Consider the following 115,343-nt stretch of genomic DNA (forward strand, 5'->3'; position numbering starts at 1 on the left):
GGCTTAACGGTACATTGTATTGACGATGAAGAAAATCATGAGCTTTCTAAATTATGTCAAAATTTAGTCGAAAGGAATGACAATGTGCGCTTTCCGCCTGCCACTTCCACAACGAAGATTTATCGCTTTAGATGTAAAAACGAACTAACTAGAATAGTAGCTGATTTTGAGTGGATAGATTATAGAGGAAGTGCTTTGTCAGATGAGCCTTCTAAGGAAGATGTAAAAGAATTAAATCATTATCTACAAAGTTCCCAATGTTTATTTTTGTGTATTTCGGGAGAATTATTAGCAAAAAAAGTAGCACAAAATGATTTTGTTGAGTTAAGTTTCAAGACGAAAGCTCATCAAATGCAGCGCATTCTAGGTCAAATTAGAACAATTCACCAGCCGAATACTTCGCTCTATCCAATTATTATAACTATTTCAAAATATGATTATTGCTATAAGAATAAAGAAGAAAGATCATCAGAGAATATAGTTAAAGATATTACAACAATTTTTCACCCCCTTTTTGTTCAAGGTTCACCTTGGATAGTTTTAATTTGTCCTATTACACTTGGGGCTGAATTGGCAGAAAACCCAAGCGGAGGAAAGATTTATCCTGTAAATTGTGATATTCCAATATTTTTTGCTTTGTATTGTAATTTACTAACTAAGACAGCTGTAGAGGCAAAACAAATTAAAAGTCTCTGGCTAAAATTAAAATCAATGGAACGAATGCCTTGGTATAGAATTCCTCTATTTAGTTATCACAAAAAATTAAATTTACTTAAGCAAGATTTATACAAAATAAAAAGAAGCTATGATCTTAATTTTAAACACTTAAACGCTTTAGCTTCTTGTTTACAGGAGGTTCAGCAAACGGCCCCTATTTATAAAGAAGGCAAGGTTGCCCAACTTCAACTATCCGATAGTCCACTTGAGAACCATCCTATACACGACTGGTTTTCTGAAAATCATAATTCATTTATTTAATTTTTTTCATTGCAATTACCTTCTTTATCTGTTACCATCTTATAACTTCCATACGTCTCTCCCTTGAGGATTAGACGGTGGTTTATTTAGCTTTTTTTGTGATTCAGTTAAATCTTTGTTTTTTTGTTCTTGGTCACTTAACTCTATTTTAATCTTAACTAACTGTTTTTTCAAATCACAATTCTGCTGTTTAATCTCATCGATCTCTTTTTTCAAATCACAATTCTGCTGTTTAATCTCATCAATCTCTTTTTGAAACTCTTGTCTTGTTTTTGAATTTTTATCTTCTAGTTGCTCAAAAAGCCAGATTTTTAGACTTGTGTTGCGGTCAATTAATAAAAAATGTTGATAATTATCTGTGATAATGACAGAAACCTTCTTTGTAATTGCATAAGCGACTTGAAGTACTAAATAATAATGTCTATCCATAGAATAGTTGTCTATTAACTTTTTAACTCCTTCTACATGGGCAGGCAACTGTTGTACTCTTTCCTCCTCTGTAAAAATGTCACTTGATATGATATTAATATCACTTTTGTACAAAAAAGGAATAATTTGTTCTGAGGCCATTTCTTCGCTAAAAGCATTTTTTATAGATTCGTGTGACATAAACATTTTAGCGTCAGGACAAGCCGATATAATGACGGCTATTCTGCGCTCAACCTCCTTAAAGTTCTCTTCAGTTCCTATTGCTTGTACAACTAGATTGACATCTATTAGAACAGATAAGACCATATTGTAATTACCCTTGTAAACTTAACATGAACACTTTCTGCTCTTGGGAAATCATAAAGAACAATATCATTAATGATGAAGATGGAGACGATCTTATCGTACAGATGGATGTGAAGATTCTCTTGAATGATTTGGCTGCGATACTGTGCTGTGACCGAGTAGAGAGGAGATAGAACACCTTAAGACTCTCGATAACATAAAGAATTTATTTAGCATCTCTAAATTGTTTCCACTTTCCCAATCCTCAATAATATTGGGATTAGCACCAATTGCAGCAGATAATTGCTCTGTTTCATAATAACCTTGTGTTTTAATAGTTTGAATTAAGTTTTTAAGATGCACTTTAAGTTTAGAAAGATCCACAACTAAATTTTCATTAACTAAATTTTCATTTTCTAATCCAATATTTTTTGGATAAAGTTTCAAAAGAGATAAATAGAATTTTAATGACTCAAGTTCATACCCCTTTTCCCACTTTTCAATATCTCGTCGATTTACTCCCACTGAGGCAGCAACGGCTTCTCGACTATATGTTAATTTTTTTCTAAGTGCCTCAATATTGACTATATTAACTGTAATAGGTAAATTTCTTCTATTCTCACAAATCCTCACTTCTTCCTGAATTTGTTCAAGTATTTTATCTTTATTTTCTAGGTATTCGATCGCTTCAAATAAAACCAAAGAATATTCCAAAGCTTTTTTAGCATCGTTAAAAGCATCTAAATCAAATAATTTTTCCGCCAATTGTTCCCAGTAACGCGCCGCTAACTCCTTATTGTCAATCGCAATATACAAAACTTCACAGTCCTTTTGTAAGGCGATCGCTCTTTCATAATTGCCAAATTCAAGGGCAGTAGCAACTTCTTCTTGTTTATTTAAAGCCTCAGCAAAATGTTTCATATAGTTGGCATAATCTTTATCCCCTGTAAGCTCCAACTCCGCACTTGCTAAAACCGTTTGATTTTCCCAAACCTGTAAAACATAAACGCCCTCTGATAAATTCTCAGGAATCTCCAATTTTGTTATAAAACAAGGAGAGATTGTCGCTAAATTCAGAGAAACTTCTGTAGATTTAGAAGCCAAAAGCTGACCTTGCTCCGAATTAAGTTTTATTTCTAAATTCGCCTGATTGGGAGCATTCTCTTTTACATAAAGACGAATTGTTAACCCCTCCCCTGGCAAAACCACAGGCGGCCAATAGTTCAAGACCACTCCTCGTATTTTCTTTTCTCTCATGCTTTCGGGTAAAACACTAATTGCCTGGGTCATAGCAGTTCTTTCCTAAATTCGGCCTTGATCATATCATACACCTTTTGATTTTGACATAATCCCATGTGATCCGTCGGCCCCTCTTTAATCAAATATAAACTATCATCATTGCTGTCGGCGATCGCACTAGCACAAGTTACTGTATCATCGCCAAAAACAGACAACTTAGGCTTGTCTTCACTTAGATCATAATTTGTGAGAGAATCAACCTTATACAGCAAAGGAGTCGAATGTTGATCTGAGAAAAAACATCGATTTTTTAGCCTATTTAATGAACTAATACTTTGATCAAAATTGGCCAATTTCTGATGAACCTTAATCGCCGCGTCCACATATTTACGTTGATCTTCATGCCAAATATTCGGATCGAGACTGGCATAAAAATTACCGTGTTCATCATAAAGAGAATTAATCTCTTGAGACGGCAATAATTGATACAAAGAATAACAGGATTGTAAAGCCTTACTGAGATCGGCTCTGTGCTGAGGATTTTGTATAAATTGCCATCCTTGATCAAAAACTGGGTGCAAAATAGGATAACGTTTAAGTGCGTAATAAGCTTTCGCAGAACCTCGTACAGGGGTTGCTATTTGGAATAGCAGTTTTGTTTTTTCAGCCAGATCACGATTGTTAGGATTAGCCAACATTAAACGACTGACAATACCACCCATGCTGTGAGCAATTAGACAGTAAAGATAATTACCTTTCGGGTCTTTTTCTTGAATAAACTCTGCTAGTTTATTAGCTGTTATTTGATTGTCTGCCAACCAATTATAAGCAAAAGGGAAAAAATCATCTTCTGCTCTTAAACCGATATTGTTCCTACAAAATTGCATCAAAGCACCATATACTTCAACATTTTTGACGGGGAATTTAATTTTGTTAATAGGTCTTTGAGGTAATCTGATATTAGTAAAAGCAGAAATCACTTCTCCCGCCTGAATATCATTACGATCAATCGGATTAAGTTTATTTGGGCAGTTATGAAACAAGCTAATATTGACTCCAAAATTTTTACCCCATATTTCTTCCTGGTTTATCCTTCCAAAAGTATTCTTCTGCAACAACAGACTTGATCCCATAACCCCAGGAACAAAAAAGACAAGAATGGGCGGCTTTTCTACACTCATATTGGACTAGCAAACTCCTCTTTTAGTTTGTCAATAAACACCACTGTAATGATAAAGCAAAAAGGCTTTTTCTTTAGTTAACAATATTCAACTCTAACTGTGTGATTCAATCGAGGATAATACTTTTAGGAAGACATTAAACTTAAAACCCTCTTTGCGTAGTCTTTTGAGAAATTTACTCAATGTAAAAATACTGCCCTAATCCCAAGGAGTGTCAATAGGTGCGATTTTTGCGTAAACGAGGATTGAGTAACTCGCTGACCCCTTCCCCAATAAAAGATAGGCCAACAACCATTGTGGTGAGGGCCAATCCAGGGAAAAAAGTTGTCCACCAAATGCCCGTGGAAAGATCGCCTAAAGCTTCTTTGAGATCGTGACCCCATTCCGGCCATTCTTCCGGTAAACCTAAGCCCAAAAAACCCAAGCCGCCCAAAATCAATATGGCATCTGCTGCGTTGAGGGTAAATAGAACGGGCACACTTTGAATGACATTACCAAACAAATAACGGGACAATACCCTTGTGGGAGTTGCACCCATAGCTCTGGCAGCCTCGATAAAGAGTTCGGTTTTGACGCTGGTGGTATGGTTTCTGACTAAGCGATAGTACTGGGGAATATAGGCAATGCTCACGGCGATCGCCACATTGAGAATACCGCGTCCTAAAATAAAAGCTAGGGTAATAGATAACAACAGGCCAGGCAGGGTGTAGATCGTATCCATCAAAAAGAGTAAAAACTTATCAACTTTCCCCCCTAAATAACCACTGATTAAACCCAAGGGAACCCCAATAAACACGGATAAACTGGTGGCTAAAAGGACGACCTGTAAGGCAGCTTGACTCCCAAATAAGGTACGGGAGAAAACATCGTAACCCCGCACATTCGTCCCAAACCAATGGGAAAAACTAGGAGCCTCTAAAGGTAGGCTATTTAATAAATCGGTGGGATCGGGCAATAAACCGATCGCCTGTAATAGGGGAGATAAAAGAGCGATCGCCAAAAAACTACCGGTAATGATCAGCCCAAGCTGCATTAATCGTCGAGACAAACTGGGGCGGGTGGCCTTCATTAAGGGAATTTTTAGCGTTGTCATCATCTCAACGGGTTTAGAGCTAGGGTTAATTTTGAGCGTTTAAGCAATGATATCTATTCCACCACAATATGCCATTCGTGTAATTCGTACTCTACACAAGCATTCTCCACCAGAGGATCTTTGGCCACGATCGCCTGGGCTTGACTGAGAGAATCGGCCCAAAACAGGAGCATTCCGCCGCCAAAATCTCCCCAATACCCTGTTTTTGCCTGATGTCCTTGGTCAATGAGCATCTGAACGTAGGCCCGATGAGCCGGTACAAATTGATCAAAAACACTTTTTTCAACAATACCCCGTTCAATTTTGACAAACCAAGACATGGCGATCGCCTGCAATCTTTATCATTAGAATTAATCAGCAATAGTTTACACTGATTTTTCTTCAATTTTTCTTCAACAAACGGCATCCGATGGACAGCACAGGGCAGATCACTGGAAAAATCACCGCAGAACAGATCAAAGCGAAGGCAAAGGAAATAGGGTTTCATCTCGTCGGTATCGCGCCGGTAGAAGCTGAAAATGCTGATCATGCTCAAGCTTATTTAAAAAACTGGTTAGATCAAGGTTATCAAGCCCAGATGCAGTGGATGGCGAATCCAAAACGTTTTGATATTCGTGCCTGTCTGCCCGATGTCCAATCGGTCATTGCTGTTGCCCTCAACTATTACACCCCCCATCAACGCCCCGATGGTCTGGAATATGCCAAAATTTCCCGCTATGGTTGGGGACGGGATTATCACAAGGTTATGGAACGTCGTTTAAAGGCTCTTAGTCTGTGGTTAACGAGTCAGCATCCCGATATTAAAACTCGCCACTACGTCGATACTGGCCCCATTCAAGACAAGGTGTGGGCCCAACGGGCTGGCTTAGGTTGGATCGGCAAAAATGGCAATTTAATTACTCGTGACTATGGCAGTTGGGTGTTTCTGGGGGAAATTCTAACCAATTTACCCCTAGACGGCGATCGCCCCCATAGCGAACATTGTGGAACCTGCCGCCGATGCTTAGAAGCCTGTCCAACCAAGGCCATTCCCCATCCCTTTGTGGTGGATGCTAATCGTTGTATTGCCTATCATACCATTGAAAATCGAGCCGAAGATCTACCACCAGAGATTAAACCCCATTTAAACGGTTGGGTTGCGGGCTGTGATATTTGTCAAGAGGTTTGTCCCTGGAATCAACGCTTTGCCCAGGAGACTAATATTCCAGACTTTCATCCCTATGCGGGTAATGTGGCCCCAAAACTAGCAGAATTAGCCGAGATTACCGAGGAAAAATGGCAAGAACAATTTCCGTCCTCAGCATTACGAAGAATAAAGCCCGCTATGTTACGACGCAACGCTCGTGCTAATCTAGAATCATAAAAGTATTTTCGTAAAGTTCTATATATAAATTCCAAGCACATAAGACATTAGTTTCTAGCACTAGAGTCTGTCACGTCTGCATCGTTCAATTTTTAGTATGAGCTGTCCCTAGATTTTAAATAAACGCTAAACCGAATGGTTATTAAAGCAGTCCTCTTTGATTTTGATGGCACGATCGCCGATACCCATGACGCTTTCTTGGAAATTGTCAATGATTTAGCTGATGAATTTGGCTATCCTCAAGTTGATCAGGTTCAGCTAGAAAGACTGAAAAATTTAAGTTCTATAGATATCATTCGATATTCAGAAATTCCCTCTTTAAAGATTCCCTTTATTATTAAACGGGTTAAAAAAGAACTGAGTAAAAAAATTTCTACTCTCAAGCCCTACTATGCCATTGATAAGGCCCTATTAGCTCTCCATGAAAATGATTACTTAATTGGTATTGTCACCTCTAACTTAAAAGAAAATGTGATCACTTTTCTCAAGAATAATGATTTAGATACGCTTTTTAGTTTTATTCATTCCGGCACGACCCTATTTGGCAAAAACAAAATGATCAATGCAGTACTTAAGGAGCATAAACTGCGTTGCGATGAAGTTATTTATGTTGGAGATGAAACCAGAGATATCCATGCAGCCCAAAAAAGTAATATTTTGATGATTTCTGTAGGCTGGGGATTTAATTCACCGACCATATTGGCAAAGCATAAACCCGATTTTTTGGTCTATCATCCGATAGAACTGGTCAAGATTATAGAGGAATTAAGCTAATTTTTTCATAAAATGCGATCATTTTTGAGTGGTGCGATCGCCGTTCTGATTCCATTTTTATAAAATGCGATCGCCGTTTGAAAAAGTATGATTTTAAATAGAAGCAGTGCTAATATTAGTAAATAAATCGTTGGGAACTTTAATGGGCGATCGCACTGATAGTTTAGTAAAGTAAACTAAGGTTAGAAGTATCAGGATAAAGCAATATTAATTGTGTAGCCGTCTGAGAGCGAATCATTTCCTCCAGCGTGAAATGTTCACTTAAATAAGTTGTCATTTTTCTCGTCCTTTTTTATCAGTATTATCCTTTTGTCAATCAGGATAATTCCCAATAATTAGAAAAACAATAGGGAAAACGATGGAAATCTTGATGCAATCAATTAAACCGAATGCGTATTCAAGAGGAAAAAATCTGTTTATGTCAGGCGATCGCTCTCAAAAAGCGGAAAAAGTCTGATTGTTCTCCAAAACACTTCATTGATTTGTTAGGATTGGTGAATCTTTATACTATCCCTAGTCAGCCAACCTCACCTCTATTCATGCTTCAAACCAAGTTCTATTATGAATATCAAGTCGGAGGAAGTCTTGAAAATGATGCACCTAGTTATGTAACGCGATCAGCCGATGCAACCTTTTATCGCGCTCTAAAGGCGGGTCAGTTATGTTATGTACTTAATTCCCGTCAGATGGGCAAATCTAGCTTACGGGTGCGAATTATGGAAAAACTACAGGCTGAAGGGACGGTTTGTGCCTTTATTGACTTAACAGGTATCGGCAAACAGGATTTAACAGCAGAAAAATGGTACGCAGGAATTGTCCAATCGCTAGTGAGTAGTTGTCAACTGGCTCCGAAAATTCAATGGCGAACCTGGTGGCGGGAACGACAAGATTTATTATCTCCTGTGCAACGTTTAAGTCTTTTTCTTGAAGAAATTTTATTGGTTGAAATTGAGCAAAATATTGTCATTTTTATTGATGAAGTTGATCGTGTGTTGAGTCAAAACTTTTCTCTAGATGACTTTTTTGGTTTAATTCGCCATTGTGTAGAGCAACGTCATCAAAATGCTAAGTATCGGCGACTAACCTTTGCGCTGTTGGGAGTTGCAACCCCCCATACTTTAATTCAAGATCATAGCCAAACACCTTTTAATATTGGTAAAGCGATCACCTTGGAGGGGTTTACTTTGACAGAAGCAAAGCCACTCATGGAGGGATTAAAGGGAAAAGTGAAGCATCCTGAAGTCATTATTCAAGAAATATTAAACTGGACAGGGGGACAACCATTTCTGACTCAAAAACTTTGTAAACTAGTTATTCAAGAGATTGAGCATAAAAATTTTTTTGAGCAAATTTCCCCTAATTCTCCATTAAAAGGGAGAGAAATTATTGAGCAGATTGTCAAACTTCATCTCGTAGAAAATTGGGAGGCTAATGATGAGCCTGAACATTTACGCACGATTCGCGATCGCCTCTTAAAAAATGGGCAACGAACAGTTCGTTTATTAGGATTATATCAACAAATTTTAGAACAAGGAGAAATTATTAGCGATTATAGTGCTGATCAAAGGGAATTACAACTTTCTGGTTTAGTCGTAGCGCAACAGGGAAAACTTAGAGTTTATAATCGTATTTATGAACAAGTATTTAATCAAAATTGGCTGAACAAGCAGTTAAATGAATTACGTCCCTATGCAACGGCAATCAATAGGTGGTTAGCTTCTAATTGTCAAGATGAAACGACTCTTTTAAGGGGAAAAGCTTTACAAGAAGCTCTGACCTGGTCTTTAGGTAAGAATTTAAGTGATTTGGATTATCAATATTTAGTTGCAAGTCAAGATTTAGCTAAAAAAGTAGCAGAATCAGCCTTAGATGTACTGGAAGAAGCAAGTCATCTTTTGGCATCTGCTAGACAAACAGCCAAACAGGAAATTCTTAAACAGTGCATTAGTTGGCATTGGATTCCCAAAGTCATATTAGTAGTAACGACACCCATTTTGCTCTTGCGTTTTAGTGGACTATTACAGAATTTAGAATGGAATTTACTAGATCAATTTTTTCGTTTACGGTCATTAGAATCACCCGATAAGCGCATTACATTAGTGATGATTGATGAGTCAGATCTGAAGAAAATTGGTCAATGGCCGATTCCTGATCAACTCTTAGCTCAAGCGATTACCCATATTAAAAAACAGCAACCGAAGGTAATTGGTTTAGATATTTATCGCAATCTTCCCGTTGAACCAGGACATCATAATTTAGAAAATTTATTTCGATCTACTCCCAACTTATTTGGTATTGAAAAGTTGGTAGAGCCTAAAGTTTCACCCTCCATCATTCTTCAAAAACGCGATCAAATTGGTTTTAGCGATCAAGTTTTAGATAGTGATGGTCGAATCCGCCGTGCCCTATTATCAATAGGTTTATCTAATCAAAAAATAAGTTATAGTTTTGCAGTTAAGTTGTCTCTATACTATCTGAAGAATCAAGGCATAGAATTAGAGGATTTAGATAATGAAAGGGTTAGATTAGGTAAGGGAATTTTTAAGCGTTTTCGCGATCATGACGGGGGCTATATTGGCGCAGATTCAGGTGGTTATCAAATTTTAATCAATTTTCGAGGCTCTGAGGAAAATTTTACAACGATTCCCTTTAACAAGGTTTTAAATAATCAAATTTCTCCCCAGGATTATCGCGATCGCCTAATCATTATTGGGACAAGAGCAGAGAGTCTCAACGATCAATTTTTTACACCCTATAGTGGGGATTTATTCGGTTCTCCTCAGCGAATGTCTGGCGTAACTTTACACGCTAATATTGTCAGTCAGCTATTAAGTTCAGCTCTAGATGGACGCTCTTTATTACAAAGTTGGCCTGAATGGCTAGAATGGTTATGGATTTTGACTTGGGCGGGAGTGGGAATTGTGATTAGTTGGGGAGGTTCTTCTTCCTCTGTCATGATTTTTCGTATTCTGGCGGCTGGAAGTGGACTTTTGGGGATTTGTTTTGTTGCTTTTTTATGGGGTTGGTGGTTGCCAATTGTGCCTTCGGGTTTTGCGCTGGTGGGAAATGCCGTAACTTTATTAATTGTTAGAAATCGGGAGCGCGATCGCTGTTTATTGCAGTTAACTTTGACTAAACTTTTGGCAACTCAGCAAAATAATCCCACCGTGGGACGCATCGCGATCGCCTATCTTAAGCAATCGGAAACGAAGGAGAATCAAGCTTTAATTGAAAAGAAATGTAATTTTTAGCCCCAAAAAAGCGATCGCCTTCTCACAAAATCGTCCTAAACCGCGTGCGCGAAGCGTGCCTTTGGCATCGCCCCAAAAATACGTTACGGAAGACAGTGATTACACTTGGTAATAGGGATAAAACGAGCTTTTACTGTAAGGATCCAGGCAGCAGATTCAAATGGTAACATAAAATACAGACATTATCTCGCTTTTATACAGTCAAGAGAGATTTCGCTGATTTCTGACGTTTTTCGTACTTACTCCTCGAATCTTAGCCGCTTGGAGAGTCAGCAACCGGCCAACAAACTTGATCAATCACTAAATAGAGCATTACGCTGATTCCACATATTGAAACAAAACCCCTTGACCGTAAGCACTTCAAGACTTTCGTATCTTGGACTACATTCTGAGTTTGGAATTGCTGATGTCTGTCAGGTATTTAGAAATTTGGTATAAGGTTGTGCTAATCGGGGTTGACGACCTAATAGGCCGGTCATTAATTTGAGAGCTAAAATCTTAACGGGGGCAAACTGAGCGAGAATTCCCAAGCCTAAACGACGGATCAGAACGATCAATAACCAGTCATTAGAGAACAATCGATCAAGTAAATCGGTAAAGCCCAGAATGATTAAATTTTCAGGTTTACGCCACCGTTCATAGCGTTTTAGCACCCCTAAACTCCCAAAATCTTCTCCCTGTTCAAAAGCGGTTTGAATCACTTCGGCCAGGGCTGCTGCATCCCGAATGCCCATATTGAGTCCCTGACCGCCAACCGGATGACAACAATGGGCCGCATCTCCCACTAAGGCTAAACGAGGTTGAATATAGCGATCGCTTTGCATCAACTGCACAGGAAAAAGACGGCGGGGGCTAACCAGGGAAATGGGGCCTAAGCTACCGGCTAAACGAGTTTGTAACTGTTGCAAAAAATCGGCTTCATCCGTTGCGGTCAAGGCTTGGGCCTGGGCGTGGGGCAATGTCCAGACAATTTGACAACGGTTGTCTGGCAAGGGCAAGACTCCCATCGGGCCACTGTACCAAAAACGTTCAAAAGCAATGTCATTACGGGGGGCTTGATGATGAATCGTAAAGGCCACACAGGACTGCCAATATTTCCAACCCTTGGTTTGAATACCGGCCAGAGAACGCAAACGTGACTTAGCTCCATCGGCTCCAATCACTAACTTGGCTTGAATCTTGGATTCCGTCTGATTTTGCTTAATCGTTAAAACGACTTGCTCTGGCTGATAATCCACAGCGATCACTTCGGCGGGACGAATCCATTGCAGATGGGAACTAGGGGGTAAATTATCCTGAAGCGCGGCGAGAATGATCTGATGTTCTCCCACATAGCCCAAATCCTCCGTCTGAAGATCGGTCTTCGCAAAGGGAACAATGCCAGCATAATCGGCATCGGAAAGACGAATATGAGCAAATTTGCCTATTTTGGGTAGAATCTGTGACCAAATACCAATGCCTTTGAAGATGCGGCTAGAGAAGAGAGAAAGGGCGTAGGCTTGGGGTTTAAAGAGTGCCTGTTCTGGGGGCAGGGACTCAATTAGGGCAATTTTTAGACCCGTTGTTTTGAGGATAGAGGCTAGGGTTGCACCGACAATACCGCCCCCGACAATGGCCAGATCAAAGGTTAAGCTTTCGGACAGGTTAGCGTTTTCGTCAAGCATTGACAATTATTTCAGGAATATAGCACTAAGTTTTATTGTTACGTAAGGCTTTGAGAAGGACAAGGTGGATCGCCCGAAGGTCACAAAATTTCTGCTTAAACCTCGTTGAAACCCGTATTTTGAGGCATTGTCCCCTAAACCGCCTTAAAATGAGGAGAACTGGTGTATGACGCAAGTATTGAAGATTGGGGATTTGAAGAGCAAACCCCTACGGGAATTTAATAATAACATTTTGATAATCTTACGTTGATAATTTTATATTTTGTTGTAGGGACATAATACCATTATGTTCTTAATTTTTGGCGGTGTAAGATAATTTTTGATGAGGATTAAACGGTGTTAAGTCCCTACGGGAATTTAATGGAAACGCCTAATTTTTTTTAACTTTGTTAATAGTATCTTGATAATCTTGTGCTGATAATTTTATATTTTGTTGTAGGGACATAATACCATTATGTCCTTAATTTTTGGCTGTGAAAGATAATCTTTGATGAGGACTTAACAGTGTTAAGTCCCTACGGGAATTTAATTGGAAACGCCTAATTCTTTAAGTCTATCAAGAGAGCTTTGATCCCATTCTTGATTATTTTGTTGTTGATAAAGTTTAGCGGCTTGGCGAAAATCATTGATCGCCCCTTGATTATCTCCTAAATTAAACTTAGAAATTCCACGATTATGGACATCAACATTGTCAGGTATCGAATTCCTAAAAAGCTGATGTTTACGAGAGCAAAACCCCTAACAGGGCAAACGCATCTAAATTCTAGACTCCTTATCTGATAAGACTTTCAGCGTTTCATAAAAAATCAATCATGATCTCGGAAACCCTTATCCAGCCTACCTTTCAAAAATAAGATGCGTTCGCCCTGAAACCCCTAAAATTAGACTTGACAAAAGACCTGAGATTGTTATATTCTAAAGGTTAAAGGCGTTTGCACGAGAGAATAATACACCATAAATATACCATAATGTCAATTCACCATTATAATAATTCTACCTGTAAATAATTCGTTGATAGATTATCCTGTGAAACGGTACGATAGGGCTTTCGAGCTCGCGTCAGATGTAATCAACGAAAATTTTACAGCAAGAATTCATTTGATGAAAACGGCGATCAGGAATTTTGCCCAAACGGTTCAGGAATGGATGGCCTTCGATAGTTCTAGACTTCGGTATTGGTTTTGGCTAGGAGTGGGGATCACCCTCAGTATTTTTCTGTTGCGATTTTATCTAGCTGGGTTTGGCGTGTTTGGCGATGGTTTAGGGTACTATACTCCTCTGCGATCGCTGCTCTTTGACGGTGATTTACGGGTTGCTAACGAGTACGCCTATTATAGTCAATCGGCCTCGAACTTTGGCGGGGGGATGCGAGTGCCGGGCCCCATTCCTGAATACAGTAAATACACGTTAGGGTTGGGATTTGTGCTCTTACCTTTTTTTGCCCTGGGCCATCTTTTGGCCTTGGTATTACAAGGGATGGGACAAACGGGCATCGCCAATGGTATGACCTGGCCCTACGAATTAATGTATTGTCTGGGTAGTATTAGTTTGGGGTTAACAGGCTTAGTGTTGGCTTATAAAATGGCCCGTCGCTTTTGGGGAGAAACGGCCAGTGCGATCGCGGTGGGGGGAATTTGGTTTGCCTCACCTCTAACCTACTATCTCTGCCTAGAAGTCTCCATGTCCCATGCGGTTTCTAGCTTTTTAGTAGCTCTCTTTCTTTATCTCTCTTTGACCCGCCCCTGGATTCAAGAACGACGCTTCCAAATTGGACTAGGGATCATTTTAGGGTTAGCCGCTTGGGTACGTCCCCAGGACAGTCTGTTTTTAGTCGTGCCGGTTCTCTTGGGCTGGTTAGGAACGGAGCAAAAGTTTGACAAAAGGGAAACCTGGCAACTCAGTTGGCAAAAACTTAAGCATCCCGACTACCTGAGAGCCATCTTCTTCATCATTAGCGTGGCGGCCTTGATGCAACTTCCCCAAATGCTGATTTATCTCTGGCAGTACGGCGGACTGACTCAAATTCCCTATCTAGAAGAAGGTAAGGCCAGGGGCTATGGCAACAGTTTTCATTGGTTGCAACCGGCTCTCTGGCAAGTTCTCTTTTCCGGTCATCGGGGGCTTTTTGTTTGGCATCCTCTCACGCTGTTCAGTATTATTGGTCTAGGTTGGGCAACCCGTTCCTTACCGCGATTAGCCAGTAGTTTACTTGTGGCCTTTGCCCTCCAGGTGTACTTTATTGCCTCCTGGTGGTGTTGGTGGCAAGGGGCCAGTGTAGGAGGACGAATGTTTGCTAATTGTAGTTTTTTATTCGTGTTGGGGTTGGCCTATCTCTGGCAACAATTTCCTTCTAATCTAGGGGAAAAAACGGCGATCGCTATTACCCTCTTTTTGGCCTTCTGGAATGTGCTAATTATCCTACAATACCAATCAGCGATGATTCCCCCAGAAGAAGCCATCACCCTCAAACAATTATATCAAAACCAATGGCAAGTCATTCCTTTTTTCCTAGAACATTTACTCAAGAAAGCCTAACAATCCAGTACACATAAGTTGCAGAATCCTCCTAAGTGCTTAGGTAAAATTATTTATACATAGCGATCCTTGTGTAGCAAGGCTTTCGGATTTATCTAAAGGGTAATTCATTTTGCATAACTACTTACCTGTAAATAATTCGTTGATAGATTATCCTGTGAAACGGTACGATAGGGCTTTCGAGCTCGCGTCAGATGTAATCAACGAAAATTTTACAGCAAGAACAAATTCGCCTCGATCCTAACCTAGTTAATGTTCCGATTATTGCCCTCACTGCTTTAGCGATGGAAGGCGATCGCGATCGCTGCTTAGCAGTGGGAGTCAATGAGTATTTATCTAAACCTGTTAAACTCAATCAACTAGTTCTGCCGATCCAGCAACTGTTAGCTTCTCCGTGCTCAAAGTCCGATTCTTGAATACCTTGACATCTAGTTCAGTAATTTTTCCCTTGATCAGAACCGAGATATGAGGATAATAGGCAATGGAGTTTCGTTTTAAGAAAGTATGGTCTGGACAGAACTTCATCGTAAACTTCATATCACTTTGAAACAACGCGGTTTCTTGCCTCAGGGAGAACGAATTTTAATTGCAGTATCGGGGGGACAGGATTCGGTTTGCTTACTGCGATTGTTGTTGGATCTGCGGACAAAATGGCATTGGACATTGGCGATCGCCCATTGTGATCATGCCTGGCCTACGGATGAAGGGATTGCAGAGCACGTAAAAAATTTAGCTCAAGCTTGGCAATTACCCTACTTTGCCAAGGTAGCAGTTAATCTCAAGGAAACAGAAGCTGCTGCGCGGGAATGGCGTTATCAAGCTCTGATTGCGATCGCCCAGGAACAACATTTTTCTCTTATTGTCACGGGCCATACTCAAAGCGATCGCGCCGAAACCCTTCTTTATAACCTGATTCGTGGAGCCGGAAGTAATGGTTTACAGGCTTTAGGGTGGCAACGACCATTAACCTCGGAGATACAACTGCTGCGGCCCTTATTAGAGATTACTCGTGAAGAAACAGGTCACTGTTGTCAACAATTACAACTACCCCTTTGGGAAGATGTTCTTAATGAAAAATTAGACTACGCCCGTAATCGTATCCGCCAGCAATTAATTCCCTATCTACAGAGCCAATTTAATCCCCAGGTGGAAAAAAATTTGGCCCAAACAGTGGATATTTTACAAGCTGAAGTCGATTATTTAGAACAAGTGAGTAATCAGCTTTGGCCAGATATTGCGAGTCAGGAAGGTCAAAGTCTTAATCGTTCCAAACTAAGAGAAATTCCCCTGGCTTTACAGCGACGGATTATTCGCAGATTTCTCCAGCAAAGGTTACAAAAAAGCCCAACTTTTGAGCAAATAGAAGCTCTTATTTTCCTGATCACGGCTCCTAATCGAAGTTGTTCTAGTTCCTTACCACATAACAGTTTGGTTCAGGTACAGGGAGAGAATTTAATTTTTATTCAGGCAGGAAATTAAGTAACCGTAAAAGCAGGCTTCTTGTTTGGGAGGGTAAAGTTCTCTAACCTCATAGCCAAAGCCCCGATGGCGATCGCCTATAATTAAGATTATTGTCCTGTTAAACGGTTATGACAACAACACCAAAAACCACCGTTACCTATAGCCTAGAAGACATCCTTGCGCGTATTGAGGATAAGATGGATGCGCGTTTCGATAAGATGGATGCTCGTTTTGAAAAAGTTGATCGCCAATTAACGGAAATAAACCAACGGTTAACGAAACTGGAGGTGGGACAGGCTGAGTTGTCGGGAGATATTAAGGCTCTTGATGAACGGTTATCAGGAGATATTAAGGCTCTTGATGAAAGATTATCGGGGGAAATCAAAACTCTGGATGAAAGGTTATCGGGGAATATTAAGACATTGAGTGAAAAAGTGGATGGGCTTGGTAAGCGTTTGGATAATCAGGAGTTTTTGAATCGTGGGGTTGTGGTGGCGGTTTTAGCGGCCTTAATTGCAGGCGGAGCTAAGTTATTTGGATTCTGGTCGTGTTCTAAACCTGTGGAAAAGAGTAATAATAAATAAATGTAAATCTTAAAATTGGTGTGCCATGCTATTCAAAGCAATTGTTTGCCCAAGTTGTCAAAGTACGGATATTGTGAAACACGGCCCCTCTGGGGAGGGGAAAGAGCGTTACAGATGTCGTAATACAGAATGTAAGCGTTGCACATTTATCTTAAACTATACTTATAAAGGTTATTTGCCAGAAGTAAAGGAAAAGATTGCCGAAATGGCAATGAATGGTAGTGGCATAAGGGATACAGCCCGTGTGCTGAGGATTAGTCCATCAACAGTGATTAGTGAACTAAAAAAAAAGAGTCTAGTTTAGTATTCGTCAACGAAAAAAAAACTAGCAGAACTGGAACCCAGTCAGAGTATTGTAACGCTCTGCCAATGGAATGACGTGGAAGCAGAACTCGACGAAATGTGGGGTTTTGTGAAGAGCAAAGATGGTTATGGCACGCTATTGATCATAAGACAGGTGAGATATTAGCTTATGTTTTGTCTGGTCACAAAGACGAAGCATTTCTAAGGCTAAAAGAGTTGTTAGAACCTTTTGGTATTACTCAATATTATACAGATGGATGGGGGGCTTACGAACGACATATTGAGCCAGCATTGCATGAGGTGGGTAAGTATAATACTCAAAAAATCGAACGAAAGCACTTGACATTGAGAACTCGAATAAAGAGATTAGCGAGAAAAACGATTTGTTTCTCCAAATCTATTGTGATGCACGATATTGTCCTTGGATTATTTATCAATCGCTTTGAATTTGGATGTCTTATTTAGGGCTTGCTGAAAAAGTCAAAAAACGAAAGAAATGTGGGTTAGGGAAGTATGGACTGAAAAAGCATAGATAACTTATCCTTATGGAAACAAATCAAAATACAGATTTTGTTTAATCTATTGTTCCTTTCTGTCTAAAAAGGTCAACACAAATCACTCCTCACAAAAGAGAGGAAAATTAACACCATTTTTCACAAGAAAAACGACTCTACAACTTTTTACTTTTTGTCTTCTGAAGTAGAGTAGAAAGATTCATTACCAAAAAGTTCATCGCAATTACCGTTTCCGAGGTCTCAGGTAGTTTGGCCATCACTCGACCAAGACTAAATTTCCTCTTTCCCTGTCCGAATTTACCCTCAATGGCATTACGCACTCTTTCATCTGAGCGTGCCTCTTTCTTTTTTTCTTTGCTCACCTCTTTCGGCGGTCTTCCCAATCGGGGACCACTCATTCTTATATCCCTTTCTTTACAATAAGCTCGATTCGCTTTTGTTCGATAGATTTTATCCACATGAACCGATTCCGGATAACATCCTGTTTCCCTTTTATATTCTTCTATTCGCGCTTGTAAATCTCCCGATTCGTTGTAATTATCCCAACTTAATTTGTCTAAGAAGACAAAGCCATTCACATTACTTGCCGATATTTTAGCTCCAAACTCTACTGCTTTTCCCGCTTTTCCACGCACTATTGGACGCACGTGAGGTTGGGTACATCCCGGATAAAGTAGTACATAGAATCTGGGGTAAAATGGAAAAAAACTGATGAGCGAAAAAAGTATGTTACCGATTCCCCCAGAAGAAAAAGCACTGTTAAAACAGCATCTCACCGAATCAGCCCGTATCCTGCGCAAATATACGGAACCAGAGAAACAGAAGGACTTTGGAAGCATCGAAGTAGAAGTCAGAACCCAGATGTTAGAAATTGTGGGGCCAACAATGGGGGAGTTTTTTTTTCAGAAGGGGGAAAAAAACGGTCTGGAAACAAGCGAAAAATCAAAACCCTAGTCGGAGAAGTGGAAATAAGCCAAAAACAAGCCAGAAAACTAAAGGTGTCGCCAAAAATCGTCTTAAGTCCAGGTTTAGAGAAATGCTGTCTAAGAGCCAGTGCGAAAACATCCTACCAACAAGCAGAAGAAGATATAGAGGAGTTGATGGGGATAAAAGTAGGACATAGCAGTTTACATCGCTTGGTAGAACGGACAGAACTGCCCTTAGCTCAAGCTCAGTCAGAGAGTGCGGGGGTCAGTATAGATGGGGGAAAGATTTGTCTGCGGGGCGAGGAGAAGGAAGGGGGACAGTGGCGAGATTATAAACTGGTGAGTCTTCATGGCAATGTCTGTGAAGCCTTTTTCCAAGACCCAGAGGGCTTAAAGAATTGGAGCAATGTTCAACCTTTGTCCCCAATAGTGACCTTTTTGGGAGATGGTCATCCCGGAATCTGGAATGCGGTAGAGAGTTTCGCCACTCAATCGTGGCTGATACGACGAGAGGTGTTGGATTGGTATCATCTCAAGGAGAATCTGTTCAAAGTGGGTGGCTCTCTCAAACGGCTAGAAGCAGTGGAGCATTTACTGTGGCGGGGTTTTGTGAACAAGGCAATAGATGCGTTTGATGGAGTCAAAAGCAAGAGGGCAAAGAATTTTCAAGCCTATTTGACGAAGCATTATCAGCGTATCCCTGATTACCAATACTATCAACAGCTTGGTATTGTGATTGGTTCTGGTGATGTGGAGTCTAAGATTAAACAGGTGGGAGCTAGGGTTAAATTGTCGGGAGCACGTTGGCATCTTCATAATGTTTCTCGTATTCTTCGGCTACGATGTGCTTATCTCAATCACTCTCCTCTTTTGAGTGTCAATGTATTATCTTAAGTCTCCTCTTTTGAGTGTCAATGTATTATCTTAAGTGGGATGCACCCCGTGAGGTTGGCTTACACTCACAATTCTGTTTTCTACTTTATTTGTCTTTTTTTCATACATTTCTAACTGTTGCTCATACACTTTTCCTATCGTTACAAGCTCTTCTTGCTCTTTTTTCGTTAGTTTTTCTAACTTTGCTCCCTCTTCTATCATTTTTTCTATATCAGACAAGTTTCTTTTTATATATCCTAGTTGTTTTTTTGTTCCTTTTCTTCTTTCTTTTTTTGACACACGACGTTTTTTTGCTATGGCTAAGTACTCTTTTCTTGCCACTTCCCTATAAGTCCTCGGCTTTTCTTTCCTTTTCTCTTTTATTTCTTCATACAGCTTATCTATTATTTTTTCTGTTTTTTCTCTGGCATCATTCAATATTCCTATATCCGTTGGATATTTTATATCTGCTGGTGTACAAGTCGCATCTAACAATAACTTTCCTTCATTTTCTTTTTTTTCTGACGCTACACCCGTCGCTTTTTTTCTATTTCTTTATTAATTTTATTTATTAATTCCATTCCTATTTTTTTACGAAAATGAACCATCATTGATGCATTAAATGCTTCTTTGCTACTATAGCTTTCCATTCCTATAAAGTACTGTAAATAAGGGTTCTCTTTTATTTGTTCTACTGTTTCTCTGTCACTTTTTCCTGAAATTTCTTTGATAATTAATGCTCCTAATGCCATTCTAAATGATTTGGCTGGGGCTCCTTTTTTTTCTGTGAAGTTTTTTGCATATTCTTCCTCATATTCTTCCCAAAGAATCATTTTTGACATTTCTATCCAACGATTTTCTTCGTCTAACTGCCCGCCGAACAGATTTTTCAAGTTTTCTGGTGTTTCAATTGAGTACTGTTGCTTTCGGTACATCTGCTTTCTCTCTTCTTAATGCAATGGTTTTGAGGCATTCTACCCTATTTTCGTGCATTCTAGCGGTTCTTAATTCGCCTACTATTTTTCTCCGTAAAGGTTTCAGCTTTTTTCAGCAAGCCCTATTTAGATGTGCTTCCACAGATTCAGAACACTACCCTAACACTTTTCTTTCCCTTCATCAACTAAAGGTCACACCCATGATTGGTCTTACATCATTGCTAGGACTTATTGCTTGTAAGTCAGACAGTATCCAAATCCCAATTTCCCCTTCAACCGAAGCTTCTATTATCGGCAAATGGTTACGACAGAGGGTAGACCCAGTAACCATTGGTGTCAACTTAAGCCAAAATGCCTACTCACAAAAGATTAGCCTAAAAGCAGGCGGAAGTAAGAGTAGGCTGAAAAAAAGGTTAGTATATAAAAAAGTGAGCAAAAAACAAATGGCAAGACAACATCCTCGGAGAAAAGGAAACCCAGACTTACGTCGTAAGACAAATCAGCCAGGGGTAGAAATCCCTGAAATAACAAAAGAGTTGTTTGAATTACTAGAACCCACAATGTTTACACCATTAAAATATTTACAGGGAACTCATGAGAAAATGATGAGAGATAGGGTATTAAATTTACCAATAATGGTGGCATTAGTGTTAAGTATAGTGTATCGTCAAATAGCGGGTATAAGTGAAGCGGTAAGACTGTTAGAGGAAGAGGGATTGCTATGGGTAGCATCATTAAAAGTAAGCAAACAGGCAGTATCAAAAAGAATGATGAATGTGCCAGCCGAAATATTTGCAATATTACTAAAAGGAGTGTTAGAAAAAGCAGCCGAAAAAGGGAAGAAGCTCCAAGTAGGAGAAAAATGGGAAAAAATAAGAGAAAAGTTTAGTGCAGTGTGGATAGCAGATGGCTCAACGCTAGAGCAGATAAGGAAAAATATGAAAATAAGTAAAGAAGAAAAGAGTAAATTGGGGGGTAAAATAATGATGGTAGTGGAAGCCTTTACCCAAAGACCCGTTACTTTATGGTACACAGAAAATGATAAATCAAATGATAAAATATGGTGTGAAGAATTGGCAGCTAAATTACCAGAAAATGGTTTAATTCTCGTAGATATGGGATTTTTTAGCTTTGTGTGGTTTGATTTGTTAACAGAAGCTAAAAAGTTTTTTCTAACCAGATTTAGAGCGGGTACATCTTACAAAACCAAACAAGTATTGTCTCAAGGTAGTCATTACAGAGATGAGATTATCATTATGGGAAATTACCGTTCTAATCCTTGCAAGCATCCGGTGAGATTAGTCTCAGTATTATGGGGAACAATCTGGTATCAGTATTTAACAAATGTGTTGTCTCCCGAACAACTGTCCGCCGAAGAGGTCTGTGATTTATATCGAAGACGATGGACAATCGAAGAAGCCTTTTTATTAACGAAAAGACTTTTAGGACTAGCCTATTTATGGGTAGGGAATAAGAATGGTGTCCAAATCCAGATTATTTGCACTTTGATTTTCTATACGGTCTTAAATCAATTGGTAGGGGAAGTGGCGATTGCTCTAAATCAACCGAAAGAAAAAATCTCAGTAGAGATGGTGTTTCGGAGTCTATACTATGTAGCGAAGGCTATTGCTAGAGGAGAAAAGCCTGATACAGTAACCTATCTGGCTGAACGTGCTAAGTTATTTGGTTTGGTCAAAGCTGAGAGAAAGCGACATCGAGAAAAGGCCGCTCTCAATCAACAAATTTGGGAACCCATTCCTTTAAGTTGACACGGATGCCCAGTAACTGGCTCAGAGGTAAAAACAGAGCTAACATTTGCAGAGGGAGGGGTGTTTATTGGTAAAGAAGATGGTATCACGGTTGGTAATAAAAAATGCTTTGGTTCTTGGGAGGGAAAATGGCATCCAGATAACGATAACGATGTTGTAATCGTTGAAGGTACTGATTTTTATGCGTGTACGCCCAGTGAGGTTCCGCCAACTAGAGGTGCATATTATGACGCTTTTAAACTAAAAGATTCCAACACTGTTTTTAGGACAGCACACCCCGACCAAGAATATGTTCGCCAATGATGTGATTTCTATTCTTATTATTCGATTTTCAAAATTTTTTGATACAAAAATTGCTTTTTAGACAATAATTGAAAAGGCGATTTTTTATGGGGAATGGTAACGGTGATTATCTGTGATTAAAATCAATTCTGGTAGGGGCGCAAAGCTTGCCATCCGTGTCAACTTAAAGGAATGGGTTCCCAAATTTGTTGATTGAGAGCGGCCTTTTCTCGATGTCGCTTTCTCTCAGCTTTGACCAAACCAAATAACTTAGCACGTTCAGCCAGATAGGTTACTGTATCAGGCTTTTCTCCTCTAGCAATAGCCTTCGCTACATAGGGCTTGCTGAAAAAAGCTGAAACCTTTACGGAGAAAAATAGTAGGCGAATTAAGAACCGCTAGAATGCACGAAAATAGGGTAGAATGCCTCAAAACCATTGCATTAAGAAGAGAGAAAGCAGATGTACCGAAAGCAACAGTACTCAATTGAAACACCAGAAAACTTGAAAAATCTGTTCGGCGGGCAGTTAGACGAAGAAAATCGTTGGATAGAAATGTCAAAAATGATTCTTTGGGAAGAATATGAGGAAGAATATGCAAAAAACTTCACAGAAAAAAAAGGAGCCCCAGCCAAATCATTTAGAATGGCATTAGGAGCATTAATTATCAAAGAAATTTCAGGAAAAAGTGACAGAGAAACAGTAGAACAAATAAAAGAGAACCCTTATTTACAGTACTTTATAGGAATGGAAAGCTATAGTAGCAAAGAAGCATTTAATGCGTCAATGATGGTTCATTTTCGTAAAAAAATAGGAATGGAATTAATAAATAAAATTAATAAAGAAATAGAAAAAAAGCGACGGGTGTAGCGTCAGAAAAAAAAGAAAATGAAGGAAAGTTATTGTTAGATGCGACTTGTACACCAGCAGATATAAAATATCCAACGGATATAGGAATATTGAATGATGCCAGAGAAAAAACAGAAAAAATAATAGATAAGCTGTATGAAGAAATAAAAGAGAAAAGGAAAGAAAAGCCGAGGACTTATAGGGAAGTGGCAAGAAAAGAGTACTTAGCCATAGCAAAAAAACGTCGTGTGTCAAAAAAAGAAAGAAGAAAAGGAACAAAAAAACAACTAGGATATATAAAAAGAAACTTGTCTCATATAGAAAAAATGATAGAAGAGGGAGCAAAGTTAGAAAAACTAACGAAAAAAGAGCAAGAAGAGCTTGTAACGATAGGAAAAGTGTATGAGCAACAGTTAGAAATGTATGAAAAAAAGACAAATAAAGTAGAAAACAGAATTGTGAGTGTAAGCCAACCTCACGTGCGTCCAATAGTGCGTGGAAAAGCGGGAAAAGCAGTAGAGTTTGGAGCTAAAATATCGGCAAGTAATGTGAATGGCTTTGTCTTCTTAGACAAATTAAGTTGGGATAATTACAACGAATCGGGAGATTTACAAGCGCGAATAGAAGAATATAAAAGGGAAACAGGATGTTATCCGGAATCGGTTCATGTGGATAAAATCTATCGAACAAAAGCGAATCGAGCTTATTGTAAAGAAAGGGATATAAGAATGAGTGGTCCCCGATTGGGAAGACCGCCGAAAGAGGTGAGCAAAGAAAAAAAGAAAGAGGCACGCTCAGATGAAAGAGTGCGTAATGCCATTGAGGGTAAATTCGGACAGGGAAAGAGGAAATTTAGTCTTGGTCGAGTGATGGCCAAACTACCTGAGACCTCGGAAACGGTAATTGCGATGAACTTTTTGGTAATGAATCTTTCTACTCTACTTCAGAAGACAAAAAGTAAAAAGTTGTAGAGTCGTTTTTCTTGTGAAAAATGGTGTTAATTTTCCTCTCTTTTGTGAGGAGTGATTTGTGTTGACCTTTTTAGACAGAAAGGAACAATAGATTAAACAAAATCTGTATTTTGATTTGTTTCCATAAGGATAAGTTATCTATGCTTTTTCAGTCCATACTTCCCTAACCCACATTTCTTTCGTTTTTTGACTTTTTCAGCAAGCCCTACATAGTATAGACTCCGAAACACCATCTCTACTGAGATTTTTTCTTTCGGTTGATTTAGAGCAATCGCCACTTCCCCTACCAATTGATTTAAGACCGTATAGAAAATCAAAGTGCAAATAATCTGGATTTGGACACCATTCTTATTCCCTACCCATAAATAGGCTAGTCCTAAAAGTCTTTTCGTTAATAAAAAGGCTTCTTCGATTGTCCATCGTCTTCGATATAAATCACAGACCTCTTCGGCGGACAGTTGTTCGGGAGACAACACATTTGTTAAATACTGATACCAGATTGTTCCCCATAATACTGAGACTAATCTCACCGGATGCTTGCAAGGATTAGAACGGTAATTTCCCATAATGATAATCTCATCTCTGTAATGACTACCTTGAGACAATACTTGTTTGGTTTTGTAAGATGTACCCGCTCTAAATCTGGTTAGAAAAAACTTTTTAGCTTCTGTTAACAAATCAAACCACACAAAGCTAAAAAATCCCATATCTACGAGAATTAAACCATTTTCTGGTAATTTAGCTGCCAATTCTTCACACCATATTTTATCATTTGATTTATCATTTTCTGTGTACCATAAAGTAACGGGTCTTTGGGTAAAGGCTTCCACTACCATCATTATTTTACCCCCCAATTTACTCTTTTCTTCTTTACTTATTTTCATATTTTTCCTTATCTGCTCTAGCGTTGAGCCATCTGCTATCCACACTGCACTAAACTTTTCTCTTATTTTTTCCCATTTTTCTCCTACTTGGAGCTTCTTCCCTTTTTCGGCTGCTTTTTCTAACACTCCTTTTAGTAATATTGCAAATATTTCGGCTGGCACATTCATCATTCTTTTTGATACTGCCTGTTTGCTTACTTTTAATGATGCTACCCATAGCAATCCCTCTTCCTCTAACAGTCTTACCGCTTCACTTATACCCGCTATTTGACGATACACTATACTTAACACTAATGCCACCATTATTGGTAAATTTAATACCCTATCTCTCATCATTTTCTCATGAGTTCCCTGTAAATATTTTAATGGTGTAAACATTGTGGGTTCTAGTAATTCAAACAACTCTTTTGTTATTTCAGGGATTTCTACCCCTGGCTGATTTGTCTTACGACGTAAGTCTGGGTTTCCTTTTCTCCGAGGATGTTGTCTTGCCATTTGTTTTTTGCTCACTTTTTTATATACTAACCTTTTTTTCAGCCTACTCTTACTTCCGCCTGCTTTTAGGCTAATCTTTTGTGAGTAGGCATTTTGGCTTAAGTTGACACCAATGAAAGCTTGCGCCCAATAAATTTATGCCCAATAAATTTCACATTTACAATAATTTACGCCCAATTATCCAACCCCATGATGAAATACAATCCTGAACATCATCATCGCCGTTCAATACGCATTCAAGGATACGATTATTCCAAAACAGGAATTTATTTTGTCACTATTTGTACCCATCAACGCCAATGTTTATTCGGAGAAATTCGCAACGAGAAAATGATCCTTAATCAAATTGGAAAAATCGTTACCCAAGAATGGTTAAAATCCGCAGAAATTCGTCAAGAAATTGTATTAGATGAATGGATAATTATGCCCAATCATTTACATGGAATTGTGGGGATTGATAAAAAAGACGACAACGATTTCAAAGGCGATAACAATAAGGGCGCAAGCCTTCATTGGTGTCAACTTAAGCCAAAATGCCTACTCACAAAAGATTAGCCTAAAAGCAGGCGGAAGTAAGAGTAGGCTGAAAAAAAGGTTAGTATATAAAAAAGTGAGCAAAAAACAAATGGCAAGACAACATCCTCGGAGAAAAGGAAACCCAGACTTACGTCGTAAGACAAATCAGCCAGGGGTAGAAATCCCTGAAATAACAAAAGAGTTGTTTGAATTACTAGAACCCACAATGTTTACACCATTAAAATATTTACAGGGAACTCATGAGAAAATGATGAGAGATAGGGTGCTAAATTTACCAGTAATGGTGGCATTAGTGTTAAGTATAGTGTATCGTCAAATAGCGGGTATAAGTGAAGCGGTAAGACTGTTAGAGGAAGAGGGATTGCTATGGGTAGCATCATTAAAAGTAAGCAAACAGGCAGTATCAAAAAGAATGATGAATGTGCCAGCCGAAATATTTGCAATATTACTAAAAGGAGTGTTAGAAAAAGCAGCCGAAAAAGGGAAGAAGCTCCAAGTAGGAGAAAAATGGGAAAAAATAAGAGAAAAGTTTAGTGCAGTGTGGATAGCAGATGGCTAAACGCTAGAGCAGATAAGGAAAAATATGAAAATAAGTAAAGAAGAAAAGAGTAAATTGGGGGGTAAAATAATGATGGTAGTGGAAGCCTTTACCCAAAGACCCGTTACTTTATGGTACACAGAAAATGATAAATCAAATGATAAAATATGGTGTGAAGAATTGGCAGCTAAATTACCAGAAAATGGTTTAATTCTCGTAGATATGGGATTTTTTAGCTTTGTGTGGTTTGATTTGTTAACAGAAGCTAAAAAGTTTTTTCTAACCAGATTTAGAGCGGGTACATCTTACAAAACCAAACAAGTATTGTCTCAAGGTAGTCATTACAGAGATGAGATTATCATTATGGGAAATTACCGTTCTAATCCTTGCAAGCATCCGGTGAGATTAGTCTCAGTATTATGGGGAACAATCTGGTATCAGTATTTAACAAATGTGTTGTCCCCCGAACAACTGTCCGCCGAAGAGGTCTGTGATTTATATCGAAGACGATGGACAATCGAAGAAGCCTTTTTATTAACGAAAAGACTTTTAGGACTAGCCTATTTATGGGTAGGGAATAAGAATGGTGTCCAAATCCAGATTATTTGCACTTTGATTTTCTATACGGTCTTAAATCAATTGGTAGGGGAAGTGGCGATTGCTCTAAATCAACCGAAAGAAAAAATCTCAGTAGAGATGGTGTTTCGGAGTCTATACTATGTAGCGAAGGCTATTGCTAGAGGAGAAAAGCCTGATACAGTAACCTATCTGGCTGAACGTGCTAAGTTATTTGGTTTGGTCAAAGCTGAGAGAAAGCGACATCGAGAAAAGGCCGCTCTCAATCAACAAATTTGGGAACCCATTCCTTTAAGTTGACACGGATGGCAAGCCTTGCGCCCCTACAGAAAGATAAACAAAAACCGAAATCATTATCATCATTTGTTGGTGGTTTTAAATCTTCTGTAACCAAGACAATTAAGCCTATTTGTGATCATCCCAATCCTGTTATTTGGCAACGCAATTATTATGAAATTATTGTGAAAGATGAAAAGCAATTAAATCAGATTAGACAATACATTATTAATAATCCTCAAAAATGGGATGAAGACCCCGAAAAACCTGATAACCTTTCTACGGAAATATTCACAGATTTACATTTTTAATTATCAAAACCCAAATCATGCTCAAATATAATTGCGATCGCCGTGAATATTCTGCCATTTACCTCCAGTGCTATTGTAGAAGAACAAGCCCATTATCAAAGGAGAAAAACATGAAATCAGAATATGACTTTTCCAAAGCGGAACAAGGTAAATTTTATGATACTGATGCGACTTTTCATTATCCCATTTATCTTGAGACAGACGTTGATCAGTTTTTACAAAAAATAGCTGAAAATAAAAACATTAACCTACAAATTTTAGTCAATGAATTACTAAGAAATAACATTAAAATTATTCAATCTGTTCAACAGGAGAATTTTTCATGTTTCTATGATTTTAAAATTTTGATGTGGCGATCGCTTTTTTGACAATGATTAAAAAAACAATGTTGATTAAAATTAATTTGGTAGGGGCGCAAGGCTTGCACCCATGAAATAGTTAAGTCTATAGTTTTAACTTATACTCATCACTACAGACATAACTATTTTTTGGTAATTTTCAGATAATCTTCTAGTTTCTTCTTATTGAGAGCGTCTAATTAGAATCGATTTAGGCACACGAATTAAATGATAAACTCCCTTTTTAGCAATCAATTGATAATCCTCTTGTTTAAGTTTAAAACGCTCTAGTAATTGCGGATCGGTGACAATCAATACTGTTGCTAAAGGATTAGGATCATTTTCTTTTTGCAGTAATTCGATCGCATAGGGCACATCATCTAGAAAAGTAGCTGGATGTTGACTATAATAGACCAAACTATAGCGAGGATAACCCATCACAAAAATACATTCCTTGGGTTTAACCGTCTGACCGGCAATTTGGGATAATTCCCGAAAAGGTTGCTGACGTTGGCTATCCATAATGGGAGCGAGGGACGGAATCACAAAAATCATGGTTCCTAGAAAACCGACTAAATTCGCACTCCATAACCAAGCTCGAAAAGGTTTGTGGAAAAGAGATACCCCCATTAAAAGTGTTGCCAAACTTAAAATTAGGCTAAAAACAATAGGTAAACCCGATTCACTTAAGACTTGAGCAAAGTTGGGATAGGCCGGATCACTGCCGACGAATTGGGGACTAATAAAGGCCGCGATCGCCATGACCAGCAATAGAATGAAATTAAAAATGCCACTGGCAAAAAATGCCCAGGAATATTTAATTTTTGTGGGGGCTAAAGAGATTTCCTCAGACCAAAAGAGAGTGATCATGATGGCACCGGCGGGAACAATGGGGAGAATATAACCCGCCAATTTAGTGGCTGCACTGGAGAAAAAGAGTAAAATTAATATAAACCAGAAAAAGCAAAATAATCCTAGTTGGCGATCGCGGGGACTATGTTGCCACACTTTACGTCGCCAGAACTGTAATCGTGCCAAAGTTAAGGGCAAAAAAGTTGACCAAGGTAACAATAAAATGAAACACCAAGGTAGATAAAAATACCAAGGGCCGGCATGGCGATACAGCACAGAGGTAAAACGTTGAAAATTACTAAACCCTAAAAAACTATTGAGAAAGGTTAAACCATTGGCTTGGGTCGCTAGGGCGTACCAGGGAACTGCAATGCCGCAAAAAATGACAATCATTGCTAATAACAAACCTTTGACTTCTCGCCAGACAGCTTGCCACTGGCCGACATACCCTAAAAAGGCTGCAATGGCTAAACTGGGCAACAATAACCCCACTGGCCCCTTGGCTAAAACGGCGATCGCGGCAAAAACAGGGGTCAGACCATACCAAATTTTTTGGACTTTGGGTCGCTCCGAGTTAACGTAGCCCAGATAAAAACTCAGCATGGTTAAGGCGATCGCACTGGACAAAAACATATCCGTCACCGAAGTACGGCCCCAACCGACCCAACCTGGATTCAGGGCCAGGATGCCAGCCCCTAGCCAGGCTCTGATCCATAACGATCGAGTCGATTCTGTTTTTTCGCCGAGGAAAAAGCCCCAGAAACGCAGGGTATAAAAACTGAGCCAAACAACGGCGATCGCGCAAAGAGCAACGGGTAAACGGGGCGCCCATTCACTCACCCCAAAGAGTTTAAAACTGAGAGCCACTAGCCAATAGCCCCAAACCGGATAATCAAAAAAAGTTTGTCCATTCCAATGGGGAGTAATCCAATCATTCGTGAGATACATTTGATGGGCAACTTCGACAAATAAAGCTTCGGTTTTATCCATCACTCCCAAAACGCCAATATTCCACAGAAAAGCCACCCAACTCAGCAATAACAACCAGGCCAGGGAAATCAGCCAACATTGTTGAGGCTTTTGCTCAAAAGTTTGCCACCAAACGACTAACGAATTTTTCAACGGTTTTTAGCTCCTGGGGATCACACCATCACAGGTTGAGTATAATTTCAATGAGGGTTAATTAACAGACAGGGCAAACGCATCTTATCCGAGTAAAACCTTAAGGAGATAGTCCTCGTCCCAACCAGCGCGTAGCCGTTTATTCTTGATACCAAGTTTCAGAGTATTTTCCTTTGTGAGCAAGTTAAGAGCGATATGGCGTAAGACGGCTAAATTCTCAGGAGCAAAATCCTTACGAATGCGACAAGCATCCTCATTGAAGGCCAAGTCTAGAACCCAATGTAAAGAGTTTTCTATCAACCAATGACTACGAACAGATTGGGATAATTTTTGAGCATTACTCGACAGGCTACTGATATAGTAGCGAGTCTCATACTCTGTTTTGTCTTTCAATCGTCTCTCCGCTTTAATCATACAGATGCTCGTCAACTTTGCCCATTTCTCCCCACCCAGCAAAAATTCTGTTTGTTCCATCGTCCAGCAACGGCGAATTTCAATCCGTCCATGTCCCTTGTCTATTGTTTGATGAAAATCATGCTTAATTCCCGCAAAATTAACCGATTGAGCATGAGCAAATAATTGTTCAACATCCTCACATAGATTACCTTGATTGCCTTTCAATGCCAAAACATAATCTCCCCCTCGCCCTACTATCTGTTGGGCAATCTTTGTCTGAGTTCCCATGGCATCAATCGTTACGATACAACCTTTGACCTCTAGCATTTTCAGGAGTTTAGGAATCGCCGTGATTTCATTCGATTTGCTTTCCACCTTGCACTGTCCTAGTACTAGACGATTTGCTGTTGCCCATGCACTTACCATCTGAATTGCGCCCTTTCCGTTGGCATTATCATAGGAGTGGCGAAGGGTTTTGCCGTCAATCGCTATCACTTCCCCTTCACGGGTGCGACCTTTAGTTGATAAAAGCTGTTGTAATCAGGGTTCTACAGGGAACCCATATTGATCAAGTTTTGCCCAAAATTGACTCCATCGTTCCTTGGTCAATACCAAAGCTCGTAGGCTCAAAATAATTCCTGCTCCTTTTTCCTTCCATCGCATCCCTGAACAACATAATCGTTGTTTGACCAACGTCTTACAAGCTGCTTCCATAACACCTGAACCAATCGGATACTTTTTCTCTATGTATTCAGCATAATCCATTTGATGCTGATGATTCTCGTAATAAGTAATCGCCGCTTGTAGTTTCTCGGTAAGATTCTTAGAATGACTTTTTTCTTCTTTGACTTCTTTCATCAGATTTAGCAGTTCTCCTGCTTTTCCTTTTTCATGCTTGAGTTCTCGACAATTTTCAGTCAACCATTCTTTTTGTTTTGACACGGTATTCGGATGCAACGCTTCTGCCAAGGCACCTAAGTAACCAGAGGCATGATAGAAATCTAATATCTGTTCTTCCGTTTGCTTTTCTAAAAACTTCCAATTTGATTCTGCCCCGTCTGCTATCCCGACCAATGTTGCCTCTGGATAACGGTTTTTCGCTCGCTCAATTTCTCTTTCTAATCTTTCTAGAAAACTCTTTTTTCCATACTCTGGTGCCGCACCTAGATAGATTGTAGGTTGACGTTCGCCTTCACTATCGTATAGGGAAACGGTTCCCACCATTGCTTCACGGTAGCCATCCTCACACATCAGCATACAGGTTCCATCTAATCCTATTCCCACTGTTGCAATTTGGCTATCCTCCTTGGGCGGGGCATAACTCCACGCTTCTTCTTTTGCCTGTACCACACTTCCTACTGCTTCACTCAATCTTTGGATATAGGATAGCGCTACTTTTCTACCATGATTTTCTAATAAATCATTTTTCACCTCTTTGCCTGCCATCCCTGACATTTTTGAGGATACCTGTTTTGCCAATAATGGCGTTGATGTTATGATTATCCTTGCTTCTCTTTCTAAGGGGCAATACGTTTTTCCTCAAAGGTGAACGCTGATATACATGACGATTCACTATAACCTCACCATAAGGTGTTTGATATTCTTTCGGTTGCTCTCCCTTACTCTTCCAGATTTCTTCACCGATTTTTAAGGGTGAACCATCTGTATCTAAATATTTCAAGGCTTCTTTGCTGGCGATGCAACCTACTTCGTTTAAGCCTTTTTGAATATTTATTTCTGTATCCAACATTGAACGACTGAGTTCTAATGTTAGTTCTATTTTTATCTTTGAACCCTCTACATTAATTAGTTTTGCTGTCATCATTGTTTCCTCTTTGTCACTTTTCATCCCATGTTAACACTTTTCTTTTCCTTCATCAACTAAAGGTCACACCCCCCTTCACCCTTCACTTACCTCCGCTATACTTTTGACCCAATGCAGAAAACAGTCTTGAAATTGCTCTGGGTTCAGACTAGCAAATACACGCGCAAACGTATCGTCGGAGGGGATGCCATTCGGCAATTCCAAAATTTTTTTTAGCCATTGATGTTTAGCCTTGCCGAAACTTTCCATGGCTACCCAACCTTCTGCTCCACAAATAACGGCTAAGATGGCAATCGTTAGAATATCAATGAGTTTATGCCGTTTTGTTCGTTCGATGCGAGGGTCATCTATTTCGGCAAAGTGTTCTACCAGTCTATATTTGGGTCGGAGTTTCATCGCTTTTGTTTTCTATGCACTTTCCCTTATTTTCCCTTATCCATCCCTCTATAATGTTCTTGTATCTGTATCATTTTTAGATGCGTTCGCCCTGTGAGCCCGACCTGAAATCTTGACAAGAACAACGGCTGGCAACGATAATTAGAGATCGTGTGTCTAATGCCTTGCTCGGATCAGGTTCAGACCTCATTATCTACCAAATCCAAGGTAAGTAGCCTCGCGGATACCTGTACGGCAAATTAACCAGAAAAATCATGAGTTACGCCATTATTGAAGCCGGGGGAACCCAACTCAGAGTGGAACCAGGTCGTTTTTATGATCTCAATCACCTCGAAGGAGAACCCGAAGCTAGTTATGTGATCGATAAAGTGTTGTTAGTCAATAACGATAGCCAAATCACCGTCGGTCAGCCATTTGTTGCTGGAGCAACGGTGGAAGGAGAAATTCTTTTCCATCGTCGGGGTCGCAAGATTATCGTTTATAAAATGCGTCCGAAAAAGAAAACCCGTAAAAAACGGGGGCATCGTCAGGAATTAACCCGTTTACTGATTAAATCCATTAGTATTGATGGAACGGCGATCGCCACTATCTCAGAAGAGGATCTCAAAAAACCTGTATTAGTTTCACCGGAAGAATCCCTTACCTTTGATGAAGATTTAGTTGAATCCGATGAAGATTTAGTTGAATCCGATGAAGATTAATTCATTTTTTATTAATTAGGAGTAACTAACGATGGCTCATAAGAAAGGAACAGGGAGTACCCGCAACGGTCGGGACTCCAATTCTAAACGGTTAGGAGTTAAACGCTACGGTGGTCAAGTTGTCAAAGCCGGCAATATCATCATTCGTCAACGGGGAACTAGAGTTCATCCTGGTGAAAATGTGGGACGGGGTAGCGATGATACGCTCTTTTCTCTCATTGATGGCATTGTCAAATTCGAGTACAAAACCCAAAGTCGTCGCAAGGTAAGCGTTTACCCCGTGGCAGCAGAATAAATTTTGGACTGATGTTGAATTGTCTAAGGGTGGGCTAAAGCTCGCCTTTTTTTGTAAATTTTTTCTGTGAATTAAGCAAAAATAGCTAAAAACCCCGCCCAGAATGAATTTTAGAACGAGGTTTTTGAACGGATTAGTTGGTTAAAGAATTAATCTAAATAACTCATTAAGATAGCCGGATCATCAATTTCATTAGAGGCAACAGGACGATTGCCCATAACCGAATAGGTTTCACTAATATTCAGGTGACTAATTTGAATAGGACGATTGCCAGAAATACTTAAGGTACTGCTCACTTCCATGCCACTAGCGGTGATGGGGCGAGAACTGCCAACGGCGTTATAAGTACTAACCACTTTCAAGTGACTCGCTTCAATGGGGCGATTACTCGGCAAGCCTGACTCATTCTTCAGGAAACGCAGACCACCAGATTTCTCTGGTAAAGACAGAGCCATTACTTCTTTTTCATCCTTTGGCTTTCTACCTCTGGCTGCTGTTTTCGGTGCGTCTTTTTCTTCGGTTTCCGCCGAGGGTGAAGTTGTCTCCAGCTTTTCCACTGTCATTGTTTTTAGTCTCCTTGGGTTAGCACAGTAAATTAAGTCTTTTTGCCCAGGGGCGGACGGGCCACCTTCGGCATTATTTAAAAATCACTTCTAAGATATTAAAGATACACCTATTGTTGAACCGTTGATAAATTCTCAAGATAGAGATCTGTAATATGCCTTATTATCCCAGACTATCGCTCCTTAGCTTCCATGACTTCTGATCTTTTCCAACTGCACTCGCCTTTTCAACCCACTGGGGATCAACCTAAGGCGATCGCCGCTCTTATCCAGTCTCTTCAGGCCAAGCATCGCTTTCAAACCCTCCTAGGGGCAACGGGAACAGGGAAAACCTTTGCGATCGCCGCCGTGATTGAGAAGCTCGGTCGTCCCACTTTAGTACTGGCCCATAATAAAACCCTAGCAGCCCAACTCTGCAATGAATTACGGCAATTTTTCCCTGAGAATGCCGTGGAATATTTTATTAGTTATTACGATTACTATCAACCCGAAGCCTATATTCCGGTCACGGATACCTATATTGAAAAAACGGCTGCCATTAATGAAGAAATTGATATGTTACGTCACTCAGCAACGCGATCGCTGTTTGAACGTCGAGATGTCATTGTTGTTGCGTCTATTAGTTGTATCTACGGCTTAGGGATGCCCGCCGAATATTTAAAAGCAGCCGTGCCGTTACAGGTGGGACAAGAACAAGATCCGCGCCAGCTAATTCGGAATTTAGTTAATGTTCAATATAGTCGCAATGATCTGGACTTGCAACGGGGTCGCTTCCGTTTAAAAGGGGATGTTTTAGAGATTGTCCCAGCCTATGAAGATCGCATTATTCGCGTTGAATTTTTTGGTGATGAAATTGAAGCTATTCGCTATCTGGATCCCGTCAGTGGTGCGATTTTACAGAGCCTTAATCAACTCAATATTTATCCCGCTCGTCACTTTGTTACTCCAGAAGAACAGCTAGAAACGGCTTGTTTCCAGATTGAACATGAATTAAAAGAACAGGTGGAAAGATTAGAAAAAAACAACCAACTATTAGAAGCTCAACGATTAAGTCAACGAACCCGTTACGATTTAGAAATGTTGCGCGAAGTGGGCTATTGCAATGGTGTGGAAAATTATTCTCGTTATTTAGCCGGACGTAATGCCGGAGAACCGCCCGAATGTTTAATTGATTATTTTCCCAACGATTGGTTACTGGTCATTGATGAATCCCACGTTAGCATTCCCCAATTGCGCGGGATGTATAACGGTGATCAAGCCAGAAAAAAAGTGTTAATTGATCATGGCTTTCGTCTTCCCAGTGCGGCTGATAATCGTCCTTTAAAAGCGGAGGAATTTTGGACAAAGGTGAATCAATGTATTTTTGTTTCCGCCACACCAGGTAATTGGGAATTAGAACAGTCTGGGGATAATATTGTGGAGCAAATTATTCGACCCACCGGAGTCCTTGATCCTGAAATTTTTGTGCGTCCAACCTTGGGACAGGTAGATGATCTCTATAGTGAAATTCAAGCCAGGGTACAACGACAGGAGCGGGTTTTAATTACCACCCTCACTAAACGCATGGCGGAAGATTTAACCGAATATTTTCAAGAACGAGCGATTAAAGTTCAGTATCTCCACTCAGAGATTCAATCCATTCAACGTATTGAAATCTTGCAATCTCTTAGAAATGGAGAATTTGATGTTTTAATTGGAGTGAATTTATTACGGGAAGGCTTAGATTTGCCCGAAGTTTCCCTAGTGGCTATTTTAGATGCAGATAAGGAAGGTTTTTTGCGAGCCGAGCGATCGCTGATTCAAACCATTGGTCGGGCAGCCCGTCATGTGCGTGGTCAAGCGATTTTGTATGGAGATAATTTAACCAAGAGTATGAGTAGCGCGATCGCGGAAACGGAACGACGACGTAAGATTCAACAGGCCTATAACGAACAGCATGGCATTACGCCCCAACCCATTCAAAGCCGTGCCAATAATTCTATTCTCAATTTTTTGGATATTTCTCGGCGGCTCAATTCCCAACAGTTAGAACAGGTCTGTGAACAGGCAGATGACCTTTCCCTAGAACAAATTCCTGAGTTAATTCAACAATTAGAACTACAAATGAAAGAGGCCGCCAAAAAGTTAGAGTTTGAAACGGCGGCCAAATTCCGCGATCGCATCCAAAGTTTGCGGGATCGGTTGTTAGGTCATCGTTGATTCCAGAACACCAAAGTCTTCTCCATCAGGTCATCAGTGAGACTGACTAACCACCCACTGCACCAATGTTCGCACTGGAAAACCCGTGGCACCGGCACTATGGACACCATTGTCCTTATCTGTCCAGACAGGGCCAGCAATGTCTAGATGGGCCCAGGGTGTTTTCTCAATAAATTGCTTAAGAAAAAGGGCGGCGGTAATGGAACCCCCAGCACGAGGCCCCGTATTCTTCATATCGGCAATGGAGGATTTCAAGCCTTCAAAGTATTTTTCCTCCATGGGCATGGGCCAGAATTTTTCCCCCGCGATCGCTGCGGCTGTTTGTAGCTGGTTCATTAACGCTTCATCTGGACTCCATAGCCCTCCAATGTCATCTCCCAGGGCAACTACACAGGCTCCCGTTAAGGTAGCCAGATCCACGATCGCCTCAACTTCTAATTTTTCCGCATAGACCAGGGCATCGGCGAGGGTAAGACGACCTTCCGCATCCGTATTATTGACCTCAATGGTTTTGCCGTTAGATGCAGTGAGAACATCACCAGGGCGCATGGCTTTACCACTAATCATATTTTCTGTGGCAGCACAGATAAAGTGGACTTCCACCGAGGGTTTTAATTGGGCTATCGCTTTGGCTGCCCCTAGGGTAGCGGCTCCACCGCCCATATCGGTTTTCATGGTTTCAATACCACTGCCAGCCCCCTTGATATTTAAACCGCCCGAATCAAAGGTCAAACTTTTACCCACGATCGCCACTTTTGCTTGGGGATTGGCAGGGCGATAGGTGAGATGAATAAATTTAGGCGGTAATTCCGAGGCTTTGGCTACTCCCAGAAAAGCTCCCATGCCCAGAGCTTCACAGTCACTCGCTTCCAAAATTTTTAATTCAAGTCCGTATTCCGTTGCCAATTGTTGGGCTGTTTCTGCCATCGTGATCGCAGTCAAGGCATTGGCTGGGGCAGCAACTAATTCCCTGGCTAAAATTACCCCTGAACAAATTTTCTCAGCTTCGGCGATCGCCTTGACCTGTTCTCCTAAGCCTAGTAATTCAACGGTTTCTAACTTCAGGGCCTGTTCTTCTTTTTGTTCAGATTTAAAACGCTGATCTTGGTGAAGTGCTAACCAAATGCCCTCACTGATGGCCGCCGCCGTTTGACTGGCATCCTGCTCCACTAGCGGTAAATCAATGCCCAGGGTTTTAACCTTTTCTTGTTTGGCTAAACGGGCGATCGCTGCCGCCGCCAGGGTTACAGTTTCTCGCTTAAAGCTTTCAATTTTTCCTAAACCGACTAATATGAGTTTCCGAATCGGGGTTTTTGAGCCAACCCGCGTCACCACCTTCTGGCCTGCTTTGCCAGTAAAAGCAGTCTCCGTGATCAGTTCTTGCAGCGTTCCCTCTAATCGCTCATCTAATTCGGTTAATTCTTCCGTGATTTCGACGGCATTTTCAAAAAAAGCTAAGGCTAGAGCATCACCTAACCAGGTTAATTGTGAGTGATCTGTCCCACGAATTTGCATTGATCTGACCATTGTGAATGATTTTCCGTTCCTCATTGTAACTTGTCTCAGAAAATCGGCTCTTTCCAGAATGGGTCTTCATTGATATTGATCAGTTTTTAATGGGAACCACGATAGATGCGATCGGCCTGTTCTGAGGGTAAATGGCCATAGCCAGGTAAATGAGAAGTCTTAACCCCATTCCCATTGCTAGTATGGCTGTCATTGACTTCGCGGGCAGGAAACTGCGCTAAATTTTCCCCACCGGACACAGTAAAAGGTACTTGGTGAAAGAGAGGACAACTGGGATGCAGATTATATTCCGGTTCTGGCGACGGGAGACGACTTTGAGGCGGGACAAAATCATGAAGAATGCCATCATAGGCAAGCACTTCTCCGGCCTCAATGCGATAAATCCAACCATGCAAACTCAATTTACCGTTGCGAAGTTTAGAGCGAATAATCGGATAGGTCTGTAAATTTTCTAGTTGGGTAAGTACATTTTCGGCGACGGTAATTTCGATTAATTCTTCACCTTCGTAGTGGCTATAATTTTCCTTCACCAAGCGGCGGGTTGCCTCTGCGTGTTTAAGCCAGTCATAGACGAGGGGCATTTTTTCCTGTAGAGTATTGAGCTTTAATAAGCCTTTCATCGCCCCGCAATGAGAGTGACCACAAACGATCACTTGTTCGATTCCCAAGGCTTCAATCGCATATTCAATAGAGGCTCCTTCCCCACCATTGGCGGCTCCGTAGGGTGGAATAATATTACCCGCATTACGAATTACAAAGAGATCTCCCACATCTGCCTGGGTAATCAGGTTTGGATCAACCCGTGAATCAGAGCAGGCAATGAATAAAATACGGGGATGCTGACCGTGAGACAGTTCCTCAAACAGGGCGCGATGGCTACTAAAATAGCCCGTTCGAAATTTTTGGAGTCCCTCAAGCAGCTTCTTCATGGAACCGTATGACTGATTACAATGTTTTAAGACCTGCCAATTTTACCACTTTCTTTGTTTGAATGACAAAGTTTACATTTTTTAATAAACTGGACAGTGGGAAGTTTATGGATGCCAGATAAGGTAATGACTATGCGACGAAAGTAAGCATATCAGGGCTTGGGGAAGAGGCAAGTTTAGCGGTAAGGAATTTAGGCAAAAGCAGACTGGGTGGACTTTGAGGAAAAATCATTTGGGCTTGATGTTGAAGGGCTAGTTGAGCAATCCGTTCACTAGGGTAGCCATGGGATGGTAATGTCCGAAACCATCGAGGAAAATTAGCCCAAATCCCCTGGGGTAACTCTAAGGCGAGAATTTGAAGTAGCCCTAAAGCAATGGCATTAAGGTTAACAAAACGCTCAAAGGCTTCTACCTTGTTTAAAATCTGAGTCTGAACAGCTTGTGGATAGTCACTGAGGATAAGATTGCTGGGCCAGGTAGGTAAAGTAGGAAGACTCTTAAGCCAAAAACGATAGGCAAAGCTGCCCAAAAGATGGACTAATTGACGAAAAGTGACTTCAATCTTAAATCGGAGACCGTAAGCGGCAATAATCTCAGGTCCAGTCAAACAGAGATCAGTAGAAAGCAGAATCAGTCGTCGTCCGTTAGGCAATTGGGTCAGAACAAACTTGACGAGCTGATGGGGACTATCCCAGTGGAACTCAAAGCACTGATAAGAAACCGTGACTTGTTGACCATAGAGCCAGACTTTAGCTGTCGGAAAGTCCGCCGCCAGAGCGAACAGCTTTTCTAGTTTTATCGAACTCCCCCAAATCCGTGGTCGTCCTCTCCCCGTCAGCGTCGGCACGGAACAAAAGGGGGCATAGGCGACGGTGGAGCAACGCACTCTTGTGATTAGATGCAAGGCGTTCTGGCGAAAACTTTTGAGCACTGGTTCGCAAGCAAAATAAGCATCCAAAATTACATAACTCCCTGCCTCTGCGTAAGTAACACAAAGGTCAGCCATTTTTGTCACCAGGCTCGTCTTCACCTTTTTTTTGCCTTTTCCCTCCCCCTTCTCGGTTGCTTTGGACTTGATGCCATCGTCTAGCCGCAACACTAAGGGCAAGGCAAAGCAGGCTTTCCCTACTCCCACCAAAATACTCAAGGCATTGAAGTAATGACCCCTTATCCACTCTGGCTTGGACACATCTTCCGATTCTTGGTGTAGTCGTTTTACACCTGGCATCTTGCGTCCTTCTTTCCCCACTTTGATGCCATCACCCACATACACCCGTTTCCCTTTAATTCTGTATAGACTTTCATGCTGACTTAGCCACTTTGACCATTGTAAAGTTAGTCCTTCGACCCTAAACGCCTTGGAATCAAACCAATGTAGAGCCTGATTGTAGTAGCTCTCTGTTAAGCCAATGGCATTGACATAGCTAGTTATTGCGCTGGGTTGGCTGTTGAGCACTACTCCCCAGACTAACAGGATAAACCATTGGAACGTTGCTTCTCGGCTAAAGGCTGGACGGAGATTATTGAGGATTTGCTCTAGTCGCTGACATAGTTGCATAATTGATAGATAGCACTGGCTATCGATTTTCTTATATCAGCCAGTTTCGGACATAACGGCACTCTTTTGTATCGGATGTCCGATTTTCTTTTCTCCACTTACACGCCTCGAGAACTTCCCACTGTCCAGTTAATAAAGTGAATGGGATTTAATGCTACTTGATGGTGTCAGGCGAGGAGTTCGCCAATGAAAAGCGATCGCTTTTGATTAAGGCGGTCAATCTTAATAGTCAATGATGTCATTTGTTAATAGTTCTTTCCATTCAGAGTTTTCTTGATCGTGATTAACCATTGATTTAGCTTGTTCTTTTAAGATTTTTTGTCGTTCGGACAGGGGTAATTTTAAAAAAGTAATACGTTCTTCTAGGGAAAGTTCAGCTTGAGAAGAGTCGGGAATCAGAACAACAATTTCTACGGATTGATCAACATTAAGATTGGGGGTTTGAATCTCAATTTTATTGCCAGATAAGACAGTTATTGTTCGCATTTTCATTAATGTTGACAACGATTTTTGACTTTTAAACCAGGCTTGCAACTTCAACTGTTTTTTGAACAGCTAAGGTTTGACGATGTTTTTTGATATTATTAATTTCATGGAGTGTTTGAGCCGTTAGATAGCTTTCGCCACAATGAGAACAACTTAGCATTGGAATATTTTCAATCACCAATAGGTTATCCCCTTTGCCATAACTGCGTGAGATATACCGCAGGGTGATGCCTTCTTGGCCGCAAATATCACATTGAGTCATGGAATCCTCTGATTTTTTAGAGAGCATATACTGTAATGATAACAATTTTTCCTGTTGGGCTAAGTTTAACAATTACTTCGATCACATTTTTATCTATGTTATAACCCCTAATTCTATATTTGGATTCGGCGATCGCCTTTGCTATTAGGATTTTTATATTCAATAAAAACACGGTCATAGGCTGAATCGATACGGCCTTTTGTTTTGGCGACCGTAAATTCATATTTAGCCTCTAACTCAATATCAACGTCCTTTGCTACCTGTTGAATTTGTAACTCTGTTGCAATTTTAATATCCTCCTCATTCTTCACTTTTTGAATTGCCTGTTTAAGATTATTGGCAAATTCTTTAGCTTTTTGAGTAATTAATTGATCGTTGAGCCAGATTGGAGTATTCATTAGCAATTTAAAAATATGTTGTTGGTATTGGTGATTAAATTAAAGATAAGGTTTTACCTGATGCTATTTCCCGGCAACCAATCTTCAATAATTTGTTCGATGCATAGGGATAAAACTCTAGAAAAATGCTGATTTCTAAACCAGTTTTTGGGCTGCTATAAAATAGAGGAATAATCTCTATAATACAGAAAAAAGTTAAATTAAATCTTTTAGGTGATTAGGCAAATCAACATCAATAGGTTCATCTACTGATGTTGTAGCTAGACCACTCAACTCTTCAATCTCTTTTATTTTTCTTATCAATATTTTAATTAAAGAACCATTCTTATCAAGCTCAAATATGTCATCTTTATCGAGAACAACAATATTTTTTCCACTTTTAGCTTTAAAAATGACTTGACATAAACGAGCATCCTTAATACAGCGAAAACGTCTGTCTCCACGTCGAGGAAAACCTGATGCTCCTTGTATGGTAAAAAATACTCCCAATCCAACTGTGTCACAAAAATTCAGGTTTATCATACTGCACAAACGAGCAAATTGTGCGCTAGAAACTGATTCTCCAATAGCTTTAGCTTCAATAAGAATACCACGACAATTCTGATTATCTTGAGATTTTTTCAGATACAGCCTATCACAAACAATGTTCCATAATTCATCATCTCCGCTAACAAGCAGATCATATTGATGACTGCCTGATTGATAGTTTTTAATCTCAGATAACCCTGGTAATCCTTGAAATGCAAGCACGAGAATTTTTTCTAGTAAATAGCCTGCCTGCTGTTTTTGTTCTCTTGTTGGTCTAACAATTTGTAAGTGGGTTTTGAGTTGTGTTAAGTAGGATGAAATCTGAGGATTAGGAGTGTATGCCCAGTTAATAAGTTCTTCTGAGTCACGACTATTTTTATCTAAAAAGTTTAACGCAAGGGTGATCATCTTGTTTGCTTCTTCAATACTTTCTGGGGAGTGAATTAACATGGTCAAGTTTTTAATAAATTGCTTGAATAATTTAAATAAAGCAAATGGATGTTTGAGTTTCTGTCATAACGTCAAATTTTAACTCATCATAGTTATAGAGAGTAACTTCGCAATAAGGACAGACGTAAGGTAATTGTGGCATCCCATCACGAAGCGGGAGACTGTCAACAAAAGTTTCCGCACAGTGATGATAGATTAAAAGTTGATTTTCTGAATAACCATCAGCAGCTAAAACTGCAAAAATTGCTACTACCTTGGGATATTCAATGGCAAGTTTAATCGCTAATTCGCGTGGCTGTGCTGTTTGATTAGGCAGGCTAAAAAATTCGCTTAAGATGGACTTATGGCGATCTGAAAGAAAAGGTAATCTATCGTCACACACTAAATTAGCCATAATTATGACCTCAGTAGCCTAATTCAGAAAGAAGAAACTGTAATGCTTGCGAACTTCCTCCATAATTATTGATAAAACAATTCAAATGTCTAAACGAATCTTGAGGAGAGGAACTAACTCCATTAGCAAAATAAAAGTGGGCACGAAAAATCCCTTGATTTTTGCATTTATCCTCTTCATATCCTTTATCTAAACTAAATTCATATGATTTTGTTCCCCATTCTTTAATTAACGTTCTAAGTAAGGAACTTTCAACATTATTAATATTTTCTGGTGTTGCATCTACATTAAGAGAATCCAATGCTGTGAGAGCCAATTGATGTGATAAAGCCTGTAAGCCCCTCATCGTCTTTTTATCATATTTTCCCGTACTATGAGCATTTAAAGCAACCCCTTTTTTATCGGCCCGAATTCTTAAGTGCTGCCAAATATAATGAGGATCGAGAAGATATTTATCCCAAATCTTTTGAAGTACTAAATCATCAAGCAGTGGGTACTCCCAATGAGCATTGAGTTTTTCTGAAATTTCATCAAAAAAACTAGGAATAAAATTCCAATACTGAAATTGTGTTGATGAATCACGATCTTGGACGTTATAGCTAAAATTATTCCACGATAAAGCAATATAATGCGGTGCAACTTCCGCGATGACAGTCCAACGAATTGAATAAGATGCTGTTGAACTAACCTGCCTCTCGCCACCATTTTCTGATGTTGTTTGGGATTGATAAACGCCGCGCTCATAAAACGGTATTTTCTTCGTTCGTATATACCAAGCAATGCTTTTACTTGGGTTGGTAATCGGGCCATGCCAGCCATCATCACAGCACTCTGTTAGTAAATTATTAGCTGATCGTAATTCTGGCAGTTTTTTATAGGAACCCAATTTAAAACTCAGAAATTTACGAGGTTGTGTTACAAAAGAACGCATAACCTCTTCTGCCCGAAGGGTGTCATTTTCAATTAACTCTGCTAGCCGAGAAGCAAGCTCATATTTAGGAAGACTTTTACCTTTGACAGCTAGAGATTTAAGTGCATAAAGACTAAATTCGGGACTATAAAGAAATTGAGTGCAAAATGATTTGCTATCGGGAAAACCCTTATCAATAAATGCGTCAGGATATGAGTTATGATTCACCATGTATTTAACTGTGTTGAACTAAGAATATTTGATAATTCTATTTAAGGTAAAGTTTCGTCAGTGTTATCAACATTATATGTTAGGCAGCCAATCTTTAATAACCTGTTCAATTTCATAGGGACAAAACTCTGGAAAAATGCTAATTTCTAAACCTGTTTGTCGTGCTGCTTCTCGACGCGCTCTGGTATATTCCTTTGCCAAAACTTGGTCGGGATAACTGCGTAAACTCGGACTATCCTCTAACTTACGACGAATCTGCGATCGCCCATCATTAATTGAATCCAGCCAACTATCCGATCGCCGTTGGGGTTGATATTGCCACTTGAGGAGATGCACCATAATTCGTTCCATCTGGGAACCGATCGCACTGCGTTCACTTTTACCCAAGTCCTCCACCTCCTCAATTAAATGTTCCCAATCAATCACATCCCAACGTTGTTCCCGCAAAAGTTGAGCCGTGTCCTTTGCCCAGAGGGGTGCGACCTTTAGTTGATAAAAGCTGTTGTAATCAGGGTTCTACAGGGAACCCATATTGATCAAGTTTTGCCCAAAATTGACTCCATCGTTCCTTGGTCAATACCAAAGCTCGTAGGCTCAAAATAATTCCTGCTCCTTTTTCCTTCCATCGCATCCCTGAACAACATAATCGTTGTTTGACCAACGTCTTACAAGCTGCTTCCATAACACCTGAACCAATCGGATACTTTTTCTCTATGTATTCAGCATAATCCATTTGATGCTGATGATTCTCGTAATAAGTAATCGCCGCTAGTAGTTTCTCGGTAAGATTCTTAGAATGACTTTTTTCTTCTTTGACTTCTTTCATCAGATTTAGCAGTTCTCCTGCTTTTCCTTTTTCATGCTTGAGTTCTCGACAATTTTCAGTCAACCATTCTTTTTGTTTTGACACGGTATTCGGATGCAACGCTTCTGCCAAGGCACCTAAGTAACCAGAGGCATGATAGAAATCTAATATCTGTTCTTCCGTTTGCTTTTCTAAAAACTTCCAATTTGATTCTGCCCCGTCTGCTATCCCGACCAATGTTGCCTCTGGATAACGGTTTTTCGCTCGCTCAATTTCTCTTTCTAATCTTTCTAGAAAACTCTTTTTTCCATACTCTGGTGCCGCACCTAGATAGATTGTAGGTTGACGTTCGCCTTCACTATCGTATAGGGAAACGGTTCCCACCATTGCTTCACGGTAGCCATCCTCACACATCAGCATACAGGTTCCATCTAATCCTATTCCCACTGTTGCAATTTGGCTATCCTCCTTGGGCGGGGCATAACTCCACGCTTCTTCTTTTGCCTGTACCACACTTCCTACTGCTTCACTCAATCTTTGGATATAGGATAGCGCTACTTTTCTACCATGATTTTCTAATAAATCATTTTTCGCCTCTTTGCCTGCCATCCCTGACATTTTTGAGGATACCTGTTTTGCCAATAATGGCGTTGATGTTATGATTATCCTTGCTTCTCTTTCTAAGGGGCAATACGTTTTTCCTCCTACTGAACGCTGATATACATGACGATTCACTATAACCTCACCATAAGGTGTTTGATATTCTTTCGGTTGCTCTCCCTTACTCTTCCAGATTTCTTCACCGATTTTTAAGGGTGAACCATCTGTATCTAAATATTTCAAGGCTTCTTTGCTGGCGATGCAACCTACTTCGTTTAAGCCTTTTTGAATATTTATTTCTGTATCCAACATTGAACGACTGAGTTCTAATGTTAGTTCTATTTTTATCTTTGAACCCTCTACATTAATTAGTTTTGCTGTCATCATTGTTTCCTCTTTGTCACTTTTCATCTCATGTTAACACTTGTCTTTTCCTTCATCAACTAAAGGTCACACCCGAGCTAAGGGCAGTTCTGTCCGTTCTACCAAGCGATGTAAACTGCTATGTCCTACTTTTATCCCCATCAACTCCTCTATATCTTCTTCTGCTTGTTGGTAGGATGTTTTCGCACTGGCTCTTAGACAGCATTTCTCTAAACCTGGACTTAAGACGATTTTTGGCGACACCTTTAGTTTTCTGGCTTGTTTTTGGCTTATTTCCACTTCTCCGACTAGGGTTTTGATTTTTCGCTTGTTTCCAGACCGTTTTTTTCCCCCTTCTGAAAAAAAAACTCCCCCATTGTTGGCCCCACAATTTCTAACATCTGGGTTCTGACTTCTACTTCGATGCTTCCAAAGTCCTTCTGTTTCTCTGGTTCCGTATATTTGCGCAGGATACGGGCTGATTCGGTGAGATGCTGTTTTAACAGTGCTTTTTCTTCTGGGGGAATCGGTAACATACTTTTTTCGCTCATCAGTTTTTTTCCATTTTACCCCAGATTCTATGTACTACTTTATCCGGGATGTACCCGAGTCTAAATGCTTTGACTTTTGTTCTATTCCAAAGATTGCTGCCGCTTTTAGGACTATTTTCGTGAACCGGTTTTTTACCCCCACTCCAAATACCTTATCCAATGACCTTCCTAGCTTGTCATCATTTAAATCTTCTGCTTTTATTCCTTCTCCTAATAGGTGTTCTAATGCTTTTCCTTTAAAAAATTCACTCAACAAATATAACGGAGCATTAATACATCCTAAGCAGTTTAATATCATTGCTTTTACTATTGTACCTACACCGAGCTTTTCTTGAGGATGAGTTCCCACTTCCTCATCGATAATTTCTACTAAACTGGACAGTGGGAAGTTTATGGATGGCAGATAAGGTAATGACTATGCGGCCAAAGTAAGTCTATCAGGACTTGGAAAAGGGTCAAGTTTAGCGGCAAGGAATTTAGGCAAAAGCAGACTAGGTGGACTTTGAGGAAAAATCATTGGGGGGTCGTGTTCTAAACCTGTGGAAAAGAGTAATAATAAATAAATGTAAATCTTAAAATTGGTGTGCCATGCTATTCAAAGCAATTGTTTGCCCAAGTTGTCAAAGTACGGATATTGTGAAACACGGCCCCTCTGGGGAGGGGAAAGAGCATTACAGATGTCGTAATACAGAATGTAAGCGTTGCACATTTATCTTAAACTATACTTATAAAGGTTATTTGCCAGAAGTAAAGGAAAAGATTGCCGAAATGGCAATGAATGGTAGTGGCATAAGGGATACAGCCCGTGTGCTGAGGATTAGTCCATCAACAGTGATTAGTGAACTAAAAAAAAAGAGTCTAGTTTAGTATTCGTCAACGAAAAAAAACTAGCAGAACTGGAACCCAGTCAGAGTATTGTAACGCTCTGCCAATGGAATGACGTGGAAGCAGAACTCGACGAAATGTGGGGTTTTGTGAAGAGCAAAAAAGAGTAAAGATGGTTATGGCACGCTATTGATCATAAGACAGGTGAGATATTAGCTTATGTTTTGTCTGGTCACAAAGACGAAGCATTTCTAAGGCTAAAAGAGTTGTTAGAACCTTTTGGTATTACTCAATATTATACAGATGGATGGGGGGCTTACGAACGACATATTGAGCCAGCATTGCATGAGGTGGGTAAGTATAATACTCAAAAAATCGAACGAAAGCACTTGACATTGAGAACTCGAATAAAGAGATTAGCGAGAAAAACGATTTGTTTCTCCAAATCTATTGTGATGCACGATATTGTCCTTGGATTATTTATCAATCGCTTTGAATTTGGATGTCTTATTTAGATGTGCTTCCACAGATTCAGAACACTACCTCATTGGGGCTTGATGTTGGATGGCTAGTTGAGCAATGCGTTCACTAGGATAGCCATGGGAGGGTAGAGTCCGAAACCAGCGAGGGAAATTAGCCCAGATCCCCTGGGGTAACTCTAAGGAAAGAATTTGAAGTAAGCCGAGAACAATGACATGAAGATTAACAAAACGCTCAAAGGCTTCTACTTTGTTTAAAATCTGAGTCTGAACAGTTTGGGGATAGTCAGGGAGGATAAGATTGCTAGGCCAGGTCGGTAAAGTAGGGCTTGCTGAAAAAGTCAAAAAACGAAAGAAATGTGGGTTAGGGAAGTATGGACTGAAAAAGCATAGATAACTTATCCTTATGGAAACAAATCAAAATACAGATTTTGTTTAATCTATTGTTCCTTTCTGTCTAAAAAGGTCAACACAAATCACTCCTCACAAAAGAGAGGAAAATTAACACCATTTTTCACAAGAAAAACGACTCTACAACTTTTTACTTTTTGTCTTCTGAAGTAGAGTAGAAAGATTCATTACCAAAAAGTTCATCGCAATTACCGTTTCCGAGGTCTCAGGTAGTTTGGCCATCACTCGACCAAGACTAAATTTCCTCTTTCCCTGTCCGAATTTACCCTCAATGGCATTACGCACTCTTTCATCTGAGCGTGCCTCTTTCTTTTTTTCTTTGCTCACCTCTTTCGGCGGTCTTCCCAATCGGGGACCACTCATTCTTATATCCCTTTCTTTACAATAAGCTCGATTCGCTTTTGTTCGATAGATTTTATCCACATGAACCGATTCCGGATAACATCCTGTTTCCCTTTTATATTCTTCTATTCGCGCTTGTAAATCTCCCGATTCGTTGTAATTATCCCAACTTAATTTGTCTAAGAAGACAAAGCCATTCACATTACTTGCCGATATTTTAGCTCCAAACTCTACTGCTTTTCCCGCTTTTCCACGCACTATTGGACGCACGTGAGGTTGGCTTACACTCACAATTCTGTTTTCTACTTTATTTGTCTTTTTTTCATACATTTCTAACTGTTGCTCATACACTTTTCCTATCGTTACAAGCTCTTCTTGCTCTTTTTTCGTTAGTTTTTCTAACTTTGCTCCCTCTTCTATCATTTTTTCTATATCAGACAAGTTTCTTTTTATATATCCTAGTTGTTTTTTTGTTCCTTTTCTTCTTTCTTTTTTTGACACACGACGTTTTTTTGCTATGGCTAAGTACTCTTTTCTTGCCACTTCCCTATAAGTCCTCGGCTTTTCTTTCCTTTTCTCTTTTATTTCTTCATACAGCTTATCTATTATTTTTTCTGTTTTTTCTCTGGCATCATTCAATATTCCTATATCCGTTGGATATTTTATATCTGCTGGTGTACAAGTCGCATCTAACAATAACTTTCCTTCATTTTCTTTTTTTTCTGACGCTACACCCGTCGCTTTTTTTTCTATTTCTTTATTAATTTTATTTATTAATTCCATTCCTATTTTTTTACGAAAATGAACCATCATTGACGCATTAAATGCTTCTTTGCTACTATAGCTTTCCATTCCTATAAAGTACTGTAAATAAGGGTTCTCTTTTATTTGTTCTACTGTTTCTCTGTCACTTTTTCCTGAAATTTCTTTGATAATTAATGCTCCTAATGCCATTCTAAATGATTTGGCTGGGGCTCCTTTTTTTTCTGTGAAGTTTTTTGCATATTCTTCCTCATATTCTTCCCAGGGAATCATTTTTGACATTTCTATCCAACGATTTTCTTCGTCTAACTGCCCGCCGAACAGATTTTTCAAGTTTTCTGGTGTTTCAATTGAGTACTGTTGCTTTCGGTACATCTGCTTTCTCTCTTCTTAATGCAATGGTTTTGAGGCATTCTACCCTATTTTCGTGCATTCTAGCGGTTCTTAATTCGCCTACTATTTTTCTCCGTAAAGGTTTCAGCTTTTTTCAGCAAGCCCTAATTAATGCTCCTAATGCCATTCTAAATGATTTGGCTGGGGCTCCTTTTTTTTCTGTGAAGTTTTTTGCATATTCTTCCTCATATTCTTCCCAGGGAATCATTTTTGACATTTCTATCCAACGATTTTCTTCGTCTAACTGCCCGCCGAACAGATTTTTCAAGTTTTCTGGTGTTTCAATTGAGTACTGTTGCTTTCGGTACATCTGCTTTCTCTCTTCTTAATGCAATGGTTTTGAGGCATTCTACCCTATTTTCGTGCATTCTAGCGGTTCTTAATTCGCCTACTATTTTTCTCCGTAAAGGTTTCAGCTTTTTTCAGCAAGCCCTAAAGTAGGAAGAGCCTTAAGCCAAAAACGATAGGCAAAGCCGCCCAAAAGACAGGGCAAACGCATCTTATCCGAGTAAAACCTTAAGGAGATAGTCCTCGTCCCAACCAGCGCGTAGCCGTTTATTCTTGATACCAAGTTTCAGAGTATTTTCCTTTGTGAGCAAGTTAAGAGCGATATGGCGTAAGACGGCTAAATTCTCAGGAGCAAAATCCTTACGAATGCGACAAGCATCCTCGTTGAAGGCCAAGTCTAGAACCCAATGTAAAGAGTTTTCTATCAACCAATGACTACGAACAGATTGGGATAATTTTTGAGCATTACTCGGCAGGCTACTGATATAGTAGCGAGTCTCATACTCTGTTTTGTCTTTCAATCGTCTCTCCGCTTTAATCATACAGATGCTCGTCAACTTTGCCCATTTCTCCCCACCCAGCAAAAATTCTGTTTGTTCCATCGTCCAGCAACGGCGAATTTCAATCCGTCCATGTCCCTTGTCTATTGTTTGATGAAAATCATGCTTAATTCCCACAAAATTAACCGATTGAGCATGAGCAAATAATTGTTCAACATCCTCACATAAATCAGGGCAAACGCATCTTATCCGAGTAAAACCTTAAGGAGATAGTCCTCGTCCCAACCAGCGCGTAGCCGTTTATTCTTGATACCAAGTTTCAGAGTATTTTCCTTTGTGAGCAAGTTAAGAGCGATATGGCGTAAGACGGCTAAATTCTCAGGAGCAAAATCCTTACGAATGCGACAAGCATCCTCGTTGAAGGCCAAGTCTAGAACCCAATGTAAAGAGTTTTCTATCAACCAATGACTACGAACAGATTGGGATAATTTTTGAGCATTACTCGGCAGGCTACTGATATAGTAGCGAGTCTCATACTCTGTTTTGTCTTTCAATCGTCTCTCCGCTTTAATCATACAGATGCTCGTCAACTTTGCCCATTTCTCCCCACCCAGCAAAAATTCTGTTTGTTCCATCGTCCAGCAACGGCGAATTTCAATCCGTCCATGTCCCTTGTCTATTGTTTGATGAAAATCATGCTTAATTCCCACAAAATTAACCGATTGAGCATGAGCAAATAATTGTTCAACATCCTCACATAAATTACCTTGATTGCCTTTCAATGCCAAAACATAATCTCCCCCTCGCCCTACTATCTGTTGGGCAATCTTTGTCTGAGTTCCCATGGCATCAATCGTTACGATACAACCTTTGACCTCTAGCATTTTCAGGAGTTTAGGAATCGCCGTGATTTCATTCGATTTGCTTTCCACCTTGCACTGTCCTAGTACTAGACGATTTGCTGTTGCCCATGCACTTACCATCTGAATTGCGCCCTTTCCGTTGGCATTGTCATAGGAGTGGCGAAGGGTTTTGCCGTCAATCGCTATCACTTCTCCTTCACTTACCTCCGCTATACTTTTGACCCAATGCAGAAAACAGTCTTGAAATTGCTCTGGATTCAGACTAGCAAATACACGCGCAAACGTATCGTCGGAGGGGATGCCATTCGGCAATTCCAAAATTTTTTTTAGCCATTGATGTTTAGCCTTGCCGAAACTTTCCATGGCTACCCAACCTTCTGCTCCACAAATGACGGCTAAGATGGCAATCGTTAGAATATCAATGAGTTTATGCCGTTTTGTTCGTTCGATGCGAGGGTCATCTATTTCGGCAAAGTGTTCTACCAGTCTATATTTGGGTCGGAGTTTCATCGCTTTTGTTTTCTATGCACTTTCCCTTATTTTCCCTTATCCATCCCTCTATAATGTTCTTGTATCTGTATCATTTTTAGATGCGTTCGCCCTGAGAGTCACAGGAGTAAGTTGGTCATGGTTACAGAATTATGTTAATGATAAATTTGCTGCGGTACCTCGTCAGATAAGCGTTTCAGAAAAAGCGCGAGGAAAATTAACTATCGAATGTGATGAGCTTTGGTCATTTGTTTTCTCCAAAGAAAATAAGTTTTATGTCTGGTTAGCTATAGACAGAACAACAAGAGAAATTGTTGGTTGTTATATTGAGGACAGAAGCCGTGCATCAGCCAAAAAACTTTGGGCAAGTTTGCCTGCTGTTTACCGACAATGTGCCGTTGCTTACACGGATTTTTGGGTATCTTATGAGAAAGTTATTCCCAGTAAACGTCATCGAGCAGTCGGTAAAGAGACGGGACAAACTAATCATGTTGAAAGATTAAACAATACCTTTCGACAAAGAATCTCTCGACTGGTGCGAAAAAGCCTCTCTTTTTCCAAAAATGTGGAAAATCATATTGGGGCAATTTGGTACTTTATACACGACTACAATGCCCAATTAGCAAAGGCTTAAGCCGCCACCACTACTATCGAATCACTACCCCTTTACCACTCGCTAGACAGATGATTTTCTGGCTTTTTAGGTCAACAATTATTTGCGTCTTTAATGTATGTTCTTTTTGCTTCCCACTATAATAATTTTTCTGATTTTCTTTTGGTTTTTCTATCGGACTCTCTGTTACATCCATTGCCACTACTTTTTCTTCTGTCCCTTTTTGACGTAACTCTTTCTTTCCAGGTAGACTGAATACTCCTGAGCGAATTAAGCTATTTTCGATTTTCTGAGTTGTACGACACACCGTTGATTCTGATACTCCCCAGTCTGTTTTAATATGGTACTGTGTTCTATATTCTCTTAAATATTGAAGGGCCATTAAAACTTGATCTTCTATTCTCAATTTACACGGACAACCAACCTTCTTTTTTTTTCTCCTCATTTTTGACCAACTCTACCATTCGCTTAAATGTCGGTTTTTGAACCCCTGTCAGTCTCTTGAATCGATTTGCTGATAGTTTTCTTGCCTTGCTATATTCCATAATTAAATTACGATGAGTGATTTTAGTTTCCACTTTCACGATAGCATTTTCTGTTTTTATACGGTAAATTTATGCCACTGTTTGTATAAAACGTATTTTAGTTAACCCTTTATTGTAACATATAATATTTATGCAAGAGGGCTATTGTCGAAAAGGTCAAATTGGTTTCTTACCCTTATATTGGTTAAGTTTGGCCAATAATTTATTTTCCACCAAATCTTAGGCAAATATTGAATAACTGAATAATTGAGTAATGGATTATTGTTATGATTATTTTTTCTATTGCAAACCCTTTGTTACGCCATTGCAAACCTGTCACGGTTTATGGTCTGAGCGGCGGGGGATTATTATTCAACTCAGGGATCAACAAGGTAACATTGGTAAGGGAGAAATTGCCCCCCTTTCTTGGTTTGGCTCTGAAACCATTGAACAAGCCACTCAGTTTTGTTCGCAACTAGATACTAAGTTTAATCCCCAAATAATTGACCAAATTCCTAATAATTTACCTTGCTGTCAATTTGCTTTTGAGTCAGCCTTGGTAAATCTAGAGAAAGTTGCTAATAATTCTCCGATCACGAATTTAGATTATAATCTCAGTTCAAACTATCAAATTTATCTCGTTAATCATCCCTGGAATTATAGTTATCTATTACCGACAGGATTAGCTGCCTTACAGTCAATTCAGACCAAAGTTGCTCAACAACATAATACTTTTAAGCAGAAAATTGGGGTTCAAAGCTTCGAGCAGGAGCGATCGCTGATAAAGGAATTAATGTCTTACTTGCCTACTCAGGGAAAACTGAGACTAGATGCCAATGGGGGACTGAACTTAGAAACGACCAAACGGTGGTTAGAGTTTGCCGAATTAGAGAACGAATTAGAGCATAAAATAGAATTGATTGAACAGCCGTTACCCCCTGAAGATTTTTCAACCCTATTAGCGTTATCTCAGCAGTTTAAAACCGCGATCGCTTTAGATGAATCGGTTGCCAATTTGACCCAACTCCAAAGTTGTTATCAGCAAGGTTGGCGAGGCGTTTATGTTCTAAAAGCGGCCATTATGGGATCGCCCCGTCGTTTAGCCCAATGGTTACAAACCCATCCCATTGATGCTCTGTTTTCCTCGGTCTTTGAAACGGCGATCGGTCGTCAAAATGTCTTAGAATTGGCAGTTAAATGGGGGAATCCCAACAGAGCCTTGGGGTTTGGTGTAAATCATTGGTTTCAAGAATAAGACTGAAATCAAAAATGGATAACTTAAGAAAAGAGTTACAAACCTGGCTTGAGCAGGGAAAATTTATTGGTCAAGAATCTTCCACTTTTTATGAACAAATTATTTTCTATGAAAATCAATGTTCTCCATATTTAAAGCCCCAGGTTTTACTCGTAGAAGAGAAACCAGAACAGTTTTTAGCCGCATTTCTAGCTATATTACTCAATCAAGGCTCTGTTTTTTTAGGTAATCCTCATTGGCAACAGCAGGAATGGCAACAGGTCTCGACTCTGATTCATCCCGATCTGATTTGGGGTCAAGTCCCTCAAGTTTTTTCAGAATTAACCAAATCTCATTCTTCTCCTTGGTCTAATTCTTACATTTTTATCCCGACAGGAGGAACATCAGGACAAATTAAATTTGTTGCCCATAATTGGCGAACTTTAACAGCTTCAGTTCAAGGTTTTCAGCAATATTTTGATGTGAAAAAGATCAATTCTTTCTGTGTTCTACCGCTTTATCATGTGAGTGGTTTAATGCAATTCCTGCGGTCTTTCATGACTCAAGGTAATTTCCAGTTTTATTCTTATGCTCAACTCAAACTAACGCCACCCCCAGAAGACTATACAAATTTTTTTCTATCATTAGTTCCCACTCAACTACAATTTCTCCTCGATCATTTTCCTCAATGGTTAGCCCCATTTAAAACGATTTTTCTAGGAGGTGCGCCCGCCTGGCCCACACTACTTGAACAGGCAAGACAAGCCAATATTAACCTAGCCCCTACCTACGGGATGTCAGAAACGGCGGCTCAAATTGCCACCTTAAAAGCTATTGATTTTAAGCAAGGTTGCTCTGGGGTGGGTCAAATATTGCCCCATGTCAAGGTTAGCATTATGGATGAGCAAGGCTTAGTTTTAGATTGTCATCAGGTAGGAAAAATCAACATTCAATCTTCATCACTTTTTCTCGGTTATTATCCTAAACTCCATTGTCCCCCATCCTTTTCTTCTGGGGATTTGGGTTATGTTAATGAAGAGGGCTATTTATGGATTATGGGTCGTCAAAACCAGAGAATTATTACGGGAGGAGAAAAGGTTTTTCCGGCGGAAGTAGAAGCGGCTATTTTAGCAAGCAAGCAAGTCAAAGATGTGGTGGTTTTGGGATTACCCGATCGCTATTGGGGAGAGATAGTTGTGGCAGTTTATGTCCCTCATTTGACTGAATGTTCTGGAAGTTCTCTGGAGACAATCCTAAAAACAAAGTTAAGTCCCTATAAGTGTCCAAAAGCTTGGTTTACCAGACCTGAAATTCCCCGATCGCCTTCAGGTAAGGTCAATTATGCTCAATTACAAAAACAGCTAGAGGAAGATAGAAAGGAGAGCCAGGGCGATCGCATCTAGTAATTTCAACCAGGGGTTTAACCCCCTGATCTCTTAAAAATTACTATCTAGAAATTAGATTTGACCTAATAATGCTTGCAACTCAGCCGTCTCTAAACGAGGGCCGTAACAGGTGACAATTTTAGCGGCAGTAATCGAGGCTAATTTACCCGCTTTTTTGTAACCTAGACCGTGCGTTAAAGCATAAAGAAATGCTCCGGCATACATATCTCCAGCCCCAACAGTATCAATAGCATGGACAGGCGTTGTCGGAATTTCAAGTAACTTTTCGCCATCAAAAACCACCGATCCCTTTGCTCCTCTGGTAATCGCAAAACCTTTAGCTAAAGTCTGACAATAGTCCAAAGTTGTTTTAAAATCCTCACTGCCTGCCATCGTGCCAGCTTCTGCTTCATTGGCAAAGAGAAAATCCACACCGTTACCGATCATCTCCAATAAACCGTCTTTAAAATAGTTGGTCATGTTGGGATCGGAGAGGGAAAAACTGGTTTTAACCCCATTGGCCTCAGCAATTTCTCTAGCTTTAATGACGGCGGCTTTACCCGTTGGAGAAGTGACTAGATAACCTTCCATATACAAATATTCAGAATCTTGAATCGCTTCGGGAACCAATTCTTTTTCAGAAAATCCGCCCGTAATGCCTAAAAAGGTGTTCATGGTGCGATCGGCATCGGGGGTAATCAATACTAGGCATTTGCCTGTAATGCCATTTTCCCGTTCTCCATTATGTAAGTTGGTATCTAGACCGCAAGCTCGTAAATCTTCAAGATAGAAGGTTCCCGCCTCATCATTGGCGACCTTACAGGAATAAAAACCCTTACCCCCTAACTGACTCAGGGCAACCATCGTATTTGCTGCCGAACCCCCACCACTTTGTTTGCAAAGATAGCTTTTTAATTCAGCAATCAGTTCATTTTCCCTGGTTTCATCCACTAGGGTCATTACCCCTTTATCAATGCCTAAACGTTGTAATTGTTCAGGACTGACTTCAAATTCCATATCGACGAGGGCATTGCCTACCCCATAAACATCGTATTTACGGCCCATGACCACCTCAAGCTTAGAATTAATAACGCCTGTCATGGTAATCCAGAATGGAGGTTAACGCAAGAATGAACTATGTCGCCGGTGATCCCTCTTTTACCGTCGCTTCAGCACGGTGAGAATGTCAACTCGACCAATGGATAAAGGCGTTAGGGGCGATCGCCTTACTTGAATACGATCTTTTCTCACTCGTTGAGGCACACAGAAAACGGAGTTAACCGAAGTTAAATAGAGTTAGCTGCTTTATATTCGCTCCCTGATTGACCGATAGAGGCTTGCGCTTCCTTGGTTCTAGGGTCTGGGACTTGCCTTTGTCCGTTTTCGCCTCGAATAATTGACCCTGTATAGGAGTCAAGCTATCCAGAAACTTCCGAGTCCGTTCTAGCAATATTTCCTTTGCCTTTTTATAGCCAAGAAAACGGGGGATTTCAACGTCTCCCAGTCTTGCTAGAATGTTGTCAGCAGCGTTGATATCAGAGTGTAATACGACCCCATCATGTCCGATAAACCGCTCCCCTGAACGAGTCCCTGTAAGAGTCCCGAACCGAGAATCGAGTTGTGACGTATAGGCACTGTTAACAGCAACAATCGCGCAACCTACGCGAGTTGAAACCTGATTAAGAGCATCGGCGACCACGCCTTTACACCAAGAAGAAACGTTTCTTTTCATCCGTTTTGTTCTTGGTTTTTTGTTGCGAATTTGCTCTGTTAAATCTTCAAAGGCTACCTTAATCGCATTTTGCATGAGTTGATGGGTAGCGGTAAAAACAAGGGTTTTAATTTGTCCCTTGAAACGGGACTCTCGTTTATCCCATTTCTGTTTACCCAAGTTGTTACGATTAATCCTATCCGCTTTGGCGGTATCCCCTTTTTGGATTGCTTTATCGGCAACAGATTTTAATTTGTTGCGCTTAACTTTTTTGGCTGTACGATAATCGGTTTCTTTCGTTTGCAAGAAACCAAAATTATTACCTAAAAGTCTAGCACCATCGTTAGAAGAAGTGGCATAAACTTCCGTATAACCCCTATCGCAACCGATGGTTAAACCTTCTGTTTTAAGTTCGGACTTTTGAATATTAGTTGTGTAATGAATTTCCCATCTATCAGCCCGTTTAATCAAGCGTAACTGACAGGTAACTTCGTGAGGTAATGTAGTCGGAACTTTTATATTTTTCCCTTTTTTTAAGCCACCAAAACGAAGCCAAACCACTCCATTTTTGTCAATTTGTGTATCAAACGCTCTGAGAATAATTTGATTGTTAACCCTTGTATGTCCACGATGCCAATATTTACGAACAAGAGAGCATAACTTAGGGTGGTTAAGCCAATCACGACTTTCTAGGGTTAACTGTAATACTCCTTTTTGGGAGTGAAACGTTTGATAAGATTGCCTCAGAGCTTTCATTACCTTTTCAATACAGGAAGCTTGTACAAGGTGAATATCATCTATGACATCATAAAGAGTTGAATCCCATAGTTTGGCTGGTAGCTCATATTTCTCACGAAAGGGACGTAGTTGCTTGTCAATCTCAAATTTAGAGATTCCCCAAGCTTTTAATGAGCCAAATTCATTCCACAAGTCACAACGAAGTTGACCCAATCGAAGCGCGATGGTATCCAGTTCTTCCGACTTCCACTTATTCAGTTTTTGAGTTCCTAGAATGGCAATTCTAGTTACCGTCAGTTGACCTTTTGCCTTGCGTTTCATTTAGTGAACCTCCTTTTTGATTATAACGATTCACATTGCTTGGTCGTTGGATTTATTGTAGATATATTTTGTTCATCCTCAATTTTTTTCTGGTAAGCACTAAGAAAGTAAAGTTTGGAACTAAAACAGTAAAGTTTGGAACTAAAACAGTGCATTATGCTCATAAAATCGTGCATCAATTCTTCTTGAGGAGATAGTTTATTGTTGTTGATTACCGTGATTTTGCAATCGTGAAGATGGCAGAACCATTCCACAAAATCAAATCCGAATCGGCAAAGTCCAGCAATTCTAAATTTGCGCTGTAACAAGGGTTTCAGGTTTTAGTTCGCGTAATATGGGGTAAAGTTCAACGGGATTAACAAGTTCATTTTACGAGTCTTCCGGCTTTTAGGCACAGTAGTACGTGTAGAATTGCCCCCAAAACCCCCTTTGAAATGTTCTTTAAATCCCTAAAAGCCTTGCTGTGTCTAAAACTGAGAATTGCTGGGCAAAGTCGGTCTTTATGACCAACAACAATCTCACCTATTTCTCCTTTTGATACTTGAGTCATTAATTTCAGGAAACCTTTTCTTTTCCAGTTCATTCCACTGGCAACGTCCTTGACAACCCTTCTGGGTGGGCATTCCCCAAAAAGTCAATCTGAGTTTCAAGATCATTGACTTGTGTTCTCGTACTTACGCGAGCATACAAGACCCGTTCTTTCTCGATAGAGAGCGACTCCTCGAATGCCGATTCAGGGTATCTGCGATGCCCACCAGGAGAACGAATACAAGGGATTTTCCCTTGATCTGCCCAGTCAGATGTTGTTCTTGGGTGATAACCATACTTTTGATAAACTTGGGTTGGGGTTAGGTACTTCATTTGATTTACCCTATTTGACCCCATTATACTTCGTTATTCAATGATTAGGTGTGCTGACAAGCTAAATTAGGGGCTAGGTTTAGCCACTCGACGCGACAAATCTGCAATTTTTTTCTTCAGTTCAGGGGAAGGCGCGACATCCTCCGCCATTTTAAATAAATTATTTGCCGCTTGAGTATCCCCCTTCGCTTGCCGTAACATCGCTTTACCCACCAAAGCCTTAAACTGTTTGTTGTCCTTGGCTAACATTTGATCATAAATCTGTTCCGCTTGATCAGTTTGTTCCGCGAGTTCGTAAAGCTTGGCCAGATTAAATTGCCATTCCAGATTATTGGGTTGAATCGTAATGACTTTTTTAATGATGGGGATTGCCTGTTCTAGTTGCCCCTTTTCTAAATAAATATTGGCTAGGGCGACTAGTGCATCCATATTATTAGGATTTTGTTCGATCAGTGTTTGGTATTTCTTGATGTCCGGTGCTTCACTGCCATTGTGAGTAATGGCATTATCGCTGGGTGGACGATTAAAGAAAAAGAAGGAAGCGGCTCCCATGCTCAAAATCACGAGGGCAAACCCTCCCAACATCATCAGCAAGCGTGGCGAAAAGCGGGGTAAAGCTTTATCTGGGTTGGGATCGGATTTTAAGCTTGATTCTAGGGTTTTTACCCCCGTAAAAGTATGTTTTTTATACAATTCTGCCACTAGCCAAAGAAAGGCAGAGGAGACCCCATTGGATTGGAGTTTATAAAAACCCTCTTTTTCGACAATAGGAATGCCAGAGTAAAAACGTTGGTACTTGGCCGTGGCTGCGTCAAGGGCGTGGATCAGACTTTGTACCTTTTCTTCAATTTGGAGTTGGGCCATGGCTCCGGCCGCTAGGCGATCGCACTGGGTAAAAATCAGGGCAAAAGTATAGGCTAGGGAATTTTGATCCACCAGTCTGGCCAAAGAAATAACCTGTTTAGTCAGGGTTTCCAGACTATCGAGATAGGTCGGATCATGAACTAATCGCTCCGCATTAATGAAAACACAACAACTATGGGAATTCAACACCATCGTTTGATAATAGGGATTCTCAAAGTTGCAATATTCTCCCGGAATATCCCACCAGCGAAAATAACACAACGTTTTCAGCCCCCAGCGTTGTCGTTGTTTAAAGGCAAAGTGGAAATCGGTAATTTTTAAAGTCGGTGGTGGATAATGCCCAGTTTGACCCACATAGTTCAAAATACTCTCTAATAGTTCCTTTTCCGGGTTATATTGGCACTCAAACCACAAAGAAGGAGTCAAGTTGGGTGAAAGGGACGGATCAATATCCGACACGCTGTTCAATTCAGCATAGCTCCCGACGAGGAAAACTGTTTTTCCGACACCCCGCTCCCCTAAACTGAGCAGGTTAAATATAGGAGGTTTAATAGGTGATAAGAATTTCATCTGGGAACTGTAATTAGATAGTTTGGTTAATTTATTCTTTATAGGGTATCTCGAAAAGTCCGGTACTGATGAAACGACAAAAACGACATCCACAACGTTCCCGTCAATCTTTGGCTTCCCATTGGCACCTCTGTCTGGGACTGGCAATGTTATTTACTTTCGCCTGGGTGGGCCGAGCCTTAGGACAATCCTTGTCATCTTTTAACGTCATCCAAGTTCAACAAACCTTACAAGTGTCATTGAACACCACTTGGGTCATCTTTGCCGGTTGTCTAGTTTTTATTATGATGGCAGGTTTTGCACTCCTTGCGGCAGGATTTTGCCGCCAGAAAAATGTCGTCAACCTACTCGCTGAGAATTTATTGGCTTTTGCTATCACCACGATCGTTTTTTGGGCGATCGGCTTTGGCTTGATGTTTGGAGATGGTACCTCTCTGTTTGGAATTAATGGTTTTTTCCTGGGGGGTTCAGATACCAGTCCCAATTCTGGCTCTGATTATGAGGGGGTTTTTCATGCTCTTAGCTGGGCAAATATTCCTCTACAAGCCAAATTTTTCTTTCAGTTAATGTTAGCAGGGATTCCTCTCAGTATTGTGGCAGGGGCGGTAGCGGAAAGGATTCAATTTTTAGCGTTTCTTTGCTTTAGCGTTTTATTAGTGGGATTTATTTACCCGATCGCCGGTCACTGGATTTGGGGAGACGGTTGGTTAGCTCAATTAGGTTTTTGGGATTTTGCTGGGGCAACGGTTGTGCATTCGGTGGGAGGTTGGGCTGCCTTTGTCGGAGCAGTGCTATTAGGGCCGCGTCTAGGCAAATATAAAGGAGGCGAATCCTTTGCTTTGCCTGGTCATAATTTACCCTTGGCAACGTTGGGCTGTTTGATGATCTGGTTAGGCTGGTTCGGTTTTAATGGAGGAGCGACCCTTTCGGCTAGTCCCTTGGTCATTACCCATATTTTACTGGTGACGAATTTGGCGGCAGCAACGGGAGGCATTACTGCGATTTTGGTGGCCTGGTTTTATTTTGGGAAACCTGATCTTTCTGTAATGCTCAATGGCATTTTAGGGGGACTCGTCAGTATTACGGCGATTTGTCGCTTTGTAAACTTGGGTTGGGCGGCCCTAATTGGTGCGATCGCTGGATTATTAGTGGTTTTAGCGGTGGATTTCTTTGATCGGCTACAGATTGATGATCCGGTGGGGGTGATCTCTGTTCATTTGGTCTGTGGGATTTGGGGAACCTTGGCTGTTGCTCTCTTTGCGATCGGCCCAAAAACACAGCTTAATGACAATTTTATTTTGTATGAAGCAGGGCCAGTAAAAGGTTTACTGCTTGGCGGCGGGCTTCCGGCCCTTAAACAATTATTAATTCAAGTGTTGGGCATCACGTCCGTTAGTTTCATTACCGTTTTACTGAGTTGGTTTGCCTGGACTCTTCTGCAAATGACTATCGGCTTACGGGTTTCCATTGAATCGGAAATTAAAGGACTAGATATTAGTGAACATGGCTTAAATGCCTATAGTGGTTTTTTACTGAAACAAGATACTGCGCCGAAAGGCCCCAATAAAAGCACTCCCGCCCTGCCCTCTCAGCAGCGATCGCCTTGGTAGTGAATAAGGGTTTTGAGACCAGAGAGGAAATACAAGAGATTTTGGCAAAGCGTTGTAATGTACTGAGTAAAATGTAAAATGGAGTAAAATGAAGAAAGAAATCCGAGATTTGACCTATTCCCATTGGTTAGAGTTTTATTAACTCATAAGAAAAGGATGGGAGTTTGGAAACTCAGTGTCTTTAGACCTGAGAGGAAAAACGCAGATCGGGAATTTATTCCCCGTGTTCTTCTAATTGGCTGCATGATGAGGGTCTTCAATATATTTTTTGACCGTTTCACTACTGATGTTACCCGCAGTGCTAACAAAATAGCTACTTGTCCACAGACTAGGTAATCTCAATAAATGAGGAAATTCCTTTCTGAGATGATGACTTGATCGCCCCTTAAAAGCCTTCACAACGAGATGGGGAGCATCAGAGGGTTTCACGGCAACGAAAAGATGAACATGATCTGGCGCAACTTCTAATGCCAGTATATCCCACCCTTTTTCGAGGGCTAGTTCCATAAATATCTGTCTAGTCCTAGTTGCCACCTCTCCCACTAAAACTTGCTTTCTCCGCTTTGGGATAAAGACAAAGTGGTAATTAAGCAAGAACTTAACGTGGTTGTGGGTTTTATATTCTGGTAGTAGTAACATAAATGCTTTGTAGATTACCCTTGACACATCTACTGTAATTCGCTAGGCTTGAATAGTCAAACAAGCAGGTCGAGCAAGTGGCAAAACCTAGGAAAATGATGGGAGTCCAGCAAATCCTGTTAAGCCCCAGCAAGGATACGAAGGTAATCCTGGAATATGTCTGCTCGGAGTCTAATAAGCTGCATAACTGCGCGGTTTATTATGCTCGCCAGGTCTGGTTCAAAAGTCGTCGTTTTGTCTCTGGATTTGAGCTTGTCAACGAGATGGGAAAGAATAGGCATTTCTCAGCCCTTTCCTCTGAGGCTGCTGTTCAAACCTGTTTATCGGTCGGAGAATCAATTAGCTCTTTTGCCAGGTTACTCTCACAATTCAATAAAGGTGAGTTAGAACAGAAGCCTCGAATGCCCAATTATCGGAGGACTGGCTATCAAGTTGTATCTTTCCCTAAGCGATGTTTGAAATTAGTCAACGGACAAGTAAGATTGCCGCTAGGCTTGCAGACAAAAGCATGGTTTGGGTTAAAGGAGTTTTTTATTCCGATGCCGTCTAACCTTGACTTTGATAAAATCAAGGAATTGCGTATCTTGCCCAGAAACAATTGTTTTTATGCTGAATTTGTTTATGCAGTTGAGCCGATTAAAAACGGATTTGCTCTATCGAGGGTATTGGGGTTAGATCACGGAATAAATAACTGGTTAACAGGAGTAAGCACTGTCGGCACTAAATTCATTATTGACGGCAGACAGATAAAATCCATTAACCAATGGTACAACAAGCAAGTCGCTAGGTTAATGACCGACAAACCACATGGGTTTTGGTCTAATCGTTTAGCTTCATTGACTGAAAAACGAAATCGCCAAATGCGAGATGCAATCAATAAAGCTGCGAGGCTTGTAATTAATCACTGCATTGAGAACCAAATTGGAACCATTGTTTTTGGATGGAATCAAGGTCAAAAGCAGAAGGTTAATCTAGGCGACAAAACTAACCAAAATTTTGTTCAAATTCCAACTGGGAGACTAAAAGAACGAATCAAGCAACTATGCTTGTTGTATGATCTTCGGTTTGTTGAAACAGAAGAAAGTTATACGTCTCAATCCAGCTTTTTAGATGCCGATGAGATTCCTGTGTACGGTGAAAAACCCGATGAATGGAAGTCTTCAGGTAAGCGTATTAAAAGGGGACTGTTCCGAGCGGCTGATGGTTCTGTGATTAGCGCAGACTGTAATGGAGCGGCCAATATTTTACGAAAGGTAGCGGTAACACTTGGGCTTGACCTAAGTGGAATCAGTAGAGGTGCTTTGACTACACCTTTGAGGCTCAGATTTTGGGCTATTCAAGAATCTCAGTGTCTTCAGGCCTGAGAGTGTCAATAGTGGGTGATCAGAAACAGATTTGGTATTATTCATTTTTTAGAGGCCAGCATTATGGGTATCGGCGATCGCTTTAATCAATTGACAGGGAAAACCCGCTATGTGGTCTCTCGTATTTTTCTTTATTTACGAGGGCAAGAAATTGCACCCTTATTGGGAACCTTAAATCAAGCAGGACGAGAAACGGTGGATGCCGATGGCGATTTGGAAGTGGCTGGGGAAGGCTTAGTCAATATTTGCCAATCTCTACTTCAGTTAAAACTTCATTGGGAATCGGCGGCGAATGAGGGTGAAGTCTTTTGGAAAGAAGGAGAAGCGGGAGATTTTGTCAATGAATTGTTTACCGATTCGGCCCAACGTTATCTTTCTGATATCAGACAAGATCCCTTGGCCGAAGATGAACCTCTGACCTTGCCAATTACCAGCAATCTGGTGGTGATGATTACCGTTGCGTTTACCGGGGAAGTTGCGGATTTGGAAACCAACCTGGCGGATAGAGAAGCCCTAGAGTATGGATTGAAAGCTCTGATTAATCTTCATTATCAGCATCGGCTAGAAGCAATCCAAGTTCATTTTTCTCCTGCCCAATTAGGTGACGAGTTAACCAGTGAACAGGTACTATTAAACTTTCCAGAGTTAGTCCCCATTTAAGTCTGGGGGAAATTTGGCACCTGGGTTGATTGGCTCAGATGGTGACGGTTTCCATCAAAGGGTCAAACGCATCTTTTTTAGGATAATGTTAAAGATTGATGAGAAGGACAGCCCAAATAATGGAAACGGTTAATTTAACTAATTGCGATCGCGAACCAATTCATATTCCAGGGGCTATTCAGCCCCACGGTTGTCTATTGGTAATTTCACGAAGTAACTGGCAGATTACCCAGATCAGTAATAACACAGAAAGCTTGCTAGGTATTCTTCCTCAACAACTACTAGGTCAATCCCTTGATCGATTGTTAACCACTGAGCAAATAACCGCGATCGCTAACTGTTTAGATCGCAACTTTGAACTCATTAATCCCCTGAAACTCTCCCTAGCCACTCAGGAGGGCATGAAACCTTTTAGCGGTATTGTTCATTCCTTGGATGGGATTTCTCTGATTCTGGAATTGGAGCCGGATGAGAGTCACAATGGTCTCACTTTTGTCCAGTTTTATCAGATCTCAAAAAGTATTTTACTTCAGATGCAACAGGCTGGAAATCTGAGTGAATTATGCCAAGTCATGGTTCAACAACTCCGTAAAATAACTGGTTTTGATCGAGTGATGATCTATCAATTTGATGAAACTGGAGCCGGCAACATTATTGCCGAAGATCGACTCGAAGAACTAGAACCTTATTTAGGATTACATTACCCTGATTCCGATATTCCTCGCCAAGCCAAGCAACTCTATACCCTTAATTTGCTACGTTTAGTTCCCCAGGTTAACTACGAACCAGCCCCTATTTTAGGATTAGATTCATTGGATTTAGAAAGAGAGCCACTCGATCTAAGCCTAAGTGTTCTCAGAAGTGTCTCCCCTATCCATATTAAATATTTACAAAATATGGGGGTTAAGGCCACCTTGACTATTTCTCTCCTCAAGCAAGGAAAACTCTGGGGATTAATTGCCTGTCATCACCAATCTCCCTATTTTATTTCCTACGAAATGCGGAGTATTTGTGAGTTTTTGGGACAGGTAATGGCCTTAGAATTGGATTCCAAGGAAGCGAATGAAGACCTGGATTATAAGATTTACTTGAAATCGATGCAGTCAGAATTAATCAAGAATTTAAGCGGTGCAGAAAATATTACCGATGCCTTAGTCAGAGATCGTAAACCTCTCTTAAATTTGGTGGGAGCGGAGGGGGCAGCCGTTTATACAGAAGGTCATTTGGTTCTGCTCGGTCATACGCCTTCAGAAGCAGATTTATTCGATTTAATTCAATGGCTAGAGACACAATTCCATCAAGATCTGTTTGTCACCCATGCTTTACCAAAAGTCTATCCGGCCGCGATCGCCTTTAAGGAAGTGGCCAGTGGTCTATTAGCCCTTTCTATTACCAATGTTCAGAAAAACTATGTGCTCTGGTTTCGACCCGAAGTATTGCAACAGGTGAATTGGGCGGGTGATCCCCAAAAAGCTCAACAAATTGAAGCAGATGGGACATTAACTCTCTTTCCGCGTCAATCCTTTGAATTATGGCAAGAGACAGTGCAACAACAATCGCTCCCCTGGAAACCCTGGGAAATTGAAATGGCCATTGAACTTCGCAGTGCGGTGGTGGGTATTGTCTTACGTAAAATGAATGAATTAGCCGCTATTAACCTGGAACTGGAACGCAGCAATAGCGATCTAGATGCCTTTGCTTATATTGCCTCCCATGATCTCAAGGAACCACTACGAGGAATCCATAATTACTCGACTTTTTTATTAGAAGATTATGCCGAGCTACTAGATGCGGAGGGAGTCGATAAGCTACATACTTTAATTAAACTCACCAAACGAATGGAGGATTTAATTAATGCGTTATTACATTTTTCGCGTTTAGGTCGTCAGGAATTAAATCTACAATTATTGGATTTGAATCAATCTCTTCAGTCGATTGTCGAACTTTTTACCGTCAGTAAAAGCACAGAAAACATTGATATTCGCATCCCACGACCTCTGCCTCCCATCTTCGGCGATCGCGTTTTACTAGAAGAAGTTTTTACGAATCTGATTAGTAATGCTTTAAAATATAATGATCGGCCCAAAAAATGGGTAGAAATTGGCTTTGTAGATCCCAAACCGGCTGATTCCTCCAACTTAGAAAGTCCGAAGTTTGTGACGTTTTATATCCAAGATAACGGCATTGGTATTCAGGAAAAGCACTTAGAAATGGTTTTCCGCATTTTTAAACGCCTACACGCCCTCAATAAATATGGTGGGGGAACCGGAGTAGGCTTAACGATTGTTAAAAAAATCATCGAGCGTCATTATGGCAAAATTTGGGTCGAATCGGTTTATGGTCATGGCACTATCTTTTATTTCACCCTAAGGATAGAACAAATATTCAATTAGACTCTTTTCCTTTAGAATAGAGTAAATGCGTGATCTAATTTTACTGTTATTGAACAACAAGATTTATAATTATTTGAGCGCAAGATAATCATAAATTACTTAATCATGGATAATCGGATTTTAGTTGTCGAAGATAGCGATGAAGATTTTAACGCCCTTTCCCGCATCATGGGAGAATTGGGACTACCCTCCTATCTGCGCCGTGTCTGTGATGGTGATGAAGCTCTCGATTATCTTTACAAACGGGGCTCCTACGAAAATGCTCAGATTGCACCCCATCCATCAATTATTTTACTAGACCTGAATTTACCTGGTACGGATGGACGAGAAGTTATCCAGCAAGTCAAACAAGATGATCACCTGAAAATGATTCCCATTGTGGTGTTGACGACTTCCAATAGCCCCCAGGACATTAAAACTTGTTATAACTACGGTGCGAACAGTTATTTAATTAAGCCGATGGGTATCAAAAAATTTAAAGAGACTGTTAGCGTGTTATGTGAATATTGGTTAAAAACAGTCATTCTTCCCTAGAGATGCCGATTTTAAAAAGCGATCGCCTCCATCTTAAGCTAGGATTGCGAAATATCACTGCTCACTTTTGACCATGCCTCTTGCTTCTGTTTTGCGTCGAAGATTGCCACAACCTTTTTTTAATCAATCTAAGCTCTTAAAGGGTAAAGTAATTACTCTCTTGTTTATTTTGCTCTTTAGTCTCACGATTTTAGGCACTACCCATAACTTTCGCTTTACGATGATGGGATTAATTACCTTTGTTCTTGCCTACTTAAGTAAAGGAATCCGACGGCGATCACCATGAATAATGTTAATACTGAAACCATACCGGCATCGCTGTCATCACCTGCTATGAATGAAACAGGTTGGCAGGGAACATTAAAATTAGACTATGAATATCGTCAAAATAAAACCGTTTTAGCGCAATCTTTCGTAACGGCTCCTTTAAAAGTACAACGTTCCTTTTATCCTGAGGGGGAAGAATTTTGTCATACAGTGATGCTACATACGGCGGGGGGCATTGTGGGCGGCGATCGCCTTTCGCAATCGATTCAATTACAACCAAAAAGCCAAGTTCTGTTAACAACCGCAGCTGCCAGTAAAATTTACCGCAGTGACCAAAGATTTGCTCAACAAAATATTAATATTCAACTGGCAGAACAGAGTTATTTGGAATGGCTCCCCCAAGAAACGATTATTTTTAATGAAGCTTATTATGAGCAAAAATTACACATTGAATTAGCGGCTCAGGCTCACTTTTGTGGCTGGGAAATTAATCGTTTAGGACGTACTGCCAGGGGAGAAACCTTTTTAGCAGGGGAATGGCGATCGCGGTGGGAAATTTGGCGAGCCGGAAAACCGCTCTGGATTGATCGTCAACAGTTAATCGGCAGTGAAACCACCGTGCAGAGTCCTAACGCCCTAGGGGGAATGCCCATTGTGGCCACGTTTATCTGGATTGGTCAAGCCGTTAACCTGGCTGATTTACAAGCCGCTAGATATTTAGGGGAAACATTAATTAAACAGGGCAAAACTGGATTAACCTTAACCCAGGGTGACGGTTTATTCTGTCGCTATCGAGGGGATTCCACCGCCGAAGTTCGTAAATGGTTTAGCCAACTTTGGGATTTATTACGAAGCACCTATGGCCAACGGCAACCGATTAGACCGAGGGTTTGGAGTCTTTAGAATATTGGTGCAGTTTTGCTTGAGATACAGCACTTTGCAGTTAAATCTCGTACAGCCCACATTCCGCCAGGTAGTTCAAGAGATAAAGTAGTATTTTTGACAGGAAGAGCCAAGAAAGGAAAGAATATGTTTATGTTTATGCTTAGAGATCAAATTAACAATGGTCTGAATGCCATCAATCTCTAACCAACGGATAAACAGAAAAGACTGAAAGACCCAATGATGAGACTTTTATCCATAATTGGATGAACTATACGACCATCACAGGAGATGTTAAACAACTTAACCACAACACCAACATTTTCTATCGAACTCCTGTTTACGATCCCGATTTAGTACAAAAATTTCGAGAAGAGGATAATTAGTATAAAATTATGGAATGCTTTGATTATTCTTCTCGCGTTTCCAATGCTGAATATTCCAGGTATTGCGATCCCAAGGGGTTAAGGCAACTCCAGTTAGCGTAGAACCGACACCAACCACATCAGCACGATGGACTAGGGGGATAACAATGAAATTATTGACTAATAAATCATTCATCGCCATAAATAATTGCTGACGTTTTTTCGGATCTAATGCCTGGGTTGCTTGTTGCCACTGTTGATCATACTTGGGATCACAATAACGCCCATAGTTTTCCCCTGACCAATTATTAGACCTCTGGGGAATGGCATGACAGGTAAAGGTTTGCATATATTTACCTGGATCGGGGTTAGTATTACCAGTTGTAAACATTTGTAGATCCGCCGTAAAATGCTCAACTGTATCAGTATTAGCAGGATCACTGGAGAAAAAGATGCTGGGATCAATACTTTTAAGTTCTACCCCAATCCCGATATTTTGCAATCCCTGTTTAATTACCTGTTGGGCCTTTTGTCGCAGAGGATTAACACTGGTTTGAAAAACAACCTGCATTTCTACGCCATTTTTATCTCGAATACCATTATTATTGGTATCTTTCCAGCCAGCTTGATCTAATAGTTGGGCGGCTTTTTTCAGATCAAAAAGATAATGTGTTTGGGAAGAATTATACTCCTTGGGCAAAAGTAAAATATTGGCGGTGGCTTGGCCGGTGACACCATAAAGCTGAGTTGCGATCGCCGCTCGATCAATGGCTAGGGCAAAGGCTTCTCTGACTTTTGGATCACGGAAAAAAGGATGGGGAAAAGCCAGGGTAGATCTGTCCCCTTTAGCATCTTTGTGATTAGGATCGGTCAAATTAAACACCAGTCGTTCACTCAAAGAACCCAGGTTGGCAACAACTTTTCCTCGACCTGCCGTTTCTAATGGCTTGAGAATGGCAGCCTCTACTTGTAAATTGAAGGCATAATCCGCATCTCCCGTTTGTAGGACAGCCCTAGCGGCTGAAGTCGCATCACCCCCACCCTTGAGTTCAATCCGTTTAAAACCGAGAGTTCGTGCTTCCCGAAACTGAGGATTGGCTTCATAGACCACCGTATCGCCTGGTTTAAATAACACAACTCGATAGGGGCCCGTACCCACCGGCAGCAAATTAGCGGGGGCCTGTCGAGCTTTTTCCCCTTGAAAATCTACAAAAAAATGACGCGGTAAAATCATGCCATCACTACCGACAAAGGGAATAAACCAAGCTGGATTAGCCGATTTAAAGGTTACTTTGACGGTTTGGGGATCTAAGGCCTCGACGCTTTTGATCGCTTCATAACTCCCCGAACTGGTGGAGCCAGCCTTGGGATTGGTAATAAATTGATAAGTAAAAACCACATCTTCGGCGGTAAAGGGCTTGCCATCTGACCATTTAATCCCCTTTTTCAATTGCCAAGTTACCGATTTTCCGTCCGCACTGAGTCCTCCATTGGCCACTGTGGGAATCTCGGCTGCTAGAAAAGGAATTAATTGTCCCTGGCCATCAAAACTGGCCAACGGTTCTAAACTAATTCGACTCGCCTCTCCATCCTTAAAACCAGTCGAGAGATGGGGGTTAAGAATCGTGGGGGCTTGCCAGGCAAGTATTTTGAGCGTGTCTAAATTATTTTGGCTTTGGACAGGAGAATTGGAAGGAGAGGTCGGAAGAGAACGAGAGCAACTTGTCAATAACAGAGATAAAATTCCGAAACTGAGAGCAAATCGAGATAAATATCCCCTAGAAGGCAAAAAATTAATCTTCATGAGTAAATGTCAATTCCTCAATCCACTTTACATTGAATGTTTTGTTAAGTTTTGAGAACTGTAACTTAGAATACGGAGCCTGGTGACTATCGATTCTACAGTGAATTTAGGGGAGTTCAGAAATTCACCCTTAGGTTCCTTGGGAGATTCTCTCGTTGATATTCAAACTTAGTTCAAAAGGGACGCTTTTTGATCTACCAAACGCCTTTCCCCTCAAGGAGCTTTATTTTAAAAATAATTTCAAAGATCAGCTCAATCATTTTAAGTATTTAGCATTTTCCCTCGCTTTACCAATGATATTTTTGATTTCAAGCATTTGACTCGGTTTCGTTCATTCTGATCAGGGAATGGCGGCCGGATTTGATCAATACTGTAGAGAAAAATATAATGCAACTTTTTCGTTCTTTCTCAACCGCAGCCCATCCCCATTCCTTTTTTGATCTGCCAACTTTTCGACCCGAAGTGGATGAGTCCTTTCCGGTTGTTTATTCTACTTTAGCTCCCCATGCTCTCACCCATCTTATTTTTCAACACTACGAGATTGAGGTTCCTAAGGGCTGCCGGTTTTGGCATCGGGGTTTAAGTGATGTTTATCTGGTGGAAACGATTTCTCAGCCTTACATTTTACGGGTTTCCCACCATCATTGGCGCACTAAATCGGCGATCGATTTTGAATTGGATTTATTAACTTTCTTGGCAGCCCATCAACTACCCGTGGCGGCTCCTTTACGAACGAAACGAGGTTTTTTGTCGATTGAGGTGAATGCCCCAGAGGGAAAACGGTATGCTGCTTTGTTTCCGGTTGCGTCTGGTACGGTAGCGATCGGAGACTTGAATAAAACCCAAGGTTTTTTATTGGGGGAAGTGGTGGCTCAATTGCACCGAGTCTCTCAATCGTTTAGTCCTTTAGCCCATCGTCAACCCTTGACCGTGAGTTACTTACTGGATGATTCTCTTCATGCGATCGCGCCTTTTATGAACCATCACAGTCTGGAATGGCATTATCTGATGGAGACGAGCAGCTTAATTAAAGCGCAGGTGAAAAATCTCCCGAAGGAAGCTCCCTATTGGGCGGTTTGTTGGGGGGATCCTCACAGTGGCAATGTCCATTTCACAGAGGACGCTCAGTTAACCTTATTTGATTTTGATCAGTGTGGTTATGGTTGGCGTGCCTTTGATATTGGCAAGTTTTTACAGGTTTCACTACAAACAGGCTTAAATCGGACTGTGCGGGAAGCTTTTTTAGCTGGTTATCAAGCAGTTAGTTCCCTCACGGCTCAAGAGTTAGCCAGTCTGCAAAGTTTAACTCAGATGGCCTATATCTGGTCTTGGGCGATTCATCTTAACAGTGTCAAGCTTTACGATTATAGTCGTCTAGATTCCTATTATTTTAATTATCGTTTGCAACGTCTTAAACAACTGCGATCGCCGGATTGGCAATTATTCTAAGCGCAGCCAATCTTCTGGTGTATTACAGTTAAATAAAAAACGGCGATGACTGGTTGGTAATTCTGCCACAGACTGTTGACTCAACCATTGCTGAAAAGAACGTCCTCCCTGATTTAGAAACTGGGTTAACTCTGCTCCACAAGCTGTTCGATAAAAGCCACAGAGGGGTTCCCAGCCCTGGTTTGAACGGGGCAAGATTGCCATTGTCGTTGCAGAAATAGGGATGAAAGAGATTAAATATTGGCTTATAGTTTGCAGATCCGCCACGGTTAAACAGGGCAAATCACAGGCTAATAATAATACCCAGGTGGTTTGACAGAAGGGTAAGGCCTGACTAAATCCCCATAGGGGCCCCGGCGATCGCTGACAATCGGGGGGCCAACATTCGGGCAAAAGATGACAATCTTCTGGCACAACCATTTGATAACGTTCAACCCAGGGCGTAACCACATAAACAGTTGGAGCAACGGACTGAGCAACTTGACAAATACGGGTCAATAGAGGTATCCCATTACGGCTAAGTAGGGCTTTATCTTGCCCCATCCGTGAACTTTGTCCGCCAGCAAGGATAATAGCAGTAAGGTCAACCAAAGGAAAAATTGTCATGGCAGCGAATGACCCTTTTGGGGATAATAGACTCCAACGTTTGCGATTATGTCTGTATTTGATTCCAGTGTTAGGAGCGATTCCGTCTTTATGGGTAGTAACCCAAGCGGGCAAAGACTCTTCTCAGGTGAGAAGTATTGCTCGACGCTCCATCCTTTTAACAGGAAGTTGGCTCTTGATTTATGGATTGCTCTGGTGGAGTGGTTTACCAGAAAAATGGGTAAAAGCCTCGCCCTTCTAGGGCGACTTCCAGAGCAACTCAATGTTTTATCTGCAATCTTTTGTGATAAACTAGGGGAATGATAGTCAGAGAAGCCAAACTACTGAACGGAGCAAAAGAGCAATACCAATCTCTTGATGAAGCTATCTGTACCGCGCAATTTATCAGGAATAAAGCGGTCAGGTATTGGATGGATAATCAAGGGGTAGGTAAAGCCGATTTGTATGTGCTATGCAAAGAATTAGCCAAGGAATTTCCTTTTGCGAAAAAGTTGAATTCGGCGGCTAGACAAGCTAGTGCGGAACGTGCTTGGGCTTCTATATCCAGTTTCTACATCGTTGTAGAAAAGGAGAAAAGAAAAAAGGTTATCCCCAGTTTAAAAAACATTGTCGCTCTGTAGAATATAAAGTCTCAGGATGGAAGTTGTCCGAGGATTGCATGAAAATCACTTTCACTGGTGGTTTTAATGCTGGTTCCTTTTCCCTATATTGCAACAAAGAAACGAGAGAAGACCTGTTTCGATTAAAAATTAATCGGGTTCGAGTGGTGAGAAGAGCAGATGGCTATTATGCTCAGTTCTGCTTTGACGCTGACCGCAAAGAGCAAGGGGAATATACGGGTAACGTTGTCGGATTGGATTTGGGATTAAAATATTTCACCAAAGACCAAAACGATAATGCCGTAATCTATCCCCAGTTCTTAAGAAAATCTGAGCGTAAACTAAAAAAGGCTCAAAAACGCTTAAGCAAAAAGTTTGTAAAAGGGGCTAAACCCCAATCCAATAACTACCATAAAGCACGAAAAAGACTGGGTAAAACCCATCTTAAAATTCAACGCCAACGGCAAGATTGGGCAATTAAGCAAGCCCGAAACGTGGTGGCATCTAACGATGTCGTGGTGTATGAAGATTTAAAGGTGTCGAATATGGTCAAGAATCATCACTTGGCTAAGTCAATTTCTGATGCTAGTTGGTATCAATTCACCCAGTGGTTAGACTACTACGGGAAAATCTGGGACAAAGCAGTGGTGGCGGTTTCACCTCACTACACTTCTCAAGATTGTTCTAATTGTGGGCATCGGGCGAAAAAGTCATTGAGTACCGGGACTCATTCATGTCCCAATTGTGGAATAGAAATTTGTCGTGATACAAATGCGGCAATTAACATCCTTAAAAAGGGAATGGGAATTCTGGGAAGGTCATGGCAAAACAGTACCTTTGGGCAAAAGGAATCTGCCTCGGAAGAGGGAAAGCATAGGGAGAGAACCATCTCTATCATTGAAGGGAAACCAACAATCGTAAGTGGATCTCTGTGAACTATGAATAAGAATCCCCGTCGTTCACGCGGGGGAGTATGTCAAAATCTTCAGAGTTGATCAGCTTACGTTTATTGTATTTAAATAGCTTACTGACCTCAGGCTATTTTATAATTTGTTTAGTTTTAAGTTGGCAAGTGATTCGAGGCAAAAATTCTCATTGAAAAAGACAACATCAGAGGCATTATGGGATTCATTTTTTCGGCGATGCCAAAGGCACGCTTCGCGCACGCGGCTTTAACCAGTTTGATAATTTTGATGACATTGAAGGGACGAGAAGGGGATAAGACTAAGCAGATTATTCGTTCCCTTGCTTTAATTATCGGCTTGATCGCCACTTTCCCCTTTACTCCCCAATGATCGCCGTTTTCCCCTTCACCTCCCAAAAGTGATCGCCTATTACAAGGTACTCGCCTCCTCAAATCTCATCCCCCACAAAAAGTGATTGCCTAATAATCACGATTCACAGGGATAGTAATCGCCCTTTACCAATTCAATAAAAAGCGATCGCACTTTCAAAAGCTAAAGTAATCGCACTTTCAACAGCCCAAATGATCGTACTTTTAAAGTTTGATCAACAAGATCGGCGATCGCACTGTGAAAGTTTATAGTTTTGTTATTTCCCAATGGGCGTGACCTTTAGTTGATGAAGGAAAAGAAAAGTGTTAACATGAGATGAAAAGTGACAAAGAGGAAACAATGATGACAGCAAAACTAATTAATGTAGAGGGTTCAAAGATAAAAATAGAACTAACATTAGAACTCAGTCGTTCAATGTTGGATACAGAAATAAATATTCAAAAAGGCTTAAACGAAGTAGGTTGCATCGCCAGCAAAGAAGCCTTGAAATATTTAGATACAGATGGTTCACCCTTAAAAATCGGTGAAGAAATCTGGAAGAGTAAGGGAGAGCAACCGAAAGAATATCAAACACCTTATGGTGAGGTTATAGTGAATCGTCATGTATATCAGCGTTCACCTTTGAGGAAAAACGTATTGCCCCTTAGAAAGAGAAGCAAGGATAATCATAACATCAACGCCATTATTGGCAAAACAGGTATCCTCAAAAATGTCAGGGATGGCAGGCAAAGAGGCGAAAAATGATTTATTAGAAAATCATGGTAGAAAAGTAGCGCTATCCTATATCCAAAGATTGAGTGAAGCAGTAGGAAGTGTGGTACAGGCAAAAGAAGAAGCGTGGAGTTATGCCCCGCCCAAGGAGGATAGCCAAATTGCAACAGTGGGAATAGGATTAGATGGAACCTGTATGCTGATGTGTGAGGATGGCTACCGTGAAGCAATGGTGGGAACCGTTTCCCTATACGATAGTGAAGGCGAACGTCAACATACAATCTATCTAGGTGCGGCACCAGAGTATGGAAAAAAGAGTTTTCTAGAAAGATTGGAAAGAGAAATTGAGCGAGCGAAAAAACGTTATCCAGAGGCAACATTGGTCGGGATAGCAGACGGGGCAGAATCAAATTGGAAGTTTTTAGAAAAGCAAACGGAAGAACAGATATTAGATTTCTATCATGCCTCTGGTTACTTAGGTGCCTTGGCAGAAGCGTTGCATCCGAATACCGTGTCAAAACAAAAAGAATGGTTGACTGAAAATTGTCGAGAACTCAAGCATGAAAAAGGAAAAGCAGGAGAACTGCTAAATCTGATGAAAGAAGTCAAAGAAGAAAAAAGTCATTCTAAGAATCTTACCGAGAAACTACAAGCGGCGATTACTTATTACGAGAATCATCAGCATCAAATGGATTATGCTGAATACTTAGGGCTTGCTGAAAAAGTCAAAAAACGAAAGAAATGTGGGTTAGGGAAGTATGGACTGAAAAAGCATAGATAACTTATCCTTATGGAAACAAATCAAAATACAGATTTTGTTTAATCTATTGTTCCTTTCTGTCTAAAAAGGTCAACACAAATCACTCCTCACAAAAGAGAGGAAAATTAACACCATTTTTCACAAGAAAAACGACTCTACAACTTTTTACTTTTTGTCTTCTGAAGTAGAGTAGAAAGATGCATTACCAAAAAGTTCATCGCAATTACCGTTTCCGAGGTCTCAGGTAGTTTGGCCATCACTCGACCAAGACTAAATTTCCTCTTTCCCTGTCCGAATTTACCCTCAATGGCATTACGCACTCTTTCATCTGAGCGTGCCTCTTTCTTTTTTTCTTTGCTCACCTCTTTCGGCGGTCTTCCCAATCGGGGACCACTCATTCTTATATCCCTTTCTTTACAATAAGCTCGATTCGCTTTTGTTCGATAGATTTTATCCACATGAACCGATTCCGGATAACATCCTGTTTCCCTTTTATATTCTTCTATTCGCGCTTGTAAATCTCCCGATTCGTTGTAATTATCCCAACTTAATTTGTCTAAGAAGACAAAGCCATTCACATTACTTGCCGATATTTTAGCTCCAAACTCTACTGCTTTTCCCGCTTTTCCACGCACTATTGGACGCACGTGAGGTTGGCTTACACTCACAATTCTGTTTTCTACTTTATTTGTCTTTTTTTCATACATTTCTAACTGTTGCTCATACACTTTTCCTATCGTTACAAGCTCTTCTTGCTCTTTTTTCGTTAGTTTTTCTAACTTTGCTCCCTCTTCTATCATTTTTTCTATATCAGACAAGTTTCTTTTTATATATCCTAGTTGTTTTTTTGTTCCTTTTCTTCTTTCTTTTTTTGACACACGACGTTTTTTTGCTATGGCTAAGTACTCTTTTCTTGCCACTTCCCTATAAGTCCTCGGCTTTTCTTTCCTTTTCTCTTTTATTTCTTCATACAGCTTATCTATTATTTTTTCTGTTTTTTCTCTGGCATCATTCAATATTCCTATATCCGTTGGATATTTTATATCTGCTGGTGTACAAGTCGCATCTAACAATAACTTTCCTTCATTTTCTTTTTTTTCTGACGCTACACCCGTCGCTTTTTTTCTATTTCTTTATTAATTTTATTTATTAATTCCATTCCTATTTTTTTACGAAAATGAACCATCATTGACGCATTAAATGCTTCTTTGCTACTATAGCTTTCCATTCCTATAAAGTACTGTAAATAAGGGTTCTCTTTTATTTGTTCTACTGTTTCTCTGTCACTTTTTCCTGAAATTTCTTTGATAATTAATGCTCCTAATGCCATTCTAAATGATTTGGCTGGGGCTCCTTTTTTTTCTGTGAAGTTTTTTGCATATTCTTCCTCATATTCTTCCCAGGGAATCATTTTTGACATTTCTATCCAACGATTTTCTTCGTCTAACTGCCCGCCGAACAGATTTTTCAAGTTTTCTGGTGTTTCAATTGAGTACTGTTGCTTTCGGTACATCTGCTTTCTCTCTTCTTAATGCAATGGTTTTGAGGCATTCTACCCTATTTTCGTGCATTCTAGCGGTTCTTAATTCGCCTACTATTTTTCTCCGTAAAGGTCTCAGCTTTTTTCAGCAAGCCCTACTTAGAGAAAAAGTATCCGATTGGTTCAGGTGTTACGGAAGCAGCTTGTAAGACGTTGGTCAAACAACGATTATGTTGTTCAGGGATGCGATGGAAGGAAAAAGGAGCAGGAATTATTTTGAGCCTACGAGCTTTGGTATTGACCAAGGAACGATGGAGTCAATTTTGGGCAAAACTTGATCAATATGGGTTCCCTGTAGAACCCTGATTACAACAGCTTTTATCAACTAAAGGTCGCACCCTTCCCAATAAGCTTATCGGAAGCGGCATTAACAAACCCAGTCGTCTGGACGCTAAAGCAGCCGTCACCTACTCTCGATCAAGCCAGTACTGAGGCCTACGCTTATGATGTGCGACTGCCAAAATACGAATTTGATCATTTTCTAAGGTGCGATACAACAGGGAATAGGAGAATTTGGGCAAAGTTAGACGACGCACTGAACCTCGAACTTTGGAACCTGCTTCAGGGGGGGTGCGACCTTTAGTTGATAAAAGCTGTTGTAATCAGGGTTCTACAGGGAACCCATATTGATCAAGTTTTGCCCAAAATTGACTCCATCGTTCCTTGGTCAATACCAAAGCTCGTAGGCTCAAAATAATTCCTGCTCCTTTTTCCTTCCATCGCATCCCTGAACAACATAATCGTTGTTTGACCAACGTCTTACAAGCTGCTTCCGTAACACCTGAACCAATCGGATACTTTTTCTCTAAGTATTCAGCATAATCCATTTGATGCTGATGATTCTCGTAATAAGTAATCGCCGCTTGTAGTTTCTCGGTAAGATTCTTAGAATGACTTTTTTCTTCTTTGACTTCTTTCATCAGATTTAGCAGTTCTCCTGCTTTTCCTTTTTCATGCTTGAGTTCTCGACAATTTTTAGTCAACCATTCTTTTTGTTTTGACACGGTATTAGGATGCAACGCTTCTGCCAACGCTCCTAAGTAACCAGAGGCATGATAGAAATCTAATATCTGTTCTTCCGTTTGCTTTTCTAAAAACTTCCAATTTGATTCTGCACCATCTGCTCTTACTTTTCCTGAAGTTAAACCTGATAACAATGATGCAGAGAGGGCCTTGCGTCCTGTTGTTATTCATCGTAAGGTTAGTGGCGGTGCTAGAAGTCATTGGGGCGGACAACTTGTTGCCATGATGTTTAGTTTTCTTGAAACCATGAGACTTCAAGGTAAAAGTGCGGTCGAACAGTTATCTCTTATTTTATCTTCCTCTGGTCTTTCTCCTCCTTCCATTGATGACTTGCTGCCTCTCTAGTATTTTTGGGGCTTAATGAGAACTAAGCCCCACTTATTGCTGTGACTAATTACCTTTCAGATTATACATTGATATTTGTTAATTCTCTTACTTTGAACGATAGATGGTCAGAATTTAACAACATTCAAGTCTGGTATAAATGGGCGATCGCCTGGCTTGGATCAGGTTGTTTGACGAGGGATTCTCCCACTAAGATCGCTCCCACACCGGCGGCTTGAACCTGTTGTAAGTCCTTTCCTGTATGCAAGCCAGACTCACTGACAACCAAAATTTCTCTTTCCCGTAGGCGATCGCCTCTAGCGGCCATTAAAGTATTGGTATTTTGCAGATCAACGGTGAAATTTTCCAAATTGCGATTATTAATTCCGATCAAACTTACTCCCTCTAACGTTAAAACTCGATCTAACTCAGCTAAGGTATGTACTTCAATGAGAGCCGTCATTCCTAACGCATTAATAATTTTGAGAAAATACTGTAAATCCTTATCGGGCAAAATGGCTGCAATGAGTAAAACTGCATCGGCTCCCTTACTACGAGCTAAGTAAATTTGATAGGGATAAATGACAAATTCTTTACAAAGTAAAGGTAAATCGACTGCCTGTCGAACCAAGGCTAGGTTTTCAAAACTACCTTGAAAAAACATTTCGTCTGTTAAGACCGATAAACAGTTGGCTCCACCATGAGCATAGGCTTTGGCAATTTCAACCGGATCAAAATCAGCCCGAATAACCCCTTTACTCGGAGAGGCTTTCTTCACTTCAGCAATTAAGGCCGGTTGACGAACACTTTTTTTTAAGGCTTCCAGAAAGTCTTTGGGTCTGGGTAAATCTTTAACCGCTTTTTGAAGTTCGAGGAGAGGTACTTTTTCTCGTCTTTGTTCTACTTCTATTTCCTTCTGCCAAACAATTTTTTCTAAAATATGACGAGGTTCTGCCTCTGGGTGCTGGATTTGATAACGTAGAAATTCTACCTTGACAGTCGGGTTAGGCGGGCGACGACGGATTTGCATGGGGACAGGTTTAATGAGGAAGCGGTCTATTGTCCCCAATTATACCTCGCACGGTGATAATTTGCGTTTTTTAGTTCAGCCCCCCTAGCCCCCCAAGTTTTGGGGGAACCATTCTCTATTTATCGGTTTCAAAGTCCCCCAGCATTGGGGGATTCAGGGGGCGAAAATCTCAATCCATGACCGTGCCAAGTATATATCAAGACAACGTGATTATGGGAGACAAGCAAGCGTGACATTTCGCGTCAATCTTGAACCGATAGATAGAAATTTGGCTGATAAACTAAACTAGTAATTTTCAAAATCTAGTCTTTTTATTTGAGGATTAACGTCCGCAATGAGCATTCTTTCCACTAAAGTAATTAAAGTAAACTGTATTTCGATTCAGAGATTCGGTAAGAGGTCAGGATGATGACGCTGGAACGTTTTCATGTCAAATTTTGGGGTGTAAGAGGGAGTATTCCCTGTCCAGGTGCTGAAACAGTAAGGTATGGGGGAAATACAACTTGTGTAGAGATGTTAATTGGGGGTGAACGACTCGTTTTTGATAGCGGTACGGGAATTCGGATTCTAGGGGAATCTTTGTTACCGCTCATGCCAGTCCAAGGCCACATTTTTTTTTCCCATACCCACTGGGATCATATTCAGGGTTTTCCTTTTTTTGCCCCGGCTTTTATGAGTGGTAACACCTTTAAAATTTACGGGGTTCCTACTGCTAATGGTGTTACGATTAAACAACGTTTGCATGACCAAATGCTTCACCCAAATTTCCCAGTGCCCTTGCAAATTATGCAAGGTGATCTACAATTTTATGATCTCGAAATAGACAAGGATATACAGTTAGGAGAGATTCGGATTGAGATGCGGTGTTTGAATCACCCCGGTGGTTCTGTGGGTTATCGAGTAGAATGGCGCGATCGCGTGGTGGTTTTTGTCACCGATACCGAACATCTACCCGATCAACTCGATAAAAATGTTCTTTACCTTGCCCGTCAAGCGGATGTGTTAATTATTGATGCTACCTATACTGACCAGGAATACTATGATCCTGGGCGCAGTCGTAGGGGTTGGGGCCATTCCACCTGGCAAGAGGCGGTTAAGATTGCCCGTAAAGCCCAGGTAAAACAACTGATTTTATTTCACCATGATCCATCTCATCATGATGATTTTCTGGATGCGATCGCCGAAGAAGCAATGGTAGCCTTTCCTGCCACCTTAGTAGCGAGAGAAGGAATGAGCCTAGAATTATTACCTGAATAATTTTAACGTTACGCAGCTTAGATTTAGACAAGAGATCTTGCTGCGATCGCCCCTGGCTCCAATTTATATTACAATTTGTAAAGAAACTGAATTTGGACTAAAGACGGAATGCGAGTTGCGATCGTTGGAGCGGGATTAGCAGGATTGGCCACCGCCATTGACTTGGTGGATGCGGGCTGCGAGGTAGAAATTTTTGAATCCCGTCCTTTTGTGGGGGGAAAAGTGAGCAGTTGGGTGGACAATGAGGGCAATCATATTGAAATGGGGCTGCACGTCTTTTTTGGCTGTTACTATAACCTCTTTGCCTTGATGGAAAAGGTAGGGGCGATCGCCAATTTGCGGTTAAAACAGCACACTCATACTTTTGTGAATAAGGGAGGACGCATCGGAGAATTAGATTTTCGCTTTATTACCGGCGCACCTTTTAACGGTTTAAAGGCCTTTTTTACCACTTCTCAACTATCAACCGTCGATAAATTAGCCAATTCTTTAGCGTTAGGAACTAGTCCGATCGTGCGGGGTTTAATTGACTTTGAAGGTGCGATGAGAAATATTCGAGCCTTAGATTCAATTAGCTTTGCTGATTGGTTTCGTAAGCAGGGGGGAAATGAGGGTAGTCTCAGAAAAATGTGGGATCCGATCGCCTATGCCCTAGGGTTTATTAATACTGAAGATATTTCGGCCCGTTGTATGCTGACTATTTTTCAGTTTTTTGCCGCTAAAACTGAGGCTTCAGTCCTACGAATGTTGGAAGGCTCTCCCTATGAATATTTACATAAACCGATTATTAATTACCTGGAGCAACGGGGAGTAAAAATTCACACTCGTCGTCAAGTTCGGGAAATTTATTTTGAAGGAACTGGAGAACAAACTAGGGTTACAGGCTTAAGTATTGCCCAGGGTGAAAACCTAGAAACGATTATCGCCGATGCCTATGTCTGTGCCTGTGATGTGCCAGGAATTCAACGCCTTTTACCGCAGCCATGGCGAGAAATGCCATTCTTTGACAATATCTATCAACTCGATACCATTCCCGTTGCTACTGTGCAATTACGCTTTGATGGTTGGGTGACAGAATTAAACGATCCAGCGCAACAAAAACAACTAGGAAAAGCTCTCGGTTTAGATAATTTGCTTTACACCGCCGATGCTGATTTTTCCTGTTTTGCCGATTTGGCCCTAACCAGTCCGGCTGATTATTACCGTGAAGGTCAAGGTTCCTTAATGCAATTAGTCTTAACACCAGGCGATCCCTTTATTAAACAAAAAAATGAAGATATTGCCCATCATGTTCTCGCCCAGGTCAAAGAATTATTTCCCTCCGCCCGTGATCTGAATATGACCTGGTTCAGTGTGGTGAAATTGGCCCAGTCTCTTTACCGCGAAGCTCCTGGTATGGATCGCTTTCGTCCTAGCCAAAAAACGGCGATCGCTAACTTTTTCCTAGCCGGTAGTTATACCCAACAGGACTATATTGATAGCATGGAAGGAGCCACCCTTTCCGGCAAACAAGCGGCCCAGGCAATCTTAGAAACTGCCGAAAACTTAAAAATTCAAAAACCTTAATGATCATGGCCAACTGGTTAGAACATAGCGTACAAATTGAAGTCGATGCCCCAATTGATCTCGTCTGGAGTCTTTGGTCTGATCTAGAGCAAATGCCTCGCTGGATGAAATGGATTGAATCAGTCAAAATATTGGAAGATAACGCCGACTTATCCCGTTGGCAATTGGCAACAGGGGGTTTTGAGTTTAGCTGGCTTTCTCGTATTGTTAAGCTGGTTCCCAATCAACTCATTCAATGGGAATCGGTGGATGGCTTGCCCAATCGGGGAACCGTGCGTTTCTATGATCGTCATGACAAAAGTATTGTACGTCTAACGATCGCCTATGCCATTCCTGGTTGGCTAGGAAAATTGATGGACAATCTCTTTTTAGGCAAAGTTGTAGAATCGACCATTCAAGCCGATCTAGAACGCTTTCGAGAGTATATTGCTCAAGTCCAAAACCGCTAATTTAGTTACTTTTAAAAAATTGTTTTTAAAAAGTTGCTTGTCAAATATCAAAATAATAGCGTACTGCCCCCGATTCAGTATCATTGCCCACCTGGACAATACCTTTTCTCATGCCATCCTGTAAAACTTTTTCTGTTTCATCGGCCGTAAGACCTGTGGCCATCATGGCCTGAGCGAGGGAAAGACTATTCCCTTTTTGAGCAGCATAGTCAATCAGTTGGTGTAGAGGGCTTTGGTTAACAACTTTTTTTGATCCCCAAAGAGTTTCCTGCAATTTGTTATCTAAACGATCCAATTTCTGGAGAATTTGCTGGCCTAAAACAAGCGGGCCAATCTGACTAGAGGGTGGCAAAAAGCTAGGAGAGCGTTGCTCATTTTCATTGACCATTTTAGGAATTAAAAAAAGATCCACGAACTGCCCGACAAAACAAAGTCCACTAGTACAAAGCCAAAGAACACCAGTGATCGGTTTACCCAGATAGAAACGATGAATTCCCGATAAGCCAAAGAAACCTAATGCCCAGAGTAAATAAGCAACCGAGAGATTTTTACCAGCAGGATACGCCATAGCGGAATGCAAAAATAATGGTGGGAGGAAATACGAATTGTTAATCAGCCCCGCTTAAGTCGGTTCAAAAGATTCAAGCGATTCACTTTTCAGTGTAACGGTTTACTCGCTAAACGGCGATCGCTTTTTTATACCATCAAAATCAGAACCCAGATTCACGCCTTATCCCTCTCTCAACTGGAGACTTTGGGTGAGGCGTTGTTGGATTTTACAAAACCCGATGTTATGACTCTGCTACAAAACTAACACGACGATAAATTTCTTGCAACGGAAGTTCGACTTTTAAACTTTCTAGAGTGATTATTTGATTAAGTTGGTCGTAGGTTTGTAATTGCCAGCGATCGCCCTGTTCTAGTCTGAAATATTGCTCAACGTAAGGTTCAGTTTGGCTAACGACCAGATATTCACAAAAACTCGGTATGGAACGATATTTTCTAAATTTATCACCGCGATCATAAGCTTCTGTAGAGGGAGAAAGTACTTCTACAATGAATAAGGGATTGAGAATTTCGTCTGTGCGATCGCCGTTAAATTCTGGTGCGCCATTAACGACAAGAATATCTGCATAGGTTCCCTGATTAAAATTGGGAATCCAGATCCGCATATCGCCATTGTAAACCTGAAAATTTGTCCCACGAACGGAAATATTGAGGCAAGTCGTGATTTCTACAGCAATACGACTATGGGTTGCGGTTCCTCCAGACATAACAATCATTTCTCCATTGCAATATTCATAACGCTCCTCGGAAATTTCTGCGATCGCCCGATATTCTTCCAAGGAGACAAAGGTTTTAGCGACTGTCGCAATAGTCGGTTTTTCTTGAGCAATAACCATGTTTGTTCTCCTCAGATATTCTATAAGTTAATTTTATCGTTATTTTTTAAGGATCGTGGGAGGGCGATCGCCTTGGCTTCAGCATGGACAGCACGGGAAGGCAGACTACTAGAATGGACGATCTTTGATAATGGCCGCCCCGAAGGGAAAGATGTTAAACCACTGATAACGCTTTATTACATAACTAAGGTCAGTGCATTGCTCTTAATGTGATTCTAAACTAGGATAAGATTAAATGACTAATCTTATTTGTCCTATGTTGGAAATCTCTAAGGCCGACATCCTTAACCGTCTTCGGTTTGATAATCCCTGGTGGGAAACGGGTCAGCAGGAAAAGATTGCCTATGAGCATACCCCACGGCGTAAATATTTTGAGCCATTTCATCAACAAATTCTGGATCGGACAGTGCGGCGGGCGATCGTATTGATGGGGCCAAGACGGGTAGGTAAAACTGTGATGGTTTATCACAGTATTCGCGCTCTTCTTGATGCAGGGATTGAGGGCAACAAAATTTTATATTTATCCCTAGAAACGCCACTCTATACGGGATTACCGCTAGAACGCTTAGTTAATTATTTTCAAGAATTGTTTAATCACAAGCGCGATGATCAATTATTTATCTATTTTGATGAGATTCAATATCTTCGAGACTGGGAAATTCATCTAAAATCCTTGGTTGATTCCTTTGCGGAGTATCGTTTTGTGGTTACGGGTTCGGCGGCGGCAGCACTACGTTTTAAAAGTAATGAATCAGGGGCAGGGCGTTTCAGTGATTATATTTTACCACCGTTAACCTTTGCAGAATATTTAATGTTTATTGATCGAGAAGCTGAACTAATTCAACAAGCAAAATTTAATAGCCAGATTGAGGAACTTAATCAAGAGTTTGTTAACTATCTCAATTTCGGTGGCTATCCCGAAGCTGTTTTTTCAGAGACGATTAGACAAAATCCTGGACAATATATCAAAAGTGACATTATTGACAAAGTTTTACTGCGTGATCTCCCCAGTCTTTATGGAATTAGTGATATTCAAGAATTAAATCGGCTATTTACAACATTGGCTTACAATTCAGGTAATGAGGTAAGTTTGGATGCTTTATCTAAATCATCGGGAGTGGCAAAAAATACGATCAAACGCTATTTAGAATATCTAGAAGCTGCTTTTTTGATTCGACGAGTGGAGAGAATTGATCAAAATGCTAAACGGTTTAAACGCGCAGTCGGTTTTAAGGTTTATTTAACCAATCCCTCCATGCGATCGGCCTTATTTGGAAAACTTGACGCTGATGCTGAGGCGATGTGAGCCATGACTGAAACCGCCATTTTTAGCCAATGGCAACATAACAGAAAGGCTGAACTTTACTATGCTCGTTGGGATACGGGAGAAATTGATATTGTTCATCTCGATCCTGTCTTGCAATCACCTGTTTGGATGGTTGAAGTAAAATGGAGCGATCGCCCTTATAAATTTAATTCCGAGCTTGATAATTGTGTTAAGTTTGTTAACAAAAATCTAGGTATAGCTCAACGAGCTTTAGTCACAAGTCGAACTATTCGAGCAAGTGATTTTATGTATAAAGGAGTCAAATTTGCGTTTGAACCAGCTAGTCTATATGCCCATCAACTAGGGATTAATCTCCTACGTTATATCAAATGAATTCTAGTCAATACGGCTTTTCAGCCTATCACTGATCTTGAGTATAGATAGTCCCCTGTTTTAATGCTTCGGCTGCTTTTTGCAATTCAATCCCTAAATAACCAATATGGTCAGGTTGAATGGCTGGAGTTGCTGCACAAATCTCACGAATTAATTTTAACGGATTTTTGCCTGCATAACAAGCGACAACTTCCCCACTCCCCGCAGTGGTTTGTTGTACTGTAATTTCTCCAGCTTGTAACTCAATCAAAAAATTACCTGAAGGATCAAAATAGTCCCGTTGACGCATAATTTGATTATATTGGGTCGCAATTAATTTATCCACATTTTCCCAGGTATCATCATAAATATGGGCTGATTGACTAATGGTAATTAATGGCCCCATTGTTAAATTATACTCAGAACGTTGAGCAATTTGATCTCGAATATGTTGCTGTAATGCGCGTAAACCCATCGCATTGGCAGGCCAAGCTGCGAACATATCATTACTTCTTAAGGTCGCTGTTAACGATAGTTCATTATCTACCACCCGCGCCCAAAGATGATTTAAACAAGGACTCCCGCCTTTTTCGTGATCCTTTACATCCCAAAGGGACATTACCCCACTGGCCGCATCAATTTCACCAATTAATTTTAAAATAACCTGTTCAATTTGATCTCGCCCAAAACACGATCGCAGTCGTTGACCGTAGGTATATTTAACGCCTTCGGTGTAGGGAGCATCCTCTAAAATTTGGGGAATATAATCTTGAATAAAAGCGGGATCAATGGGTAAAAAGTTGGGTTCAGGAAAATAAAATTCTTTAGGTTCATCGGTAATAACCGCCACTAAATCAATTAATTCTTGCCATTTACCATCGTAGCCTGTCGGTCGAATAGTTCCCGTTGTTTTAATACGATGTAAAATTTTTACCCAGGTTTCAGCAATCGTTTTTCCTTCTATGCGATGACCATAACGCGGGCCTGGTAATACGGTGGGAATAGATTCAGCTTGGGGAAATAATAGGGCTTCTCCCCAGGATTTCAAGCTTGGTTTAGTCGCCAATTCTTTAACTAAGGCGATCGCCTCTTTACTGGATTTAAAAGATTTATATTGAATAGATGTGCGTAACTTTTCTAAAACATCAGCAGGAATTTCAGGATCAATATAACCTGTAACGGTGGAGTTAATGATCCAACAACCTCGCCCTGTATCGGTCTTACCCGCTCGAAAACCTTGCTCAAAAAAATCGAATAGACATTGACCCCCTCCTGCATTTTTATCTTCTCTAGTGGCATCTAAAATCACTAGATAACGCACATGGGGATTGGCCAACAAATTACGAATTAAAGGGCCAATTCCCCGCGTCGGACTATAAAGATTACCAATTACAGCGTAGTCTTCAGGGGTCAACTGTTTGGCGATCGCCTGTCGTACTGTCCAACCCGTAATCAGAGCCGTTTGCCCGTGACCACAGAGGAGTTGATTTGGTTTATAGTGGGGGGTATAGGTAAACATCAAACTTTGATCCATCTGAAACGATAAGGGTATATAATTAGGGTTGTGAGAGGAGAGATACCTTTCCCTCAACAACTTTTTGATTTTACATCGTTAAGATTACTAAATTTTAAAATTTAAAAAAATTGTTAGTTATGGTTGCTTTAAATAATCAAAAAAACTTATTGGATCAAGCTCATCTTCATCTTGGCCAGTTATCTGAAGATAGATTAAAAGTTGCTGTAGATTTTTTAGCCTATTTACAACAAAAGGATGAATGGGAAGCAACGGAAAAACTGTTAAATATACCTGATTTTGAGCAAGAATTGCTAGAGGCCCAAGAAGAACTCAAGCGAGGTGACATTGTTTCCTTAGAGAGTATCTATCGCTCGTAAGCTTCTATTCTGGGAGAAATGATTAATATAATCACAATTTTTCCCTCTTCGTTAACAGAATAGATGACGCGCCAATCACCAATACGATAATGCAGTTTTCCTAAAAGTTTTCCCTGTAAAGGTTTAATATTTGGATGGTTGTACGGATTATTTTCAAGTTGTTCAAAACAACGATTGAGTTTATGTTAGCAAGGATGAGTTTGCTTTGCTGTAAACTTTTTCGGCTTTTTTCGTTAACTGAATGTTATACATAAATCTTTCATTTTTACAAGAAAATCATTTGAACCTATCTCCTGCATCAGAGGACAGAGCAACCTTCGACTCAACAATTTTTATTGTTACATCGTTGTCATAAATTTTATTGACATCCCCCGCATTTTTATCTTCTCTGGTGGCATCTAAAATCACTAGATAACGTACATGAGGATTAGCCAACAAATTACGAATTAAAGGGCCAATTCCCCGCGTCGGACTATAAAGATTACCAATTACAGCGTAGTCTTCGAGGAGCAACTGTTTGGCGATCGCCTGTCGTACTGTCCAGTCTGTAATTAGAGCCGTTTGCCCGTGACCACAGAGGAGTTGATTGGGTTAAACAGAAAAAAACTGGGGTACTGATAACCAGCAACCCAGCAACGTCTTGAGATTGACGGAGGTTACAAACCTAAAAAATTTAGAGAATACCGAAAAAGTGAAGAACACCTTGACCAGAGACGAGTTCAAGGATCAGAGCCGCAGAGAAACCAATCATAGCCAGACGGCCGTTCCAATTTTCTGCGAAGGTGGTAAAGCCAAATTTGCCGTTAGATTCGTTGTTCATGGTCTTTAAGTAAAGTAATGTTACGGTCTGCGAGATTTATATTAAGAATTATAACGAGTAATTGCAAAAATAGCAAGGGTATGATTGTAGATTGCTGATCGGTGGCTATCAAGTGGTCATCAAGTGGCTATCTAAAAGCAAAGCCCAGCCCCTGTCCTGGGGATGAGACTCTTTTTCTGACAGGGTTAGCGCGATCGCCGGTAGCTCGGAGAATCAAACTTCCCTAACCCTAGAACAAGGTTAAGCAATACTATCTAACTAGTCTGTGCCTTATCTACAAATTATCTAATATAGTCTGGGCAATTGTTTCAGCCCCATTTTTATCTAGTTTGGAGCTTTGGCGAGGTGGGGATAGGGGTTGATGGAGAAAATCCCAATCGCCTCTGAAGAATTCGTCATGGGGAATTATCTGGTGTTGGCTGTAGTCCTGTAAACCCTTTAATAAAATGGCCGCTTCTGCAAAGCCATCCCTGGTCAGCGAAATTAAAGGAACTTCTAAACGTAAAACCTCGGCAAAAGTGCTGAATCCTGGCTTAGAAATAACGCGATCGCAGAAGGGCATAAAATCAACTGGTCGATAATGATAATCAGTCACCTTAATCAATTGAGGAAGACTGGGAGCCTGCTGATCAAAGGTAATAAATTGCCAATCGGGAAATTGTTCTAAATTCTGGTAAGGAATACTTTGTAGTCCTAAACCCCCAAAGGTCAGTAGCACCGTTTTGGTTGATTTTAGGCCAAAGGTTTCGATCAGATGCGCTTTTGAATAGTAGGGTTCTCCTCCCGTTAAACCCACATCAGTTATCTCGGGAAAAATACTCATGGGTTCGCAGAGGGGTAAGCGAAATAAGCGATCGCAGTTTTGATAATCCCGTTCGATCTGATCCACAATGTCTTGAAAATCCGCCCCCCAGTCTCGATAAATAAAATTCCAGCCAAAATTACTCATCATCCAACAGGGAATTCCCGCTTTATGGGCGATCGCCACTGCTAGGGCGGGAATGTCGGCTAAGACCAAATTTACCCGATTATTGAGTAGATAATTAACCTCAGTGGCAATTAAACGATTTTGGTGAGTATAAATAGTCTGCATTTGCCGTAGGGTTTCAGCGTGATCCATCTGTAAACTATCTGCCTGAATTACGCCCACATCAAAAGTACAGGAACGGTGAATGAAATCCCCCTCAATATAAGCTTCCAACAGCCAGCGAGGACTACGGGTTGCTAGGATTAGCAAACTATCAGGACATAATTTTTGGATCTGGTTAGCCACACAGGCGACCCGAACGGCATGACCAAAACCGTGACCTGTTACGGCAAAATAAATGATCGGTTGCGACACGCTGCTATCCTCAAGGTGAAAAAGCTTTTTTAAACCCTTGCTACTGTATCATTACGAGCTAGAAGTTGGGTGGCTAGCAAAAAGGGCAATTGTCAGTCATTTTGGGCAAAAATAAAAATATCCTTTGTAAAATCACCGAAAATGTTATCTTCTACCCTAGAAAAAGCTGATTGAGTCTAGATCATGACCTTAGATGAACCGATCAAAGAACTGAATAAAGGTTTACAGGCTTTACAGCATCAAAATTATCGCGAAGCCATTCGCTGTTTAGACGAATTTTGTCAGCATTATCCAGATCAACAATCTCCCTTTTTTATTCAGGCCAAAATGGGTATAGTACGAGCCTATCGCAGCCAGGGAGAACCGGAAAAAGCGATCGCCATCTGTGACGTTTTAGTGGAACATCCTAACCCTGAAATATCCACCTGGGCACGCTCTATTCTGACCTTGCTCCGAGCACCAGAACCCACCACCTCATCCCCCAATTCTACCGCTTACTGTCCAGCCGGAAGGGCTGAAAAAATGCGGGTTAAGGTATTGATGCCTAATGTCGCGGATAGTTTAATTTTTTCCCTATTAGTCGCATTAATGATACCCTTGCTAATTATTTTTGGGGGGGGATGGTTATGGGGAGAATTGATCGGGCTTGATTCCCTTGTCAGTCTGGTGAATTTGGCAATATTGGCTACCCTAAGTCTCAATTTTCTGGCCTTTTGCTTCTCGACTTGGTTGTTAGACATCATGCAAGGGTTTTTCTATCGAGTCAATTGGGTTAATTTGGGCGAAATTCAAAAATATAGTCCAGAAACTGGCGACCTATTACTCAAAATTTGTCGCGATCGCCATATTACTATTCCGCGTTTAGGGGTCATTAATGATCGTCGTCCGATCTCTTACAGCTATGGCATTCGCCGTAACCAAGCCCGTCTCATTGTTAGCAAAGGTATTTTCCGGTATCTAAAAGCTGATGAAATTGCCACAATTTACGCCCATGAATTAGGTCATATTCTCAGTCGCGACTGTGGTGTAATCACCTTTATTTCTGCTTGGGGTCAGGCCTTTTACGCGCTTTACCTGCTCATCCGTCAAGGGGGAAACCGCATTCCATCTTTAGCCTGGATAACTGATATTTTGGCTTGGCCTTTTTACGTGCTTTTTCAGATCTACCAAGGTCTGAATCTTTATGTCTCTCGTACCAGAGAATATTACGCCGATCATTTTGCCGTCGAACAGACCGGTAATCCCAATGGCTTAATCCGAGCTTTGGTCAAAGTCGCAAAAGGTATTATCAAACAAGATCGTCAAGCCCCAGAAAATCCAGATGCCACAGATGTCGTCATTCCCCATTTTTTAGAAGGAATGCGAATGTTTGCGATCTATGATTTCCGCACGGCTCAGGTTAGCGAAAGAAGTAGTCAATTGAAGCCTCAGACTCTAGCTCGTCTCATGCTTTGGGAAATGGTTAGTCCCTGGAGTCAACTACTCGAACCCCTTTCCTCCCATCCTCTACCTGGCAGACGCATTCAAATCCTAACCTATTATGCAGAACAGTTAGACCTCGATACTGAGTATGGTATGGGTTTAATTCGTCAAGATCTAAGGCAGTTAAATCCTCGTATTATTCAACTTAAGTTTTGGCTAGGGCTAGGGTTATGGACTTTACCAGGATTGGGTTTACTATTAGGGCTAATTTTGACTCGTTTTCCTACCCTTAATTTTCCGTTAGTATCTGCTCTAGGGTTCGGTTTCGGAACAGGATTATTACTACAAACCCTCATTTTTATGGTGCGATCGCGTTATTCCCAACCCACCGACTTGCTTTCCCTGCTCTACGATCCCACTCTCAGTCCGATAGGAACCCAGATCATCAAATGTCAAGGAAAATTACGTCAAGTTTCAGGTGCTCCTAGACAAAAACCTAAGCTATATTTCAGCGATAATACTGCAATTCTGATGGCCGCCTTTCCCCTGTGGTATCAGGGCTGGCAAAAACTGAAAAAAATCATCCCCAATTCGACGGGCAATTCTATGCCTATCTTCAATACAAAAGGAGAGATCACCGCTAGTTTTTACCGTAGTCTATCCCCCTATTTAATCATTCATTCATTCACTTATGGGAATCAAACCATTCGACTCTATCCCTATCTTTCCCAAGGATTGGCCGCGATCGCCTTGCTGATGTTAAGTGTGACTGTCTTCAAAAATTTTTAAACTTTCTAGGGAACCCATCGCTGTACAATCTCTTGCATTTGTCGATCTTCTGTCATCTGGGTAATACCAATATTAAAGAGATTGAGATAGGAACTATTAAACGGGAGTGCGAAGCCATAGTTAATGGGCTGATTATACAAGGGTAAAAGTCCCAAGGATTTGTCGGGATGTTTATCTAAATAATAGCGAAGACTACTATCCGCATAAAGTACGGCATCCACCTCCTTTCCTAAAAGAAGATTAATAGCAGTAGCTAAATTAGGAGCTCGAACTTCCTGAAGATTATAGACTTTAAAAATTTCATCCATGAGATCACTGGAAATAGTTGCTACTTTTTGATATCGCAGGTTTTCAATACTAGTATATTTTTTATTGGGTTGCTGAGATAAGGAAAGCGTTAAAGTTGTCGCTAAACCAGCAGTAATAGAGGTTGTTGAGATCAGCGATATCCACATCCAAATAAACGCAATAAATCGTCCCCAGTGAGTTACAGGAACCTTATCTCCATAGCCAACAGTCGTCATCGTGACTGAAACAAACCACAACGCCTCGAAAATACCTTCCCAATAGCGGGGAGGAAATTGCTCTGGATTACGACGATGTTCCGCCAGCCAGAGTAAATTAGCAATAAAAAGGTGAATCAGAAAAAGTCCCACTAAGGAAAAAATGACGGCCATCCGCAAAAAAGGTTGGAGAATATGCCAGAGAGAGGGAGGCGATTCCAATATCAAGAGAGCCAGATGCGAACTAAAATAGGGCTGGGTAAAACTGACCTGCTGAAGTCGATGGGGGGTGATGGCGATCGGCCCTACCAAAATATCAATTTTGTTAGCAGCTAAATCGTTAATACCACTATTAATATTAGATTCTAAAAAATACTGATAATTCAGATTATTAAAAGTCGCCAATCGTTGCCAGATGTCGATCGCGATGCCATTAAAAATAATCTTAGGTTTGGGAGTTACTTGCGGTAAAGGAGATTTTTGGGTAGGCACAATGATTGGGGGACTAGCCGAGGAGACTAAATTAACAAAGGGAGGAGCAACAACCACCCCCACCCGTAACAGGGTTTTGGGAGCGGCTCCATCAAGTGCTAGAGTTGGTATATCCCCTAAAATCCAGCCAATGATAACAATATAAATGAGAGAATGCAGAAAAGTTGGCAACTTAACCATGAAAAGCAAAAAAGACAAGGCAACGTGAGTGAGATATGAAGCCTGAATCCCTGGTGACGGTTTCGGCTAGTTTTCCAGACAAAAGTCCTTCAGACTCGATTATCTTGGTGTATCTTAAACTAATTAGGGTGACAGTATATCGGTAAGAGGGCGATCGCGTTTTAATGAATAATGGACAATTAACAATGGATAATTATTAACTATTAACTATTTATTATTAACTATCAATTAATAGGCGATCGCTGTTTATCTGTATCAGTAAGGGGCGATCGCTTTTCGGGAGTGGTGCGAGTAGCACCCTAAATAATTAAATTAAATTAAATTAAATCCATCGCAAAGATAATAGCTTTCTTAATTTGTAATATGACCTCACTCGGCAATTCTCCCAGCTTACGTTCAAATCTTGCTATGGGGATAGACCCAATACCCTGAACATTAGCGATAGATGATTGATTGAGAAATTTCAAGTTAGGAAGTACGACTTCATATTTACTATTTCTGTATTGAGTTGTCAGAGGAACATAGATCACTAAAACTCTTGGAGGATTTGCATCGTAACGAGAGATAACTACAACTGGACGAGTCTTTGCTGCTATCCCTAAATCGGCTAACCAAACTTCACCCTGTTTAGTATTCATCAAGTAAATCTAATACCTCTTGTTCTACAAAACGCGATCGTAAAATATCTAAAGCATCCTGATCGGCTAAATCAATTATTTCCAAAATGAACTGTCTCGCCAATTCAGCAACATCTGGCTGCCATCTAGCTAATTTTATATTTAATGTTTCTGCTAAAGTGTCCATTTTTTATCTTGGCCCGATGCATTAATCGGATCTAGACTAACACATTTACTGGGAGGCGATCGCTTTTTTCTTAACGGTTAAAAGGGCGATCGCTTTTTGAACAAGATAAAATTATCAATAGGAAAACTCACGGGAATTAGAACATGACAACTACAGCAGGGGATGTATGGCAATTACTAGCTGAATTAGTCGCGGCACAGAAAGAGACTGAACGCCTACTGAAAGAACAATCCCAGGAGACAAATCAACGTAATCAAGAAACTGAGCGTAAAATCCTTGCCGTTAGTCAGGAAGTCAGCGAAGTTAATAAAGAATTGAGTAAACAGATTAGTGCCGTTAACAAACAGATCAGTGCTGTTAATAAACAAATCGGTGATCTGGGAGGCAAATGGGGACGTTTTGTGGAAAATATGGTAGCTCCCGCCTGTGAAACAATATTTCTAAAACGAGGGATTCCTGTTCATCAAGTCGGTCAACGTATTAAAAAACGTTTAAATGGACAAACTTTAGAAATTGACGTACTGGTGACAAATGCAGATCATGTTTTGGTGGTGGAAGTGAAGAGTAGTTTAGGGGTTGATGATGTTAAAGCATTAATAGAAGACTTGACACAATTTCGACAGTTTTTTCCTGAATATAACCAAAAACAACTCTATGGAGCCGTAGCAGGTATTGAAATTGAAGAAGGGGCAGATAAATATGCCTATCGTCAGGGTTTGTTTGTGTTAGCTCAGGCGGGGGAAACGGTTACAATTTTAAATAATTCCGATTTTCGGCCAAAGAATTGGTGATTTAAGGGCGATCGCGTTTTAATGAATAATGGACAATCAACAATGGATAATTATTAACTATTAACTATTCATTATTAACTATCAATTAATCGGCGATCGCTGTTTATCTGTATCGGTAAGGGGCGATCGCGTTTTAATGAATAATGGACAATTAACAATGGATAATTATTAACTATTAACTATTAACTATTCATTATTAACTATCAATTAATCGGCGATCGCTTTTTTTCTGTATCGGTAAGAGGATGATCGCGTTTTAATGAATAATGGACAATTAACAATGGATAATTATTAACTATTAACTATTCATTATTAACTATCAATTAATCGGCGATCGCTGTTTATCTGTATCGGTAACAGATAATTTTCTGCTCATCAAAGTTTGTAACAAAATTTAACATTTGCCTCTAGCCCTTGTATCTACTAGCTTTGTGGCAATTGACCTCTGAGACAGAGCTTGCTTTTTTGTATTGCCGGAGACAGAGCTTGCCTCTTTTTAAATTTTATTGTAATAATGCGTTCATAACCTCGATAACCTCGCTCCAGAATCCTGTTTAATTTCAATATGACTCTCCAGAATCCTTAATTCCAACTGGAATAACTTCTGTTTTTTTAATGGTGTTTCCTTATTTTTAATTGCAACCAACTACTTTATTACTACCATGACTCTCAACACCGCTCTCAGCCTCACCTACGACCAACTCAACGCCGTAGCCCAGTCCCCCGACTATTGGACAATCCTCAACACCGCCTTCGGTGCCAATTACAACCAAACCCTTGCCCAAACTCTGCAATCCCAATGGCAAGCAGGAGACTTTAGCGCACTGCCGCCCGTTGAAATCCTCAGTAGCAGTACTCTCGGCAAGGCCAACGGAGCCTACGCCCAAAGCACCAACAAAATTTATCTCTCTGACTCATTCCTCGCCACCGCCAGCGAAGACCAGTTAGTCGCTGTTCTCCTTGAAGAAATTGGCCACAGCATTGATGCCAAAATTAATCAAACTGACAGTGCAGGGGATGAAGGGGAACTGTTTTCTCTGTTGGTGCGCGGCCTTATCCCCAGTGCAACGGAATTAAATCGCCTGCAAACGGAAAATGACCAGGCAACGATTGTCATTGATGGGCAATTGGTGGCGATCGAACAGGCCGTTGAACCAACCCTTGTCTGGGCGAAACGTTTGGGCGGGACAGATTACGATAATGTTAATAGCCTAGAGGTAGATAGTAGCGGCAACGTCTATACCACTGGCATTTTCTCTGGCACAGCAGACTTTGACCCAGGTACGGGAGTGAGCAATCTCACCAGTGCAGGTGGTGATGATGTATTTATCTCTAAGTTAAACAGTGATGGTTCCTTTGCCTGGGCGAAAAGTTGGGGCGGGACAGATTACGATGGTGTTTCTGGACTAAAGGTAGATAGTAGCGGCAACGTCTATACCACTGGCACTTTCTATGGTACAGCAGACTTTGACCCAGGTACGGGAGTGAGCAATCTCACCAGTGCAGGTGATAGTGATGTATTTATCTCTAAGTTAAACAGTGATGGTTCCCTTGCCTGGGCGAAAAGTTGGGGCGGGACAGTTTACGATTATGCTAATAGCCTAGAGGTAGATAGTAGCGGCAACGTCTATAGCACGGGCACTTTCTTTGGCACAGCAGACTTTGACCCAGGTACGGGAGTGAGCAATCTCACCAGTGCAGGTGGTTATGATGTATTTATCTCTAAGTTAAACAGTGATGGTTCCTTTGCCTGGGCGAAAAGTTGGGGCGGGACAGGCAGCGATAATGTTATACCTCGCACGGCGATAATTTGCGTTTTTTAGTTTAGCCCCCCTAGCCCCCAACTTTGGGGGGAAACATTCTCTATTTATGGGTTTCAAAGTCCCCCAGTATTGGGGGATTCAGGGGGCGAAAATCTATAATCTATGACCGTGCCAAGTATAAAAGCCTAAAGGTAGATAGTAGCGGCAACGTCTATACCACTGGCACTTTCCAAGGCACAGTCGATTTTGATCCAGGTACGGGAGTGAGCAATCTCACCAGTGCAGGTGGTAATGATGTATTTATCTCTAAGTTAAACAGTGATGGTTCCTTTGCCTGGGCGAAAAGTTTCGGCGGGACAGTCAGCGATAGTGTTAATATCCTACAGGTGGATAGTAGCGGCAACGTCTATACCACTGGCACTTTCTCTGGCACAGCAGACTTTGACCCAGGTACGGGAGTGAGCAATTTCACCAGTGCAGGTAGTGTTGATGTATTTATCTCTAAGTTAAACAGTGATGGTTCCTTTGCCTGGGCGAAAAGTTTCGGCGGGACAAATTACGATGATGTTTCTGGACTAAAGGTAGATAGTAGCGGCAACGTCTATACCACTGGCACTTTCGCTGGCACAGCAGACTTTGACCCAGGTACGGGAGTGAGCAATCTCACCAGTGCAGGTGGTGATGATGTATTTATCTCTAAGTTAAACAGTGATGGTTCCTTTGCCTGGGCGAAAAGTTTCGGCGGGACAAGCAACGATCGTGGTAATAGCCTACAGGTGGATAGTAGCGGCAACGTCTATACCACGGGCTATTTCAAAGGCACAGCAGACTTTGACCCAGGTACGGGAGTGAGCAATCTCACCAGTGCAGGTGGTGAGGATGTATTTATCTCTGGGTTAAACAGTGATGGTTCCTTTGCCTGGGCGAAAAGTGTCGGCGGGACAGGCAACGATCGTGGTAGTAGCCTACAGGTGGATAGTAGCGGCAACCTCCATAGCACGGGCTATTTCTCTGGCACAGCCGATTTTGACCCAGGTGCGGAAGTGAGCAATCTCACCAGTGCAGGTGGTAATGATGTATTTATCATCAAGCTCGCTCTCCCTGTCACCAATCAAGCCCCAACAGATTTAAGCCTTTCTGCCAACACCATTGCGGAAAACACCGTCATTGGTGCGGGGGTTAAAATTGGCAATATTACCATCACCGACCCTGACGCGACAGGCAACAATAACCTTCTCACGGTAGAAGGAACCGACGCGGCTAACTTTGAAATTCGCAACAGCACCGAACTCTTTTTCATCGGTACTAGCCCCGACTTTGAAACCAAACCCAGTTACACCATCAGCCTCAAATCTACGGATGGCGCATTAACCTATAGCGAAGCCTTCACCGTTAATGTTACCGATGTTAAACCAAAAGTTACCATTTCCCCAGGCACCACCCCCGTAGAAGGCGGAGCGATCGGTACCTATACCATCACCCTAGATGAGGCATCTCCCACAGGCGGCTTAGTCGTCAACTTTAATACCACCGGCAGTACTGCCACCCTAAGCACTGACTACACCCTTACGGCGGGCAGTAACATCACCGCAGTCACCGCCAACAGTTTCACTATCGCCGCCGGTCAAACCACTGCCATCCTCAACCTCAACGCTTTGGCTGATGTGGTCAGCGACCCCAACGAAACCGTCCAAATCAATCTAAGCAGTGGACCAGGCTACAGCCTCGGTCAAAACAGCACCGCCCTCCTCAGCCCCAAAACCGACTACACCGTTGGCAGTTTACCCTATTCAGTAGCAGTGGGAGACTTTAATGGCGATGGCAAACTAGACCTCGCCACCGCCAACCAAAATAGCGACACTGTATCAGTTCTCTTGCGAAATAGTGCCAATACGGGCTTTGATGCCAAAACCGACTTCTCCGTTGGCAGTGTTGGCATTAGTCCCAATTCAGTAGCAGTGGGAGACTTTAATGGCGATGGCAAACTAGACCTCGCCACCGCTAACTTTCTTGGCAACACTGTATCAATTCTGTTGCGAAATAGTGCCAATACGGGCTTTGATGCCAAAACCGACTTCTCCGTTGGCAGTAATCCCAATTCAGTAGCAGTAGGAGACTTTAATGGCGATGGCAAACTAGACCTTGCCACAGCCAACGCAAACGGCAACTCTGTATCAATTCTGTTGCGAAATAGTGCCAATACGGGCTTTGATGCCAAAACCGACTTCTTCGTTGGCGGTTTACCCTATTCAGTAGCAGTAGGAGACTTTAATGGCGATGGCAAACTAGACCTCGCCACCGCCAACCAAAATAGCGATTCTGTATCAATTCTGTTGCGAAATAGTGCCAATACGGGCTTTGATGCCAAAACCGACTTCTCCGTTGGCAGTGCTCCCGTTTCAGTAGCAGTAGGAGACTTTAATGGCGATGGCAAACTAGACCTCGCCACCGCCAACTCAAATAGCAACACTGTATCAATTCTGTTGCGAAATAGTGCCAATACGGGTTTTGATGCCCAAACCGACTTCTCCGTTGGCAGTGTTCCCAATTCAGTAGCAGTGGGAGACTTTAATGGGGATGGCAAACTAGACCTCGCCGCCGCCAACTTCGGCGGTAATTCTGTATCAATTCTGTTGCGAAATAGTGGCAATACGGGCTTTGATGCCAAAACCGACTTCTCCGTTGGCAGTAATCCCGCTTCAGTAGCAGTGGGAGACTTTAACAGCGATGGCAAACTAGACCTTGCCACAGCCAATCAATTCGGTGATTCCGTATCGGTGCTGCTCAACGCTCACTCCAGCGCGACCCTCACTATTACCGATGCTCCCAATGCGGCTCCCACGATCGCCAGTGGTGCAACAGCCACCTTCGCTGAAAATGGCACAGGAACCGCCTACCAAGTTATCGCCACCGACCCCGAAAGTAATCCCATTACCTATGGTCTAGCAACAACAGGGGACTATGCTCTCTTTAACATCAACAGCACCACAGGCTTAGTCACCTTCAAAACCGCTCCCAACTACGAAAGTCCGACGGATGCAGGAGCCAATAACGTCTATGACATCACCGTAACCGCCAGCGATGCTTCCCTCACTACCTCCAAAGCCGTAGCCATTACCGTCACCGATGTCAACCCCGAAAATTTTGTCACAACCCTCAACCAAGACCAATTTTCGCTAGGCAAAGGCGACGATTCCCTAACCAGCACCCTTGTCAACCTACAACAAAACGACAACATCAACGCCCTCGGCGGCACCGACACCTTCATCCTAACGGGCGGAACCGCCAGCGACTGGCTAGGCATTGACGCAAGTGACAGCAACAATCAAATTGACATTGCTGGCACCAGCCTAACCAACTTTGAACGCTTTGACCTAAGTGGCTTTCTCGGAACCGTCAGCTTTAAAGGACTCAGTGGCAACAACTGGATCAAATCAGGGGCTGGCAAGGATGACCTCACAGGATATAACGGTAACGATTATCTCAATGGTGGTACAGGAGTCGATCAATTGGTCGGTGGGAACGGCAATGACACCTACGTCGTAGATAATACAGGTGACTTGATTACTGAAGGTTTAAATGCTGGCATTGACAGCGTCGAATCTTCCCTTACCTGGACATTAACAGTTAATCTTGAAAACCTGACCTTAACGGGGACGGCTGCCATCAACGGTACAGGGAACACCCTTGCTAACCTGCTCACGGGTAACAGTGCCAACAACAGTCTTAATGGCGATGCTGGGAATGATACCCTAACGGCTAATGATGGCAACGATACCCTGAGTGGTGGCGATGGTAACGACACCCTGAATGGTGGTACTGGTAACGATTCCCTCACTGGTGGTACTGGTGCTGATACCCTCACTGGTGGCACTGGCAACGATATTTACTACATTGATAATGCAGGCGACACCATTACCGAATTATCAGGAGAAGGAACGGACACTGTTTATAATACCGTTAACTATACCCTTGCTGCAAACCTCGAAAACCTATTCTTACAGGGAACCGCCATTAACGGTACAGGGAACGAACTCAACAACGACCTCACTGGCAATGCTAGTAACAACATCCTGAGTGGCGGTGCAGGTAACGATACCCTGAATGGCAGTACAGGTGCAGACTCCCTCATCGGTGGTACTGGTAACGATGTTTACTACATTGAGAATGCAGGCGACACCATTACCGAATTATCAGGAGAAGGAACGGACACTGTTTATAACACCCTTAACTATACCCTTGCTGCAAACCTAGAAAACCTATTCTTACAGGGAACCGCCATTAACGGTACAGGGAACGAACTCAACAACAGCATCACTGGTAACGCGAGTAACAACATCCTGAGTGGCGGTGCAGGTAACGATGTTCTGAATGGCAGTACAGGGGCTGATTCTCTCATTGGTGGCACTGGCAACGATATTTACTACATTGATAATGCATTGGACACCATTACTGAATTATCAGGAGAAGGAACGGACACTGTTTATAACACCGTTGACTATACCCTTGCTGCAAACCTAGAAAACCTAGTCTTACAGGGAACCGCCATTAACGGTACAGGGAACGAACTCAACAACAGTATCACTGGCAATGCTAGTAACAACATCCTGAGTGGCGGTGCAGGTAACGATACCCTCAATGGCAGTACAGGTGCAGACTCCCTCATCGGTGGTACTGGCAACGATTTTTACTACATTGATAATGCATTGGACACCATTACCGAATTATCAGGAGAAGGAACTGACACTGTTTACAGCACCCTTAACTATACCCTTGCTGCAAACCTCGAAAACCTAGTCTTACAGGGAACCGCCATTAACGGTACAGGTAACGAACTCAACAACAGTATCACTGGCAACGCTAGTAACAACATCCTGAGTGGTGGCGATGGTAACGATACCCTCAATGGCGATGCAGGCAATGATACCTTGATTGGCGGTAATGGCAACGATTTTGCTTACTATTACAGTTCAACTGGAAGTGTCACCGTTAACTTAGCAACAGGAACCGCCAGCGATGGTTTAGGCGGAACCGATACCCTTTCTCAAATTGAAAATGTCCAAGGTTCCAATACCGCAGGGGATAATCTCACCGGCAACACAGGTGTTAACGTTCTCTACGGTTATGGCGGCGCAGATAGTCTCACAGGAGGAGGCGATAATGATCTGCTCTATTTAGGTAGTGATACCGTTACTGATACTGTGAACTATGCCAGTGGCGATGGTTCTGATACTGTTTATAACTTTGTGCGTGGGATCGGAGGAGATGTTCTCAACTTCGGAGGCATAACCGTTATTGACGTACAGGTTTCTGGCACTAATACCCTGTTTAAAGTGGGTGATGGGATAACAGGCAACTCTGGCTTTGGCTCAGGAGCTTTACTGTTAACTACCATTGGTACGACCACTGCCACGTCGGGCTTTGTCGCTGCTGATGTCAATGTCAATCTTCTAGGAGCAACCTTTGCTTTTAGTTAAAGGAGATAACAGGGGCGATCGCTTTTTAATGAATAATGGACAATTAACAATGGATAATTATTAACTATTAACTATTCATTATTAACTATCAATTAATCGGCGATCACTTTTTTTCTGTATCGGTAAGAGGGCGATCGCTTTTTATCTTAATCAGGGAAGAGGCGATCTCTGAAAATGTTAAAATTTATCCATGTTTGACAATTGCTGCAAATTCCTAGCCGAAAACTTTTCTGAAGATTATGCCACTTGGTTGCTTGGTCGTCCCGTTCAATTGACCAAACTGAGTCCAACAGAATTATCTTTAGAACCGATTCGCGCTGATTCCCTAATATTGGAACAATCGGAAGACCTGGTATTACACCTCGAATTTCAGACCGAACCCGATAAAACAATGGGTTTTCGGATGTTAGATTATCGAGTCAGGGTTTATCGCCGTTTTCCGACTAAAACCATGCACCAGGTCGTGATTTATCTGAAATCCACTAAATCAGCATTGGTTTATCAAGATAGCTTTCAACTCGGAGAAACAACTCATCATTATCGAGTCATTCGTCTTTGGGAACAATCTTCTGATTTATTTCTAACCAGTCCAGGGTTATTGCCCCTAGCGATATTAACCCAAAATAAGGAGCCAACAAAACGGTTACGCGAGGTTGCGAAGGGATTGGATATAATAGAAGATCAAGGGGTGAGGGCTAATCTCATGGCTGCAACGGCAGTATTCGCAGGATTAGTGATGGAACCTGAAATGATTAAAACAATTTTAAGGAGTGACATTATGAAAGAATCAGCTTTCTATCAGGACATTCTTCAGGAAGGTCGTCAGGAAGGTCGTCAGGAAGGTCGTCAGGAAGGTCGTCAGGAAGGTCGTCAGGAAGGTCTTCTTGAGGGCAAGCTTAAAACAATCCCTCTACTGAAAAAATTAGGATTGACGATCGCAGAAATCGCTGAAGAATTAGAGATTGATGTTTCTTTAGTCAATCAGTTTGTGGCTAATCAGAATAATTAAAAAATTAGATAACGATTGATCGGCGATCGCTTTTTATCTTAATCAGGGAAGAGGCGATCGCGTTTTAATGAATAATGGACAATTAACAATGGATAATTATTAACTATTAACTATTCATTATTAACTATCAATTAATCGGCGATCGCTGTTTATGTTTATCGGTAAGGGGCGATCGCGTTTTAATGAATAATGGACAATTAACAATGGATAATTATTAACTATTAACTATTCATTATTAACTATCAATTAATCGGCGATCGCTGTTTATGTTTATCGGTAAGGGGCGATCGCGTTTTTATTAATGGGAAAGGGGCGATCGCTATTGTCGGTAACAGGGGCGTGTCGTGGCAAAATAAATATGTTTACATTATAGCTTTCTTGAATATGGCCATGCTTTTGACAGAATCAGAAGAAAAGTCTAGTAACTCATTTCTGCCAATTAATGCCTCCGAAGGGCTGTGGGAATGGTTAGAAAAAGAACAGATCAGTGTTGGCTTTACCACTTATCAGACTAATCGTTTGATGTTGGTAGGTCGGAAGGCTAATGGCAGATTAGCGATTAATGAGAGGCTGTTTGATAAACCGATGGGACTCTATGCCCAAGGTAACAGCCTGTACATGAGTACGCGCTATCAGATTTGGCAGTTGGACAATCATTTGGCAAAGGGTGAAACCTATCAAGAAGCCGATCGCCTATATGTACCCAGTTTGAGCTACACCACAGGCTCGTTGAATGTCCACGATCTAGTTTTGGGTCGTGATGGCACACCGATATTTATTAATACGGATTTTAGTTGTCTGGCAACAATTCAAGCAGGTTATAGTTTTGCCCCGATATGGCAACCGCCATTTATTACCAAACTGGTAGCCGAAGATCGCTGTCATCTCAACGGTTTAGCGATGGTGGAAGGAGAACCCGCGTATGTCACGGCTTGCAGTATGACCGACAGTGCCGCAGGATGGCGATCGCACCGCAATGATGGGGGGATTGTTGTCCATATTCCTAGCAATGAAGTGGTGCTGAGAGGTCTATCAATGCCCCACTCGCCGCGCTGGTATCAGGGGAAATTATGGATTTTGAATGCGGGAACAGGGGAATTGGGTTATGTGGATGACCACCAATTTATACCGATCGCCTTTTGTCCTGGATTTGTGAGGGGATTAGCTTTTTGGGGTGACTTAGCGATCGTGGGACTGTCGAAACTGCGATCAGCGAGTTTTTCGGGATTGGTGTTAGAAGAACGGTTATTAGCTGAAGGAAACACGGCGCAATGTGGACTAATAGCCATCAACATTCACAGTGGCGAAATTGTCCATTCGTTGTTTTTAGACAAGCCGATTGAAGAGTTATTTGATGTGGTGGTGTTGCCCAATGTCTGTCGTCCTATGTCTTTGGGATTTCAGGATGAAGATATTGAACGGTTGGTAACTTTTCCGAGTTCCAATGGATTGGTGACGACGAAGCCAACGGTGAAACGTCCTCGTGATTCCACGCTCCTGATCGCGGGATTCCCAACAAAAGAGAGAATTGAGCGCGAAAATCAGGAATCACGGGAATATGAAGCAATGGAACGGCAAGAGCAACTTGCTGAGGCAAAGGTCAAGTTTCAGAGGGTTTTTCATCTCAATCCCGAAAGTTTAGCACCCTATGATGGGATGACTTTTCCGAGTCTGCAACAACGTTGGCAAAATCAACCGCAACGGGGCGAAGTCATTGGGGTTTCGGCTTCGGTTTTGGGCGATATGGTGGGTTTTGCGATCGCGGAGTTATTACCTAATTTGAAAGCGGAAATAATTTCGCTGTTTGTTGATCCCAACCACCGACAAAAGGGCGTTGGCACAAAAATGTTGGCTTTTTTGGAAAGGGAGATAGGGTCGCAGAAGGTTGAGCAAATTGCTTTGGTTTACGCCCCGACTCCTTTGGCTGACAGAGCCTTGACCTCGATGTTTCGTAAGTTGGGATGGGCTGCACCCCGATCGCTTGCTAATGGTTTAAAGGTGGCTCTGAAGGGATTGCCAACTGTTAATCCTGCTATTAGTGGATCGGCTAAAGTCAAGTTTGAGGAAGGGAAAAACCAAGTTAAAGATCACAATTTGGAACAGGCTGTAATTTGTTTCCAAGAGGCAATTCGTTTGCAGCCTGACTATGTAGCGGCTTATAACCAGTTGGGTAATGCGTTGCAAACTTTAGAGCAGTCTGATGAGGCGATCGCCTGTTATCAAAAAATATTAGAGATCAATCCCAATGTTGCCGCCGCCCATTGCAATTTGGGTAGTATTTGGCAAACTCAAGAGAAATTTGAAGCAGCGATCGCGGCTTATCAACGGGCGATAAAGCTCAAACCTGATTTTGCTTTGGCTCATCGCAATCTAAGTGGATTGGTTGCTAAAGATCAGACGGATTGATGCCTAGTTCCCGTAACTTGGCAAAGGCGCGATCTCGTTCCTGAGCGAGTTGATCGCGTTCCTGAGCGAGTTGATCGCGTTCTTCCAAAATTGTATCGGGGTCGTTAAATGGCTCTCCAGTGGGATAGAACAGTGCCAGACCATCCGCAAACATCTCGAAACGAACGCCTAGCATCGGTGAAATCCAAGGAAAGTTAAGGGGTGTAATTGCCTGAAATTCCTGACTCTGAGACGATCGCACCATTCCCAAAAACTCGTAAGATTCAGGATCGTAGAAGAACATCTCTAATACGCCATGCTGCCGATAAAACTGCTGCTTTTTGAGCATTTCAGTGGCGCTATTGCTTGCTGAGAGAATTTCAAAGATCACTTGGGGCGCAATATTTTCCTCTTCCCACTGTTTGTAGCTGCGACGATCGTCGTCTGATCGCCCAAAAACTACCATCGCATCTGGGGCTTGAGATGGTACTGGGAGAGTCGTAACCTGTTGGGGATACCAGAGCAAGTCTCCTGCCACAAAAACGGTTTGCCCTCGAAACAGGTGCTTGAGGTTAGACACTAAACGCACAATCCAACGGTATTGCAGGGTATTGTCAGCCATGGGTTTACCATCGGAGTCGGGGTAGAGATTCGGGAAGTCGATCGGGCGAGGGAGGGCTTGGAGCATGGGCTTCTTCTCTATAAAGTGAATTTGATTGTATGCTATTTCTGTAACTGTATGAATCGCCAGTTATGTACCAAAAAACACCTTCAATGGCATTGATGACGGTTATTATGGCGATCCACCCTTGGGGAAATCTGAAGAAGCGATCGCCCGTTATCAAAAAATATTAGAAATTAATCCCCATATCGCCGCCGCTTATTGCAACTTGGGCTGTATTTGGCAAATGCAAGGGAAAGTATGAGGAAGCGATCGCCGCTTATCAACGGGCGATAAAGCTCAAGCCTGATTCTGCTTTGGCTCACCGCAATTTAGAGGGGCTACTGGCCAGTGGGGGAATTGGGTTATGTGGATGACCACCAATTTCGGTTTTGGGCGATATGGTGGGTTTTGCGATCGCGGAATGAATTGTTGACCAGAAGTTCACCAGAAGTTAACCTCATATCGCCGTTGCTGGTTATACAATGAGGAAGCGATCGCCGCTTATCAACGGGCAAATAACCATAAAATCTGGTTTTACCTTGGCTCACCGCAATTTAGGCGGGCTACTGGCAAGTCAAGGGCGGTTAACGATTCCCAGTGTTGCACCCGAACCCTAATTTTTAGCAAAGTAGAGCTTCCGTTTCAAAGCTTCATTCAAATTTTATCCACGATTAACTTAAAAAGTATCTAAATTTTATGACTAACTCATATATTGAGCAAACAGGAACCGCCAACCCCTTCAATGGCATTAATATTGGGGTTTACAGCACCCCCACCTTTGCCGATCTGGACGGAGATGGCGACCTCGATGCCCTTATTGGGGAATATGACGGTATTCTCAACTACTACCAAAACACGGGCAGTAGCAGCAATCCCGTTTACAGTCTTCAAACAGGAACCGCCAACCCCTTCAATGGCATTAATGTTGGGAATTACAGCACCCCCACCTTAGCGGATCTGGACGCAGATGGCGACCTCGATGCCTTTGTTGGGGAAAGTGACGGTACTCTCAACTACTACCAAAATACAGGCAGTAGCAGCAATCCCGTTTACACTCCTCAAACAGGAACCGCCAACCCCTTCAATGGCATTTCTGTTGGGTCTTACAGCACCCCCACCTTAGCGGATCTGGACGCAGATGGCGACCTCGATGCGGTTATTGGGGAATATGAAGGTATTCTTAATTACTACCAAAATACAGGCAGTAGCAGCAATCCCGTTTACACTCCTCAAACAGGAACCGCCAACCCCTTCAATGGCATTGATATTGGGAAAAAAAGCATCTTCGAGTCCCTAAAAGTAGTCGGATACGTTGGTAGGACTCATCTAAAAGCTGTAAAACGGTGTGAAACAAGAAAGCCAGTAAATTTAAGGTGAGCAAAAAGGTAGCAAGATGCTCGTCACCATGTCCAAAATTGTGTTCTAGATGGTAGCCCTGAGTCTTAAGAGTATTATGGTTCTCATTTTCGGTTTTCCAACGAGAGCGAGCGACACTGACTAACTCAACAATGTTATCGGCTTGGGGAAAAAGGTCGGTAATCCAATCGTTGTGAAAGAGAACCTGACCGTCAGAACGGCGAGTAACAGTGACCTCAAACCAATGAGTATTGAGGGCGGCGGAACCATCTCTTAGGGGCAAGTGATAAGTCCAACGATAATGATAGTCATGCCAATCGCGACCATGACGACGACGCTCATGGAAAGAGTAAACTTCCCCAATCTTCTCGGCATAGTCCAAAAACTCATAGAGAGTAGGGTGAGATTCAGGCAAACAGACAAAGAGATAGTGAAAGTGGTTTTGAAGAGCCTCTTCGCACATCGGTTGACGACTATAGAGGTCATCCCCCAATCATAGTAACGCTAAACGGGTCAAAGAATTCTCGATGTCTGTGGAGCCAACGTTTTGCCGCCGCTACCTCACAGTCCTGTTTCTCGTGACCATCTTGAGGAGTAATAAATTCAGGGTCAAGACTAATCACTGCTTTTTGCTGAGGTGAGACAATTACGGGTAAGATTGCCGAATGAAAGTAAGTCACTGTCCCGTTTTTATGGGTTCGATGGGAACATTGCTCACAGTGGATATTTTGGGAGGAGAAATACTCTGTGCCATCTAGCGGAATTAGTAATTGCTTGTCTAACACCTCATACCGAGTCAATATTCCTCTGGTCTTTAGTAGTTGATAAATGTCACTAAACACCACAAATAACGAATTGGCTTTGATTTTATCCAGGATATTGCGGATTTGATTGTCACTAGGTATTTTGATGGCACCGAATAGAGTTTGAAGATTATCCCTACCGTTGCGACTATGCAGTTGTCTTTGATGTTCTAGGAATGATTCACATTGCATTAGAAACAGGCTGAAACCACCTAGTACCGCATCTTTTAGGCTGTAGGTTGTATTTGGACTGGGTTGGCGAGGGTCTTTCATTTTCTCTATACTTGCTACCAAGTACGCTATCAGACCAGTCATACTGATTATTCCTTGCATCTTTTCTTCCCTCTGGCTACCTTGTTGTCCTTTCCCATTATCCTTTTTTTCTACAACCCTTACCTCGCCTTAAATTTAGAATTGCTGGTCTCTTGTCATTGATCTCGCTTTCAGGTTATAGTTAGGTTAAAATCCTCTGTTTGGCGTGCTTCACCATTGTAGTACTAGCCTTAATCGGAAGTTCCTTGAGAATATTAATTAGCTCTTAATAAAGCTTTGAGTTACGTTACCTGTTCTGGAGGTTTCTATCCTCGTTGTTTTGACAGGATGACTCTAACTGCTAATAATTTCTCTATGATCATGAAAACTGTTCTAGCGAAAAGATGCAGCAACAGCGCGCAATAATTTCATCTGTCAGGAATCCATTCCTTGCTAATCCTCTCTGAATTTAGATCGATTTATCTTTCTGAAGAATATGCTCCCAGACTTTTCTCAGGCTATTTTTCTGACGACTATCTCCGAAGTTGATCAATTGCCAACTGTGAAGTTGACTTCCCTGGAATCTCTCTCAATATCACACTGACTGCGATCGCGAGACCAGGGTTTTTCTGCACAGCGATCGCAGATTAAAAACATGATTGGGGTTCGCCGTTGAGCAATAACAGATAGAAAGATAGTCTGATCCTCCGTAGAGTGATTTGGCAGTGACTAACAGATGTGAGAATTTTGCCTTTATCTAGATTTTCACCGTATATGACAGAAAAGAAACCTCCATCACCCGATGAGCGTGAGTAGTAGGGGGTTTTCTTCGGATAACCAACCATTGAGGAACATTCATGCCAAAACAAATTATTATTGCCGAGCAGTACCAGGTTGCGGCAGTCTATTGGGAAGATCAAATTCAAGAATTAGTCGTCGCGACAGGGAATCAACAAGTTAGCGACATTTATCTAGGACTTGTCGAGAATGTCATCCCAGGGATAGATGCAGCCTTTGTCAATATTGGAGACTCAGAACGAAACGGTTTCATTCACGTTACCGATCTGGGCCCCTTAAGACTCAAGAAAACCGCCGGTGCCATTACCGAATTGCTTGCGCCCCAACAAAAAGTCCTCGTTCAGGTGATGAAAGAACCGACAGGCAATAAAGGGCCTAGATTAACCGGCAATATCAGCCTTCCTGGTCGTTACCTAGTCCTGATTCCCAATGGCACAGGGGTTAACCTTTCAAGGCGAATCAAAAACGATGAGGAACGGAGCCGTCTTCGCGCTCTAGCGATTCTGACCAAGCCACCTGGTATGGGGATATTAGTGCGAACTGAAGCAGAAGGGAAAGGGGAAGATGCAATCCTAGAAGACTTAGAATTTCTACAAAAACAATGGGAAATGGTTCAACAGCAGGCAAGCTCGACCCGTGCCCCAGCCCTCTTAAATCGAGATGACGATTTTATTCAACGGGTATTGCGAGATATGTACAGTAGCGATGTTAATCGCATTGTGACGGATACTCAAGCGGGGGTGAAACGAGTTAAGCAGCATTTGATGAGTTGGAGTGGAGGAAGAGCACCAGAAGGGGTCGTGATCGACAATCACCGTGAACCCCAGAATATTTTGGATTATTTTCGGGTCAATGCAGCGATTCGGGAAGCTCTGAAACCCAGGGTTGATTTACCATCGGGGGGATACGTTATTATTGAACCCACAGAAGCCCTGACGGTTATTGACGTTAACTCTGGTTCCTTTACCCGTTCTGCCACTGCCAGGGAGACTGTTCTCTGGACAAATAGTGAAGCGGCCACCGAAATTGCCCGACAGTTAAGGCTCCGTAATATTGGTGGTGTGATCATTGTGGATTTCATTGACATGGATTCCCGACGCGATCAGCTAAAACTCTTAGAACATTTCAACCGTTCCTTGAAATTTGATAAGGCCCGTCCCCAAATTGCCCAGCTATCAGAATTGGGCTTAGTCGAACTAACTCGTAAACGTCAGGGGCAAAATATCTATGAATTATTTGGCCGTCCCTGTCCTACCTGTGGAGGTCTAGGACATTTAGCCGAATTACCTGGGGAAGTAGAATCGATTTGTTTAGAAAGTCCGGTTTTGAGTCTGCCATCCACTGCCCCGCGTATTATTGAAAAGCCGTTTGTTGAAACGACTGATTCCACTTTTGAATCCTCCTTTGACTACGAAGGAACGGAAAGTGCTTCTGCCTTCGATCTGTTATACCATCCTAACTACCAGGAGCAGGGAGGCAATCAGGCTAATCGCCGTCGTCGTCGTCGTCCTCGTCCCGATGGCAAGGAAGAATCCCCAGGGAAAGTATTACCTAATTTGATTCCTAAAATCGTTGATCTAGATATTGAACCAGAAATTGAGGGGCGCAAGGAACGGCGAGAAATAGCAGGGACAACTCGTGAGCTTGGCGGGGTAGGTTCTAGCAACCGGATATCCCGTCGTGAAGAAATACCGACCGAAACGGTTTCTGTGGAATTAACGCCTTTAGAACAGGATGTTTACGCACTGATGGGCGTTTCTCCTCTCATTCGTCTTGATCAAGAATTTAAAGATCCCAAGGCAGTCATTGTTGCCATTAAAACCAAAGGGGATTCCAGTGTGCCGGATGCCGAGTCCAAGGCGATACCCGAACCGACCCTAGAAACGTCTCTGCCCAAGGCCGATAACGACATTATCAAACTCAAGCCAGAGATCTTAACGCTAGGTCGTCGCCAAAGAAGCACTTCAATCGCTTCTGAGCCTGATTTTTCTAGTCTAAGTGTGATGGCAGAGCCCAAGACGGAAACTGAAGAGCCAGGGATACCGTTTAAAGAGCCAATGTTTAAAGAGGAGATAGAACCCCCCATTGTGCGGCGGCGGAAGCGGCGTTCTTCAGCCCAAGAAGATGATTGGTAAGGAGAAAGATTAATTCCCGTGACCGTGGCAACTTTACTGGCCGGTGTAGATGAAGTGGGTCGAGGCTCGATCTTCGGCCCTGTTGTGGCAGCAGCAGTGTGTGTTGCGATCGCCGATTTACCAAAATTAATGGCTTTGGGGGTCAAGGATAGTAAACAGTTATCTGCGGCCCGTCGTCAGCAGTTAGTCCCGCTCATTAAAACAGGGGTTATAGCTTGGCATATTAGTTATGCTGATGTGCTAGAAATTGAATCACTCAATATCCGTCGGGCTTCTTTATTAGCAATGCAAAGATGTTTGCTCAAATTGCCCCAGGCTCCAACACTCTGTTTAATTGATGGCCGCGATACCATTCCCGATCTCCCCTTTCCGCAAAAAGCCATCATTAGAGGCGATCAGCAATCACCGGCGATCGCGGCAGCGAGTATCTTAGCAAAAGTTTGGCGAGATGATTTAATGATCCGTTTAGCCAAAACCTATCCCCAATATGATCTTGCTGCTAACAAAGGCTATGGAACTAAAAAACATCAACTAGCGTTACAAGCTTATGGCTTGACTCCCTTGCATCGCCCCAAATTTTGTCAAAAGTTGCTAGGCATATAGTTAGAAAACCTTCTGAGGAGTCTAAGCTCATGGTAGATGCAGCGAACCATAACCCAGTACCGGCGGCGGGTGGCGGACTGCCCGTACTAAAATATTGGGCGGAGAAAACCCTTTCCCCTCAAGGGGTGCAACTGTGGCAAACCCTCAATCATAAAAGTGCTTGTCTCGCCTGTGCCTGGGGAACGGGAGGGCAAAACGGGGGGTTTGTGAATGAAGCAGGAGAAACCCTACAACGTTGTATGAAAAGTGTGGAAGCCATTACTTCCGAGTTAATGCCTGCCATTAAACCCGACTTTTTTCAACAGTATTGCATCGAACAATTACAATCCTTAACCTCCTTAGAATGCGATCGCCTGGGTCGTCTGAGTTATCCTCTGATTTATCGAGCCGGCAGTTCCCACTACGAACGCATTAGCTGGCAAGAAGTCTATCAAATTGCAGCCACGGCCTTTGGTCGAGAACCGACAAGCATTGCCTCCTATAGTTCTGGTCGATCTTCCAATGAAGCGGCCTACCTTTTGCAACTAATGATGCGGGCCTTGGGCAGCAATAATTTGGCCGACTGTTCCGATCTTTGTCATGCCGCTTCCACCGTAGGACTCAAGCAGGTGTTTGGTTCTGGAACCTCGATGGTTAGTTTGGAAAGTTTGCAACAATCGGATTGTGTGGTCTTGATTGGTTCCAATGCTCCGGCCAATCATCCCCGTTTGATGAATGAATTAATTAAATTACGCGATCGCGGTGGTAAGGTCATTGTGATTAATCCCCAAATTGAAATTGGTCTCGTTAAATTTGCTTCACCAGCCTTTCCCATTAAATCCCTATTAAGGGGCGGCTCTGACATTTCTACCCTGTATTTACAACCCATCCCTGGCAGTGATGTGGCCCTCTTTGTGGGCTTACAAAAATCTTTAATCGAACAGAATTTAATTAAATTAGATTATTTATCTGCCCATACCGATAACTGGCAAGCAATCTTAGACTATGCCCAAGGAAAAGATTGGTCAGAAATTACCGCCACCTGTGGTTTATCCCAGGAAGAAATTGAAGCCACAGCTTATCTTTTAGGCACTGCTGAACGGGTTGTTTTTGCCTGGGCCATGGGAGTAACTCAACAGGCCAATGGTGTCGATAACATTCTGAGTATTGCCAACACCGCCCTCTTAACGGGAAATGCTGGCAAGTTAGGAGCCGGAACCATGCCGATTCGAGGTCATTCCAATGTCCAGGGGTTTGGTTCGATGGGTGTCACCATTCGTTTGCGTCAAGAAATCCGAGAAGCTCTGAGCAAACTATTAGGAAAACCGTTAAATATAACAGGTGGCTATGACACCCGCGCTCTGATTAATGCCGCAGAACAGGGAAAAATTGAGACGCTCTTTTGTTTGGGAGGCAATCTCTATGCTGCCAACCCCGATCTCAATCAAGCAAAACAGGCTCTGAGTCAAATAGATACTATTTTTTATGTGGCGACTAAGCCCAATTTAGGCCATTTTCACGGGTTAGCAAAACAGCATACTTTGATTTTGCCAGTTTTTACTCGTTTTGAAAATCCTCACCCCACCACAACGGAATCGGGCAATAATTTTGTGCGCTTTAATGAATCAGGAAAAAGTCATCTTCAAGCTCCTGATGCCGATCTCATTTCAGAGGTGGAATTGTTAACGGAAATAGCCTGTCGTTTACTGGGAGAGGAGCCGATCAATTGGCGAAAGTTGCAGGATACTCAATATGTCCGTCAGTTAATTAGTCAAACGATTCCAGGCTATGAAAAAATTGGTGAAATTGATCATTCTCGTCAGGAATTTACGATTGCAGGCAGAGTGTTTACCGAACCTAATTTTGCTACGCCCAATGGCAAGGCCCAAATGCAGGTGACACCGCTTCCCTCTTTATTGACACCGCAAAAACAGGATTTTGATCTCCCTGAAAATAGTGGTGGTATGGCTTTGATTTTGGGAACGGGTCGCAGTTATGGGCAGCATAATACGGTAGTCTATCAGCCAGCAGATAAGTATCGGGGGATGCCCCATCGTCATTGTTTATTGATCAATCGTGGTGATGCTAAAAAAGCCGGTTTTCAAGAGCATCAACGGGTGACGGTGCGAGGTGAGGCGGGTCAATTGGAGAATATTGAGCTTATTTTCGGGGATATTCGGGAAGGG

97 protein-coding genes and 15 pseudogenes (2 of these 112 cut by a window edge) are annotated in these 115,343 nt (G+C 41.5%); 57 read left to right on the forward strand and 55 right to left on the reverse strand.

Annotated elements, in window-relative coordinates; translation table 11 throughout:
* Positions 1–978: the 3' portion of a hypothetical protein gene (locus KA717_20465; protein UXE58449.1), read on the forward strand. Its footprint begins 111 nt before the window's first position; the window shows 978 of its 1,089 coding nt (coding positions 112–1,089); its start codon lies beyond the left edge, outside the window; it ends in the stop codon at positions 976–978.
* A gap of 39 nt (positions 979–1,017) precedes the next feature.
* Here the strand turns inward: KA717_20465 and KA717_20470 are convergent, their stop codons facing one another.
* From KA717_20470 to KA717_20490, 5 genes are all read right to left on the reverse strand, one after another.
* Positions 1,018–1,713 (reverse strand): hypothetical protein, encoded by a 696-nt coding sequence (locus tag KA717_20470; GenBank protein ID UXE58450.1) that lies wholly within the window; start codon positions 1,711–1,713, stop codon positions 1,018–1,020.
* Between the two features lie 93 nt (positions 1,714–1,806).
* The gene (locus tag KA717_20475; GenBank protein ID UXE58451.1) at positions 1,807–2,982 is read right to left on the reverse strand and encodes a hypothetical protein; all 1,176 of its coding nucleotides are present in this window, start codon (positions 2,980–2,982) and stop codon (positions 1,807–1,809) included.
* The gene (locus KA717_20480) at positions 2,979–4,112 is read right to left on the reverse strand and encodes a hypothetical protein (GenBank protein UXE58452.1); all 1,134 of its coding nucleotides are present in this window, start codon (positions 4,110–4,112) and stop codon (positions 2,979–2,981) included. Before KA717_20480 ends, KA717_20475 begins: the two co-directional genes overlap by 4 nt.
* A gap of 214 nt (positions 4,113–4,326) precedes the next feature.
* Entirely contained in the window at positions 4,327–5,208 is an 882-nt protein-coding gene (locus KA717_20485) for an ABC transporter permease (GenBank protein ID UXE58453.1), read from the reverse strand.
* Between the two features lie 50 nt (positions 5,209–5,258).
* On the reverse strand, positions 5,259–5,525 hold the full coding sequence (locus KA717_20490; protein UXE58454.1) for a YciI family protein: 267 nt from the start codon (positions 5,523–5,525) through the stop codon (positions 5,259–5,261).
* An 89-nt stretch (positions 5,526–5,614) separates the two neighbouring features.
* On the opposite strand from KA717_20490, the gene queG reads away from it, so the two are divergent.
* The 3 genes from queG to KA717_20505 all read left to right on the forward strand — a co-directional run bounded on the left by queG (position 5,615) and on the right by KA717_20505 (position 10,593).
* Positions 5,615–6,568, forward strand: coding sequence for a tRNA epoxyqueuosine(34) reductase QueG (queG, locus tag KA717_20495; GenBank protein ID UXE58455.1), 954 nt, complete (start codon positions 5,615–5,617; stop codon positions 6,566–6,568).
* 135 nt (positions 6,569–6,703) lie between these two features.
* Entirely contained in the window at positions 6,704–7,342 is a 639-nt protein-coding gene (locus tag KA717_20500) for an HAD hydrolase-like protein (protein UXE58456.1), read from the forward strand.
* A 389-nt stretch (positions 7,343–7,731) separates the two neighbouring features.
* Positions 7,732–10,593 (forward strand): CHASE2 domain-containing protein, encoded by a 2,862-nt coding sequence (locus tag KA717_20505; protein ID UXE58457.1) that lies wholly within the window; start codon positions 7,732–7,734, stop codon positions 10,591–10,593.
* A 413-nt stretch (positions 10,594–11,006) separates the two neighbouring features.
* On the opposite strand, the gene KA717_20510 is transcribed toward KA717_20505, so the two are convergent.
* Positions 11,007–12,257 (reverse strand): FAD-dependent hydroxylase, encoded by a 1,251-nt coding sequence (locus tag KA717_20510; protein ID UXE58458.1) that lies wholly within the window; start codon positions 12,255–12,257, stop codon positions 11,007–11,009.
* A 1,101-nt stretch (positions 12,258–13,358) separates the two neighbouring features.
* Between KA717_20510 and KA717_20515 the strand changes: the two genes are divergently transcribed.
* The 4 genes and pseudogenes from KA717_20515 to KA717_20530 all read left to right on the forward strand — a co-directional run bounded on the left by KA717_20515 (position 13,359) and on the right by KA717_20530 (position 17,605).
* The gene (locus tag KA717_20515; protein UXE58459.1) at positions 13,359–14,792 is read left to right on the forward strand and encodes a hypothetical protein; all 1,434 of its coding nucleotides are present in this window, start codon (positions 13,359–13,361) and stop codon (positions 14,790–14,792) included.
* A gap of 504 nt (positions 14,793–15,296) precedes the next feature.
* On the forward strand, positions 15,297–16,271 hold the full coding sequence (gene tilS / locus KA717_20520) for a tRNA lysidine(34) synthetase TilS (protein ID UXE58460.1): 975 nt from the start codon (positions 15,297–15,299) through the stop codon (positions 16,269–16,271).
* Positions 16,272–16,381: 110 nt separating this feature from the next.
* A complete protein-coding gene (locus KA717_20525) occupies positions 16,382–16,837 on the forward strand; it encodes a DUF4164 domain-containing protein (protein ID UXE58461.1) in 456 nt (151 codons plus the stop codon).
* Between the two features lie 25 nt (positions 16,838–16,862).
* Positions 16,863–17,605, forward strand: a pseudogene (locus KA717_20530) (IS1 family transposase).
* Between the two features lie 205 nt (positions 17,606–17,810).
* Here KA717_20530 and KA717_20535 read toward each other — a convergent pair.
* Positions 17,811–18,314 (reverse strand): annotated as a pseudogene (locus tag KA717_20535) (transposase).
* A 52-nt stretch (positions 18,315–18,366) separates the two neighbouring features.
* Here KA717_20535 and KA717_20540 point away from each other — a divergent pair.
* Positions 18,367–18,609: a hypothetical protein gene (locus tag KA717_20540; protein UXE64933.1), complete on the forward strand. Its 243-nt coding sequence runs from the start codon at positions 18,367–18,369 to the stop codon at positions 18,607–18,609.
* Positions 18,597–19,475 (forward strand): ISKra4 family transposase, encoded by an 879-nt coding sequence (locus tag KA717_20545; protein UXE64734.1) that lies wholly within the window; start codon positions 18,597–18,599, stop codon positions 19,473–19,475. Before KA717_20540 ends, KA717_20545 begins: the two co-directional genes overlap by 13 nt.
* A gap of 48 nt (positions 19,476–19,523) precedes the next feature.
* On the opposite strand, the pseudogene KA717_20550 reads toward KA717_20545, so the two are convergent.
* Positions 19,524–20,389: pseudogene (locus tag KA717_20550) on the reverse strand (IS5 family transposase).
* Between the two features lie 443 nt (positions 20,390–20,832).
* Between KA717_20550 and KA717_20555 the strand changes: the two are divergent.
* From KA717_20555 to KA717_20565, 3 genes and pseudogenes are all read left to right on the forward strand, one after another.
* Entirely contained in the window at positions 20,833–22,158 is a 1,326-nt protein-coding gene (locus KA717_20555) for an IS4 family transposase (GenBank protein UXE64735.1), read from the forward strand.
* Positions 22,159–22,218: 60 nt separating this feature from the next.
* Positions 22,219–22,461, forward strand: a complete 243-nt coding sequence (locus KA717_20560; GenBank protein ID UXE58462.1) for a hypothetical protein — start codon at positions 22,219–22,221, stop codon at positions 22,459–22,461.
* A gap of 440 nt (positions 22,462–22,901) precedes the next feature.
* Positions 22,902–24,238, forward strand: a pseudogene (locus KA717_20565) (IS5 family transposase).
* Between the two features lie 155 nt (positions 24,239–24,393).
* On the opposite strand, the gene KA717_20570 reads toward KA717_20565, so the two are convergent.
* Positions 24,394–25,638: an IS4 family transposase gene (locus KA717_20570; GenBank protein ID UXE64736.1), complete on the reverse strand. Its 1,245-nt coding sequence runs from the start codon at positions 25,636–25,638 to the stop codon at positions 24,394–24,396.
* 189 nt (positions 25,639–25,827) lie between these two features.
* On the opposite strand from KA717_20570, the gene KA717_20575 reads away from it, so the two are divergent.
* The 4 genes and pseudogenes from KA717_20575 (at position 25,828) to KA717_20590 (ending at position 28,244) form a co-directional block, all read left to right on the forward strand.
* A complete protein-coding gene (locus KA717_20575) occupies positions 25,828–26,193 on the forward strand; it encodes a hypothetical protein (GenBank protein UXE58463.1) in 366 nt (121 codons plus the stop codon).
* Positions 26,194–26,263: 70 nt separating this feature from the next.
* A pseudogene (locus KA717_20580) lies at positions 26,264–27,589 on the forward strand (IS4 family transposase).
* Positions 27,586–27,876 (forward strand): hypothetical protein, encoded by a 291-nt coding sequence (locus KA717_20585; protein ID UXE58464.1) that lies wholly within the window; start codon positions 27,586–27,588, stop codon positions 27,874–27,876. The pseudogene KA717_20580 and the gene KA717_20585 overlap by 4 nt, the downstream one beginning before the upstream one ends.
* Positions 27,877–27,893: 17 nt before the next feature.
* Entirely contained in the window at positions 27,894–28,244 is a 351-nt protein-coding gene (locus KA717_20590; protein ID UXE58465.1) for a hypothetical protein, read from the forward strand.
* Between the two features lie 153 nt (positions 28,245–28,397).
* Here the strand turns inward: KA717_20590 and KA717_20595 are convergent, their stop codons facing one another.
* From KA717_20595 to KA717_20610, 4 genes and pseudogenes are all read right to left on the reverse strand, one after another.
* Positions 28,398–30,188 (reverse strand): glycosyltransferase family 39 protein, encoded by a 1,791-nt coding sequence (locus KA717_20595; protein UXE58466.1) that lies wholly within the window; start codon positions 30,186–30,188, stop codon positions 28,398–28,400.
* An 84-nt stretch (positions 30,189–30,272) separates the two neighbouring features.
* Positions 30,273–31,088: pseudogene (locus KA717_20600) on the reverse strand (ISAs1 family transposase).
* Positions 31,089–31,124: 36 nt separating this feature from the next.
* Positions 31,125–32,406: pseudogene (locus KA717_20605) on the reverse strand (ISKra4 family transposase).
* Positions 32,407–32,487: 81 nt separating this feature from the next.
* Positions 32,488–32,805 (reverse strand): annotated as a pseudogene (locus KA717_20610) (ISAs1 family transposase).
* Between the two features lie 254 nt (positions 32,806–33,059).
* Here KA717_20610 and rplU point away from each other — a divergent pair.
* Positions 33,060–33,506: a 50S ribosomal protein L21 gene (gene rplU / locus KA717_20615; GenBank protein ID UXE58467.1), complete on the forward strand. Its 447-nt coding sequence runs from the start codon at positions 33,060–33,062 to the stop codon at positions 33,504–33,506.
* 31 nt (positions 33,507–33,537) lie between these two features.
* Positions 33,538–33,801 carry a 50S ribosomal protein L27 gene (gene rpmA / locus KA717_20620; protein UXE58468.1) on the forward strand — a complete coding sequence of 88 codons (264 nt, stop codon included), beginning with the start codon at positions 33,538–33,540 and terminating at the stop codon, positions 33,799–33,801.
* Positions 33,802–33,950: 149 nt separating this feature from the next.
* On the opposite strand, the gene KA717_20625 is transcribed toward rpmA, so the two are convergent.
* Positions 33,951–34,364, reverse strand: a complete 414-nt coding sequence (locus tag KA717_20625; GenBank protein ID UXE58469.1) for a hypothetical protein — start codon at positions 34,362–34,364, stop codon at positions 33,951–33,953.
* 192 nt (positions 34,365–34,556) lie between these two features.
* Between KA717_20625 and uvrB the strand changes: the two genes are divergently transcribed.
* On the forward strand, positions 34,557–36,563 hold the full coding sequence (gene uvrB / locus KA717_20630) for an excinuclease ABC subunit B (protein ID UXE58470.1): 2,007 nt from the start codon (positions 34,557–34,559) through the stop codon (positions 36,561–36,563).
* Positions 36,564–36,596: 33 nt separating this feature from the next.
* Here uvrB and KA717_20635 read toward each other — a convergent pair whose 3' ends face one another.
* The 14 genes from KA717_20635 to KA717_20700 form a co-directional block, all read right to left on the reverse strand.
* The gene (locus KA717_20635; GenBank protein ID UXE58471.1) at positions 36,597–38,078 is read right to left on the reverse strand and encodes a leucyl aminopeptidase; all 1,482 of its coding nucleotides are present in this window, start codon (positions 38,076–38,078) and stop codon (positions 36,597–36,599) included.
* A 98-nt stretch (positions 38,079–38,176) separates the two neighbouring features.
* The gene (locus tag KA717_20640; GenBank protein ID UXE58472.1) at positions 38,177–39,019 is read right to left on the reverse strand and encodes a carbonic anhydrase; all 843 of its coding nucleotides are present in this window, start codon (positions 39,017–39,019) and stop codon (positions 38,177–38,179) included.
* Between the two features lie 130 nt (positions 39,020–39,149).
* On the reverse strand, positions 39,150–40,577 hold the full coding sequence (locus tag KA717_20645; GenBank protein UXE58473.1) for a transposase: 1,428 nt from the start codon (positions 40,575–40,577) through the stop codon (positions 39,150–39,152).
* A gap of 222 nt (positions 40,578–40,799) precedes the next feature.
* Positions 40,800–41,063, reverse strand: coding sequence for a hypothetical protein (locus tag KA717_20650; protein UXE58474.1), 264 nt, complete (start codon positions 41,061–41,063; stop codon positions 40,800–40,802).
* A 31-nt stretch (positions 41,064–41,094) separates the two neighbouring features.
* Positions 41,095–41,325, reverse strand: coding sequence for a type II toxin-antitoxin system MqsA family antitoxin (locus KA717_20655; GenBank protein ID UXE58475.1), 231 nt, complete (start codon positions 41,323–41,325; stop codon positions 41,095–41,097).
* Between the two features lie 113 nt (positions 41,326–41,438).
* Complete coding sequence (locus KA717_20660) at positions 41,439–41,723, reverse strand: hypothetical protein (protein UXE58476.1); 285 nt, start codon at positions 41,721–41,723, stop codon at positions 41,439–41,441.
* Between the two features lie 195 nt (positions 41,724–41,918).
* Entirely contained in the window at positions 41,919–42,701 is a 783-nt protein-coding gene (locus KA717_20665; GenBank protein UXE58477.1) for a hypothetical protein, read from the reverse strand.
* Between the two features lie 31 nt (positions 42,702–42,732).
* Entirely contained in the window at positions 42,733–43,095 is a 363-nt protein-coding gene (locus tag KA717_20670) for a hypothetical protein (protein ID UXE58478.1), read from the reverse strand.
* A gap of 10 nt (positions 43,096–43,105) precedes the next feature.
* Positions 43,106–44,236, reverse strand: coding sequence for a hypothetical protein (locus KA717_20675; GenBank protein UXE58479.1), 1,131 nt, complete (start codon positions 44,234–44,236; stop codon positions 43,106–43,108).
* Between the two features lie 72 nt (positions 44,237–44,308).
* On the reverse strand, positions 44,309–44,683 hold the full coding sequence (locus tag KA717_20680) for a DUF29 domain-containing protein (GenBank protein UXE58480.1): 375 nt from the start codon (positions 44,681–44,683) through the stop codon (positions 44,309–44,311).
* Between the two features lie 61 nt (positions 44,684–44,744).
* Positions 44,745–46,025, reverse strand: a complete 1,281-nt coding sequence (locus KA717_20685) for an ISKra4 family transposase (GenBank protein ID UXE64737.1) — start codon at positions 46,023–46,025, stop codon at positions 44,745–44,747.
* A 66-nt stretch (positions 46,026–46,091) separates the two neighbouring features.
* Complete coding sequence (locus KA717_20690; protein ID UXE58481.1) at positions 46,092–46,304, reverse strand: hypothetical protein; 213 nt, start codon at positions 46,302–46,304, stop codon at positions 46,092–46,094.
* An 8-nt stretch (positions 46,305–46,312) separates the two neighbouring features.
* Positions 46,313–46,555, reverse strand: a complete 243-nt coding sequence (locus KA717_20695; protein UXE58482.1) for a hypothetical protein — start codon at positions 46,553–46,555, stop codon at positions 46,313–46,315.
* A 34-nt stretch (positions 46,556–46,589) separates the two neighbouring features.
* Positions 46,590–46,904, reverse strand: coding sequence for a DUF4277 domain-containing protein (locus KA717_20700; protein ID UXE58483.1), 315 nt, complete (start codon positions 46,902–46,904; stop codon positions 46,590–46,592).
* A gap of 389 nt (positions 46,905–47,293) precedes the next feature.
* On the opposite strand from KA717_20700, the gene KA717_20705 reads away from it, so the two are divergent.
* Positions 47,294–47,422, forward strand: a complete 129-nt coding sequence (locus KA717_20705; protein ID UXE58484.1) for an IS1-like element transposase — start codon at positions 47,294–47,296, stop codon at positions 47,420–47,422.
* Between the two features lie 182 nt (positions 47,423–47,604).
* Positions 47,605–47,895, forward strand: a complete 291-nt coding sequence (locus tag KA717_20710) for an IS1 family transposase (protein ID UXE58485.1) — start codon at positions 47,605–47,607, stop codon at positions 47,893–47,895.
* A 24-nt stretch (positions 47,896–47,919) separates the two neighbouring features.
* Here KA717_20710 and KA717_20715 read toward each other — a convergent pair whose 3' ends face one another.
* From KA717_20715 to KA717_20735, 5 genes and pseudogenes are all read right to left on the reverse strand, one after another.
* Entirely contained in the window at positions 47,920–48,204 is a 285-nt protein-coding gene (locus tag KA717_20715) for a hypothetical protein (GenBank protein UXE58486.1), read from the reverse strand.
* A 207-nt stretch (positions 48,205–48,411) separates the two neighbouring features.
* Positions 48,412–49,749: pseudogene (locus KA717_20720) on the reverse strand (IS5 family transposase).
* Positions 49,750–49,873: 124 nt separating this feature from the next.
* Positions 49,874–50,077: pseudogene (locus tag KA717_20725) on the reverse strand (IS5/IS1182 family transposase).
* Positions 50,078–50,267: 190 nt separating this feature from the next.
* A complete protein-coding gene (locus tag KA717_20730; protein UXE58487.1) occupies positions 50,268–50,732 on the reverse strand; it encodes an ISAs1 family transposase in 465 nt (154 codons plus the stop codon).
* A gap of 68 nt (positions 50,733–50,800) precedes the next feature.
* Positions 50,801–51,928: an ISAs1 family transposase gene (locus KA717_20735; GenBank protein ID UXE58488.1), complete on the reverse strand. Its 1,128-nt coding sequence runs from the start codon at positions 51,926–51,928 to the stop codon at positions 50,801–50,803.
* Between the two features lie 94 nt (positions 51,929–52,022).
* Between KA717_20735 and KA717_20740 the strand changes: the two are divergent.
* A pseudogene (locus KA717_20740) lies at positions 52,023–52,541 on the forward strand (IS1 family transposase).
* Between the two features lie 13 nt (positions 52,542–52,554).
* On the opposite strand, the gene KA717_20745 reads toward KA717_20740, so the two are convergent.
* Positions 52,555–52,902, reverse strand: coding sequence for a transposase family protein (locus tag KA717_20745; protein UXE58489.1), 348 nt, complete (start codon positions 52,900–52,902; stop codon positions 52,555–52,557).
* 25 nt (positions 52,903–52,927) lie between these two features.
* Positions 52,928–53,098: a hypothetical protein gene (locus tag KA717_20750; protein UXE58490.1), complete on the reverse strand. Its 171-nt coding sequence runs from the start codon at positions 53,096–53,098 to the stop codon at positions 52,928–52,930.
* 220 nt (positions 53,099–53,318) lie between these two features.
* Here KA717_20750 and KA717_20755 point away from each other — a divergent pair, with 220 nt between their 5' ends.
* Positions 53,319–54,299: an o-succinylbenzoate synthase gene (locus KA717_20755; protein ID UXE58491.1), complete on the forward strand. Its 981-nt coding sequence runs from the start codon at positions 53,319–53,321 to the stop codon at positions 54,297–54,299.
* A gap of 14 nt (positions 54,300–54,313) precedes the next feature.
* On the forward strand, positions 54,314–55,681 hold the full coding sequence (locus KA717_20760; protein ID UXE58492.1) for a 2-succinylbenzoate--CoA ligase: 1,368 nt from the start codon (positions 54,314–54,316) through the stop codon (positions 55,679–55,681).
* Positions 55,682–55,735: 54 nt separating this feature from the next.
* Here KA717_20760 and KA717_20765 read toward each other — a convergent pair whose 3' ends face one another.
* The 3 genes from KA717_20765 to KA717_20775 all read right to left on the reverse strand — a co-directional run bounded on the left by KA717_20765 (position 55,736) and on the right by KA717_20775 (position 60,821).
* Positions 55,736–56,728 (reverse strand): adenosine kinase, encoded by a 993-nt coding sequence (locus KA717_20765; protein UXE64738.1) that lies wholly within the window; start codon positions 56,726–56,728, stop codon positions 55,736–55,738.
* A gap of 211 nt (positions 56,729–56,939) precedes the next feature.
* On the reverse strand, positions 56,940–58,433 hold the full coding sequence (locus KA717_20770) for a transposase (protein UXE58493.1): 1,494 nt from the start codon (positions 58,431–58,433) through the stop codon (positions 56,940–56,942).
* A gap of 927 nt (positions 58,434–59,360) precedes the next feature.
* A complete protein-coding gene (locus tag KA717_20775) occupies positions 59,361–60,821 on the reverse strand; it encodes a tetratricopeptide repeat protein (protein UXE58494.1) in 1,461 nt (486 codons plus the stop codon).
* A gap of 140 nt (positions 60,822–60,961) precedes the next feature.
* On the opposite strand from KA717_20775, the gene KA717_20780 reads away from it, so the two are divergent.
* Entirely contained in the window at positions 60,962–62,338 is a 1,377-nt protein-coding gene (locus tag KA717_20780; GenBank protein ID UXE64739.1) for an ammonium transporter, read from the forward strand.
* A gap of 231 nt (positions 62,339–62,569) precedes the next feature.
* Here the strand turns inward: KA717_20780 and tnpA are convergent, their stop codons facing one another.
* Entirely contained in the window at positions 62,570–62,977 is a 408-nt protein-coding gene (tnpA, locus tag KA717_20785; GenBank protein UXE58495.1) for an IS200/IS605 family transposase, read from the reverse strand.
* A 77-nt stretch (positions 62,978–63,054) separates the two neighbouring features.
* On the opposite strand from tnpA, the gene KA717_20790 reads away from it, so the two are divergent.
* The 5 genes from KA717_20790 to KA717_20810 all read left to right on the forward strand — a co-directional run bounded on the left by KA717_20790 (position 63,055) and on the right by KA717_20810 (position 69,098).
* On the forward strand, positions 63,055–64,341 hold the full coding sequence (locus KA717_20790; protein UXE58496.1) for an RNA-guided endonuclease TnpB family protein: 1,287 nt from the start codon (positions 63,055–63,057) through the stop codon (positions 64,339–64,341).
* Between the two features lie 15 nt (positions 64,342–64,356).
* On the forward strand, positions 64,357–65,001 hold the full coding sequence (locus tag KA717_20795) for a DUF1517 domain-containing protein (GenBank protein ID UXE58497.1): 645 nt from the start codon (positions 64,357–64,359) through the stop codon (positions 64,999–65,001).
* Between the two features lie 98 nt (positions 65,002–65,099).
* Complete coding sequence (locus tag KA717_20800; GenBank protein ID UXE58498.1) at positions 65,100–67,394, forward strand: GAF domain-containing protein; 2,295 nt, start codon at positions 65,100–65,102, stop codon at positions 67,392–67,394.
* Positions 67,395–67,499: 105 nt separating this feature from the next.
* The gene (locus tag KA717_20805) at positions 67,500–67,928 is read left to right on the forward strand and encodes a response regulator (protein UXE58499.1); all 429 of its coding nucleotides are present in this window, start codon (positions 67,500–67,502) and stop codon (positions 67,926–67,928) included.
* 333 nt (positions 67,929–68,261) lie between these two features.
* The gene (locus tag KA717_20810; GenBank protein UXE58500.1) at positions 68,262–69,098 is read left to right on the forward strand and encodes an urease accessory protein UreD; all 837 of its coding nucleotides are present in this window, start codon (positions 68,262–68,264) and stop codon (positions 69,096–69,098) included.
* A 372-nt stretch (positions 69,099–69,470) separates the two neighbouring features.
* Here the strand turns inward: KA717_20810 and KA717_20815 are convergent, their stop codons facing one another.
* Positions 69,471–71,171 (reverse strand): peptide ABC transporter substrate-binding protein, encoded by a 1,701-nt coding sequence (locus KA717_20815; protein UXE58501.1) that lies wholly within the window; start codon positions 71,169–71,171, stop codon positions 69,471–69,473.
* 543 nt (positions 71,172–71,714) lie between these two features.
* Between KA717_20815 and KA717_20820 the strand changes: the two are divergent.
* Positions 71,715–72,695 (forward strand): annotated as a pseudogene (locus KA717_20820) (phosphotransferase enzyme family protein).
* On the opposite strand, the gene KA717_20825 reads toward KA717_20820, so the two are convergent.
* Positions 72,687–73,301 carry a molybdenum cofactor guanylyltransferase gene (locus tag KA717_20825; GenBank protein UXE58502.1) on the reverse strand — a complete coding sequence of 205 codons (615 nt, stop codon included), beginning with the start codon at positions 73,299–73,301 and terminating at the stop codon, positions 72,687–72,689. The pseudogene KA717_20820 and the gene KA717_20825 overlap by 9 nt on opposite strands.
* 40 nt (positions 73,302–73,341) lie before the next feature.
* Here KA717_20825 and KA717_20830 point away from each other — a divergent pair, with 40 nt between their 5' ends.
* The 5 genes from KA717_20830 (at position 73,342) to KA717_20850 (ending at position 76,687) form a co-directional block, all read left to right on the forward strand.
* Positions 73,342–73,542 (forward strand): hypothetical protein, encoded by a 201-nt coding sequence (locus KA717_20830; GenBank protein UXE58503.1) that lies wholly within the window; start codon positions 73,342–73,344, stop codon positions 73,540–73,542.
* Positions 73,543–73,600: 58 nt separating this feature from the next.
* On the forward strand, positions 73,601–73,921 hold the full coding sequence (locus KA717_20835; protein ID UXE58504.1) for a hypothetical protein: 321 nt from the start codon (positions 73,601–73,603) through the stop codon (positions 73,919–73,921).
* Positions 73,831–74,835, forward strand: a complete 1,005-nt coding sequence (locus tag KA717_20840; GenBank protein ID UXE58505.1) for a transposase — start codon at positions 73,831–73,833, stop codon at positions 74,833–74,835. Before KA717_20835 ends, KA717_20840 begins: the two co-directional genes overlap by 91 nt.
* A gap of 675 nt (positions 74,836–75,510) precedes the next feature.
* Positions 75,511–75,939, forward strand: coding sequence for a hypothetical protein (locus KA717_20845; protein UXE58506.1), 429 nt, complete (start codon positions 75,511–75,513; stop codon positions 75,937–75,939).
* Complete coding sequence (locus KA717_20850; GenBank protein UXE58507.1) at positions 75,905–76,687, forward strand: hypothetical protein; 783 nt, start codon at positions 75,905–75,907, stop codon at positions 76,685–76,687. Before KA717_20845 ends, KA717_20850 begins: the two co-directional genes overlap by 35 nt.
* 155 nt (positions 76,688–76,842) lie before the next feature.
* Here KA717_20850 and KA717_20855 read toward each other — a convergent pair.
* Positions 76,843–78,179 (reverse strand): annotated as a pseudogene (locus KA717_20855) (IS5 family transposase).
* A gap of 141 nt (positions 78,180–78,320) precedes the next feature.
* On the opposite strand from KA717_20855, the pseudogene KA717_20860 reads away from it, so the two are divergent.
* Positions 78,321–78,512, forward strand: a pseudogene (locus tag KA717_20860) (ISKra4 family transposase).
* Positions 78,513–78,808: 296 nt separating this feature from the next.
* Here the strand turns inward: KA717_20860 and KA717_20865 are convergent.
* Complete coding sequence (locus tag KA717_20865; protein ID UXE58508.1) at positions 78,809–79,363, reverse strand: hypothetical protein; 555 nt, start codon at positions 79,361–79,363, stop codon at positions 78,809–78,811.
* On the opposite strand from KA717_20865, the pseudogene KA717_20870 reads away from it, so the two are divergent.
* Positions 79,341–79,574, forward strand: a pseudogene (locus KA717_20870) (transposase). The gene KA717_20865 and the pseudogene KA717_20870 overlap by 23 nt on opposite strands.
* A gap of 124 nt (positions 79,575–79,698) precedes the next feature.
* On the opposite strand, the gene trpC reads toward KA717_20870, so the two are convergent.
* Complete coding sequence (gene trpC / locus KA717_20875; GenBank protein ID UXE58509.1) at positions 79,699–80,583, reverse strand: indole-3-glycerol phosphate synthase TrpC; 885 nt, start codon at positions 80,581–80,583, stop codon at positions 79,699–79,701.
* Positions 80,584–80,988: 405 nt separating this feature from the next.
* Here trpC and KA717_20880 point away from each other — a divergent pair, with 405 nt between their 5' ends.
* The 3 genes from KA717_20880 (at position 80,989) to KA717_20890 (ending at position 83,855) form a co-directional block, all read left to right on the forward strand.
* Positions 80,989–81,840: an MBL fold metallo-hydrolase gene (locus KA717_20880; protein UXE58510.1), complete on the forward strand. Its 852-nt coding sequence runs from the start codon at positions 80,989–80,991 to the stop codon at positions 81,838–81,840.
* A 108-nt stretch (positions 81,841–81,948) separates the two neighbouring features.
* Positions 81,949–83,406 (forward strand): 9,9'-di-cis-zeta-carotene desaturase, encoded by a 1,458-nt coding sequence (zds, locus tag KA717_20885; GenBank protein UXE58511.1) that lies wholly within the window; start codon positions 81,949–81,951, stop codon positions 83,404–83,406.
* A 5-nt stretch (positions 83,407–83,411) separates the two neighbouring features.
* Positions 83,412–83,855, forward strand: a complete 444-nt coding sequence (locus KA717_20890; GenBank protein ID UXE64740.1) for an SRPBCC family protein — start codon at positions 83,412–83,414, stop codon at positions 83,853–83,855.
* Positions 83,856–83,895: 40 nt separating this feature from the next.
* On the opposite strand, the gene KA717_20895 is transcribed toward KA717_20890, so the two are convergent.
* Complete coding sequence (locus KA717_20895; GenBank protein ID UXE58512.1) at positions 83,896–84,423, reverse strand: TM2 domain-containing protein; 528 nt, start codon at positions 84,421–84,423, stop codon at positions 83,896–83,898.
* Between the two features lie 153 nt (positions 84,424–84,576).
* Between KA717_20895 and KA717_20900 the strand changes: the two genes are divergently transcribed.
* Positions 84,577–84,669, forward strand: a complete 93-nt coding sequence (locus KA717_20900) for a DUF4351 domain-containing protein (GenBank protein ID UXE64741.1) — start codon at positions 84,577–84,579, stop codon at positions 84,667–84,669.
* Here the strand turns inward: KA717_20900 and KA717_20905 are convergent.
* Positions 84,647–85,258, reverse strand: coding sequence for a Uma2 family endonuclease (locus tag KA717_20905; GenBank protein UXE58513.1), 612 nt, complete (start codon positions 85,256–85,258; stop codon positions 84,647–84,649). The genes KA717_20900 and KA717_20905 overlap by 23 nt on opposite strands.
* Before the next feature lie 235 nt (positions 85,259–85,493).
* Here KA717_20905 and KA717_20910 point away from each other — a divergent pair, with 235 nt between their 5' ends.
* Positions 85,494–86,564: an ATP-binding protein gene (locus KA717_20910; GenBank protein ID UXE58514.1), complete on the forward strand. Its 1,071-nt coding sequence runs from the start codon at positions 85,494–85,496 to the stop codon at positions 86,562–86,564.
* 3 nt (positions 86,565–86,567) lie between these two features.
* Positions 86,568–86,918 (forward strand): hypothetical protein, encoded by a 351-nt coding sequence (locus KA717_20915; protein ID UXE58515.1) that lies wholly within the window; start codon positions 86,568–86,570, stop codon positions 86,916–86,918.
* A gap of 28 nt (positions 86,919–86,946) precedes the next feature.
* On the opposite strand, the gene KA717_20920 is transcribed toward KA717_20915, so the two are convergent.
* The gene (locus KA717_20920) at positions 86,947–88,416 is read right to left on the reverse strand and encodes a thymidylate synthase (protein UXE58516.1); all 1,470 of its coding nucleotides are present in this window, start codon (positions 88,414–88,416) and stop codon (positions 86,947–86,949) included.
* Between the two features lie 125 nt (positions 88,417–88,541).
* On the opposite strand from KA717_20920, the gene KA717_20925 reads away from it, so the two are divergent.
* Positions 88,542–88,790 (forward strand): hypothetical protein, encoded by a 249-nt coding sequence (locus tag KA717_20925; protein UXE58517.1) that lies wholly within the window; start codon positions 88,542–88,544, stop codon positions 88,788–88,790.
* 276 nt (positions 88,791–89,066) lie between these two features.
* On the opposite strand, the gene KA717_20930 is transcribed toward KA717_20925, so the two are convergent.
* The 3 genes from KA717_20930 to KA717_20940 form a co-directional block, all read right to left on the reverse strand.
* Positions 89,067–89,303 (reverse strand): hypothetical protein, encoded by a 237-nt coding sequence (locus tag KA717_20930; protein ID UXE58518.1) that lies wholly within the window; start codon positions 89,301–89,303, stop codon positions 89,067–89,069.
* 160 nt (positions 89,304–89,463) lie between these two features.
* On the reverse strand, positions 89,464–89,610 hold the full coding sequence (locus KA717_20935; GenBank protein ID UXE58519.1) for a chlorophyll A-B binding protein: 147 nt from the start codon (positions 89,608–89,610) through the stop codon (positions 89,464–89,466).
* A 274-nt stretch (positions 89,611–89,884) separates the two neighbouring features.
* A complete protein-coding gene (locus KA717_20940; GenBank protein UXE58520.1) occupies positions 89,885–90,952 on the reverse strand; it encodes a glycosyl transferase in 1,068 nt (355 codons plus the stop codon).
* A gap of 183 nt (positions 90,953–91,135) precedes the next feature.
* Here KA717_20940 and KA717_20945 point away from each other — a divergent pair, with 183 nt between their 5' ends.
* Positions 91,136–93,163 (forward strand): M48 family metalloprotease, encoded by a 2,028-nt coding sequence (locus KA717_20945; GenBank protein UXE58521.1) that lies wholly within the window; start codon positions 91,136–91,138, stop codon positions 93,161–93,163.
* 5 nt (positions 93,164–93,168) lie between these two features.
* On the opposite strand, the gene KA717_20950 is transcribed toward KA717_20945, so the two are convergent.
* The 3 genes from KA717_20950 to KA717_20960 all read right to left on the reverse strand — a co-directional run bounded on the left by KA717_20950 (position 93,169) and on the right by KA717_20960 (position 95,142).
* Positions 93,169–94,338: a transporter substrate-binding domain-containing protein gene (locus KA717_20950; protein UXE58522.1), complete on the reverse strand. Its 1,170-nt coding sequence runs from the start codon at positions 94,336–94,338 to the stop codon at positions 93,169–93,171.
* Positions 94,339–94,655: 317 nt separating this feature from the next.
* On the reverse strand, positions 94,656–94,976 hold the full coding sequence (locus KA717_20955) for a type II toxin-antitoxin system PemK/MazF family toxin (GenBank protein ID UXE58523.1): 321 nt from the start codon (positions 94,974–94,976) through the stop codon (positions 94,656–94,658).
* Positions 94,966–95,142 carry a hypothetical protein gene (locus KA717_20960; GenBank protein UXE58524.1) on the reverse strand — a complete coding sequence of 59 codons (177 nt, stop codon included), beginning with the start codon at positions 95,140–95,142 and terminating at the stop codon, positions 94,966–94,968. Before KA717_20960 ends, KA717_20955 begins: the two co-directional genes overlap by 11 nt.
* 143 nt (positions 95,143–95,285) lie before the next feature.
* On the opposite strand from KA717_20960, the gene KA717_20965 reads away from it, so the two are divergent.
* From KA717_20965 to KA717_20985, 5 genes are all read left to right on the forward strand, one after another.
* The gene (locus KA717_20965; protein UXE58525.1) at positions 95,286–95,933 is read left to right on the forward strand and encodes a DUF3782 domain-containing protein; all 648 of its coding nucleotides are present in this window, start codon (positions 95,286–95,288) and stop codon (positions 95,931–95,933) included.
* A gap of 662 nt (positions 95,934–96,595) precedes the next feature.
* The gene (locus KA717_20970) at positions 96,596–97,756 is read left to right on the forward strand and encodes an SBBP repeat-containing protein (GenBank protein UXE58526.1); all 1,161 of its coding nucleotides are present in this window, start codon (positions 96,596–96,598) and stop codon (positions 97,754–97,756) included.
* Positions 97,757–97,959: 203 nt separating this feature from the next.
* Positions 97,960–103,173: an FG-GAP-like repeat-containing protein gene (locus tag KA717_20975; GenBank protein UXE58527.1), complete on the forward strand. Its 5,214-nt coding sequence runs from the start codon at positions 97,960–97,962 to the stop codon at positions 103,171–103,173.
* Between the two features lie 190 nt (positions 103,174–103,363).
* Positions 103,364–104,182 (forward strand): Rpn family recombination-promoting nuclease/putative transposase, encoded by an 819-nt coding sequence (locus tag KA717_20980; GenBank protein ID UXE58528.1) that lies wholly within the window; start codon positions 103,364–103,366, stop codon positions 104,180–104,182.
* A gap of 396 nt (positions 104,183–104,578) precedes the next feature.
* Positions 104,579–106,588: a TIGR03032 family protein gene (locus KA717_20985; GenBank protein UXE58529.1), complete on the forward strand. Its 2,010-nt coding sequence runs from the start codon at positions 104,579–104,581 to the stop codon at positions 106,586–106,588.
* Here the strand turns inward: KA717_20985 and KA717_20990 are convergent.
* Positions 106,569–107,255 (reverse strand): Uma2 family endonuclease, encoded by a 687-nt coding sequence (locus KA717_20990; protein UXE58530.1) that lies wholly within the window; start codon positions 107,253–107,255, stop codon positions 106,569–106,571. The genes KA717_20985 and KA717_20990 overlap by 20 nt on opposite strands.
* Before the next feature lie 121 nt (positions 107,256–107,376).
* On the opposite strand from KA717_20990, the gene KA717_20995 reads away from it, so the two are divergent.
* Complete coding sequence (locus KA717_20995; protein ID UXE58531.1) at positions 107,377–107,493, forward strand: tetratricopeptide repeat protein; 117 nt, start codon at positions 107,377–107,379, stop codon at positions 107,491–107,493.
* A gap of 434 nt (positions 107,494–107,927) precedes the next feature.
* A complete protein-coding gene (locus KA717_21000; protein ID UXE58532.1) occupies positions 107,928–108,608 on the forward strand; it encodes an FG-GAP-like repeat-containing protein in 681 nt (226 codons plus the stop codon).
* 461 nt (positions 108,609–109,069) lie between these two features.
* On the opposite strand, the gene KA717_21005 is transcribed toward KA717_21000, so the two are convergent.
* Positions 109,070–109,663 (reverse strand): hypothetical protein, encoded by a 594-nt coding sequence (locus tag KA717_21005; GenBank protein UXE58533.1) that lies wholly within the window; start codon positions 109,661–109,663, stop codon positions 109,070–109,072.
* Positions 109,664–110,499: 836 nt separating this feature from the next.
* On the opposite strand from KA717_21005, the gene KA717_21010 reads away from it, so the two are divergent.
* The 3 genes in view from KA717_21010 to KA717_21020 are tightly spaced (at most 36 nt apart) and all read left to right on the forward strand, a layout consistent with a single transcriptional unit that may run on beyond the window.
* The gene (locus KA717_21010; GenBank protein UXE58534.1) at positions 110,500–112,575 is read left to right on the forward strand and encodes an Rne/Rng family ribonuclease; all 2,076 of its coding nucleotides are present in this window, start codon (positions 110,500–110,502) and stop codon (positions 112,573–112,575) included.
* A gap of 36 nt (positions 112,576–112,611) precedes the next feature.
* Positions 112,612–113,178 carry a ribonuclease HII gene (locus KA717_21015; GenBank protein UXE64742.1) on the forward strand — a complete coding sequence of 189 codons (567 nt, stop codon included), beginning with the start codon at positions 112,612–112,614 and terminating at the stop codon, positions 113,176–113,178.
* 29 nt (positions 113,179–113,207) lie between these two features.
* On the forward strand, positions 113,208–115,343 hold the 5' portion of the coding sequence (locus tag KA717_21020) for an FdhF/YdeP family oxidoreductase (GenBank protein ID UXE58535.1). Its footprint extends 117 nt past the window's final position; the window shows 2,136 of its 2,253 coding nt (coding positions 1–2,136); the start codon lies at positions 113,208–113,210; the stop codon falls past the right edge of the window.

The organism is Woronichinia naegeliana WA131 (assembly GCA_025370055.1).
Classification (GTDB): domain Bacteria; phylum Cyanobacteriota; class Cyanobacteriia; order Cyanobacteriales; family Microcystaceae; genus Woronichinia; species Woronichinia naegeliana.

Bases quoted from the DNA above. Each gene is read 5' to 3' on its own strand.
- KA717_20470 (UXE58450.1), bottom strand. From the start codon at position 1,713: ATGGTCTTATCTGTTCTAATAGATGTCAATCTAGTTGTACAAGCAATA.
- KA717_20475 (UXE58451.1), bottom strand. From the start codon at position 2,982: ATGACCCAGGCAATTAGTGTTTTACCCGAAAGCATGAGAGAAAAGAAA.
- KA717_20480 (UXE58452.1), bottom strand. From the start codon at position 4,112: ATGAGTGTAGAAAAGCCGCCCATTCTTGTCTTTTTTGTTCCTGGGGTT.
- KA717_20485 (UXE58453.1), bottom strand. From the start codon at position 5,208: ATGATGACAACGCTAAAAATTCCCTTAATGAAGGCCACCCGCCCCAGT.
- KA717_20490 (UXE58454.1), bottom strand. From the start codon at position 5,525: ATGTCTTGGTTTGTCAAAATTGAACGGGGTATTGTTGAAAAAAGTGTT.
- queG (UXE58455.1), top strand. From the start codon at position 5,615: ATGGACAGCACAGGGCAGATCACTGGAAAAATCACCGCAGAACAGATC.
- KA717_20500 (UXE58456.1), top strand. From the start codon at position 6,704: ATGGTTATTAAAGCAGTCCTCTTTGATTTTGATGGCACGATCGCCGAT.
- KA717_20505 (UXE58457.1), top strand. From the start codon at position 7,732: ATGCGTATTCAAGAGGAAAAAATCTGTTTATGTCAGGCGATCGCTCTC.
- KA717_20510 (UXE58458.1), bottom strand. From the start codon at position 12,257: ATGCTTGACGAAAACGCTAACCTGTCCGAAAGCTTAACCTTTGATCTG.
- KA717_20515 (UXE58459.1), top strand. From the start codon at position 13,359: ATGAAAACGGCGATCAGGAATTTTGCCCAAACGGTTCAGGAATGGATG.
- tilS (UXE58460.1), top strand. From the start codon at position 15,297: ATGGTCTGGACAGAACTTCATCGTAAACTTCATATCACTTTGAAACAA.
- KA717_20525 (UXE58461.1), top strand. From the start codon at position 16,382: ATGACAACAACACCAAAAACCACCGTTACCTATAGCCTAGAAGACATC.
- KA717_20540 (UXE64933.1), top strand. From the start codon at position 18,367: ATGAGCGAAAAAAGTATGTTACCGATTCCCCCAGAAGAAAAAGCACTG.
- KA717_20555 (UXE64735.1), top strand. From the start codon at position 20,833: ATGGCAAGACAACATCCTCGGAGAAAAGGAAACCCAGACTTACGTCGT.
- KA717_20570 (UXE64736.1), bottom strand. From the start codon at position 25,638: ATGGCAAGACAACATCCTCGGAGAAAAGGAAACCCAGACTTACGTCGT.
- KA717_20575 (UXE58463.1), top strand. From the start codon at position 25,828: ATGATGAAATACAATCCTGAACATCATCATCGCCGTTCAATACGCATT.
- KA717_20590 (UXE58465.1), top strand. From the start codon at position 27,894: ATGCTCAAATATAATTGCGATCGCCGTGAATATTCTGCCATTTACCTC.
- rplU (UXE58467.1), top strand. From the start codon at position 33,060: ATGAGTTACGCCATTATTGAAGCCGGGGGAACCCAACTCAGAGTGGAA.
- rpmA (UXE58468.1), top strand. From the start codon at position 33,538: ATGGCTCATAAGAAAGGAACAGGGAGTACCCGCAACGGTCGGGACTCC.
- KA717_20625 (UXE58469.1), bottom strand. From the start codon at position 34,364: ATGACAGTGGAAAAGCTGGAGACAACTTCACCCTCGGCGGAAACCGAA.
- uvrB (UXE58470.1), top strand. From the start codon at position 34,557: ATGACTTCTGATCTTTTCCAACTGCACTCGCCTTTTCAACCCACTGGG.
- KA717_20635 (UXE58471.1), bottom strand. From the start codon at position 38,078: ATGCAAATTCGTGGGACAGATCACTCACAATTAACCTGGTTAGGTGAT.
- KA717_20640 (UXE58472.1), bottom strand. From the start codon at position 39,019: ATGAAGAAGCTGCTTGAGGGACTCCAAAAATTTCGAACGGGCTATTTT.
- KA717_20645 (UXE58473.1), bottom strand. From the start codon at position 40,577: ATGCAACTATGTCAGCGACTAGAGCAAATCCTCAATAATCTCCGTCCA.
- KA717_20650 (UXE58474.1), bottom strand. From the start codon at position 41,063: ATGCGAACAATAACTGTCTTATCTGGCAATAAAATTGAGATTCAAACC.
- KA717_20655 (UXE58475.1), bottom strand. From the start codon at position 41,325: ATGACTCAATGTGATATTTGCGGCCAAGAAGGCATCACCCTGCGGTAT.
- KA717_20660 (UXE58476.1), bottom strand. From the start codon at position 41,723: ATGAATACTCCAATCTGGCTCAACGATCAATTAATTACTCAAAAAGCT.
- KA717_20665 (UXE58477.1), bottom strand. From the start codon at position 42,701: ATGTTAATTCACTCCCCAGAAAGTATTGAAGAAGCAAACAAGATGATC.
- KA717_20670 (UXE58478.1), bottom strand. From the start codon at position 43,095: ATGGCTAATTTAGTGTGTGACGATAGATTACCTTTTCTTTCAGATCGC.
- KA717_20675 (UXE58479.1), bottom strand. From the start codon at position 44,236: ATGGTGAATCATAACTCATATCCTGACGCATTTATTGATAAGGGTTTT.
- KA717_20685 (UXE64737.1), bottom strand. From the start codon at position 46,025: ATGACAGCAAAACTAATTAATGTAGAGGGTTCAAAGATAAAAATAGAA.
- KA717_20695 (UXE58482.1), bottom strand. From the start codon at position 46,555: ATGAGCGAAAAAAGTATGTTACCGATTCCCCCAGAAGAAAAAGCACTG.
- KA717_20735 (UXE58488.1), bottom strand. From the start codon at position 51,928: ATGAAACTCCGACCCAAATATAGACTGGTAGAACACTTTGCCGAAATA.
- KA717_20745 (UXE58489.1), bottom strand. From the start codon at position 52,902: ATGGCCCTTCAATATTTAAGAGAATATAGAACACAGTACCATATTAAA.
- KA717_20755 (UXE58491.1), top strand. From the start codon at position 53,319: ATGGATTATTGTTATGATTATTTTTTCTATTGCAAACCCTTTGTTACG.
- KA717_20760 (UXE58492.1), top strand. From the start codon at position 54,314: ATGGATAACTTAAGAAAAGAGTTACAAACCTGGCTTGAGCAGGGAAAA.
- KA717_20765 (UXE64738.1), bottom strand. From the start codon at position 56,728: ATGGGCCGTAAATACGATGTTTATGGGGTAGGCAATGCCCTCGTCGAT.
- KA717_20770 (UXE58493.1), bottom strand. From the start codon at position 58,433: ATGAAACGCAAGGCAAAAGGTCAACTGACGGTAACTAGAATTGCCATT.
- tnpA (UXE58495.1), bottom strand. From the start codon at position 62,977: ATGTTACTACTACCAGAATATAAAACCCACAACCACGTTAAGTTCTTG.
- KA717_20800 (UXE58498.1), top strand. From the start codon at position 65,100: ATGAGAAGGACAGCCCAAATAATGGAAACGGTTAATTTAACTAATTGC.
- KA717_20805 (UXE58499.1), top strand. From the start codon at position 67,500: ATGGATAATCGGATTTTAGTTGTCGAAGATAGCGATGAAGATTTTAAC.
- KA717_20810 (UXE58500.1), top strand. From the start codon at position 68,262: ATGAATGAAACAGGTTGGCAGGGAACATTAAAATTAGACTATGAATAT.
- KA717_20825 (UXE58502.1), bottom strand. From the start codon at position 73,301: ATGACAATTTTTCCTTTGGTTGACCTTACTGCTATTATCCTTGCTGGC.
- KA717_20835 (UXE58504.1), top strand. From the start codon at position 73,601: ATGATAGTCAGAGAAGCCAAACTACTGAACGGAGCAAAAGAGCAATAC.
- KA717_20845 (UXE58506.1), top strand. From the start codon at position 75,511: ATGAAAAGTGACAAAGAGGAAACAATGATGACAGCAAAACTAATTAAT.
- KA717_20850 (UXE58507.1), top strand. From the start codon at position 75,905: ATGTCAGGGATGGCAGGCAAAGAGGCGAAAAATGATTTATTAGAAAAT.
- trpC (UXE58509.1), bottom strand. From the start codon at position 80,583: ATGCAAATCCGTCGTCGCCCGCCTAACCCGACTGTCAAGGTAGAATTT.
- KA717_20880 (UXE58510.1), top strand. From the start codon at position 80,989: ATGATGACGCTGGAACGTTTTCATGTCAAATTTTGGGGTGTAAGAGGG.
- zds (UXE58511.1), top strand. From the start codon at position 81,949: ATGCGAGTTGCGATCGTTGGAGCGGGATTAGCAGGATTGGCCACCGCC.
- KA717_20890 (UXE64740.1), top strand. From the start codon at position 83,412: ATGGCCAACTGGTTAGAACATAGCGTACAAATTGAAGTCGATGCCCCA.
- KA717_20895 (UXE58512.1), bottom strand. From the start codon at position 84,423: ATGGCGTATCCTGCTGGTAAAAATCTCTCGGTTGCTTATTTACTCTGG.
- KA717_20905 (UXE58513.1), bottom strand. From the start codon at position 85,258: ATGGTTATTGCTCAAGAAAAACCGACTATTGCGACAGTCGCTAAAACC.
- KA717_20910 (UXE58514.1), top strand. From the start codon at position 85,494: ATGACTAATCTTATTTGTCCTATGTTGGAAATCTCTAAGGCCGACATC.
- KA717_20915 (UXE58515.1), top strand. From the start codon at position 86,568: ATGACTGAAACCGCCATTTTTAGCCAATGGCAACATAACAGAAAGGCT.
- KA717_20920 (UXE58516.1), bottom strand. From the start codon at position 88,416: ATGTTTACCTATACCCCCCACTATAAACCAAATCAACTCCTCTGTGGT.
- KA717_20935 (UXE58519.1), bottom strand. From the start codon at position 89,610: ATGAACAACGAATCTAACGGCAAATTTGGCTTTACCACCTTCGCAGAA.
- KA717_20945 (UXE58521.1), top strand. From the start codon at position 91,136: ATGACCTTAGATGAACCGATCAAAGAACTGAATAAAGGTTTACAGGCT.
- KA717_20950 (UXE58522.1), bottom strand. From the start codon at position 94,338: ATGGTTAAGTTGCCAACTTTTCTGCATTCTCTCATTTATATTGTTATC.
- KA717_20955 (UXE58523.1), bottom strand. From the start codon at position 94,976: ATGAATACTAAACAGGGTGAAGTTTGGTTAGCCGATTTAGGGATAGCA.
- KA717_20960 (UXE58524.1), bottom strand. From the start codon at position 95,142: ATGGACACTTTAGCAGAAACATTAAATATAAAATTAGCTAGATGGCAG.
- KA717_20965 (UXE58525.1), top strand. From the start codon at position 95,286: ATGACAACTACAGCAGGGGATGTATGGCAATTACTAGCTGAATTAGTC.
- KA717_20970 (UXE58526.1), top strand. From the start codon at position 96,596: ATGACTCTCAACACCGCTCTCAGCCTCACCTACGACCAACTCAACGCC.
- KA717_20980 (UXE58528.1), top strand. From the start codon at position 103,364: ATGTTTGACAATTGCTGCAAATTCCTAGCCGAAAACTTTTCTGAAGAT.
- KA717_20990 (UXE58530.1), bottom strand. From the start codon at position 107,255: ATGCTCCAAGCCCTCCCTCGCCCGATCGACTTCCCGAATCTCTACCCC.
- KA717_21000 (UXE58532.1), top strand. From the start codon at position 107,928: ATGACTAACTCATATATTGAGCAAACAGGAACCGCCAACCCCTTCAAT.
- KA717_21005 (UXE58533.1), bottom strand. From the start codon at position 109,663: ATGAAAGACCCTCGCCAACCCAGTCCAAATACAACCTACAGCCTAAAA.
- KA717_21010 (UXE58534.1), top strand. From the start codon at position 110,500: ATGCCAAAACAAATTATTATTGCCGAGCAGTACCAGGTTGCGGCAGTC.